The sequence below is a fragment of the Longimicrobium terrae genome (assembly GCF_014202995.1).
GTDB lineage: Bacteria > Gemmatimonadota > Gemmatimonadetes > Longimicrobiales > Longimicrobiaceae > Longimicrobium > Longimicrobium terrae.
Genome location: NZ_JACHIA010000002.1, coordinates 354,696 through 470,038, shown reverse-complemented (window position 1 = coordinate 470,038; position 115,343 = coordinate 354,696). Strand labels below are relative to the sequence as shown.

Sequence of the window (115,343 nt, the reverse complement as noted above, 5' to 3'; positions counted from 1 at the left end):
TGCGGGTCAGGCCCTCACAGCGGAACCGTCAGATTCACGGTTGCCCCGAAGCCCCGAGGCGCGGCGAGGGATGACCCGCATCCCCGCCGTACTTTCGTACTTTCGTACTTTCGTACTTTCGTACTCCCGCACTAACGCACTAACGCACTAACGCACTAACGCACTTCCCTACCCCTCGTACTCCGGGTGCGAATGCGGCTGCGCCATCGCCACCAGCACCTTGCGCTGCCCCGTGAACGATTCGCGGGCATGCGCAACGAGCATGTTGTCGCACAGCAGCACGTCGCCCTTTTCCCAGTCGAACAGGATGGTTTCGGCGTCGTAGGCGGCGCGCAGGTGATCCATCGTGTCTTCGTCGATGGCCGAGCCGTCGCCGTAGTAGGTGTTGTTGGGCAGATCCTCTTCCGCGAACACCGCCGTCATCATCTCCCTCACGTCTTCCGCCAGGGTGGTGATGTGAAAGAAGGTGGCGTGGTTGAACCAGACGGACTCGCCCGTGCGCGGATGGACGGACACCGCGGGGCGCACCTGGCGCGTGCGCAGGCCGCCGTCGTCCTTCCACTCCCAGGCAATGTCGTTGCGCTGGCAGTACGATTCCACGTCGGCGGGGTTGTCGCTCTGAAAGGTGGTCTGCCACGGCAGGCCGAAGCCGCTGCCGAAGTTGCGCACGTACACGTACTTCTCGCGCGCGAACCGGTCGCGCACCGCCGGGTCGATGCGGTTGAAGACGTTGCGCACGTCGGCGATGGGCGTCTGCCCGCCGGTTTCCGACGGCTGCATGCAGCAGAAGAACAGCTTGAGCGGAAAGCGCGTGCTGTACGAATGCTCGTTGTGCAGGTAGATGCGGTGCTCGGGCGGAAAGTCGGTGCTGGTGTAGACGCGGTCGCCCTCCTCGTGCCGCGGCGACGAGCGCTCCTTGTACTCCAGCAGATCGCCCGCGACGGCGGCGGCAAAGGCGTGGAATCCCTCCGTGGTCTCCACCGGAAAGCCGCGGAACAGGACGGCGCCGTGCGTCCGCAGCCGCTCCTCCACGTAGTCGCGGTGGGCGTGCGCCCACTCCAGCGCGTCAATCCCCGGCGCGGACGGGCGGATGACGAGCGGCAGCATCTGCCCCTCGTTCAGCAGTTCCTCGCGGACGGGGCCGTGCTCGCCCACCACACGGAGGGCGGGTACTTCGGAAACCTGGCTCATGGGTGCTCCTGGGTTGGATAAGGGGATGATCGATGGATGGATGCGGCGGGTCAGCGCGCGCCGGCCAGCGCCTCGCGCGGGGCGTCCCACGGCGCGGGAAAGAAGTCGTCCAGCACACCGCCGATGCCCTGCGCCGCCGCGGCCTCGTACACGCGCTGCGCCACGGCCAGGTCAAGCACGCCCAGGCCGAAGGGGCTGAAGATGGTCACATTCCCGGCGCGCGCGGGGGCGCGGCCGTCCAGCACGTCCGCCAGCGTGCAGCGCACGAAGCCGCGGTTGCCGGCCACCTGCTCGGCCAGGTGGATGGAGGTATTGGCGCGGGCCACGTGGTCCACGTCGTCCACCACGTTGTCCGCGGCCAGAATGATCTGCGGGCTCAGGTCGCGCAGGGAGATGTGCAGAATCGTCCGCGGGTCCGGGCTGGCGGGAAGCGAGTGCACGTGCGGCGTGGACGCGGTGGTGCCGAAGGCGGTGAGCGAGGTGGCGGACAGCACCTCGTCCGCGGACGACGCGATCCGCACGTCATCCATCCCCACCTCGCGCGCCACCACGGCGCGAAAGTTTTCCGCCCGCTCCGTGCTCAGGTCGAACACGACGAGCTGCTCGATCCCCGGGAGCGCGGCGCGAAGGTAGCGCACGATCTCCAGCGAAATGGGCCCGCACCCCACGATGCCCACGCGCGCGTGGTCCAGCCCGGCGTGCAGGTGCACGGCGCCCAGCGCGGCGCTCGCCGCAGTCCGCTTCGCGCTGATGAGCGACGCTTCCATGAAGGCCAGCGGGCGGCCCGTGTCGGCGTCGTTCAGCACCAGCGTGGCGCTGGCGCGCTCCATTCCCGCGTCCAGGTTGCGCGGAAAGGAGGCGATCCACTTCATCCCCGCCACGCGGCGGCCGCCGCCCAGAAAGGCGGGAAGGCAGATGATGCGCGCCCCGGGATCGTGCGGAAAGCGCAGAAACGTGGAGTGCGGAAGGTCGCTGTCGCCCGTGCCGTGGGTGCGGTAGGCGCTCTCCACGGCGTTCAGCACCTCGCCCTCGCGCCCCTCCAGGAGTTCGCGCACCTCTTCTCCCCGCAGGAGAAGAATTCCGTTCATGTCCACGCCGGGAGCCTTTCGTCGTCGGTTTGCCAGAGGTGGGCGACGTCGCCGAAGCGCTCCTGCACCCACGTGTCGGAAAAGACGGTGTCCAGGTAGCGCTCGCCGCGGTCGCAGAAGACCAGGACGCACACGGACCCGTCGGGAAGTTCGTCCTGCATGCGCTCGAAGGCGGTGTACACGCCGCCCGAGCTGCCCCCCACCAGCAGCGCCTCGCGCAGCGCCGCGCGCCGGCACCCCGCCACGCAGTCCAGGTTGGTGACGTGCACCTGCGCGTGCGCCAGCCCCGGCCGCAGCAGCCCGGGAACCATCCCCGACCCCAGCCCGGGAATGATGCGCTCCGCGTGCGGGCCGCCGAAGATCACGCTTCCCAGCGCGTCCACGGCCACCAGGCGGGTGTCGAGGCCGGTTTCGCGCAGGTAGTCGGCGCAGCCGCGCAGGGTGCCGCAGGTGCTGGTGGCGCAGAAGACGTAGTCCACCGCCCCCTCCAGCTCCGCGGCGATCTCGCGCATGGTGCCGTCGCGGTGGGCGGCGGCGTTGGCTTCGTGGTTGAACTGGTCCGGCCAGAAGCCGCTGGGGACGGACTCCAGGATTTCGCGCACGCGGCGGATGCGGGCGTGGAGAAACTCGCCCGTTTCCGGATCCGGGTGCTCCACCACTTCCACCGCGGCCCCGTAGGCGCGCAGCAGCTGGATGTTCTGCGTCGTCGTCCGCGGATCAACCACACACACGAAGCGCAGCCCCAGGTAGCTGCACGCCTGCGCCAGCCCGACCCCCATGTTGCCGGAGCTGGATTCCACCACCACGGTGCCGGGCCGCACCTGCCCCGCGGCGATCCCGGCGCGGATGATGTTGAGCGCGGGGCGGTCCTTGGCGCTGCCGCCAGGGTTGAGCCCCTCCAGCTTGGCGTACACGCGCAGGCGCCCCTGCCCCACGCCGCGCAGCGACACCAGCGGGGTGTGCCCCACGGCGCACAGCACGCCCTCGTCCAGCGAGGGGAAGCCGGCGGCCGCGGCGGAGACGGAGCGAAAGGCGACCTCGGCGGGGAGGTCAAAGAACGGCTTGGCGGAGGCCGCGGCGCCGGCCGGCGCGCGGCGGGAGTGAGAAGACATGGTCATCCCTCCCCGTTCTGCGGCCCGGCCACGCACCATTCCAGCACGGCCATGGCGCTGTACAGCTTGTTCTCCGCCTGGCGGAACGCGATGCTCTGCGGCCCGTCCAGCACCTCGCCCTCCACTTCTTCGCCGCGCACGGCGGGAAGGTCGTGCATGAACACCGTGGTCCCGTCCGCGCGCGACGCGTCGCGCATGATGCGCGGAGTTACGGCGAAGGGGGCGAAGCGCTCGCGCCAGTCCTCGTGGGCCTTGCTGCTTCCCGTGGTCTGCCAGCGCGTGGTGTAGACGACGTCCACCTCCCGCGGGAGATCGGCGGCGTCGTGCGACTCCTCGATGACGGCGCCGTGGACGGCGGCGTCGGCGCGGGCGCGCTCCATCAGCTCCGCGGGCATGCCGTATCCCGGCGGAGTCAGGAGCGTGAGCCGGGCGCCGGGGATCTTGGCCAGCGCCAGGGCGAGCGCGGTGGCGCTGTTGTTTCCCTCGCCCATGTACAGCACGTGCAGCCCCTCCAGCCGGCCGAAGTGCTCCTTCATGGTGGTGAGGTCGGCCAGCGCCTGGCTGGGGTGCTCCAGGTCGGCCATGGCGTTCACCACCGACATGGAATCCTGCCCGGCCAGCACGGTCATCTCGCGCTGGTCCTCGGCGGTGCGCACGACGAGGGCATCCAGAAAGCCGCTCAGCACGCGGCTGGTGTCCTCGATGCTTTCGCCGGTGTTGGTCTGCAGGTCCGTGGGGCCGTAGGAAATGATGTCGGCCCCCAGCTTCTGCGCGCCCACGGTGAACGAGGTGCGCGTGCGCGTGGAGGTCTTTCGGAACCAGATCCCCACCGTCTTTCCTTCCAGCGTGCGGGCCACGCCGCGCAGCTCGCGCATGCGGACGCCGCGGTCCACCAGGTAGTTCATCTCGTCCGGCGACAGGTCGCCCAGGGAGACCAGGTGCCTCTTCGACATCGATCCATCCTTGTGGTTCGGCCGCCGCGGCCGGGCGCTGCGCCGCCGCTGCGTAGTTTTTCCGCCCCGGAACAGGTGGCTCCCGTCCCGGAGTCCATCACATCTTTCGTCTGCATCCAGTTGCTCCGGGGACACACGGGTCCCGCCGGGCGCCCACCGTTCTTCCCGTCGCAGTTCATCCATCAGATCCGTGCGGCCCGTCGCCGATCCAGATTTCCGTCGATCAGCTCGGTCGATCCAGTTCTTTCGATCAACTCAGTCGATCCGCCGATCCGTCACCGTCGGTCCGGCGATCCAGCTGCTGTTGATCAGCCCATCCGCCGATTCGCCGATTCGCCGATTCAGATCTTCCGATCCGCGGTCACAGGCGATGGCAGGACTGCCGCATCTCGTCGATCAACCCCCGTCCGGCATCCGCTTCAAAGACCGCGCGGCAGGTGTGCGGGCGCGTGCACCGCCACCAATCCGTACATCCGTGATCGCGTCGTTTCCGGGAGATGAGTGGATGAGATGACGGCCATCCATCCCGATTCCCGTCACCGCTGATCCCCGTCACCGCCGCCGATCCGTGCTTGGCGGGATGATGACCAGCTGCGCTCGCCTGGCTCGCCGTCCGTTCACTCGATTCGCGGATTTCGATCGTGACCGGCCCGTGCGGCGCGCTTCTTCCGCCGGCTACACGCCTTCCGCGACGCCGTCGGCCACCACGCCATCCGCGGCCATGCAGCCCACGCGGGTCCCGCCCGGCCGGCGGAGCGGCGCGCGGAAGCTGTAGACGCGCAACGGCACGTTCAGGGTGTGCGCCAGGCGCGCGGCGCCGGCGTGCAGCACGTGGGCGCCCGCCTCGGCCAGCGCCAGCATCTGCCCGTGCGTGAGATCGGTGAAGCGCTCGGCGCCCGGGTCCACCCGCGGGTCCGCGGCGTACACGGCGTCCACGTCGGTCACCACGTGGCAGGGCGCGCACCCCAGCGCGGCCGCCACGGCCACGGCGGTGATGTCGCTTCCACCCCGCTCCAGCGTGACCAGTTCGCAGTCATCGCGCTCGCCCTGAAAGCCGGCGATCACCGGAACCACGCCCTCGGCCAGCAGCGCGCGCAGGCGCCGCGGATTCACCTCGCGGATGCGCCCCGCTCCGAACTCGCCCACCACGCGGACGCCCGCCTCGCCGCCGCGCAGCGCCGCCGCGCGCACGCCCATGGCACCCAGCGCGGCCGCCATCAGCCCGGCGGAAAGCTCCTCGCCCGTGGCGACCGCGCGGTCCACGTCGCGCGCGATGGCGGCTGGCGGCGCGCCGTCGCACACGTCCCGCACCCAGCGCAGAATGCGGTCGGTGCGGTGCCCCATGGCGCTGACGACCACCACCACATTGCGCCCTTCCCGCGCGTACGCCGCCACCCGCGCCGCGGCCCGCCGCATCCGCTGCGGCGTGGCCAGCGAGGTGCCGCCGAACTTGACCACCAGCGGCCGCTCCGGCCCGCGGTACAGGTGCACCGCCGCCACCACCCGCCCCGTGCTCACGCCGCCTCCCCGGCGGCCGCGCCGGCCGGCACGAGGGCGACGGCCTCTTCCAGCGCCGCCTCGATGCGCGCCAGCCCCGACTCCAGCTGCCCGTCGGAGATGGTGAGCGGGGGGATCAGCTTGAGCACCTCGTCGCGCGGCCCGGCCGTTTCCACGATCACGCCGCGCCGGAACGCCCCGGCCGACACGCGCGACGCCAGGTCCGGGTCCGCGAACGCGATCCCTCGGATCATCCCTCGCCCGCGCACCACGCCGCCCAGCGAGGGATCGGCGTCGGCCCACGACTGCAGGCGCGCGCGGATCTGCTCGCCCTTTTCGTGCACGGCGCGGCTCAGCCCGTCGTGCTCCCAGTATTCCAGCACGGCCGCGGCGGTGACGAACGCCAGGTTGTTGCCGCGGAAGGTGCCGTTGTGCTCGCCCGGGTTCCACACGTCCAGCTCCGGGCGGATCAGGACCAGCGCCATCGGCAGCCCGATTCCGCTGATGGACTTGGACAGCGTCACCAGGTCGGGGGTGATGCCGGCCTCCTCGAAGGAAAAGAAGCTCCCCGTGCGTCCGCACCCCGTCTGGATGTCGTCCACGATGAGCAGCACCCCGTGCGCGCGGCACAGCGACTCCAGCCGCCGCAGCCACTCCGCCCGCGCCACCTTGACCCCGCCCTCGGCCTGCACCGTTTCCACGATGACGGCCGCGGGGAGCTCCACCCCGCTTCCGGAGTTGCGCAGCATGGCCTCGAACACGTCCAGCGAGTCGATGCCGGGGCCCAGGTCGCCGTCGTACGGCAGGGCGACGGTGTCGTTCAGGGGCACGCCCGCGCCGCGCCGCTTGGAGGCGTTGCCGGTGACGGCCAGCGCGCCGAGCGACATGCCGTGGTACGCGTTGGCGAAGTACGCCACCGTGCGGCGCCCCGTGGCCTTGCGCGCCAGCTTGAGCGCGGCTTCCACGGCGTTGGTGCCGGTGGGCCCGGGAAACTGAATGCGGTACTCCAGCCCGCGCGGCCGCAGAATGACCCGGTCAAAGCGCTCCAGAAAATCGCGCTTGGCGCCCGTGGCCATGTCCAGCCCGTGCAGAATGCCGTCGCCCGCCAGGTACTCGGCGATGCGGTCCTTGAGGAACTGCGGGTTGTGCCCGTAGTTGAGCGTCCCCGCGCCGGCAAAGAAGTCGATGTACTCGTGGCCGTCCTCGTCCACGAGGGTGGCGCCGCGCGCCCGGGCGAACACCACCGGAAAGGCGCGGCAGTAGCTGCGCACCGCCGACTCCAGCGCGTCAAAGGTTTCCAGCCCGGGCCGTGGGGGCGGCGCCGCGGGGCGCACGCCGCGCAGAATGTCCGTCCGGCGGATCAGTCGAGTGTCTTGCATGCGGCCTTCGCGGGTGCGGCGTGGGCCGGCGCGGGCCGCGGGTGCGGCGCGCCGGAGCGGATGGGGGGATGGCGGGGGGCGGCGCTCACACGGCCTCCAGCGCGCCGAGCGGGCCCGCGTACTCGTTCGGGTCGCCGTCGTACGCCACGGCGCCGTTCTCCAGCCGCACCAGGCGGTCGGCGGTGGCGTAGTAGCGGTCGTCGTGGCTGATCACGAGCACCGTCTTGCCCTGCGCCCGCAGCTCGGGAAGGAGCTGCGTGTAGAACACGTCCTTGAAGGCGGGGTCCTGGTCCGCCGCCCACTCGTCAAACAGGTACAGCGGCCGGTCTTCCAGGTACGACGCCAGCAGCGCCAGCCGCTTGCGCTGCCCCGTGGACAGGTCGGTGGTGGACAGGCGGCCGTCGCGCACGCGCACCCGGTGCTGCAGGTGCAGCCGCTCCAGGTACGCCCCCGCGCGCCGGTCCAGCGCCTCGGGGCTCACGCCGCGCAGGTCGTCGAACAGAAAGAAGTCGGCGAAGATGGCGGAAAAGTGCTGGCGGTAGCGGTCGCGGGTGGCATCGGTCACCGGCACGCCGTCCATCACCACCTCCCCGCCCTCCGGGGCGTACAGCCCCAGGATCAGCTTGGCCAGCGTGGTTTTTCCGCTCCCGTTGCCCCCCACGATGAAGACCAGCTCCCCGGGCACGAAGCGCAGGTTCAGCGGGCCCAGCAGAAAGCGCTCGTCGTCCGCCTCGCGGCGGTAGCCGTGCGTCACGTCCACCAGCTCCAGAGACCGCCACGCGGCGCCCGGAACCGCGGGGGAGTGCGCGCCCGTGTCGCGCCCGGCCAGGTCGCGCGTCAGGCGCTCCACCTTTTCGATGGCCGCGGCGGACTGGGCCAGCGCGGGAAGTCCGTTGTTGAGCGCCTCCACCGGCGTGCGCAGCATGAGCACCGCCAGCACCGCGCTGGCCAGCACGCCCGGCTGCAGCGTGATGAACGCGGGGGTCACGAACAGAAACAGGCCGATGGCGAGAAAGAAGAGCATCTCGCTCCACGTGGCCAGCCACGCCAGCGCCACGTCGCTGTGCCGGATCTCGCGCCGGTGGCGGCGCGACACGTCGTCGAAGTCGGCCAGAAACTCGTCGCGGCGGGGGCCGTGCATCTTGAGCTCCTTGGTCCCCTCCGTCACCGCGCGCAGCCCCTGAAAGAGCTGGTCGTACAGTTCGCGCCCCAGCGCCGTCTTTTCCACCGCCTTGCCCACCGCGCGGCGGAAGCTGAACCAGCCCAGGACGGAGACGGCCAGCAGCACGGGCATGAGCGGAAGCGCCAGCCAGGCCAGGTACGCGGTGAAGCCCACCACCACGGCCAGGTGCATCACCAGCTGCGGCATCAGCACGACGGCGGTGGCGATCTGCCCCACATCGGTGGAAAGCGCCGCCATCAGCCGGGCGCGGCCCAGCTCCTCCAGGTGGCGCATGGGGGTGGCCAGAATGCGCCGGCACAGCTCCACCCGCAGCACGTAGAAGCTGTGCTCGGTCAGCCGGAGCAGCAGCAGCTGCGACCCCAGCCGCAGCGCCGGCCGCAGCACCACCAGCGCGGCGAACGCCCACATCAGCCGGCGCGAGGGTGCCGCGCCGGCGGTGATGAGCTGGTTGATGACCGCCACCAGCGCGGCCATGGCCAGGCCGCTCAGCAGCCCCGTAAAGATCACGCCGGCCAGGGTGAGCCGGGACATCCGCACCCCGCGCGACATGCCCAGCAGGTACCGCGCAACGTTCAGCAGCTGCAGCATGGACGGCCCTGGGTTGGGGTTGCCGCGCTCACGCCGCGGCGCCGGCGGGGCGGGCGTCGTCTTCCATGCGCTGGCGCAGGGAGAGCGGGCGCATGTCCGTCCACACCGTCTCGATCCAGGCCAGGCATTCGGCGCGGGTGCCGCGCGTGCCCGCGTCGCGCCAGCCGGCGGGGATTTCCCGGTCGGCCAGCCACACGCTGTACTGTTCCTCGTGGTTCACCACCGCCACGTGCTCGCGCGTGTCTTCCGTCTCGTCGCTCATGGTCAGGCCCTGGTGCGGGGTTTGTGGGGATGGGGGTCAGCGCGCGGCGGGCCGGACGGCCGCCGCGGCGCGCTCCACGGCGGCGGCCAGCGCGCGCACGTGGGGCTCGTTGAACATGCTGTGGTGCGTGCCGGGGACGCTCACCACGTCCACCGGGCCGGCGGCGAGGGGCCCCCAGCCGTAGTCGGGGCTTTCCGCGGCGCGGACGTACGCGGCCGTCAGTTCGGGAAAGGCGGATTCCACCTCCGCCTCTTCCGCGCGCAGCAGCGTGAGCGCCACGGGGGCGGGCGCCCAGGCGTACGCCTGGATTCCGCGCGTGCGCGCCTCGCGGATCTCCAGGTAGTCCTCCAGCCGGTCGGCGGGGACGTGCCACGGGTACAGCGACTGCGCGTCAACCTCCTGCCGCTCCGCCAGCAGCCGGAGCTGCGCGTGAATGTCCAGCCCGTGCAGCTCATCCGGCGCCACCACGGGCCGCCCGTCACGCAGCAGCCGCGAGCCGTGCAGCAGCAGGCTCAGCCGGAAGAGCGCGGGATCCACCTCGCCCAGCGCGGGTCCGGTGACGGGAAGGCGGCAGTCCAGCAGCAGCACCCGCTGCACCTCCACGCCCCGCGCGGCCAGCTGGCGCGCGGCCTCGAACGCGACCAGCCCGCCGAACGACCACCCCGCCAGCAGGCAGGGCTCCCCGCCGAAGCGCGCGGTGATGGCATCCGCGTAGCGCGCCGCCAGCTCGTGGATGGCGGTCAGCGGGGCGCGGCCCATCTCGAAGTCCAGCGCCTGCAGCGCGTAGACGGGCAGGCCGGGATCCTCGAAGTGCCGGGCGAGCTGGTGGTAGCACAGGACGGTCCCCTCCCCGGGGTGAAAGCAGATGAGCGGGGTGCGCCCCGCCTCACCCTCGCGGACGCGCACCAGGTAGTCCGGCGCGTCCCCTTCCCCGGTGTCCACCAGCGCCGCCATGGCCCGCACGTTTCCCGCGCCGATCAGCGCGGCCAGCGGCAGGCGGCGGCCCAGGTCCTGGTGAATGCGCGACATCAGCCGCACCGCCAGAAAGGAGTTGCCCCCCGCATCAAAGAAGTCGTCGGTCACGCCCACGCCGGTGCGCTCCAGCATGGCTTCCCACAGCGCCACCAGCGCGGTTTCCGTGGGGGTGGCGGGGGGAACGTGCTCGCGCGGCGCGGCGGCGGCCGAGGCCGGGTCGGGAAGCGCGCGCAGGTCCACCTTGCCGTTGGGCGTAAGCGGCAGGCGGGGGATGAAGACCAGGTCGGCGGGGATGAACGCCGCGGGAAGCCGTTCGCGCAGGTGGGCGCGGAGCGCGTCCGCGTCCGCCGGCGCGCCCTCCGCCGCCACGATGTACGCGGCCAGGCGCACGCCGCCGTCCGTGTCGCGCGCCACCACGCGGGCGGCGGCCACGTCCGGATGGTCCGCCAGGGCGGCCTCGATCTCGGCCGGCTCCGTGCGCCATCCGTTCACCTTGACCTGCCGGTCCAGGCGGCCCAGGAACTCCAGCCGTCCGTCCGCGCCCCAGCGGGCGCGGTCGCCGGTGCAGTACATCCGCGCGCCGGGCTGGCCGCTGAACGGATCGGGCACGAAGCGCCCGGCCGTCATGGCCGCGCGGCCCAGGTAGCCGCGCGCGACGGTTCCGCCGCCCACGTGCACCTCGCCGGGGACGCCGGCGGGCACCAGGCGGCCGTCCGCGTCCAGCAGAAAGACGCGCGCGCCGGGAAGCGGCCGGCCCAGCGGCGGGCGCCCGTCGCCGGGGACGATCTCCCCCGCCACGACGCCGACCGTGGTTTCCGTCGGGCCGTAGTGGTTGAAGACGCGCAGCTCCGGGGCAACGCGCCGCACGCGCTCCACCAGTTCCGCCTCCGCCGCCTCGCCGCCCAGCACCAGCCGCTGGCGGGGGAGCACCGGCACCGCCGATTCCATCAGCAGGCGCAGGTGCGAGGGGACGGCCTTGAGGCAGTCGATCTCGTGGCGTGAAGCGTACTCCGCCCACGCCTCGGGATCGGTGGCGCGGCGCTCGGAGACGAGGTGCAGCGTGCCGCCGCGGCAGAGCGCCGGGAACAGCATGGTGGCGCCCAGGTCGGCAGCCAGCGTGCTGACGACGGCGTAGCGCGCCCCATCCGGCAGATCCAGCGCAGCCTCCGCCGCGCGGACGTAGCGGGCCAGGTTGCGGTGTTCAATCACCGTCCCCTTGGGCTGCCCCGTCGTGCCGGAGGTGTAGATGACGTACGCCGCGCCCTCCGCCCGCGCCGCGGACTCATCTCCACCCGCGCTGATCACTTCGGTCGATCCGGCGGATTCGGTCGACTCGCTGGATTCGGACGATCCGGCGGATTCGATCGATTCAGCCGATCCGGTCGATTCAGCCGATCGGACGGATTCCATCGATCCAGCCAATCCGGTCGATTCCGCGCCGGCGAGCAGCACGGTGCATCCGGCCTCACCGGCGAGCGAGGCGTGCGCGTCGTCGGTGATCAGGACCGTCGCGCCGGAATCGCGCAGCATGTACACAAGCCGCTCGCGCGGATACGAGGCGTCCAGCGGGACGTAGGCTCCGCCCGCGTGCATCACGGCCAGCATGGCGGCCACCGCGTCCGGCGAGCGGCCCAGGAGGATGCCGGCACGCGCCTCCGTCCCGATCCCCGCCGCGCGCAGTCGTGCGGACAGGGCGCGGATGCGGATGGCGAGCGCGCCGTATGTCATCGCGCCATCTTCGCCGCGCAGCACCTCGCGCGCGGGATGCGCCTGCGCAACGGCGAGGATGCGCGCGAGAACGGTCTCATCCGGCACCGCGCCGTTGGCCGGGCCGGCGCCGAGGGTTTCCAGCACCCACGCCCGCTCGCGCGGCCCCATCACCTCGACCGAGGCGACGGATGCGTGCGGATCGGCGGCGACGGCGGCCAGCACCGTCGCGGCCTGCTCCGCCAGGCGCGCAGCGGCCTCATCCATAAAACGCGCGGGGTCGAACAGGAGACGCGCGTTCAGCCGTCCGTCCGACGGGGCGCAGAGGAGCGCGGCGTGGAACGGCTCCGCGCAGGCGAACGCCTCGCGCACCGTCCATCGAAGTCCACCGGCCTCCACCGGCGCCGCCGCCGTGCGCCAGCCGAAGCCGAGCGGCGCGGCCGGTTCAGCGCCGTCAGGGGCGTCGAACGCGTCCTGCCAGCGCTCCGCCTGCTGCCGCGCGTGGTCCACCGCACGCGCGAGATCGGCCACGCGCATCCCATCCCCCACCTCGGCGGCGAGGGGAAGAAAGCGCGCGAACGGGCCCAGCGCGCCGCGCAGTTCCTCGAATCCACGGCCGTCGAACTCGGCCGCGAACCGAGCCTCGGTCTGGCCCGTGAGCCGGTGCGCGAGGGTGGCCCACGCCGTCGTCGCCAGCACGGACGCGGGAACGCCCACGGACGCAGCCGCCGCGTCCAGCCGCGCCAGCAGTCCGTCATCCACCGGCACCGGAACCAGCCGCGGGGCGGCCGGCGCATCGGCGTGCGAGGCCATGGGGAGCGGGGATGCGGCGCGGGCCGCGGCCAGGCGCTGCTTCCACAAGCGCCGACCCTCCGCCGCTTCGTCGGACTCCAGAAAGTCGTTCTGCCACTCGGAGGCGTCGGCGAACTGCAGCGCCTCCTCATCCTCCACCACCCCCGCGTACGCGGCGGCCACGCGCGCGGCCAGACGCTCCAGCGAGGCGGCGTCCGCAAGCGCGGCGGAAAGGCGCACGCGCAGCAGGTGCTCGTCATCCGCCACGCGGTGCAGCGACGCGGAAACGGGCGGCGCATCGTCCGCCTCGGCCTGCGAGAGCGCGTCCGCCGTCCACGCGGACACCCGCCGCGCGACCTCGTCCGCGGCCACCCCGCGCCAGTCCTCATCCACCGCCCACGACGGCGCCTCGTCCCCGATCACCTGCAGCACGCCGGCGGCACCGGACACCAGGCGGGTGCGCAGGACCTCGGCGCCTTCGGCGACGGACGACAGCGCGGACCGCAGGCGATCCGCATCCAGCGGCCCGCGGATGGACAGGGCCAGGCACGCGCCCGCCCCCGCCCCGCCGCGCAGCCGCGCCGCCACCACCGCCCGCCGCTGCCCCGGCGACGGACGGAATCCCTCGATTACGGCCTGCACGGCGCGCCTCCCCGGAGAACGAAGCCGGTCACGGCTGCACCAGGTCGTCGGCGTGCACCGGCTGCGTCATGGCCGCGCGGATCTTGCGCTCGCCGCGGAACGGAGTGCGGGCGTGCGCCACGGCCATGTTGTCGATCATGACCACGTCGTCCTTTTCCCACGGAAAGGCGCTCTCCACCCGGTCGTACGCCGCGCGGATGGCGGCCAGCGCCTCGGGCTCGATGGGCTCGCCGTCGCCGTAAAAGGTGTTGCGCGGCACGCCGTCGTCCCCGAACGCCTCCACCAGCGCCTCGGCCACCTCCGCCTCCAGCGACGAGACGTGGAACAGGTGCGCCTGGTTGAACCAGAGCGTGCGCCCGGTGGCCGGGTGGCGCGCGATGGCCTGGCACACCTGGCGGGTGCGCAGCCGGCCGCCTTCCTTCCACTCCACCTCGATCCCCTCCGCCGCGCAGAACGACTCCACCTCCGCGCGGTTGGAGGTGCCGAACACCTCTTCCCAGGGCAGGTCCACCCCTTCGCCGTAGTTGCGCACGTACATCACCCGCTTGCGCTCGAACTTTTCCCGGATCTCCGCCGGGATCTCCGCGTAGACGCGGGCGCTGTCGGCGATGGGCGTCATGCCGCCCTCCGGCGAGGGCTGCTCGCCGAAAAAGAACAGGCGCAGCGGCCAGCTCCGGGAGTACGAGTGCTCGTTGTGCATGGGGATGAACTTGTCCGCCGGGTACTCGGTGGAGGTGTAGATCCCGTTGCCCACTTCCGTACGCGGCGTGGACCGGTACGTGTACTTTTCCGGGCTGCCGCCCGTGGAGGTCACGAATTCGCGAAAGCCATCCAGCCCGCCCACGTCCCAGCCGCGGAACAGGACGGCGCCGTGCTCCAGCAGCTTGCCTTCGATCCATTCCAGGTTAGCCGCCGCCCACGCGTTCAGCGACATCCCCCCGTTGCGCGGGGTGACGACGAGCGGAAGCGTCTCGCCGGGACGCACCTCGCCGGTGCGGACGGCCGCCTCGCCCCCGCCCAGGTTCACCGCCTTGCGCTCCACACGGCCCAGCTTGCGAAGCGTGGCGGGCCCGCCGTTCTCGGTCGACATCGTGGTGTGCTCCGTTCTCAGGTTTCAAGCGTGACGGCCTTGCGCCGCACGCCCTTCAGATGCAGCCGGAACGAGTCCGGATCGGGGGCGGCCGCCCCGCACAGCTCGGCCACCGGCGCGGCCGGGTTGGCGGCCGCCCCTTCCAGCAGGCGGCGCAGCTCATCCAGCAGCCCCGCGGCGGTGCCGCGGTCAAACAGGTCCGCGTTGTAGGCCAGGTTCAGCGCCGTGCGCCCGTTCACTTCCTCCGCGGAAAGGCGCACGTCGAACTTCACCGCGGGCTCCCCGGCATCCAGGCCGCTGGCCTGCAGCCCGGCCAGGGCCAGCGGCTCGCGCGGCACGGCGCTGTGGTTGAACCAGGCCTGGAATACGGGGTTGCGGCTGGTGTCGCGGGGAAGCGCCAGCGCCTCCACCACCTTCTCAAACGGCACCTCCTGGTGGGCGAACCCCTCCAGCGCCGCGGACCGCGCGCGCCGCAGCAGTTCGCGGAACGAGGGCGCGCCCGACAGGTCCAGCCGCAGCGCCAGCGAGTTCAGAAAGAGGCCGATGACATCGTTGAGCTCCGCGCGGTCGCGGTGGACCACCACCGGCACCCCCACCACCACGTCGTCCTGCCCCGCGCGGCGCCCCAGCACCCCGGCCCAGGCGGCCAGCACGAGCATGAAGGGCGTCACCCCCTCGCGGCGGGCCAGCGCGTGGAGGGCGTCCGTCAGCTCGGCGGAAAGGGCCACGCCCTCCGCCGCGCCGCGGTAGCTCTGCACCGCGGGGCGCGGCCGGTCCGTGGGCAGGGCCAGCGGCTGCACGCCGCGCAGCCGGTCCGCCCACCACGCCACCTCGTCCTCCAGCCCCGCCTCCAGCCGCGCCCGCTGCCAGGCCGCGAAGTCCGCGTACTGCACGGGAAGCGGCGCCAGCGGGCTTTCCTCTCCCGCGGCGTAGGCGCCGTACAGCGCCGCCAGTTCGCGCAGCAGCACCCCGGCGGACCAGCCGTCGTAGACGATGTGGTGCAGGGCGATCACCGCCCCGTGGTCGTCGTCCGCCGCGCGGAAGAGGGCAGCGCGCACCAGCGGCCCCGCCTCCAGGTCGAACGGCTTCCACACCTCCGCGGTGGCGGCCTCGCGCAGCGCCGTTTCCGCGTCCGCCGGCCCGCCCAGGTCAATGACGGGCACGGGCAGATGCAGTTCGTCCCGTACCACCACCCGCGGCTCGCCATCCACCATGGGATAGGTGGTGCGCAGCACCTCGTGGCGGCGGACGATCTCATTGAGCGCGCGGCGCCAGGCGTCCACGTTCAGCGAGCCGCGCAGGCGGAGCGTGTGAGGGATGGTGTGCGCGGGAGAGGCCGGATCCAGCAGGTGCGTAAACCACAGCCGCTGCTGGGCGAAGGAGACCGCGAGGACCCCGTCGCGCGGCAGGGGGACGATGGGCTCCGCGGGCGCGGCGGAGGCGTGCAGCGCCATCTCCACCAGCCCGGCCACCCCCGCCACCGTCTGCGCGGCCAGCAGCTCCTGCACGGGGATGGAGACGCCGAACGCCTTGCGCACGCGCGCCACCAGGAGGATGGCGCGGATGCTGTCGCCGCCCAGCGCAAAGAAGCCGTCGTAGACGCCCACCGAGGGCACCTTGAGCACCGCGGCCCACAGATCGGCCAGGACGGACTCGATCTCGCCGCGCGGCGGCACCGGCGCGTCGTCTTCCCCGGCGGATGCGGCCGCGCCGGGATCGGGAAGGGCGCGGCGGTCCACCTTGCCGTTGGCCGTCAGCGGCAGCGCCGGCAGGAGCACCAGGTGAGAGGGAATCATGTAGCCGGGCAGGTGCGCCTCCAGGTACGGGCGCAGCACCGCGTCAGACGCGTCCGCGCCCTCCGCGGCGGCCACCCACGCCATCAGCCGCGCGTCCTCCCCTTCCCCGCGGGCACCCGCGGCGGCCTGCGCCACGGCGGGGTGCGCGCGCAGCAGCGCCTCCACCTCCGCCGGCTCCACGCGGTAGCCGCGCACCTTCACCTGCCCGTCCGCGCGGCCCAGGAACTCCAGCGTTCCGTCCGCCAGCGCGCGAGCCCGGTCGCCCGTGCGGTACATGCGGGCGCCCGGCGTGTCCGCGAACGGATCGGGGACGAAGCGCTCCGCCGTGAGCGCCGGCTGCCCCGCGTAGCCGCGCGCCACCGTGGGCCCGCCGAACACCAGCTCCCCCGCCACTCCGTCCGCCACCGGGTGCAGGTGCGCGTCCAGCAGGTACGCGCCCGCCTGCCCCAGCGGGCGGCCCAGCGGCGGCTGCGCGGCGCGGCCGGGAGCGTCCGCCAGCAGTTCGCCGGCCAGCACGCCCACCGTGGTTTCCGTGGGCCCGTAGTGGTTGTGCACGCGCACGCCGGGGACGGCGGCGCGCACCCGCTCCACCAGCGGCCACGCGGCGCGGTCGCCGCCCAGCACCAGCGCGCGGCGCGGCAGCACGGCCTCCGCGCGCTCCCCGGCCAGCAGCGCCTGCAGGTGCGCGGGAACGATCTTCAGCACGTCCAGCGGGCGCCCGTCCAGCGCGGCGGCCAGCGTGTCCGGCTCCGTCGCCTCCGCCTCGGAAAGGACGCGCAGGGTGCCGCCGGCGCAGAGCGCGGGAAAGAGGACGGTGTTGCCCAGGTCCGCGGCGAAGGTGGAGGCCATCCCCCACCGCCCGCCCTGCGGCAGATCCAGCCGCCGCGCCGCGGCGGAGACGTAGTGCATCACCTGCCCGTGCTCTACCGCCACGCCCTTGGGGCGCCCCGTGGTGCCGGAGGTGTAGACGATGTAGGCCAGCCGGCGCGGATCGTCCGCATCCACCGGCGCCGTGGCGGCAAAGGAGTCCAGCGGCTCCGCGTCCAGCACGAAGACGGGGATTCCCGCCTCCGCCACCCGGTCCGCCCAGCGCGAGAGGGTGACCACCGCGCGGGCGCCGCAGTCGCGCAGCAGCCAGTGCAGCCGCTCCTGGGGGTGCGCTGGGTCCGCCGGGACGTACGCCGCGCCCGCCTTCCACGCCGCCAGCACCGCGGGCACCAGCGCCGGCACGCGGTCCATCACCACCGCCACGCGCGACTCCGGCCCCACGCCCAGCGCCTGAAGCCGGTGCGCCAGGCGGTTGGCGAGCGCGTCCACCTGGCCGTACGTCATCGAGCCCTCCGCGCCTTCCACGCAGGGCGCGTCCGGCGCGGCGGCGGCGCGCGCCTCAAACGCGCGGTGCACGGGGCGCGGCAGCGGCGCGAGCGCGGCGTCCGGCCCGGCGCTCCGCTCTGCCCATGCCGTGCGCGCGGCGCCGTCCACCAGTTCCAGCGCCTCGAATCGCCCGTCCGGGTCCGCGGCGATGGCGTGCAGCACGCGCAGGTACGCCTCGGTGATCTCCAGGACGCGCGCGTCGCCCAGCACGCGCCGGTCGCCCTCCACCGTAAGCACCACCCGCCGGTCGTTGCCGGGCGCGTGCTGAAAGGAGGTCATCAGGGAAAAGTTGGTTTCCTCCAGCACGGCGCTGGTTTCCAGCACCTTCATCTCCCCGCCGCCTACGTGCCCGCCCAGGACGTGAAAATTCAGGTAGACGAACGAGGCGTCGAACAGGCTGCGCCCGCCCGTTTCGGCCTGGATGGCGCTCAGCGGGTAGCGGCGGTGCGGCATCAGGGCCAGCTCCGCCTCGTGAACGCGGCGCACCAGCGCGCGCCAGGTGCCGCCGGCGAGGTCCGCGCGCAGCGGAACCGCGTTCAGAAACAGCCCCGAAACGCGGTCGCTGTCCGTGGTTTCCGGCCGGCCGTTGACGGAAAGGCCCGTCACCACGTCGGTCTGGCCGCGAAAGGCGGACAGGACGCGCAGGTGCGCGGCCAGCAGCACGCTCTTGAGCGGCACGGCCTCGCGGCGGGCCACCGCGCGCAGCCCGCGCAGCAGGCGGCCGCGCAGGCGCCGGTCTTCCTTGTGGACGCGCGGGCCCTCCGCCGTGACGTCGGCGCCGCCGGCCAGCGGGGCGGGATCGTAGCCCTCCATCTGTGCGCGCCAGAAGGCGCGGGCCTCGCCGGACTCCAGCGCGCGGCGCTCCAGCGCGATGAAGTCGCGAAAGGTGGTGCGCAGCTCGCCCAGGTCGGGCAGATCTTCCCCGCGCAGCAGCGCGAAGTAGCTGGCCAGCAGGTCGGCGATCACGGTGTGCAGGCTCCACCCGTCGCTCACCGCGTGGTTTTCCACCAGGGTGAACTCCACGGTGGCGTCCGTGCGGCGGTGCACGTGAAAGCGGATCTGCGGGGGGACGGGGAGGTCGAACGCGTTGTCCTGCTCCGCCGCAAAGAAGCGCTCCAGTTCCGCGCGCTGCTCCTCGCCGGACAGGTGCCGCAGGTCGTGCAGGTGGATGAGGGAAACGGGGAGCGCGTACACGATCTGCAGCGGCTCCGAAAAGCCGTGCAGATCAAAACCGGTGCGCAGGTTGGGATGGCGCCGCACCACGTGCAGCATCGCCCGCTCCATCGCCTCCGCGTCAAAGGGGATTCGGACGTGAAAGCTGGTGAGGCCGTGGTAGAGCGGCGCGTCGGCGTCGCGCTCCTGGTGGTACAGCATTCCCAGCTGCGTGCGGGAGAGCGGATACGCATCCACCACCCCCTCCGGCAGCCGCGCCCGGTCCTCCGCCGAGACGAGGGAGAACGGCTCGGTGCGCACCTCGGCCTCGCCGCCGCCGCGCTCGGCCTCCACCGCCAGGGCCAGCCGGGCGATGGTGGGATTGCGGAACACCTGCCGCAGCGTGACGGGCACGCCCCGCTCGCGCGCCAGTGCGGCGATGCGCAGCGACAGGATGCTGTCGCCGCCCAGGGCAAAGAAGTTGTCGTGGATCCCCACCTTGTCGATGCCCAGCACCCCGCCCCACACGGCGGCCAGCGTGTCTTCCGCCACCGTGCGCGGGGCGGCGTACGCCTCGTCCATGGCGCCGCGGCCGTCCGCGGGCTCGGGAAGGGCGCGGCGGTCCAGCTTGCCGCTGGGGTTCAGCGGCAGCGCGTCCATCGACACGAACGCGCCCGGCACCATGTGCTCCGGCAGCCGGTCGGCCAGAAAGGCCCGCAGCTCCGCCGCGCCCGGCGCCCGCTCCCCGCTGGGGACCACGTACGCGGCCAGCCGCATTCCCCCGCGGCCGTCGTCCCGCGCGGCGGCGGCGGCGGCGCGCACACCGGGGTGCGCGGCCAGAGCGGCCTCGATCTCCCCCAGCTCGATGCGGAATCCGCGCACCTTTACCTGGTGGTCGATGCGGCCCAGGTACTCCACCTCACCGTCCGCGCGGTGGCGGGCCAGGTCGCCCGTGCGGTACATGCGTGCCCCCGGCGCGCCGAACGGGTCCGGGACGAACGCCGCCGCGGTGAGCGACGGGCGGGCCAGGTAGCCGCGCCCCACCTGCACCCCGCCGATGCACAGCTCGCCCGGAAAGCCCGGGGGCACCGGCGCGCCGTGGCGGTCCACCACGTAGATGCGCGTGTTGGCCACCGGCCGGCCGATGGGCACCGACTCCGCGTCCGCCACCGGGTCGCACGCGTGCGCCGTCACGTCCACCGCGCACTCGGTGGGGCCGTACAGGTTGTGCAGCTCCACCCCGGGCAGCCGCTGAAAGAAGCGGGCGGCCAGCTCCGGCGGCAGCGCCTCGCCGCTGCACACCACGCGGCGCAGCACCGGCGCGCACGCCTCGATCCCGTCCGCCTCCAGAAAGGCGCGCAGCATGGAGGGGACGAAGTGCATGGTCGTCACCCCGCGGGCCACCACGCGGTCGCGCAGGTAGCCGGGGTCGCGATGCCCCTCCGGCCGCGCCAGCACCAGGCGCGCGCCCGTCATCAGCGGCCAGAACAGCTCCCAAACCGACACGTCAAAGGAGAACGGCGTCTTCTGCAGCACCGCGTCGCCCGCGCCCAGGCCGTAGGCGTCCTGCATCCACAGCAGCCGGTTGACGACGCCGCGGTGCGCGTTCATGGCGCCCTTGGGCCGGCCGGTGCTTCCGGAGGTATAGATGACGTACGCCAGGCTGTCCGGCCCCGCGCCGCCTTCCGGCGCGGATTCCGGGTAGTTGCGCACCTCGCGGTCGCTGTCCACGCAGACCACGCGCACGGCGAAGGGGACGGGGAGGGTGGAATGCAGCGCCTCGGTGGTCACCAGCGCGCGCACCCCGGCGTCGCGCAGCATGAAGCGGCGGCGCTCCACCGGATACGACGGGTCCACCGGGAGATAGGCACCGCCGGCCTTGAGGGCGGCCAGCGCGGCCACCACCATCTCCGGCGACCGCTCCAGGTGAATGGCCACCACGCTTTCGCGGCGCACGCCCAGGTCGCGCAGGCGGTGGGCGAGCTGGCTGGCGCGCGCCTCCAGCTGCGCGTACGTCAGCGACTCGTCCTCCCCCTCCACCGCGACGGCGTCCGGGGTGGCCGCGGCCTGCGCGGCGATGCGGGCGTGCAGCGTTTCGCCGGCGCCCGGGTACTCGCGGGCGGTGTCGTTCCACGTGTCCAGCACGCGGCGGGCGCCGTCGTCCAGCGGCAGCGCCGAGGCGCGGCGCGCGGGGTCTTCGGCGGCGCGGCGCACGACGGCGAGCAGGTGATTCACCAGCCGCTCCGCCGTGGCGGCATCGAACAGCTGCGTCTGGTAGAGGAGCGAGCCGGCCACGCCGTCGTTCGTTTCCATCAGCGACAGCACCAGGTCGAACTGCGCGGTCCCGGTGCTCACGCCACGGGTGCGCAGCGTTACGCCGCCGCCCAGCGGCAGCGCGCCCTGCGGCGAGGCGGAATCCCAGTTGAACAGGACCTGAAAGAAGGGATTGCGGCCCGGGTCGCGCCGCGGCTTGAGCGCGTCTACCAGGTGGGCGAAGGGGAGCGCGTTCTCTCGGGCGCCCATCAGCGTCTCGCCCGCGCGCCGCACCACTTCGCGGAAGGGCGGATCGCCGGACACGTCCACGCCCAGCACCAGCGCGTCCACGAAGAAGCCGATCAGCCCTTCCAGCTCCACCTTTGAGCGGTTGGCCGCCGGCGAGCCGACAAACACGTGCTCATGCCCGGTGACGGCGCGCAGCAGCACCGACCACGCGGCCAGCAGCGCGCCGGCCAGGGTGGCGCCCTCGCCGCGCGCCACGGCAGCCAGCCGCCGCGCCGTTTCGGCGGGGATGTGGAAGTCGTGGCGCGCGCCGGCGAAGGCGGGCTCTTCCGGGCGCGGGCGGTCCGTGGGGAGCGCGGTCACGTCCGGGGCGTCCGCCAGCCGCGCGCGCCAGTACGCCAGCGCCGTCTCGCCCTCGTCGGAGGCCACCCACTCGCGTTCCCAGTGCGCGTAGTCGCCGTACTGCACGGGCGGCTCTTCCAGCGGCGATTCGCCGCCGGCAAGGAAGGCGGCGTACAGCGCGGCCAGCTCGCGCACGAACACGCCCTCGCTCCACCCGTCGTAGACCAGGTGGTGGGCGGTCACCAGCAGCAGGTGGTCGTCGTCCGCCAGGCGGACCAGCGCCAAGCGCAGGAGCGGGCCGCGGCCCAGGTCGAACGGGCGCGAGGCCTCGTCCGCCGCGTACGCCTCGGCGGCGGCTTCGCGGCCGGCGGGGTCCAGCGCGGACAGGTCCTGCACGGAGAGCGCAACGGGGCGCGGCGGCGAAACGACCTGCACCGGCTCGCCGTCCAGCATGGCGAAGGTGGTGCGCAGCACTTCGTGCCGGGCCACGATCTCGTCCACGGCGCGCCGCAGCACGTACACGTCCAGCGGCCCGGACAGCCGGTAGCCCGCGGGGATGTGGTACGCGGGGCTCTGCAGCTGAAGCTGGGAAAGCAGCCACAGCCCCTGCTGCGCGTGCGATAGCGGAAAGGTGAATACGTCCTGATCCGCCATGTCCTGCGACGGCTCCTGCGACTGCGCTTGCGGCATTTGATCTACGGCTCCAGGAAGGGGCGTCGGCTCCTGAGACTTCCGTCGGGCGGCCCGGGCGCGTCCCGGGCGGGGGGGCCATCTCCGGCGGGAGCCGGGCGTCGGCGCGGGGCATCCGGATGGGGTGCGTCCGGAGGGCCCGCGACGGGTTCAGCACTGCATGTGGCGGCCGCGGGCACCGGCGCTGGCTCAGCGCGGAGGCACTCCATAGCCGGGCCGGACGGCGGGATTCACGTCCGGAGGTGCGTAAAATTGCGTCGTGGAATGAGATGCACACCCGGCCCGCGAAGCGCGCCGCGAACGTTGCTCGCGGCGTACGCGCTCCGGTGGGTGGCTCATCGCAGAAGGGTTGGCCGATTGCCCTAGATGATGCAGGCGCGGCTCTCCGGTGTCAACACTTTCCGTCAAAAATAATTCTAGTTTCCGAAATCCTCACCCTGACCCCTGCGACCTTGGATCAGGCGTTCACTAGAGTGGATGCAGATTGGCGGCTGTTCGCGGGTTTGCTACGCCGATTCTAAACCGCTCCAAATCAGCACTAACATTCAACATACGGACGCATGCGGCCCCGCGGCGTGCGCAGCCGCGCCGTCGCTCGGGATCGTGGGTACGGCCGCGCCCCGGCGCGCGGGGAAGCGGGGACCGGCACCCTCCCGATCCACACTTCCCCGCCCCGGATGGAGCCGCGGTGTTACACGTGATGGCCTTACATGATCTGCAAGCTGCCCGGGTCGCCCGCGCGCCGGGCACTGCGGTCCATGCGGCGCAGCACGGGGCCGGCGGAGGCGGCCGCGTCCGGCGCCAGGCCGTCCACGTGCCGCGCCAGCCCGGCGATGGTGGTATGCTCGAAGTAGGCGCGCAGCGGCACCCGCACGCCCAGAGATTCGCGCACCCGGGCGGCGGCCATGGCCACCAGCAGCGAGTGCGCGCCCAGGTCGAACAGGTCCGCCTCCACGCTCACCCGCGCGCGGCCCAGCACGGCGGACCAGATCTCCGCCAGCGCGGTTTCCGTGGGCGTGCGCGGCTCCACGTGCTCCGCGGAGGCCTCCACCCCGCCCCGCCGGTCCTGCGACAGCGCGCGCCGGTCCACCTTGCCCGCCGGGGTGAGCGGAAGCGCGTCCAGGGGGATGAACAGCGCGGGAACCATGTGCCCGGGAAGCCGGTCGCGCAGCTGCGCGCGCAGGACGGACGGGTCCGGCGCGGCGCCCGCGTCCGCCACCAGATACGCGGCGAGCTGCCGGTCGCCGTCCGCGTCGCGCACCACGACGGCGCAGTCGCGCACGCCGGCGCACGCGCGCAGCGCCGCCTCGATCTCCCCCAGCTCGATGCGGAAGCCGCGCACCTTCACCTGCCCGTCCATGCGCCCCAGGAACTCCAGGGTGCCGTCCGCCGTCCATCGCACGCGGTCGCCGGTGCGGTACATGACCGCGCCGGGGGCGGGGTTGAACGGGTCGGGGGCGAACGCATCGGCCGTGCGGCGCGGGTTGCGGTGGTAACCCGTCCCCACCGCCACTCCGCCGATGCACAGTTCGCCCGGCACGCCCACGGGAACCAGGGCACCCCACGCATCCACCACGTGGCAGTCCAGGTTGGGGAGCGGCGCGCCGATGGACACGGAGCGCGCGTCCTCCGGAAGCGGTGCGTCCAGAATGAGCTGCGTCACGTCATCCGACGCTTCCGTGGGGCCGTACGCGTTGGTCATCCGCAGATGCGGATACGCGCGCAGCCAGGCGTTCACCAGGTCCACCGGCACCTCTTCGCCCGTGGCCATGATCCACCGAAGCTCCGGCAGCGCCCGTTCCTCCTCCGGAAGCGCGGCCAGCCGCTCCAGCAGCGCGCGGAGCACGGCGGGAACCAGTTCCACCAGCGTCACCCGCTCGTCGCGGATCACCCGCAGCAGCGCGTCGGGGTCGGCCACGGTGTCGGGGTCCACGATCACCGTGCGGCCGCCGGTGGCCAGCGGCGCCAGGAACTGCCAGACGGAGATGTCGGAGCTGGCCGGCGCGCTCTGCAGAAAGACGAAGTCCGCCGGTAGCCGCAGCACCTCAAGCTGCCCGAAGATGTGGTTCACCGCGCCGTCGTGCCGCACGATGGCGCCCTTGGGAAGCCCCGTGGAGCCGGACGTGTACAGCATGTACGCCGGGTCCCCGGGATGCGTCCGCCGCCCGTCCGCCCTATCGGCCGAATCCACCGAATCCACCGAATCCACCGAATCCACCGAATCCACCGAATCCACCGAGACCGTCGAATCCACCGAATCGACCGAATCGACCGAATCGACCGAATCGACCGAGGCCACTGAGCTCGGGAGCGCGTCGAAGCGGATGGTGGCGCGCAGGGCGGGCGCGTCCGCGAGGGCGGCGGCGAACTCCGCGGCCACCTCCGTGCGCGTGAGCAGAACGGGGACGCCGCTGTCCGCCAGCATGTGGCGGATGCGGGCCTCCGGGTACGCCGGGTCCAGCGGCACGTACGCGGCGCCCGCGCGGTGCACGGCCAGGATTCCCGCCAGGAAGTCGATCCCCCGCCGGTCCAGAATTCCCACGAAGTCGCCGCGCCCCACGCCCGCCGCGCCGAGGAGGGCGGCCACCTGCTCCGTCCGCCGCGCCAGCTGCGCGTAGGTGACCCGCTCCATACCCGCCACCGCCACGACGGCGTGCGGGGTGGCGGCGGCCTGGTCCGCGAACAGGCGGTCCAGCGTGCGGTGCAGCGGATAGTCGCGCCGCGGGCCCTGGAACCCGGCCCGCAGCTGCTCCGTTTCCGCCTCGTCCAGCAGCGGCAGCGCGGAAAGGGGACGGTTGGGGTTGGCGGCCGCCCCGCGCAGCAGCTGCACCCAGTGGTGCAGCATGCGCTCCGCGGTGGACGCGTCGAACAGGTCGGTGGCGTAGGCCAGCTGCAGCGTCAGCCCCTCCGCCGTGTCGGCCGCGGTGGCCTCCAGGTCAAAGCGGGCCACCGGGCTCCCCGCCAGCAGCGCCCGCGCGGTGGAGGTGGAGCCGCGCCCGCCCTGCTCCATGTCGAACGAAACCTGGTAGAGCGGCGTGATGCTCAGGTCGCGGCGCGGCTGCAGCTCCTCCACCACCCGCTCGAACGGGAGCCGCTGATGCGCGAATGCGTCCAGCGCGGTTGCCCGCACCCGCTTCACCAGCTCCGCAAAGGCGGGGTCGCCCCCCAGCTGCGTGCGCAGGACGAGCGCGTTGACAAAGAAGCCCACCAGCCGCTCCACCTCCAGCCGGTCGCGGCCGGCCACGTGCGTGCCCACCACCACGTCGTCGCCCGCGCCGTAGCGCCACAGCAGCGCCTTGAACGAGGCCAGCAGCGTCATGAAGAGGGTGGCGGACGACTTCTTTCCCACCTTGCGCAGCGCCTCCGTCAGTTCCGCCGGCAGCTGCACGCGGCACACGGCGCCGCGGTAGGTGAGGGCGGCGGGGCGGGCGCGGTCCATCGGCAGGTCCATCACCTGCGGCGCGCCGGCCAGCTGCTCGCGCCAGAACGCCAGGTGCGACTGCAGCACATCCCCCTGCAGCCACCCGCGCTCCCACGCGGAGACGTCCGCGTACTGCACGGGAAGCGGCGCCAGCGGCGGATGCTCGCCGCGCTCGCGGGCGCCGTACAGCGCCGCGACCTCGCCGGCAATCACCCCCATGGACCATCCGTCCGAGACCACGTGGTGCATCACCAGCAGCAGGTGGTCGCCGTCGTCCAGCCGCACCAGCGAGGCGCGCAGCAGCGGCCCCCGGGCCAGGTCGAACGGGCGCATGGCCTCTGCCTGGGCGGCGGCGCGCGCGGCCTCCAGCGGCTGCCCGCGGAAGTCCATCACCGGCAGCGGCACCGGCGCGGGAAGGTGCACCCGCTGCTCGCCGGAGCCGTCCCCGGCGGGAAAGGTGGTGCGCAGCGACTCGTGCCGCGCCACCAGGTCCGCCAGCGCCCCCGCCAGCGTGGGGGCGTGCACGGGCGACGGCAGGGGGAGCAGGTCGAACAGGTTGTAGCCGGGGCTTTCCGGCTCCAGCTGGTGCAGCAGCCACAGCCGCTGCTGCGCAAAGGACAGGGGAATGCGCCCGCCGCGCGGCGCGGGCACCAGCGGCGGGACGGCATCAGCCGCGCCCTGGCCGCGGACGCGCTCGATGGCCGCGGCCAGCCCGGCTACCGTGGGCGCGTCGAACAGCGTCTTGAGGGGGATTTCCGCGCCCAGCACCGCGCGCACGCGGGCCAGCAGCTGCAGCACGGTGAGCGAGTGGCCGCCCAGGTCAAAGAACTTTTCATGCACGCCCATGGGGCCGCGCTTGAGCACCTCGCCCCAGATTTCCGCCAGCGCCGCCTCCACCGGCGAGCGCGGGGGCACGTGCCCGCCGCCCGCGTCGGCGGCGGCGCGCGGCGCGGGAAGCGCCTTGCGGTCCACCTTGCCGCTGGTGGTGCGCGGAAGCTCCGGCAGCAGCACGAACGCGGCGGGAACCATGTACTCCGGCAGGCGCCCGGCCAGGTGCTCGCGCAGCGCCGCGGGCGCGGGTGCGTCGCCCTCCGCCGGCACCACGTACGCCACCAGCGCCTCGCCGCCGGGACCGTCCGTGCGAACCGCGACCACGGCGGTCTGCACGCCGGGGTGCGCCGACAGCAGCGCCTCGATCTCCCCCGGTTCGATGCGCAGGCCGCGCAGCTTTACCTGCTGGTCGGTGCGGCCCAGGAACTCCACCGCGCCGTCGCCGCGTCGCCGCCCCACGTCCCCCGTGCGGTACAGGCGCCCGCCCGGCTCGCCGGAGAAGGGATCGGGGATGAACTTTTCCGCCGTGAGCCCGGCGCGGTTCAGGTAGCCGCGCGCCAGCCCGGGGCCGGAGGCGAACACCTCGCCCGGCACGCCGGCGGGAACGGGCTCCATCCGCCCGTCCAGCAGGTACAGCCGCGTGCCGTTCACCGGCCGGCCGATGGGAAGGAGCGCGCCCGGCTCGTCGCCGCGGTGCTCCCACCCGCTCACGTCGATGGATGCCTCGGTGGGGCCGTACAGGTTGATGACGCGCGCGCCGAACACCTCCGCCGCGCGGCGCGCCACCTCCACCGGAAAGGCCTCGCCGCCGCAGAACAGCAGGCGCAGCGTGGCGCACCGCTCCACCTCCGCCTGGGAAAGCAGCACCTGCAGCATGGAGGGGACGAGCTGCAGCACGGTGACGCCGCGCTCGCGCAGCGCGCGCGCCAGCCACGCCGCGTCCTGGTGCCCGGCCGAGGGCGCCACCACCACCCGCGCCCCGCTCCACAGCGGAAGGAACAGCTCCCAGATGGAGGCGTCGAAGGTGAACGGGGTCTTGAGCAGGACGACGTCCGACGCGTCCAGCGGAAAGTGGTCGTGCGCCCACATCACCCGGTTGCGGATGGAGCGGTGCGCGATCATCACCCCCTTGGGGCGGCCGGTGCTGCCGGAGGTGTAGATGACGTACGCCAGACGCGTCCCGCCCGTCTCCCCTTCCGGCGCGGCGCCCGCGTCCGCGAGGTCCGCCGCCAGCACCCCGGCGTCCAGTTCCAGCACGGGGCCGGCAAAGGGCGGAAGGGCGGCCCGCGCGGCGGGATGGGCCAGCAGCACGCGCGGGCGCGCATCCTCCAGCATGAAGGCCAGGCGGTCCGCCGGATGGGTGGGATCCAGCGGCAGGTACGCGCCCCCGGCCTTGAGCACCGCGAGCAGGGCGACCACCATCTCCGCGGAGCGCTCGCCGCAGATGGCCACCACCGTCTCAGCGCCCACGCCGTGCGCGCGAAGGCGGCGGGCCAGGCGGTTGGCGCAGGCGTCCAGCTCGCCGTACGTCAGCGTGCCGCCCTCCCACTCCAGCGCCACGGCGCCGGGGGTGGCGCGCGCCCGCACCTCGAACGGGGCGTGCAGCCCCTCTTCCCCGGGCGCGCTGCCGCCGGGGGCGTTCCACCGCCGCAGCACCTCTTCGCGCTCGTCCGCGTCCATCAGCGGCACGGCGGACAGGGGGCGCCGCTCATCCTCCAGCATTCCCGCGAGCAGGGCGCGGTAGTGGCGGGCCAGGCGCTCCACGGTGGCGGGCTCAAACAGCTCCGCCGCGTACTCGAACACGCCGCGCACGCCCCCGTCCTCTTCCGCCAGGGTGACGCTGAGGTCGAACATGGCCGCGCCCGCGCCCACCGGGAGCGACGTGACGTTCAGCCCGGCCAGCGCGGGGGGCGCGGCCGGGGCGCCCTGCCAGGTGAACATCACCTGAAACAGAGGCCGATGGTCGCGCTCGCCGCCGGGGACCACGGCGCCCACCACGCGCTCGAACGGCACTTCCTGCCGGGCAAAGGCGTCCAGCACCGCGGTGCGCGCGCGGGCCAGCCACTCGCCGACGGCGGGGTCGCCGGACAGGTCGGCGCGCATGGCCAGCGCGTTGGCGAAGTAGCCGGCGATCCCCTCCATCTCCGGGCGGTCGCGGCCGGAAACGGCGGTGCCCACCACCAGGTCGTCGGTGCGGGCGTAGCGGCCCAGCAGCGCCTGGAACCCGGCCAGCATGAACATGAACGGGGTGATCCCCGCCGCGCGCGCCGCGTGGCGCACGCCTTCCCAGAGCGCCGGATCCAGCACGAAGCGGTGCGCGCCGCCGCGGGCTTCTTCCACCGCGCCCCGCACCCGGTCCGTGGGCAGCTCCAGCCGCGCGGGGGCGCCGGCCAGATGCTCCTTCCACCACGCCAGCTTTTCCTCCAGCACCGCTTCCACCGCGGGCATGCGCTGCCACCGCGCCACGTCGCCGAACTGCAGCGCCGGCTCCGGCAGCGGCGAGGCATCCCCCGCCGCGAACGCCGCGTACAGCGCTTCCAGCTCGCGGTACAGCAGGCCGATGGTGGTGCCGTCACTTACGATGTGGTGGATGCAGAGCGCCAGCAGGTGATCATCCTCCCCCAGCCGCGCCAGCCCGGCGCGGAATAGCGGCCCGCGCGCCAGATCGAACGGGACCTGGACCACGCCGCGCATCCACTCCGCCGCGGTCTCGTCATCCCCGCCGGACAGCTCCGCCACGGGGAGGATGATGGGCTCCGCCGGGAGCACGCGCTGCACCAGCTCGCCCCCGCTTTCCGCGAAGACGGTGCGCAGCGCCTGGTGGCGGCGCACCAACTCGCCGAGCGCGGCGGCGAGGGCGTCCACCGCCAGCGGGCCGGTGAGGCGCAGGGCGCGCGGGATGTTGTATCCGCTGGTTCCGGGGCGCATGCGCTCGTACGTCCACACGCCGCGCTGGCCGTACGTCGCCGGCGCGGCCCCGTCCCCGTCCGCGGGGAGGACGGGGGGAAGCGCGGACGCGGGATCATCCGCGGCGGAGGACTGGATCCACGCGGCCAGTTCCGCCACGCTTCCCGCCTCGAACACGCGCCGCAGCGGCACATCCACCCCCGCCACCTCGCGCATGCGTCCCGCGATGCGCGCGGCCAGCAGCGAGTGCCCGCCCAGCCCCAGAAACTCGTCGTGCACGCCCACGGCGGGAACGCCCAGGACCTCGGCCCAGAGGGCGCACAGGGCGCGCTCCAGCTCCGTGCGCGGCGCGCCGTCCGCCGAGGGAGCCGCGTCGCGGGCGTCGTCCGCCGCGTGCGCGTCCAGTTCGCCGTCCGCCAGCGCGCGGCGCAGTTCGCCCACGCGGATCTTGCCCACCGCCGTGCGCGGCAGCTCGTCCGGGCGCAGAAAGAGGACGTGGGCCACGGGCGCGGCAAAGCGCGAGGCCACGGCGGCGCGCACCCGGCGGCGCAGCGCGGCCCGCTCCGCCGCCTCGGTGACGGAGGCGTGCAGGAAGACGGCGACCGCTTCCTGGTCACGCCCGGGGACGCGCACGACGCAGACGGCGGTGTGCCCGCGCGCCACGCCGTCCACCCCTTCCACTTCCGCCTCCACCTCGCGGCCGTGCAGGTTGAGGCCGTTGATGATGAGCAGGTCGTCGCGGCGCCCGGTGAGCGTCAGCCGCCCGTCGCGCAGAAAGCCGGCGTCGCCGGTGTCCAGCCAGCCGTCGGCGGTAAAGACGCGGGCGTCCAGCTCCGGTGCGCCGGCGTAGCCGGGCATGACCGTTTCTCCCGTCACCTGCACGCGCCCGTCGGCCCCTTCCGGCAGCACGCGCCCGTCCGCATCCACCACGCGAATGCTGATGGCGGGGTACGGCGCGCCGACGGAAAGGAATCCGTCCGTGTGCGCGGCGTCTTCCGGCCGGAAGCCGGCCATGCTGGCGATGGAGCCCGCCTCGGACATGCCGTACGCGGAGCAGAGCACGCCGGCGCCCAGCCCGTGCGGCGCCATGCGCTCCAGAAAGGTGCGCGCCGCCCGCGCCGCCACCGGCTCGGCGGAAAGCGTCACCCGCTCCACCCGGCGGAAGTCCCACCCGGGCTCAGCGGCCCGCGCCAGCACCTCGTTCAGCCGTCCCAGCAGGTAGCCGGTGACGCCGGTGTGCGTGGCGCCGTGCCGGTGCAGCGCGTCCAGAAAGCGCTCCGGCGCCCGCAGCACGCCGCCGGTGTCCAGGTGCACCTGGTCCGCCCCGGCCACCAGAAAGGCGAGGGTGGACATGATTCCCGCGTTGTGGTCCAGCGGATACCAGTTGAGCAGCGTGGCGCGGCGCGAGGCCAGCGCGGCCGAGGTGGCGGCCACCTGGCAGGCGCGGAACAGGTTGTGGTGCGTACGCTGCACCAGCTTGGGCCGCCCCGTGGTCCCCGAACTCAGCAGCACCAGCCCCACGTCCTCCGCTCCCGCGGGGTGCCACGCCCCGTCCGGCGCGTGGGTGGCCGCCTCGTCCGCCGACATGGCGCGGGCGTCCGCGCCCAGCAGCGTCCGGGCGGCGTCGGCGTCCGCGGCCAGCACGCGCGGCTGGTGCAGCGCCTGCCACGCCTCGCGCAGGCGGGCGGCGCCGGGGCCCGCGTCGTCCGGAACGGCGATGGGGACGGCGGCGAATCCGCCCGCCAGGCACGCCCACACCGCGGGGATCACGTCGCGTGCGTCGTCCATCAGCAGCAGCACGGGATCTCCGGGGGCGGCGCCCCAGGCGCGCAGCCCGGCCAGCGTGCGCTGGGCGCGGTCGCGTAGCGCGTCGTAGCCGGTGGCGTGCGCCGCGCCGTCGTCATCCACGCGCACCAGCGTGCCGGTGCGGGGGGCGGCGCCCACGGGGGCGAGCAGGTCCAGAAGCGTGCGCGGTCCGCCCTCCGGCAACGGGAGAACGGGCCCGGTGGCCACGGAGAGTGCTTCGGACGGGGTCCGCATAGCGATGGTATTCAACGTCGTCCCTGTCGGTGTTGGGCTTGGTCGATGGGGGGCCGGATCGGGCCCTGTACGGGTCCAGCGGAGGTGCGGGGCGGGCCGTCGGTCCACGGACGGCTCGCCGGAATCTCATTCGGGGTGCGGCGATGGAGGGCGCGCGGAAGGGCGCCCGCTCACCCTTCGGGGGCGGGCGCGAGGGCGCGGCGCAGCGCGTGCGCCACCCCGCGGACGAGCGGATCGCGAATGATGCTGAAGTGGTCTCCGGCAACGACTTCCACCTGCAGGCGGCCCGCGGTGCACGCGCGCCACCGCTCCGTCTCGGCCTCCACTTCCGCGGCGCGGGCCTCGGCCACGAGGACGAGAACGTCCGCGGTGACGGGGTCCGGGCGGTACGCGGACGCGGCGGCCACGTTGGCGCGGAACACGCGCCACAGCCCGGCGAAGCGGTCCAGCTCCAGGTCCGGTGGGATGGCGTCCGCGCGCAGCGCCGCCCGCCACGCCGCGTGCAGCCGGTCCGTGGGCGCATCCGATGCGTCCGCCGGCACGTCATCCACGCCGAGGTGCCGGACAAAGCCGTCCAGCAGCGATGGATCATCCTCATCCACCGCTGTCGTTATTCTCGCGGGCGCGCGCGCGTCCACCAGGGCGACGAGATCCACCGTCTCCCCCGCGTCCGCCAGCAGGCGCGCCATCTCCAGCGCGACCAGGCCGCCCATGGACCACCCGCCCAGCCGGTACGGTCCGGCGGGGTGCGCCGCGCGGATCTCCGCCACGTATGCCGCCGCCATCTCCCGCACCGTGGCCAGCGGCTCGCCGCCGTCCACGCCGCGCGACTGCAGTGCGTAAAAGGGCTGGTCCGCGTCCAGGTGCCGCGCCAGCGCTGCGTACGCCGCGACGTTGCCGCCCGCCGCGTGCACAAAGAAGAGCGGCGGCGCCGTCCCCGCCGTCCGCAGCGGAACGAGCGATCCGCCCGCCTGCGTCCCCTCGCCGCGGAGGGCGCGTGCCATCCGCTCCACGGTGGGGGCGGCCAGGAGCGCCGCCATGGGCAGGCGGCGGCCCGTCATCCGCTCCGCAACCGCCAGCAGGCGCAGCGCGGCGAGCGAGTGCCCGCCCAGGGCAAAGAAGTCGTCGCGCACGCCCACCGGGCCGGTGCCCAGCACTTCTTGCCACAGCTGCGCCAGTTGCAGCTCCAGCGTGTCGCGCGGCGCCACGTGCTCACCGCCGTCCGCGTCCACCGCATCGGGCGCGGGGAGGGCGCGGCGGTCCAGCTTGCCGTTGGGGGTGAGCGGAAAGCTGTCCATCCACGTAAAGGTGGAGGGCACCATGTACTCCGGCAGCCGCTCCCGCAGCGCCGCGCGCAGGTCGCCCGCGGGGGGCGTGTCCGGTCCGGAACCCACCAGCCAGGCCGCCAGCCGCCGCGCGCTCCCCTCGCCGTGCGCCGCGACCACCGCCTCGCGTACGGTGGGGTGCGCCTCCAGCGCCGCCTGCACCTGCCCGGGCTCGATGCGGTGGCCGCGCACCTTGATCTGCCGGTCCATCCGCCCCAGAAACTCCAGCGCGCCGTCCGGAAGCCAGCGCGCACGGTCGCCGGTGCGGTACATCCGCGCGCCGGGAACGGGGCTGAACGGGTCGGGGACGAAGCGGTCCGCCGTGAGCGCGGCGCGGCCCAGGTATCCGCGCGCCACCATCTGCCCGCCCAGGCACAGTTCGCCGGGCACCCCGGGCGCGGCCGGTGCGCCGGACGCGTCCAGCACCCGCGCCGTCCGTCCCGGCAGCGGCGCGCCGACGGGCACCACGCTCCCCGCGAAGCCGCCGGGCCACTCGTCCGTCACCCGGAACGTCGTCGCGGTGATCACCGTTTCGGTGGGACCGTACGCGTTGCGCAGCACGGCGTCCGACCGGACGGCCGCGTGCCACGCATCCACCGAGGCGGCGGGCATGGCGTCCGCGCCCACCATCATCAGGCGCAGCGCGGGGAGCGCCGCGCCGTCCGCGGAGGCGACGACTTCCATCCAGTACGCGGGGGCCAGGTTGGCGATGGTGATCCCCAGTTCCCGCACGCGGGCGGGCCACTCCGCGGGGCTCCACGGATCGCCGTCCAGCAGCACCGTCGCGGCGCCCGCGGCCAGGGGCAGAAAGAGCTGCTCCACCGCCACGTCGAAGCCGAGCGGCGCAAAGTGGAGGATGCGGTCCGCCGCGCCGATCTCCAGTTCCGCCGCAAAGGCCGCCACGTGCGCCGCCGCCGCGCCGTGCTCCACCACGACTCCCTTGGGCGTCCCGGTAGATCCGGAGGTGTAGATGACATACGCCGCCGCCCGCGGATCCGCCGCGTCCACGCCATCCGCCGAATCACCACGGAGCGCATCGGTCGATGCGATTACGTTGATCGAGTCGACCGCATCAACCACATCGATCGAACCGGGCTGATCTTCTCCATCGATCGAATCGACCGAATCGACCGAATCGACCGAATCGACCAGATCCACTGGATCGACCGAATCCTCGCTGAGCGCATCGGCCACGTTCACCGTGGAGATGCCAGGCGCGGCAACCGCCTCGCCCGCGCCGTCCGTGAGGAGCAGGCGCACGCCCGCGTCGGCCAGGATGAACGACGTGTGCGCGGCGGGGTGCGCGGGGTCCAGCGGCACCACGGCGCCGCCGGCGCGCAGCACGCCCAGCCAAGCGATGGCCCACTCCGGCGAGCGCGCGCAGCGGATGGCCACGCGCGTTTCCAGCCCCACGCCTCGCCGGCGCAGCGCCGCGGCCAGCCGCGCCGAATCGCGGTCCAGCTCCGCAAAGGTGAGCGTGCGTCCTCCCTGCTCCACCGCCACCGCGTGCGGCGCCATCGCGGCCCGGGCGGCCACCAGCCCGTGCAGCGTCCCAGCCTCCGCCACGCGGGGCGACGGCGCGGTGCTCCATCCCTCCACCGTCGCGCGCTCCCCGTCCGACAGCAGATCGCGCGCATCCGCGCGGCCGTCCGGGTTCTCCGCGATCGCGCGCAGGGCGGCCAGGTAGCGGTCGTGGACGGCGTCCGCTTCCGCGTCGGTGTAGCGGGCGGCGTCGTACTCCATCGACATCAGCAGGCCCGCGTCCGCCGCCTCGAACGAGACGCCGAAGGGGAAATTGGTCCCCCCCACGCCGCTGAGGCGGGCGCCCGCGCTGGACTCGCGCTCCATGCGCGGAACGCCGTCCGCCTGCTGCGCGTTGTGAAAGTGGATGAAGTTGAAGAGCGATTCCACCGGCGGCCGGCCGCCGTTCATCCGCTGAAGCGCGGCCAGCGGAAAGCGGCGGAACGGGAGGACGGCGTGCTCCCACGCCAGCGCGCGGCGCGCGAGATCCATCCAGCTCCCGCCCTGAATGCGCACGCGGCAGGGGACGGTGTTCAGGAACAGCCCCAGCGCCCGCTCCGCGCCCTCGCCCTCGGGACGCCCGTTCACCACCACGCCGGTGGTGACGTCGTCCGTGCCCGCGGAGGCGGCCAGCACGCGCAGATGCGCGGCCAGCAGCAGGCTCTTGAGCGGCAGTCCGTCGCGCCGGGCCAAGGCGGTGAGCGCGGCCGATACCTCCGACGGGACGGCGCCGCGGCGCAGGCGGGGCCCCTCACCGCGCGCGGTGCTCAGCGCGGCGGGAAGGGTGGGTTCCGCGTCTTCCAGTTCGCGCGCCCAGAAGGCGTTCGCCTCCACGGATTCGGACACGTCGCGCTCCAGCGCCGCGAACGCGGGAAGGACGGATGCCGGCGCGGGCGAATCCACCGGCGCCCCGGCGTACAGGGCGAGCAGTTCGGACAGCAGCCCGGCCACGCTCCACCCGTCCAGAATGGCGTGATGCTCCGCGAATCCCAGGCGGAACCCGTCCGCCCCCAGCGTGTGGACGTGAAAGCGGATCAGCGGCGCCGTCCGTCCATCGAACGCGCGCGCCCGTTCCGCCGCGAACCAGGCGCGCAGCACGGCACCGCGCGCTTCCTCCGCCACGCCGTCCAGCGCGGTGACCACCAGCGGCGGCTCCACGTGCGCATGGACCAGCTGCAGCGGCTCGGAATAGCCGGCGAGGTCGAACGCCGTCCGCAGCACGGGGTGCCGGGCCCACAGCACCGCCAGCGCCGCGCGCATCCGCCCTTCATCGAACGGGGCATGGACGCGGTACGCCTGCACGTTGTGATAAACGGCGTGGTCCGGCCGCTCCGCCGCGTGGTACAGCATCCCAAGCTGCAGGCGCGTCATGGGATACGCGTCCGCCACCCCGTCCGGCACCCGCGCGCGGTCCTCCGGGCGGATCAGCGAGAAGGGCGCGGGGCCCTCGTCCGCCTCACCCTCCTCCCCGGACACGACCGGCCCGATGGCCGCCGCCAGCTCCGCGATCGTCTGGTGGCGGAAGAGGTCCGCCAGCGAAAAGGCGACGCCGCGCCCCCGGGCCGCGGCCAGCAGCTGGATGGCGCGCATGGAATCGCCCCCCAGCGCGAAGTAGTTGTCCGCCGCACCCACGCGCTCCAGCCCCAGCGTCTGCGCCCACGCATCCGCCAGCGCCTGCTGCACCGGCCCGGCCGGCGGCACGTATTCCGCCGCGGCGAGCTCCGCGGCGTCCGGCGCGGGAAGGGCGCGGCGGTCCACCTTGCCGTGTGGCGTAAGGGGTATGGCGTCCAGCGCCACGAACGCCGCGGGCACCATGTAGTCCGGCAGCCGCGCCGACAGCGCGGCCCGCAGCGCCTCGGGCGACACGTCCGCATCCGCCGCGGCGGGAACCACGTACGCCACCAGCCGGCGGACGCCGGGCTCGTCCTCGCGCGCCAGCACCACGGCCTCGCGCACGGACGCCTGCGCCGCCAGCGCGGACTCGATCTCCCCCGGTTCGATGCGGAAGCCGCGGATCTTTACCTGCATGTCGGCGCGGCCCAGGTACTCCACGTCGCCATCCGCGCGGCCGCGGGCGCGGTCGCCGGAGCGGTACATGCGCGCCCCCGGCACCCCCGCGAACGGGTCGGGGACAAAGCGCTCGGCGGTGAGCGCCGGCCGCCCCAGGTAGCCGCGCGCCGACCCCGCCCCGCCCACATAGATCTCGCCCGGCACACCCGCGGGCACCGGCTCCATTCCGCCATCCAGCAGATAGACGCCCAGGTCCGGAATGGGCTCGCCGATCACGCTGCCGGCGCCCTCCGCGTCCGCACGGCGCAGCACGCGAAAGGTGACGTGCACCGTGGTTTCGGTGATGCCGTACATGTTCACCAGCGCCGGCTTTTGGTCGCCGTGCCGGTCGTACCAGGGCAGCAGCGACGCGGGCTCCAGCGCCTCGCCGCCGAACACCACCCACCGCAGCGACAGCGCCTCGTCCGCCTCCCCGTCCGCGTGCACCAGCTGGCGGAAGGCGGAAGGCGTCTGGTTGAGCACCGTCACCCGCTCGCGGGCAAGCAGCGCGCGGAACGCCGCCGGATCGCGGCTGACGGCAAAGGGAACGACTACCAGGCGGCCGCCGTACAGCAGCGCCCCCCAGATCTCCCACACGGAAAAGTCGAACGCGTACGAGTGGAACAGCGTCCACGCGTCGTCCGCGCCAAAGCCGAACCATGCGTCCGTGGCGTCGAACAGGCGCAGCACGTTGGCGTGGGTCACCACGACGCCCTTGGGACGGCCGGTGCTGCCGGAGGTGTAGATGACGTACGCCGCGTTCAGGGGATGGACGTCCGCGGCGGCCTCTTCCTCGTCCGCGCCGTCGTCCGCCAGCAGGTCGTTCAGCAGGAGGATGGGGGCGGATGATTCCGCCACGGCGCCGCGCGTCGCCTCCGCCGCGATCACCACCGACACGCCGGAATCCGCCACCAGCCACGCGATGCGGTCCGCGGGATAGGCGGGGTCGATGGGGACGTACGCGCCCCCGGCCCCCAGCACGCCCAGGATGGCGGCGGCGATGGCGGGCGTGCGCTCCAGGCACAGCCCCACGCGCACCTCCGGGCCCACGCCCAGCGCGCGCAGCCGGCGCGACACGCGGCGGCTGCGCGCGTCCAGCTCCCCGTACGTCCACATCTCCCCCGCGCCGGTGACGGCGACGGCGTCCGGCGTCATGCGGGCCCGGGCCTGAAAGCGGCCATGCAGGCTCCCCGCCGCCGCGAACTCCCGGCGCAGGCGCCACGATCCCACCCGCGCCGCCCGCTCCGGCGCGTCCATCAGCGCCAGCGCGGAAAGCGGACGGTTCGCCCCGTCCGCCACCTGCTCCAGCACGCGCCGCAGCTGCGCCGCCAGCCGCGCCGCCGTGGCGTGGTCAAACAGGTCCGCCGCGTAGGCAAGCGACCCGCGCACCCCGTCCGGCCCTTCTTGCAGGCTCAGCGACAGGTCGTACTTGGCCGTCCCCGCGCCCGCGTCCACCGCGCTCACCTCCAGCCCAGGGATCGGCGCGGAGTCCGCACCGGCGGTCTGCAGCGCCAGCGTGACCTGAAAGAGCGGCGCGTGGCGCAGGGTGCGGCCCGGGCGCAGCTCCGCCACCAGCCGGTCGAACGGAACGGACTGGTGCTCGAACGCGCCCAGGCTGGCCTCGCGGACGCGACGCACCAGCTCGCCGAACGTCGGGTCGCCGCCCAGCCAGGTGCGCAGCGGGAGCGTGTTCACGAAGTAGCCGATCAGCCCCTCCACCTCCGCCCGGGTGCGCCCCGCCAGCGGCGTTCCCACCACCACGTCGTCCGTGTCCGCGTGGCGGCCCAGCACCAGCTGCCAGGCCGCCATCAGCACCATGAACAGCGTGGCGCCCTCCTCCCGCGCCGTCCGCCGCAGCCGCTCCGCCAGTTCCGCCGGCAGCTCCACCGGCACCGCGCCGCCGCGGTACGAGGGCGCGGCGGGGCGCGGCCGGTCCGTGGGCAGCGCCAGCAGCTCCGGCGCGCCGCGCAGCGCCTCCTTCCAGTGCGCCACCTGCCCGGCGAGCGTTTCCCCGCGCAGGTGCGCGCGCTCCCACGCGGCGTGGTCGGCGTACTGCACCGGCGGCTCCGCCAGCGGCGACGGGCGCCCTTCGCGGAACGCGGCGTACAGCGCGGCCACTTCGCGGCGCAGCAGGTCCACGCTCCATCCGTCCGCCACCACGTGGTGCGTGCACATCAGCAGCAGGTGCTCGTCCTCACCGAGACGCAGCAGGGTGGCGCGGAACAGCGGCCCGGCGGCCAGGTCGAACGGCCGCGCCGCCTCCGCCGCGGCAAGAAGATCCGCTTCCACGCGCCGGGCCTCGTCATCCGCCCCCGCTACCTCATCCACCGCCAGCGCGAAGCCGTGGAACGGAGCGATGACCTGCACCGGCGCGCCGTCCACCTCGGCGAAGGTGGTGCGCAGCGCCTCGTGCCGCCGCAGCACCTCGCCCAGCGCGCGCTCCAGGGCCGGCACGTCCAGCGCACCGGCAAGGCGCAGAAAGACGGGGACGTTGTACGCCGCGCCCTGCTCCGCCAGGCGATGGAGGAACCACAGCCCCTCCTGCGCAAAGGAGAGCGGCGGCGGCACGGCTCGATCGACGGGGACGACGGGCGGGGGCGCGGGCTGGCCGGCGCGGCGCAGTTCCTCTACCCGCTCCGCCAGCCCGGCCAGGGTGGGCGCCTCGAACAGGGCGCGCACCGGCAGCTCCACCCCGAACGCGTCGCGCACGCGGGCGGCCACCCGCGTGGCCAGCAGCGAGTGCCCGCCCAGGTCAAAGAAGCTTTCGCGCACGCCCACGCGATCCAGCCGCAGCACCGCGGCCCAGATCCCCGCCAGCACCTCTTCCACCGGGGTGCGCGGCGCGGCGTACGCCTCCGCCGCGGGCCCGAACACCGGCGCGGGAAGCGCGCGGCGGTTCAGCTTTCCATTGGCCGTCACCGGGAGTTCCGGCAGCGCCACGAAGGCGGAGGGCACCATGTGCTCCGGAAGGCTCTGCCGCAGGTGCGCCCGCAGCGCCTCCGCCTCCGCGTCGCCCACGACGTACGCCACCAGCCGCAGCTCGCCGCCGTCCTCGCGCGCCACGACGGCGCAGGCACGCACGTCCGGGTGGCGGCGCAGCACGGCGTCAATCTCCCCCAGCTCCACGCGAAAGCCGCGCAGCTTGATCTGGTCGTCCAGCCGGCCCAGGTACTCCAGCGCGCCGTCCGCCCGCCAGCGGGCCTTGTCGCCCGTGCGGTACAGCCGCGCGCCGGGGATGGGGGAAAGCGGATCGGGGACGAACTTTTCCGCCGTGAGCGCGGCGCGGTTGGCGTAGCCGCGCGCCACCTGCACCCCGCCGATGTACAGCTCGCCGGGCACGCCGACGGGGAGCGGGTTCATCCCCCCGTCCAGCACGTACAGCTGCGTGTTCCACACCGGCCGGCCGATGGGCACGCCGTCCGCACCCGGCGCGCAGGGCCAGAAGCTCACGTCCACCGCGGCCTCGGTGGGGCCGTACAGGTTGTGCAGTTCCACCGTGCGCGGCAGGCGCTCCAGGAACCGCTCCGCCAGCGCGGGGGGAAGCGCCTCGCCGCTGCACAGCACCCGGCGCAGGCAGGCGGGCGCCGCGCCGTCATCCAGCGCCTCCACGAAGGTCTGCAGCATGGAGGGAACGAAGTGCAGCGTCGTCACCCCTTCCGCCGCGATCACCTCGCGCAGATACGCCGGGTCGCGGTGCCCGTCCGGCCGCGCCACGGCCAGGCACGCGCCCTCGCGCAGCGGCCAGAAGAACTCCCACACGGACACGTCAAAGGAGAACGGCGTCTTCTGCAGAACCACATCGTCCGCACTCAACCCGTACTCCGCCTGCATCCACGCCAGCCGGTTCACCACCCCGCCGTGCGCGTTCATCACTCCCTTGGGCCGCCCCGTGGAGCCGGACGTGTAGATGACGTACGCCAGGTTCGCGGGGGTCAGCGCCACGCGCGGCCGGCCGGATGGAGCGGCGTCGATCTCCGCCCGCGCCCCATCCACCTCCAGCACCTCCACACCGTCCGCCGGAATGAGGCCGCGCAGAGAGGACTGCGAGAGGAGAAGGGCGACGCCGGAATCCGCCAGCATGAACGCCAGGCGCTCCGCGGGATAGGCGGGATCCAGCGGCACGTACGCGCCCCCCGCCTTGAGGATGGCGAGCAGGGAGACGACCATCTCCACCCCGCGCTCCATGCAGACGCCCACCCGCACCTCCGGCCCCACGCCGCGCGCGGCCAGCACGCCGGCCAGGCGGTTGGCCTGCTCGTCCACCTCGCGGTAGGTGGGCGTCGCACCCTCGAAGCGCAGCGCGGGCGCGTCCGGCGTGAGTTCCGCCCACTGCTCAAAGGGGTGATGGATGAGCTCCCGCGCGTCCATCTCCCGCGCCTCGCCAACCCACGCGCGCGACGACTCCGCGGCCTCGGCGTCGTCCATCAGCGCCAGCCGGAAGAGGGGGAGACCGGCGTCATCCGCCACCTGGCGCAGCACGCGGTCCAGGTGCCCCGCCATGCGCCGGATGGTGTCGCGCCCGAACAGGTCGGTGCTGTAGATGAAGCCGCCGCGCAGCCCGCCGTCCGCCGGCTCCAGGGAGAGGGACAGGTCGAACTTGGCGGTGCCGCTGTGCGTTTCCACCACGGTGGCGCGCACGCCGGGAAGGCGCAGGTCCGCCGTGGACGCGTCCTGCAGCACCAGGTTCACCTGCACCAGCGGCGCGTGGCCCAGCGTGCGTCCGGGGCGCAGCTCCGCCACCAGCCGCTCGAACGGCACCTCCTGGTGGTCGAACGCGCCCAGGGTCACGCCCCGCACCCGCCGCAGCAGCTCCGCAAAGGCGGGATCGCCGGACAGGTCCGTGCGCAGCGGAAGCGTGTTGACGAAGAAGCCGGCGACCTCCTCCACCTCCCTGCGCGTCCGCCCCGCCACGGGGCTCCCCACCACGACGTCGTCCGTCCCCGCGTACCGCGCCAGCAGCGTTTGAAAGGCGGCCAGCAGCACCATGTACAGCGTGGCGCCCTCCCGCCCGGCCAGCGCCCGCAGCCGCTCCAGCAGCGCGGGATCCACAGTGGTGCGCTCGTACGCGCCGCCGTGGGAGCGCACGGCGGGGCGCGGGTGGTCCGTGGGCAGCTCCAGCAGCTCGGGCGCGCCCGCCAGCCGGCCGCGCCACCACGCCAGCGACGGTTCCAAAGCCGGACCATCCAGCACCGCGCGGTGCCAGACGGCGAAATCCGCGTACTGCACCGGCGGAACGGCCAGCGCGGGGTCTTCCCCCGCGGCGTAGGCGGTGTAGAGCGTGGCCAGTTCGCCAAAGAGCACGCCCAGGCTCCACCCGTCCGTGACCGCGTGGTGCATGCAGATCAGCAGCAGGTGATCGTCCGCCGCCAGCCGCAGCAGCGCCGCGCGAAAGAGCGGGCCCGCGGCCAGATCGAACGGCCGCGCCGCGTCCTCCGCTGTCCGCCGGACGGCGATCTGTTCGCGCTCCTCCTGCGGCAGCTCCGACAGCTCCTCCAGCGCCAGCGCGAACCCGCCGAACGGGAGAATGACCTGCGCCGGCTCGCCGTCCTCGTCCCGGAACACGGTGCGCAGCGCCTCGTGCCGGGCCACCAGCCCGCCGAGCGCTCGCTCCAGCGCCGCCACGTCCAGCGGCCCCGACAGGCGCCGGGCGACGGGGACGTTGTACAGCGCGCTCGGCCCTTCCAGCCGGTCCAGAAACCAGAGCCGCTCCTGCGCAAAGGACAGCGGGAGCGCCGCGTCGCGCGCCACCGGCACCAGCGGGGGAAGCACGGGCGCCGACGCGCGGCGGGCTTCCTCCACCCGCGCGGCCAGGGCGGACACCGTGGGCGCATCAAAGAGCGCGCGGACGGGCAGCTCCACCCCCAGCAGCTCCCGCACGCGCGACAGCACGCGCATTCCCAGCAGCGAGTGGCCGCCCAGTTCAAAGAAGCGGTCCTCCACCCCCACGCGGTCCACCCGCAGCACCCCCGCCCATATCGCGGCCAGCACCTCTTCCACCGGGGTGCGCGGCGCCACCGTCCGCGCGGCCACCGCGGCGAACGCGGGCGCGGGAAGGGCGCGGCGGTCCACCTTGCCGTTGGCGTTCAGCGGCAGCCGCTCCACCCGCACGAAGGCGGCGGGAACCATGTACTCCGGCAGCTGGGACCGCAGCGCCGCGCGCAGGGCGCCGAAGTCCGCCCCGCCCACCACGTACACCGCCAGCCGCCGGTCCCCCGGCGCGGCCTCGCGCACGGCCACCACGCACTCCGCCACGCCGGGCAGCGCGCGCAGGGCAGACTCCACCTCGCCCGTCTCAATGCGCAGCCCGCGGATCTTTACCTGCCCGTCGCGCCGCCCCAGGAACTCCACGGCGCCGTCCTCACGCCAGCGCGCGCGGTCGCCGGTGCGGTACATGCGCGCGCCGGGCACGCCGGAAAACGGGTCGGGAAGAAAGCGTTCGGCGGTGGCGCCGGGGCGGGCCACGTAGCCGCGCGCCACGCCCAGCCCGCCCGCGTACAGCTCGCCCGCCACGCCCACGGGCACGGGGCGCATTGCGTCGTCCAGCAGGTAGACGCGGGTTCCGTGGATGGGGGTGCCGATGGGAATGGGCCCGCCGGTCCACGCGGCGGGAACCGTGTGGCAGCAGGTGAACGTGGTGTTCTCCGTGGGCCCGTATCCGTTGATGAGACGCAGCCCGGGAAAGCGCGCCCGGATCCGCGCCGCCTGCGCCTGGGGGACGACGTCGCCTCCGGTCAGCAGCTGCCGCACGCCGGCGAACGCCTCCAGCTGTTCATCCACCATCGCCTGAAACAGCCCGGCCGTAAGCCAGAGCGTGGTCACAGAGTGATGGACGATGGTGCGCGCCAGCTCTTCCAGCGACGGCGTTCCCGCCGGGGCCAGCACCAGCCGGGCGCCGGTCAGCAGCGCGCCCCACACCTCCAGGGTGGAGGCGTCGAACGAGGCGGGCGCGGCGTGCAGCACCGTTTCCGCGGGGGAGAGGGCCACGTAGTCGGCGCCGCGCACCAGCCGCACCACGGCCTCGTGCTCCACCGCCACGCCCTTGGGGGTGCCCGTGCTCCCGGAGGTGTACATCACGTACGCCATCGCCCGAGGCGCGGCGGCCTCGGCCAGGGGCGCGGCCCCTTCCCCCGCGGCCTGCGCCCACCCGGCGTCCGCCGCCAGCACCGGCGGCCCGTCCTGCGGCAGCCGGCCCGCGGCCGCCGCGTCGCACAGCACCAGCGACACGCCCGCGTCGCGCAGCACGAATGCCAGGCGCTCCGCCGGGTTGTGCGCGTCCAGCGGCACGTACGCCGCCCCCGCCCGCAGGATGGCGGCAAGGGCGACGACCATCTCCGGCGAGCGTTCCATGCACACGCCCACCCGCGACTCCAGCCCCACGCCCCGCGCGCGGAGCAGGCGGGCCAGCTGCGTGGCGCGCCGGTCCACTTCGCCAAAGGTGAGCGTCCGTTCCCCATCCACCACGGCCACGGCGTCCGGCGTGCGCTCCGCCTGGGCGTGCAGCAGCGCATGAATCGTCGTGTCTCCCGCCGGAGCGATGGGCGGATTCATCCCGTGGACCAGACGACGCCGCTCCGCGGGAGACAGGATGCCGACGCGTTCCAGCGGCTGCGATGCGTCTTCGGCAAAGGCCAGCAGGATGCGCGACAGGTGTTCCTCCATGCGCAGCACCGCCGCGCGGGGGAAGCGGGCGGGATCGTGCACCACCTCCACCGAGATGCGGTCGCCCCCGTGCGCCACCACCGCCAGCGGGTACCCGGTCCACTGCAGCAGGTCAAACCCGCGGCGCCACCATCCCCCGCCCTGCCGGTGCAGCCCTTCCTGCGCCGTTTCCGTCTCAAAGCCGAACACGGATTGAAAGAGCGCCGCGCCCCCCGTGGCCCCGCGCCACTCCTGGATGCGCGCCAGGTGCGTGCGCTCGTGCGGCCGCATGCGCACCCAGCGGGCGCGCACCTCGTCCAGGTAGTCGCGCACGGCGCGCGCGGGCTCCAGCCGCACGCGTACCGGGACGGTGTTGGTCAGCAGCCCGACGACCTCCTCCGACCCCGCGAACCCGCCCCGGCGGCACATGCGCGTGGCCCCGAACGCCACGTCGTCATCCCCAGTGTAGCGCGACACCAGCAGCGCCCAGGCGCCCTGCAGCACCGTGTTGAGCGTCACTTCCTCGCGCTGGGCCAGCAGGCGAAGGCCGCGCGCCAGCCCGTCCGGCAGCTCAAAGCGGTGCGTCTCGCGCTCCGTTCCCGCCGCGGGCCCGCCCTCCGGCACCAGCTCGTTGGGCGCGCCGAACCCCGCCAGCTCCTCCGTCCAGAAGGCGCGGGCGTCCGCCGGCTCCGCCGCGCCGGCCCAGCGCACGTACTCGCCGAACGACGGACGCGCGGCGGGCGCAAACTCCCGCCCGTCGCGCGCCGCCTCATAGTCGTCAAACACCTCGCGCAGCAGGATTCGCCGCGAGCGCCCATCGATGAGCGCGTGGTGCGACGTCCACACCAGCGTGTACGCCTCGTCCTCCGTGCGGAACAGGGCAAAGCGGGAAAGCGGCGCCTGGTCCGGCGCGAATCCGGCCGCGCGGTCCTCGCGCAGAAAGGCGTCCAGCGAGGCGGCCTGCGCGTCGTCGTCCAGGGCGCGCCAGTCGTGCGCGGTCCACGGCACCTCCGCCGCGGCGTGCACCACCTGCAGCGGCTCCGGATCGGCGTCGGGGTGAAACGAGCTGCGCAGCACCGCGTGGCGCGCCGAAAGCCGCTCCCACGCGGCGCGGAACGCCGCCTCGTCCAGCGGCTCGCGCAGGGTGCACAGGTACTGCTGCACGTAGGTGCCCGGCTCCCGCCGCCCGCTCATCAGCATGGCCTGCTGCATGGGGGTCAGCGGCCAGGCGTCTTCCGCGCCGCCGCCGCGCCCGCCCACCACCTGCATGCCGGCCGGAAGGCGGACGGCCCCGCTCCAGGAAAGGTTGCTCATCGGTCCGGATCGTCCCTGTCGTCTGGCGGAAGGTGCGCCTTCCGGTCGCAACACAACTTCGGTGATCGCCGGTTCCTGCGTGGCTGCCAGGAGTCCGCGGTACGGATCAATCCCCCCGCGAGCCCGGGATTTCCGGGGATCGCGGCGGTCCGGCGTGCTTCGGTGCGGCGGTGTACGGTCGTCCCCGGCGGGGATGGCCGCACAACCGTCAAATACTTGCGGAATAAGAGAGTAGGACAGGCGCCATCAATCCCGCGCCGTCCGGAAACGATCCGGAGGGTGGTGGATGGACAGGTCCGCGGCGGGCCTTCTGCCGGTCCGGCGCGCGCACCCCGGGAGGGATGCGCGGCGGAATGCTCCGCGTGCCGGGGGCGTTGCGGGCCGGGACCTGAACCGAATAGTTTGTGTCCTGAATCGAGAGCCATGATAACGGGCGCCCAATCCGGCGTCAATCCTTTCGGGGCGTTACAAAGATGGGTACACGGCCGCGGCCCTCCTCGTCCCGCAGGGCGGGCGCGGGGGCACCGGGGGAGAGCGAAGCGTACGCCGGGCTGCTGGCGCGGGCGCGCGAGGCGGGACTGCTGGCCTCCACCGGGTTTCTGCTGGCCTGGGACCAGGAAGTGGCCATGCCCCCCGCCGGCGCCGCGCTGCGCTCCGAGCAGGCGGCCCTCCTGTCCGCCCTGGTACACGAACGCCGCACCGCGCCCGACCTGGGCGACGCGCTGGCCGCGTGCGAGGCGGACGCGGAGTTGATGGCGGAGGGTGCGGCGGCCGCAAACGTGCGTTCGCTGCGGCGCGAATACGACCGTGCGGTGCTCCTTCCCGCCCCCCTGGTGCGCGAAACGGCGCGGGCAGGCGCGCTGGCCGTGCACCACTGGCGGGCCGCGCGGGAAGTGGATGACATGACTTCGTTTACGCCATGGCTCCAACGGAACGTCAACCTGGCGCGAGAGGCGGCCGCCGCCCTCGGTGCGCCCCCCGGCGGAGAGCCGTACGACGCGCTTCTGGAGAACCACGAGCCGGGGATGCGCGCGGCGGAGGTGGACCGCCTGTTCGGTGCGCTGCGGGCGGGGCTGGTGCCGCTGGTGGGCGCGCTGCGCGAGGCGGCGGCACCCGGCACGGAGTGGATGGGCATCCGCTGGCCCGTGGAGGCGCAGGCGGCGTTCAATCGCGCGGTGGCGGGTCGGATGGGGTTCGATCTGGACGCGGGGCGGCTGGACGTATCCACCCACCCCCTGTGCGTGGGCGTGGGCCCGGGCGACACCAGGCTGACCGCGCGGTACGACCCCGCGCGGCTGCTGGGGGCGCTGCACGGCACCATGCACGAGGCCGGGCACGGGCTGTACGAACAGGGGCTGCCCAAGGCCGAACGCCTGGGACAGCCCCTGGCCCGCCCGGCCAGCACGGGGTTTCACGAAAGCCAGGCGCGGCTGTGGGAAAACTTCGTGGGCCGGGGCCGCCCGTTCTGCGCGTGGATGCTGGGCGAACTCCAGCGCCGCGTTGGATCACCCGAAGTGGCGGCGCTGGATGTGGATGCCGTGTACCGCGGGCTGAACGTGGTGCGCCCCGGACCCATCCGCGTGGAAAGCGACGAGGCCACGTACAACCTGCACGTGATGCTGCGCTTTGACCTGGAGCGCGCGCTTCTCCGCGGCGACCTGTCCGCGGCCGACCTGGCCGGCGCGTGGAACGAGCGGATGCGCGCGGACCTGGGCGTGACGGTGAGTACGGCGCGGGAGGGCGCGCTGCAGGACATTCACTGGGCCATGGGCTCCTTCGGCTACTTTCCCACGTACACGCTGGGCAACCTGTACGCGGCGCAGCTGTGGGAGTCGCTGGGCCGCGCGCTTCCCGGGATGGATGCGGACCTTGCGCGCGGCGAGTTCGGCGGGGTGCTGAACTGGCTGCGCGCCCACGTGCACGCCCACGGCCGGCGCTACTCTCCGCCGGAACTGTGCGCCCGCGCCACCGGCGGCCCGCTGAGCCACGAGCCGCTGCTGCGCTACCTGGATACCAAGCTCCGCGCCGTCTATCGCCTGGACACCTGACGCGTGGTTCGATGACGGGCTTGCCCCGGCCCTCGGCTGTCCGCATGCCGGTCAGCACGTGCCCTCATTCCCTCATCCCCACCGCTGGCCGCAAACCCGAAAAGACGCGAGCGGATGAAGATGAACCGCCGCGCATCAGCAGCAATCCACCCGCCCTGACGAGGTCCTTTCCCCCACGGATGCCGCCCGTCCGGCCTGAGTTCTCCCCTCTCCGTGCGGCAGTTTGCACGGGGAGGGGCCGGGGGAGGGGCCTCCCAGCCCGCCGCCGAGCAAAGCTTTCCGTTGCGACCGGTTTATCACGACGACCCGCGTTGCACGTCATCCCTGCGGAAAAACAGAACCGCCGCCGGACAACGGTCCGGCGGCGGCTCCCCTGTGATCTTCGACGATATTCCCGCGTCCCCACTGCGCATCCCGCCGCGTCGCGATCGTCATCCCGCGCGCGATCGCGATCAGGATCCGCCGGCCGCCCCGGCCATCCGCGCCGCGCCGCCGGGAACGAGGAACTCGTCCACGATCCCGTGGATGGCGGACAGGTGGCCCGGCGTGCGCGGCGTGTCCGAAACGGAGGTGAACACGGCCACCATCTTCAGGTCCGGCACCACGAACACATACTGCCCGCCGTATCCCCAGGCAAAAAACACCTGCCGCCCGCCGGATTCCCTGCTCCACCATCCCAGTCCGTAGCCGTGCCCGTTGAACGGGGACGAGGTCCGCGGCCGCACGCTCTCCCGCACCCACGCCTCGGGCACAAGGCGCAGGCCCGCGTACACACCACCATCCAGGTACAGCTGCCCGAAGCGCAGCATCTGCCTCGGCGTCAGGTACATGTCGTTGCCGCCGAAGTAGATGCCCTGCGGATCGCGCTGCCACGGGCGCAGGGTGAACCCCATGGGCTGCGCCAGCTTCTCATTGGCGTACGCCAGCGTGCTTTGCCCCGTGGCGCGGGTGAGGATGGCGGAAAGCAGGTGCGTGCTTCCCGTGCTGTACAGCATGCGGCCGCCCGGCTCGTCCACCATTGGCTGGTCGAGGGCGGCGCGCACCCAGTCGCGGCTGCTCACCCAGGCGCCGTAATCGCCAAAGCTGGTGGATTCCAGCCCGGACTGCATGGACAGCAGGTTGCCCACGGTGATCCGCCGCTTGCGCGGGTCCACGCCTTCGCGCTCGAAGTAGGAGGGAAAGAACTCGGCGATGGGCTGGTCGACGCCGCGGATGTACCCCTCCGCGATGGCGATGCCCACCAGCGCCGACAGCACGCTCTTGGACGCCGACTTCACGTTGGTCACCCGGTCCGCCGCCGCGCCGCCCTTGTAGCGCTCCAGCACGATCTCGCCATTCTGCGAGACGATCATGCCGCGCAGGTTGGGCAGCCCCGCCGCGCGCTCCCCCGCCCGCTGCAGGAGCACGGTATCCGCCAGCCGTGCACGCGGCGCGGCGGTCTGGACTACCGCTGGCGGAGCGGGTGCGTCCGCCTCGGCACCGCGGTCGCGCGGGGCTTGGCAGGCAGCCAGCAGCGGAAGGAGCAGAACCATCAGGCGCGGCGTCATGCGGCGTACGTCTCCAGGCGTTCGGATCGCGGGGTTCGGGGCGATGATACCCATCCACCACCGTAAAGTGTCCAGACACTGACACTTATCCATCCCGGACCCGCGAATTACGCCCGCCGGAACTCCGTCCGCGGGCGAAGCGGAGAAGGCGCGGCATCTCCGGAAGCCGCCACCTCGCGCTGACGCGTACTCCGCCCGTGCGAGGGCGAAGTACGCGTCAGCCGGGGCCGAGGGCGGCGCCGTTGCCGCGGATGACGTCGGCGTAGAAGCGGGCGCTGCGCTTGGGGGTGCGGCGCTGCGTCTGATGATCTACGTGCACCAGGCCGAAGCGCTTGGCGTAGCCCGCGCTCCACTCGAAGTTGTCCAGCAGCGACCACGCGTAGTATCCGCGCACGTCCACGCCGCGGCGGATGGCTTCGCGCACGGCGCGCAGGTGGTCGCGGTAGTAGGCCACGCGCAGCGGGTCCTCCACCACATCCTCTTCCGCCACCGGCGGGTCGTAGAACGCGGCGCCGTTCTCGGTGATGTACAGCGGCACGTCGCCGTAGCGGTCGCGCACCCACACCAGCACGTCGGTGAGCGCGGGCGGATACACCTCCCACCCCATCTCCGTGTGCGTGTGCCGCTCCTGGCGCACGCGCCCCTCGCGCACGGGCAGATCGCCGGGCTCGTCGCGCGTGACGGCGCGCGTGTAGTAGTTGATCCCCAGCCAGTCGATGGGTTCGCGCAGCGACTCCGCCTCCGCCTCCTCGTCCGCGTGCGCGGGCCACGCCTCGCCCAGCAGGTCGCGCAGTTCGTCGGGGTAGCGGCCCAGAAAGACGGGGTCCAGGTACTGGCGGTTCATGTATGCCTCGGCGCGCGCCTGGGCGGCCACGTCTTCCGGCCGCCCGGAGGCGGCGTACTTGGGCTCCAGGTTCACGACCAGCCCGATTCTTCCCCGCCCTTCCGCGCGGTAGGCGCGCACCGCGGAAGCGTGGGCCCGCAGCAGGTTGTGCGAAACGCGCGGCGCCTCCCAGGTGCTGCGGTGGCCGGGCGCGTGCTCGCCCGCCATGTACCCGGCGTGCATCACCACCCACGGCTCGTTCAGCGTGCTCCACATGGGCACGCGGTCATCCAGCGCGCGGAACACGGTGGTGGCGTATTCCGTGAACCAGTGCGCCACGTCCGGATTCAGCCATCCGCCGCGATCATCCAGCGCGGCGGGGAGATCCCAGTGGTAGAGCGTGGCGTTGGGGGTGATGCCGCGCGCGAGCAGTCCATCCACCAGACGCTGGTAGAAGTCCAGGCCGGGCTGGTTGATGCGCCCGGTGCCGTCGGGAAAGATGCGGCTCCACGAGATGCTGAAGCGGTACGACTGCAGCCCGAGGCCCGCCATCAGATCCAGGTCCTGCTCCCAGCGGCGGTAGTGGTCGCACGCGATGTCGCCGGTGTCGCCGTTGTGCGTCATCCGCGGCGTGTGGCTGAACCGGTGCCAGTTGCTGACGCCGGCGCCGTCGGCCAGCGGCGAGCCTTCCACCTGGTACGCGGACGTCGCGGCGCCCCACAGAAAGCCTTCTGGAAAAACGAGTTCGCTCATTCGGCGGATTCGGTTGTTTCGGTCGATGGACGGCGTGGGGAGAATTGACACCGGGGCGCCTCCTCAGGATGACATGTTATTGTCCCGTGGCTACTTACAGCCCCCGCCCCAAGGCGTCATCCTGAGGGAGCGTGGGCCGCCCTCTCCGTCACGCCGAGGTCATGCGCGACCGAAGGATCTACCATCCGCCGAGCCAACGTCGCCACACGCACGCCCGTTCTCGCGGGAGAGCAGATCCTTCGTCGGCGCCAAGCTGTGGGGTGGATGCAGGTTACCATCGGCGCCTCCTCAGGATGACGCCTTCCGGCGGGGCTCGCTGGGGAGAGACGCGCGGCGGGTCGTTTCCCGACATGCTCGCAGGATGACATGTTGTTGCGGGGATGCCAGTTACCATCCACCAATGTCATCCTGAATCACATCGGGCGCGGCGAATTTGTGAACGCACGTTCAGATTCTCTGCTCACCCGCGAGTCCACCGGTGACCATCCCGCCGGGCATCGACGACTCGGGCGCGAGGGATCGTTCGGTTTCCGGGTCAAAGAAGTGCAGCCGGCCCAGGTCGAACGCGAGTTCTAGCGGCTCGCCCGGCGCGGCGAGCGGCTGGGGCACCACGCGCGACGTCACGCGGTGGTCGCCGGCGCGCGCGTGCACGAAGATCTCATTCCCCAGCGGCTCGACGCCCTCCACCGTGAACGACGCCGACGCGAACTGTGCGTCCGCGGGCCGGCCCCGCGCCGCATACAGGCTTTCCGGGCGGATGCCCATCGTCACCGCGCGGCCGGTGAACGGGTGCAGGCGGCTCGCCCATTCGCCATCCAGCGGAACGCGGAGCGCGCCGCCCGTCGCCACGAATGCGGGCTCCGCGCCGCGCTCGATCGTCCCATCAAAGAAGTTCATCGCCGGACTGCCGATGAACCCCGCCACAAAGCGGTTGGCGGGATGATCGTACAGGTGCAGCGGCGCGCCGATCTGCTGAATGCGCCCCTCGTGCAGCACCACGATGCGGTCGCCCAGCGTCATGGCCTCCACCTGGTCGTGCGTGACGTAGACCATGGTGGCGCCCAGCCGGCGGTGCAGCGCGCTGATCTCCGCGCGCATCTGCACGCGCAGCTTGGCGTCCAGGTTGGACAGCGGTTCATCGAACAGAAACACCGCGGGGTCGCGCACGATGGCGCGGCCCAGGGCCACGCGCTGCCGCTGGCCGCCACTCAGGTGGCGCGGCTTGCGGTCCAGAATGGCATCCAGCCCCAGCACCCCGGCCGCCGTGCGCACGCGCTCCTCGATCTCCGGCCTGGGCCGCTTCTGCAGCGTGAGCGCGAAGCCCAGGTTCTGCCGCACGCTCATGTGCGGATACAGCGCGTAGTTCTGAAACACCATGGCGATGTCGCGGTCGCGCGGCGGCACGTCGTTCACGCGCCGGTCGCCGATGTGCAGATCGCCGTCGGTGATGCTTTCCAGCCCGGCGATCATCCGCAGCAGCGTGCTTTTTCCGCTCCCCGACGGGCCCACCAGCACCATCAGTTCGCCGCCCTGCACGGTAAAGGTGGCGCCCTCCACGGCCACGAACTGCGTGCCCTCGCGGTACACCTTGCGTACGCCGTTCAGCTGAATGCTCGCCATGGGATGGTTCGGTGTTTCGTGATGATCGAGGGCACCGCGATGCGCGATGCGTGTCCCGATGAGCTCGCGCCGTCGTTCTGCAGTCTCCCCTCTCCGCACTTCCGTTTCGGCCGGGAGGGGAGCGGGGAGGGGCCTCACAGCCGGCGGGCGGGCGAGACTTCGCCGCCATCAGACCCCGCGGGCTCCCGGACCGCTTACTCCGGCACGTACGCCGGCGCAAACTCCCGCCCGAGCGCCACTTGCACGCGGTGCTCGCCGCCCTCGCGGGCCAGGGGGATGCGCAACGCGCCGTCCACCGGCTCGAGAGGGCGGCCTTTCACCGTGCCGCGGATCCCGGCGCCCTCCTCGCGGGTGACGGCGATCTCGTACGTGGCCGCGCCGCCGGGAACGCGGTAGCGCACGGTGAAGCCCAGCCAGTCGCGCGGAACGCACGGCCGCACCACCAGCGTATCGCCGCCGCTGAGCGTGATTCCCAGCACCGACTCCAGCGCGATGCGGAACATCCACCCCGCCGAGCCCGTGTACCACGTCCACCCGCCGCGCCCCACGTGCGGCGCCACCCCGTACACGTCAGCGGCGATCACGTACGGCTCGGCCTGATAGACGGCCACCTCCGCCTCCGTGCGGCCGTGCGACACGGGGCTGATCATCCCCAGCAGCCGCGCGGCGCGCTCGGTGCGGCCCGCCTGCGCCAGCGCGCGCACGGCCCACAGCGCCGCGTGCGTGTACTGGCCGCCGTTTTCGCGCACGCCCGGCAGGTAGCCCTTGATGTAGCCGGGGTCGTGCGGCGTGCGGTCGAACGCGGGCGTCAGCAGGCGGATGATCCCCTCCTCTTCCGACACCAGGTGCTGCTCCATGGCGTCCAGCGCCTGCTCCGCGCGGTCCGCGGGCGCCACGCCGGACAGCACCGCCCACGCCTGCGCAATGGCGTCGATGCGGCACTCGTCGTTGGCCGCGCTCCCCAGCGGCGCGCCGTTGTCGTAATAGGCGCGGCGATACCATCCGCCGTCCCATCCGCCGTCGTTCAGCGCCACGCCCAGCTCCGCCCGGTGCGCCCGGTACCGCGCCGCGCGGTCCGCGTCGCCCCGCGCCTCGCACACGGGCGCGAAGTCGTCCAGAATGCCGGCGAGGAAGAAGCCCATCCACACGCTCTCTCCCCGCCCCTCGCGGCCCACGCGGTTCATTCCGTCGTTCCAGTCGCCGGTGCCCATCAGCGGCAGTCCGTGCACGCCGCGCGCGAGGGAGCGGTCGATGCTGCGGCAGCAGTGCTCGTACACGCTCGCGCGCTGGCCGGAATCGTCCGGGAACAGAAACACCTCGTCCTCACCCGGCTCCAGTTGCCGCGCGGTGACGAAGGGCGCGCTCTCGTCCAGCACGCCCGCGTCGCCGGTGGACGAGACGTAGAACGCGGTGATGTACGGCAGCCAGAGCAGGTCATCCGCGAAGCGCGTGCGGATTCCCTTGCTGAGCGGCGGGTGCCACCAGTGCAGCACGTCGCCCTCCACGAACTGGTGCGACGCATGGAGGATGATCTGCCGCCGCGTAAGCTCCGGGCGCAGGTAGACGAGCGCGGATGAATCCTGCAGCTGGTCGCGGAATCCGAACGCCCCGCCGGACTGGTAGAACGCGGTGCGGCCCCACACGCGGCACGCCAGGTTCTGGTACGCCAGCCAGCCGTTCACCATCAGGTCCAGCTCCGGCGAGGGCGTCTGCACCTGCACGCCGCCCACCAGGTCGCTCCAGAACCGCGTCACTTCCTCCAGCGCCGTGCCCACCGCGCCCGGCGTGCGGAAGCGGGAGATGATGGCGCGCGCCGCCGCCTCATCCCGCGCTTCGCCCAGCAGAAAGGCGACTTCCAGCGTGGCGCCCGGCGGGATCACGAGGGAAAGCTGAAGCGCGGCGCAGGGGTCCAGCCCCGCGCCCGCCGCGCTGTTCAGCGGCCCCGCGGTCCGCGGCGCGAGCGGCGCCTCGGGCGAGCCGTACGGGCCCAGGAATGCCGCGCGGTCCGCCGTCCACGACACGTCTCCCCGCGACGAAACCACCGCCGCGAACGCGACGCGCGCGGAGAACTCGCCCCGGTCCGGGTTGACGGCCAGGATCGCCCGCGCGGAATCGTCCCAGCGGGTGTGGATGGAGCCGCGCGTTTCCTGCGGCAGCCCGCCCAGCACCAGCTGCGCGTAGCTGAACGCGGAGATGCGCATCTCCGTGTCCGCCGTGCTGGTCAGGCGCAGGCGCACGATCTTTACCGGATCACGCCGCGGGACGAACAGGGTGGTTTCCTGCTCCAGTTCGCCGGCGGAGGTGCGGAACCGCGTGTAGCCGAAGCCGTGGCGCGTCTCGTACGCGCCGCCGCCGGGAACGGGGCCGGGCGTGGGGGACCAGAAGCGGCCGCTGGCGTCGTCGCGCAGGTAGAGCGCCTCGCCGTGCGGATCGCTCACGGGATCGTTGCTCCACGGCGTCAGCCGGTTTTCGCGGCTGTTGTCGGTCCAAGTGCTGGCCGCGCCGCTCTCGGAAACGAGAAAACCCGCCTCCTCGTTGGCGATCACGTTGGTCCACGGCAGCGGCGGCCGCACCGGCCCGTGCTCGCCCGCGCCGTGGCGGATCACGTACTCGCGCCCGTCCGCCGAGAAGCCGCCGAACCCGTTGAAGAAGCGCAGTTCCTCGGGTTCCGCGCCGCCGTCCGGCTTCGGCGCGGGGATTCGGGGGATGACGGGAAGCGGGGTTTCGCGCTCGGGGATGGGCGGAAGCGAATCCACCGTGCGCAGCCACGACTCCGGGACGCCGAGCGCGGCCGCGTCCGCCGATCCCGCGTCTCCGGAACGGTCGATGGCCTTGCTCGCGGTGGCGGCATCCGGATAGCGGTCCGCGATCGCCTCCACGTCCCGCCGCGTGCGGCCGGCGCCCAGCACCGCGACCAGCGTGACGGAGCCGCCGGGCTGCACGGTGACCACGCGGCGCAGGCTGAACACGGGATCGAGCACGTTGCCCACGCTTCCGGACAGCCGCGATTCCACATCCATCGCGGCCGGCGCGGCGAGCGTGCGGCCCCGGCCGATGAAGCGGGCGCGATCCGTTTCCATCTCCGGCGCACCGAATCCGTCATCCAGCAGACGGTGAACGACCCACAGCGGCTCGTCGTGCGGGCTGCGCAGGCGGCGCCACGCGACGAGTGCCTGGCGGTCCTCCATCCACCCCGTCTGCACGAACAGCTTGCTGAACGCGGGGTGGCCCGCGTCGCCGGCGGGCGTGTTGAGGACGAGTTCGGCGTACGTGGTCACCTCGATGCGGCGCGGCGCATCGCCCAGGTTGGCCAGGGTGATGCGGCGCAGTTCGGCGTCGCCCTCCACGGCGGGGCACACGTGGAGAGTCGTCTGCACGCCGCCGTCGCGGCGCACGATCTCGCCGCGCGCGGGGGATGCGTGGTACTCGTCGGCGGCGCGACCGGCGGGCTGGTACCCGGCGGACCAGACTTCTCCCGAGTCCACGTCACGCAAGTAGACAAAGTAGCCATCCGCGTCGCGCGTGCGGTCGGCGGTCCAGCGGGTGAGTGCGTAGCCCGCGAAGCCGCTGGCGCCGCCGCCGGCCGGTGTCAGCAGCACGGCGTAGTCTCCGCGCGCGAGCACCGCGGCGGGGTGGGAATCGGTGGATGTCACGCTCAAGTCTGTCATGCTGCGATCTGCGGATTATTCGGATCAGGGCCGGGATGATGGCCCGTGTCAATCGACTGCGGTGTCGCTCGCTCGCTCTGCCGCGCTGACGGATGACGTCGCCGCGAGGATGGCACGTCACGTCCCGCGCGCCCGTTCTTACGGGACAGTAGATCCTTCGTCGGCGCCAGAGTTCGTCATGGCCGAACCATCGTCCGGCGCCTCCTCAGGATGACATTGTGAGGGTGCCGTAACCTGTGTCAGCACAAAGTCATGTCATCCTGAGGGAGCGTGCGCCGCTCCATTCCGTGCACCGGCCTTTGCGCGACCGAAGGATCTACTCTCCGCCGAGCCAACGTCGCGACGCGCACGACCGTTGACCAGCCGAGTGTTCACCGCGGGCGCGCACCGCCGTCCGGAACCGCGCGGCGCGTGAGGCGGTGCGCCCACAGCCACCGCGGGAACGCGTCGCTGGCCAGCAGATCCACGGGGACGGCGTGCTCGCCGGAATCATACTCCCAGAACGTGGCGCGCGCGCCGGGGACGGCCGTGATGGCGGAATACCCGGCCAGGTCCAGCGCGGCGGGCGTCACGTCGTCGCTGTTGCCGTGAATGACCCACAGCGGCGTGCGGGCCAGCGTGGCCGCGTATCGCGGCGGAGTCGGCACGCCCGCGATGGGGATGGCCGCCGCGAACAGCTCCGGCCGCTGCACCAGCGCCAGGTACACCGTGGACGCACCCATCGAAAAACCCATGGCGTACACGCGCGACGAATCCACCGGCAGATCCGCGCGCAGGAGGTCGATCAGCTCCAGCGTGGCAAAGAGCGGACGGCCGGGCTCGCTGGCGCGGTCCGGGGCCGTGGCTGTCGGGAAGTAGTTGGCGCTGCGCTCCGGCATCTGCGGCGCCAGCACGTACGCCGGCCATTCGCGGCGGATTTCCGGCCGCGCCCACGACTTGGGAAAGCGGTCCAACTGCCGCTGGTTGTCGCTTCCGATCTCCCCCGACCCGTGAAGGATTACGACCAGCGGATAGCGCACGCCCGGCCGCGGGTTCTCCGGCGGCAGCAGCCGATAGGCGATCTGCGTTCCGTCGCTGCCGCGAAAGGTGTGCGTCTCCCACGTGTCGCCGCTCATCTGCTCAATGACGCGCACCGCGCTGTCCGCCCGGGCCCGCGCCTGCGCCGGGAGCGCCGGAACCAGCCGGTACCCCGTCCCGGGCGACGGCGAAGACGCCGGCACACACCCCGCCGCGAGCGACAACAGCGCGGTCAGCAATGCGCCAACGCCGCGCGTCACGCCCACCCGCCGCACCCGCGCGCGATCCTCATCAGTTCGCACTTTCGTACTCTCGTACCTTCGCACTTCCCCTCAATGCTCCATCACTACGTCCGCCTGCACCGCGCGAACGACGATCTCCCGGGCACCGGCGGTGACGCGAACCGTGCGTCCGTTCACCGTCGCGCGGCGGATGGGGAGGTCCAGCGGCGTGCGCAGGATGATGCCGCCCGGCGCCCGCACATCCCCGCCGATGTGCGCGCGGACGGTTGATCCCCTCGCGCGCATCCGCAGATCCAGCGTGCCGAAGTACGTGCGCAGCCCGCGCATCTCCAGCCCGTCGCCCTCGCGCACCCACGCCTCCGGCACACCCGCGCCCACCACCAGCGCGCTGTCCTGCTCGTAGGCGAACAGGTCCAGTGTGGAGCGGATGAAGTCCGATCCCACCCACGTGTGCGGCATGTCGCCGATGAACCGCGGCGACTTCTCATCCCGGAATACCACCTCCGCCCAGTGATTCCACGCGGCGGGCCGGCGATGGCCGAAAAAGAGTCCGATGGCCTCGTGGGCGCGCGACTTCCACCCCAGGCGCACGAAGGTGCCCACCGTGCGCCACTCGTACGGCGTGTAGCCGTCCCACTCGGCGCCGTCCAGCCGCGCGCGGATGTTGTCGCGGTAGTAGCGCTCGAAGGTGGCCTCCAGCGCCGGCCGCGGCAGCCAGCCGATGCCGCCCATCGGGTTCACGCCGACGGTGGTGGAGGTCGCGTCGAAGTCGCCGAGTTCGACGGAGCCGGGAATGTACGCGATCCCGTGCATCGCCATCGTCCGGTCGATGGAGGCGCGCAGGTCGCGGCGGAACTCGTCGCGGATGGTGGTGAAGCGCGCCCGTTCCGCCCCGCGGCCCAGCACATCCGCCACATAGACGGCGTCATCCAGCCCCTTGAGCACGAAGAAGTCGTCCCAGTACGAGTGCATCGGCTTGGCCGAATATCCCTCGTGGCTGATGGACTGCGGCACCAGGCCAAAGTATGCGCGCTTGTCCGCCGCCTGGTACTCCGGCGTCATCCGCTCGTGGCGCAGCGTGTCGATATACGCCACCGCGCGCTCCACATGCGGCCACATCCCCTCCACGAACGCGCGGTCGCCCGTCTGCCGGTGGAACTCCGCGATCAGGTAGATGAGCTGGCCGTGGCTGTCGTGCTCCGGAACCGGATCGGCGCCGCGCAGGCTTACGCAGCAGGGCACGTAGCCGCTGGCGCGCTGGTGCGGCGCGTACCACTCCGCGAACGCGCGCACCTCGTCCGCGTGGCCCAGGCGCAGGAGCGCCGCGCCGGTCAGCGAGCCGTCGCGGATCCACGAGCGGTCGTAGCTGCGCGAGCCGGGCTGAATGGACGGCCCGTCGCGGTTGATGAGGATGTACGCCAGCTGCGAGCGCAGCGTGTTGGCGATCTCCTGGCCGTGCATGGCCGCGGGAAGCCGCAGCGTAAAGCGGTTGAGCTCGCGCGTCCACGTTTCCGCCGAGGCTCGCAAAAGCCGCTCGGCCTCATCGTCCGGGCCCTCGTTGCGGGCGTGCAGTGGCGGCTGCGACGCGGCGTGCAGCGGAATCGCGGCGATGACGTCCCGCGTCTCGCCCGGCGGAATGCGGAGCGGATACGCCAGCGCGCCGGACGCGAATCCGCGCGGGTCCGCGGCGGACGGCGAGGGCGGCAGCCGGCCCGCGCGCAGGTAATCCACCACGTCGCCGCCATCGAACGGCGCCGCGCCGAACCCGCCCGCCGGGGTGATGGTGCGCACCACGGGGGCGCCGTCCACGGTCAGGTCGCGCCCGCGCATCGCCATCTGTCGCACGCGCGCAACGCCGCCCTGCACGTTCAGAAACTGCCACGACGGGTTCACCTGAAATGGCCGCAGCGCCAGGTAAAGCGTGGCATCCATCGCGCGATCGCTCCGGTTCTCCACCCGATAGCGGACGTACACGCTGCTTCCCTCCGCCGGGCCCACGGCGACGGCGGTAACGGCAAGGCCGAGCGGCCGCGCATCCCAATCCACCGTGGGGATGGGCAGATAGCCGTCCCGCAGCGACTGCGACGCGCGCACGTCCGCCCAGGTGAGCAGGCGGCCATCCGCATACAGGAACGGTTCGATGGACGGCCCGCCGATCCCCGTCTCCACCATCCCGTCGGTGTTGATGGTGGATTCGCGCGTGTCGCCAGGAACGCCGATGACCGTCCAGTAGCTCTGTTCGCCCGTCAGGTAGCGCGGATACACGCCGCGCGGCGCGTCCTTGGCGAGGTTGGCAAAGAACGCGTTCGGCGTCTGCGACCACTCCGCGGGCTTGATCTCGATTTCGCGGATGGCGTACTCGGGGACCGCCATTTCGCCTTCCATCCGCAGCCGCAGCCAGCGCGTTTCCGTCTCCGGCAGGTACAGCGGATCGCGCCCGCCGTTGCCGAAATCGACGGTATAGACCGTCTCCCACCGCGCGCCGTCATCCGAGGTCTGCACGTGGTAGCGCGAGGCGTGTGCGGCGGAATCCCAGTCGATTACCAGCCCGCCCAGCTCGCGTTCGCGCCGGAAGTCGATGGTGATCTCCGACTCGTTCTCCCCGTCGCCGCACCAGATGGTGGTGGAATCGCCGTCCACCGCCAGCCGCGCGACCTCGGGAGACGCGGTGGCGGTGACGAGCGGCGTCTGCGTGTACGGCGCCGCGGGCTCGCGCTGGCGGAAAGTGAGGTCGTCGATCCACACGGTCCCCCGCCCGCCCGCCGCGGCCGTGACGACGATTTCGATCTGCGCGACGCTGTCCATCTCGCCGCCGCCGCGCGGGCCCCAGGCGAATTCCACCTGGCGCTTCTGCGTGCGGATGCGCCGCCACTCGCGCGGAAACTCGAAGCGGCGGCGGTTCATCCACCAGACGTTTTCGCCGGACGGATCGATCAGCTTGAACTCCAGGTCGTTCACCGGCGCGTCGGCGCGCATGCGGAACCCGAACTCCCAGTTGGCCGGCAGATCGATGGGAATCGTTTTGCGCGCGATGGCGTATCCCGTACCGCCGTGGAAGTCGAAGTCCAGCCGCATTCCCCGCCCCGCCGCACCGCTGTCCGCCGAGATGCGCAGTTCCACGCCATCCGACGGGTGCGCCGTCCATCCGCTCAGCGTCTCAAAGTCATCCAGCACGCGCGTCCCGCCATCCACCAAAACCGCCGCGGCCACGGTGGATGCGACCGTCGTTTCCGGCGCGGACGCCGGCGCGGCCGACGCGCAGCCCGTCATCGACAGAAACGCGATCGACGCAGCCCAGACCCGTCCCGATCGCACGACATCGCCGAAGTCACGCCCGATCATGGATTTCCACGCGATTTCGAGCCCGCCGCCGCCGTCCGGCGCAGCCCGGTCTCCGCGCCGCGCACCGAGGCCAGCCGCCGCAACCAACCCTCCCCCATTCTTTTTTGGGGGAGGGTGGGCCGGTGGTGCCGGCCCGGGTGGGGGCCGCCCGCAATCCCCGCCGAATCGCATATCCTCATCCCTTTACGCTCCCCGCCATCACGCCCTGGATGTAGTAGCGCTGCAGAAACAGAAACACGAGCATCACCGGGAGAATGGTGAGCACCGAGCCCGCCATCATCAGTTCCGTGTCCTGCACGTGCTCGCCGCTCAGGTTGGCCAGCGCCACGGGAAGCGTCCACTTCGCGTCGTCGCTGAGCACGATCAGCGGCCACATGAAGTCGTTCCACGTGCTCAGAAACGTCCAGATCGCCATCGTCGCCAGGATCGGCACGATCGTCGGCAGCACGATGTGGGTGTAGATGCGCAGCTCGCCCGCGCCGTCCATCCGCGCCGCGTCCAGCAGGTCGTCGGGAATGGACTGCGCATACTGGCGGATGAGAAAGATCCCGAAGATGCTGGCCATTCCCGGCACGATCACGCCCCAGTAGCTGTTGATGAGGCCCAGCTGCTTCATCAGCAGAAAGAGCGGAAGCATGCTCACCTGCACCGGAATCACCATGGCCGCCGCCAGCACACGGAACAGCGGCTCCCGCCCGCGAAAGCGCAGCTTGGCGAACGCGTATCCCGCCATGGAGTTGATGACGATGCTGAGCGCCGTGACCGTGAACGCGATCAGCGCGCTGTTCACCAGCGAGCGGCCCAGCTCCAGCCGCGTAAACAGCGCCACGTAGTGCTCAAACGTCACCTGCCGCGGAAGCAGGCGCGGCGGATAGGTGCTCGCCTGCCCCGCCGGCATCAGCGATGCGCTCACCATCCACAGCATGGGGATGATCATCAGCACGGCGCCCAGGATGAGCTGCGCGTAGATGGCGAAGCGTGCGGCGCGAGGGCTCATGCGTCGCTCCACCGCTTCTGCAGCGCCAGCTGAACCAGCGTCGCGATCAGGATGACGATGAACAGCACGAACGCCACCGCCGCCGCGTGCCCGATGCGCCACCAGCGGAAGCCCTCCTCGTACATCAGCAGCACCACGGACGTGGTCGAGCGCAGCGGCCCGCCCATGGTCATCACGTACGGCTCCACGAACAGCTGAAAGAAGCCGATCATGGTGATGACCGTCACGAACACCAGCGTCGGCGCGAGGCCGGGCAGCGTCACGTGCCGGAACCGCTGCCACGCGCTCGCGCCGTCAATGCGGGCCGCCTCGTACAGCTCCTCGGGAATCGCCTGCAGCCCGGCGATGAAGATCAGCATGTTGTATCCAAACGACTTCCACACCGTCATGAGGATGATGGCGGGCATGGCCCAGCGCGGGTCGCCCAGCCAGTCCACCGGGCCCATGCCGAACGCGCCCAGGCCGTAGTTCAGCAGCCCGTAGCGCGTGTGGAACATGTACCGCCACACGATCGCGACCGCGACGAGCGTGGTGACGAACGGGGCAAAGTAGACGGTGCGGAACAGTCCCTTGAAGCGCACCATCTTCTGGTTCAGCAGCAGCGCCGCCCCCAGCGACACGCCGATGGACAGCGGCCCGCCCACCAGCGCGAAGTAGAAGGTATTGCGCAGCGCCTGCCAGAAGAGCGGCGTGCCCAGCAGCTGCGTGTAGTTGCGCAGCCCCACCCAGCGCGTGTTGGCGGGATCACCTACGGCGTAGATGTCGAAGTCCGTAAAGCTGAGCCCCAGCGCCGCCATCACCGGCAGAAAGAAGAAGATGAAGATCAGCACCAGCGCCGGCGCCAGAAACCAGTACGCCGCCGGATTGCGCTCCGCGGGCGCGCGCAGTCCGCCGCGCCGCCGCCCGGATCCCGCCACCGCCGCGATCCCTGCCTCCGCGCGGATGCTGATCTCCCCCGTCCCCGTCGTCGTGTCCGTCATCGCCCCGCTCCGGCGGGCGCGGGCCCCCACCCGGGCGAGCACCACTCGCCCACCCTCCCCCAAAAAACCCTGGGGGAGGGTTGATGAGGCCGCGGGTTCGCCGCACGCGTTCCATCCCCCGCATCCTCAATCGGAAACCACGACAGGCCGTCGGAAACGCGAGCGAATTCTCCCCTTTCTCCCGCTCCGCGGGGGAGAGGGGCCGGGGGAGAGGGGGCGGCCGCGGACGCAGCCGGATGCGCGTCGAAACGCTTCGCTCCGCTCATTGCCCGCCCTCCCGCCGGTCCAGCATCCACCGGCGCTTTTCCAGCAGACGGTCCACATCCGCGTCCAGCGCGGCGAGCGCCTGCTCCACCGTGGCTTGGCCGCGCACCGCGCGCTCGCCCTGCTCAAACACCTTGTTCACGATGGCTTCGGCCTCGGGCACCTTGGGCAGCGGAACCACGCGGTCCAACTGGTCCCGGAACGCGGCGGCGCGCTCGTTCCCCGCCAGCGCGGGCGAGCGCCAGGACGAGCGGCGCGCGGGCAGGTCGCCGGTGAGCTCGTAGAAGCGCACCTGCGTGGCGGGTTCGGAGAGGTACTGGATGAAGCGCCACGCCGCGTCCTTGTTGCGCGAGTTGCGGAACAGCACCAGCGACGCGCCGCCGGCCAGCGACACGCCGGGGCCGTCCGGCCCGGGCAGCGGCGCCGTCGCCCACGGCACGCCGGTGACGCGCGTGGTGAACTCGCCGATCTCCCACGGCCCGGTGATCATCATGGCGATGTTGCCGCGCTCGAACTCCTGGTAGCGGTTGCTGATCTCCGACGCGCTCACCCGCGGCGCCAATCCCTCGCGGAACAGCTGCACGTAGAAGTCGAAGCCGCGGCGGAACGCGGGATTGCTGAAGTCGCCCCAGCGCCCGCCGTCACGCAGCAGCGTGCCGCCGGTCTGCATCCCCAGAATCACCGGCTGCGGCCACTCGTTGGTGGGGAGCAGGATGGGAAACTGGCTGGGCCCCATGCGCGCCTTGAGCTTGCGCATGGCGTCCATCCACTCCGCCCAGTTCTTGGGCGGCTGGGGATAGCCGGCGGCCGCCAGCAGGTCCGGACGATAGAAGAGGACGCGCGTATCCACGTACCACGGCAGCCCGTACGTCCGTCCGTCGATGACGTTGGTGTCCCAGATCCCCGCGAAGTAGTCCGCGCGCGGCGTGGACGCGGAGGCCGACGCGCGGGCGTCCAGCGGCTCCAGCGCGCCCAGCGCCTGAAATTCCGGCACCCAGCTGTTGCCCAGCTGCGACACGTCCGGCGTGGCGCCACCGACGAACGCGGTCAGCAGCTTCTCGTGCGCGGCGGACCAGGGAATCTGCTGCACCTGCACGCGGATTCCGGGGTTGCGGCGCTCGAACTCCGGGACCAGATGCTCCACCACCTCGCCCTCGCGCCCCATCGCCCAGAAACGGATGGTGGCGACGTCCGCCTCGCCCCCGCCGCCACATGCGGCGGCGAGCAGCGGAACCGCGATCGCGGCAACGACTTGGCGGACACGGTTGATGAACGTCACGCGGCCCCGCAGCGTTCCGGAACCGCGATCGCGCCGCCATCCACCGTCACCAGTTCGAACTCCGCGGACTGCACCTGCTCCGAGCTGCCGCCGACCTGGACGACGAACGCGCCGGGCTCCGCGATGCGCCGCGGCGCCGCGTCCCAGAACGCCAGGTCATCCACCGTGAGCCGGAAGGTGACGGCGCGCGTTTCCCCCGGATTCAGCCGGATGCGCCGGAAGCCGCGCAGCTCCTTCACCGGCCGCGTGACGGCGGCCACCGGGTCGCGAACGTACAGCTGCACCACCTCGTCGCCCGCGCGCCCACCGGCGTTGGTGACCTCCACCGTGACGGAAAGCGTGTCGCCCGCGCCCATCCGTGCCGCGCTCAGCCGGGGCGCGCCGTACGTGAAGCGCGTGTAGCTGAGCCCGTGTCCGAACGGATACAGCGGCGTCGACGGCGAGCGCTCGTAACCCGTGGTGTACTCGTTGCGCGGGTCCGCGGGGCGGCCGGTCTGCCGGTAGTTGTAGTAGATGGGCACCTGCCCGGTGGCGCGTGGAAAGGTCATCGGCAGCTTGCCGCCGGGGTTCACCTCGCCGAACAGCACGTCGCCCACCGCGTTCCCCATCTCCACCCCGCCGAACCACGCCTCCACGATGGCGGGAACGGTGTCGTGCATCCACTCGAGCGCGAGCGGCCGGCCGTTCATCAGCACGACGGCGACCGGCTTGCGCCCCGCGGCGGCGCGGACGGCCTCCACCAGTTCCCGCTGCGCGCCGGGCAGGTCCAGCGACACGCGGCTGCTGGCCTCGCCCGTCATGTCCTCCGTCTCGCCCACGACGAGGACCACCGCGTCCGCCGCCCGTGCCGCGCGCACCGCCGCCGCGAACCCGCCGCCCGACGTGGAGCGCACGCTGTCCACCCCGGCCGTGTAGTCGACCGTGATGCCGGAACCGGCCGCGCGCCGGATGCCGTCCAGCACCGGCACCACGTCCTCGTCGCGCCCGGCGCCGTTCCAGCTTCCCAGCGGCGAGTGCCGGTCCGCCGCCAGCGGCCCGATCACGGCCAGACGGCGGATGCGCGCGCGGTCCAGCGGCAGCACCCCGCCCGCATTGCGCAGCAGGACCACGGAGCGCGCCGCGGCTTCGTACGCGGCGCGCCGGTGCTCCGCGGGAAGCCGCCCGGCGGGCAGTTCGCGGGATGTATCGCCGCGGGCGTACGGATTGGCGAACAGGCCCAGGCGGTACTTGAGGCGCAACACGCGGCGCACCGCCTCGTCCACCTCCGCCATGGGGACGCGGCCGGCCGCGATCTCCGCCGGAAGCTCCTTGAGGTAGACTTCGCTGACCATGTCCATGTCCACCCCGGCGCGCAGCCCCAGCCGCGCCGCGTCCGCGCGTCCCGCCGCCACGCCGTGCGGAATCAGCTCCTGCAGCCCGCCCCAGTCGCTTACGACCATCCCGTTGAAGCCCCACTCGCCGCGCAGCACGTCCGTCTGCAGCGCGCGGCTGGCGTGCGCGGGCACACCGCCGATCTCGTTGAAGCTGGCCATGAACGTGGCCGCGCCCGCGCACACGGCGGCGCGAAAGGGCGGCAGGTACGTCTCGCGCAGCGTACGCTCGGGGATGTCGGCGATGTTGTAGTCGCGGCCGCCCTCCGCCGCGCCGTACGCGGCGAAGTGCTTGGCCGTGGCGGCAATGGAAAGCGGCGCGCGGAGGTCCGTGCCCTGAAAGCCGCGGACGCGCGCAGCCGCCATCACCGAGCCCAGGTGCGGGTCCTCGCCCGCGCCTTCCACCACGCGGCCCCAGCGGGCGTCGCGCGCCACGTCCATCATGGGGGCAAAGGTCCACGCGATGCCGTACGCCGACGCCTCCGCCGCGGCGATGCGCGCCGACTCGCGCGCCACGTCCGGGTCCCAGCTGGCGGCTTCCGCGAGGGGGACGGGAAACAGCGTGCGGAATCCGTGGATGACGTCGTGCGAAAACAGGATGGGGATGCCCAGCCGCGACTCTTCCACCGCGATGCGCTGCAGGCGGCGGGTGACGTCCGCGCCCCACACGCTCAGAAAGGAGCCGACCTCGCCGCGGCGGATGGCATCCTCCGTCGCCGTCTCCACCCGCGGCCCGGTCTGCCCCCACTGCCCGGCGTACTGCGTCAGCTGCCCAAGCTTTTCCGGCAGCGTCATCCGCGCGAGCACGGAATCCACGAACGCCTGCTCCGACGCGTCCCTCATCCCGCTTGCCGCCACGTGCGGGACGGACTTCGCGAAATCCGCCGCGCGATCCGTGATGGCGGACGGAAGCGACGGCGGCGGCAAAGGACGGGGCGCGCACGCCGACAGCAGCGCCGCGCATCCGCCCATCCACCCGGCACGCCGGAGGACCATTCCCGTCATCGGGCGATCACCCACAGCGCCCCTCCAGCCATCCGCCTGTGAACCCCGCGCGGCACAGCCCACGGACCACGTGCTCGTTCCTCCGCATCAGCCGCCACACCAGTTCGCTGCGCTGGTTCTCAATCATCAGCACGATGGGCCCCTGGTCGATGCCCAGATAATCGCCATCGAACCACCCCACGCCGGGCACGATGCGCCCGTGCTGCAGGCGCATGGGCTGCTTGAGCGTGGGATTGAAGGAATCCAGAAAGCCGTACCGCTGGAACAGGTGATCGCCGTACGTGCGCCTCATGTTCATCAGCGCGGGGATGGCCGCCTCTGGCGCAAACGGGATGGAGCCGCCCGCCGCCGTGGGCGCAAGCGTGCCGTCATCCTCCACGAAGTCGCCGGTGGCGCCGCGCGCGCGGTAGCTCCAGAAGGTGCGCTCGCGTCCGTTGATGACCACCGTCGTGTCGCGCGGCCCGTCTGACGCGGTCAGGCCCCACAGGTTGGCGCCGTAGCCGTCCCATCCGCCGGGGTTGGCGATGGCGTACGCGCGCTGGCCCAGCGTGGCGCGGCGGGAATTTTCGAAGTAGTCCAGCCCCCTGCCCCGCATGTACGCGTCGCGGATGCCGCGGAAGTCGATCCACGTATGGGAGTACTGGTGGCCGAAGAGGGGAGGAAAGTTGACCTGCGGCACGCCCTGAAAGTCCGCCCACACGTAGGTGGAGGTAAAGGCGTTCCACGCGGCCGGATCCACCGGGTGGGTGGGCGAGCCCAGGGCGAGGACGTACAGGAACATCGCCTCGCTGTAGCCGCGGTAGTCGTGGGGGATGAAGCCGGATTCCGGGTGCCACCCCATGCTGATGAGCGGCGGGCGCGGCGTGGCGGCCCACGCCCAGTCCACGCGGCGGTACAGCGAGTCCGCCAGCGCGCGGATCTGCGCCTCGCGCGGATCGGCGCCGTCAAAGTATTCGGCGGCGGCCAGCACGCCCATCATCAGCAGGCCGGTGTCGATGGTGGAAAGCTCCACCCGCTCGAACCGGTACCCCGTGTTCATGTCCAGAAAGTGATAATAGAAGCCGTTATGGCCGATGGTGCCGCTGGGCTGCGGGCCCTGCGGCGCGGTCCAGAAGAAGCGCATCGTGGTCAGCGTGCGCTCGGCCGCGTCCGCGCGCGACACCCATCCGCGCTCCACGCCTACCGGGTACGCGGTGAGCCCGAATCCGACGGACGCAACGCTGCTGAACGACGGCGTGGGCCAGCGGTCCGGCACCAGGCCGTTGCGCGGGTTGCTGGTTTCCCAGAACCAGCGAAAGGTGCGCTCCTGCAGCGTGTCCAGGAACGCTTCCTGGTTCGCCGGCAACGGCGCGCGCAGCGGTGACGTCGGGCCGGCGGCGGACGCGCACCCGGCCGCGGCGGCGAGGGTGGCGGATGCAACGAGGATCTTGATCAACCGCATCAGCCGCACACTCCCGGGCATCGGGTGGAGAACTGGATTTTCCTGCTTGGGATCGACGGAACGATTGATGGACTGCGTTGGATGATGCACTGCTTTCGGGCGATGAACTGCTTCGGTCGATGAACTGCTTTCCGTGATTAGCTGCTTCGGATGATCGGTTGCTTCAGGCTATCGGATGCTTCGATGAGATTTGCTTGTCGCCAGCTTGGGAGGCCCCTCCCCCGGCCCCTCCCCGTGCAAACTGCCGCACGGAGAGGGGAGAACGGCAACGACTTCGCGCTTCGGACAGTGCCGCTCACTCGGAGGGGCCCCCTCTCCCCGGCCCTCTCCCCCGCTCCGCGGGAGAAAGGGAGACCTCAACGCGGGCACGGGCCGTGTTGGGGTCCGCGCGCCTTGGCCCGGCGGTTGAAACCGCGCCTCGGAAAACACGAAGTCCGCCTTCGCGGACTGCACCCTCAGCCGGCCAGCGGGCCTCGTGCGGTTGAAGCCCCGAACCGGACGCGCCAGCGGCCGGTGTCGGGGGTTCCCGCTGTTTGAGCGGCGGATTCATCCGCTCAACGGCATCCGCTCAACGGCGTCCGCTCAACGGCATTCGCTCACACGACGAACTCCGCCTCGCGTACCGAACCCGCGCCACTTCTGCCCACCCCGCTCGACGCGCCTGACCCTTCGTACCGCACCGCCCGCCGTCACGGGGACGGCGGGCGGCGCGGCGTCGATCCATCCTACCGGTGCCGGTACTCCAGGCCGATCTGCAGGCGCTGCGGATCGCTGATGGTGCAGCTGGAGCGGCCGAACGCCGGGTCCGTGCGGTTGAAGGTGTTGTAGCAGCCCAGGTTGTCGAAGTTGAAGACGTTGAACACCTCGGCGCTCACGCCCACCGCGCTGCCGCGCACGTTCAGGAAGTCCTTGCGCAGCCGCAGGTCCACCATGCGGTACGCAAACGCGTCCGGGATGATGAACGAGTGCTTCTCCGGCTCGAACCCGCCGCCATCGAAGCAGGTGCTGGCGTTGTTGCAGTCAAAGCGGCCGCCGATGTCCAGGCGCGTTCCCGTGCCCAGATTGATCAGTCCGCTGAACTGCACCCCCCACAGCCACGGCATGTCGACGATGAAGTTGCTCACGATGCGCAGCGGCTCGTCGTTGCGCTTCTGCCGCGGAAAGTCCGTCTCGTTGGCAAAGCTGAACAGATCGTTGAAGCCCTGCGTCTCGCGCTCGGCGATCGTCACCGCCACGCCCGCGCCCCACCCGCGGCCCGATTCCACGCTGCCGCGGTACGGCCGGTCCACCTTGATCTGCAGCGCGTCGTACCACGTCTTGCCCGCGTCGTCCGCCATCAGGATGGTGCCCCACCCCGGAATGCCGCGGTTCTGAAAGCAGTCCGGCACGCCGAACGAGCGCTCCGGGCAGACGAAGTCCTGGTTGGCCCAGTAGAAGGTGAGCACGTTCTGGCTGCGCACGCCCGTGTACGCCGCCGACGCCTCCACCGAGCCGAACGCGCGGCGCAGTCCCAGGTTGAAGTGCTGTGCCTTGGGCGGACGCAGGTCATTGGGCAGCAGCTTGACCTCGGGCGTGTTGAAGCGCTGGTCCGCGATCAGCTCGCGCAGGGCGTTGCGGTCCGTCAGGTAGCGCTCGTTCCACTCCACCTGGTTGGCCGCCACGGGCCCGCCCGGCGGCGCAAAGAAGATTGTGTAGCTGGGGTGCTGCAGCGCGAACGATTCCTCGATCGCGTTGTCGAACAGGTTGCGGTCGTAAAAGATGCCCCATCCGCCGAACACCGACGTGATCCCCTTGCTGTCCAGCGCGTAGCTGAAGCCCGCGCGCGGCTGGAACGCGCCGTAGAACGGGCTGCGGTCGCTGCCGTCCGTGAAGTAGCGGTCCGGGTTCAGCGGGCGGAACAGGCGGTCCTGGTAGCGGGTGAGCGAATCCACGATCCCCGCCGGCGTGACGTAGTCGTAGTTCATCATGTGCGACTCCACGTCCCACCGCATCCCCAGGTTCAGCACCAGCCGGCTGGTGGGGCTCCAGTCATCCTGCAGGTACAGCCCCACCTGCGTGTTCTTGGCGCTGAAGTTGGGGTCGCCCGTCTGGAACTCCACCCGTTGCGGAATGGCGAACCCGTTGAACCACGGCTCGTACACGAAGCGCGGGTTCTCGGAGTTGCGCTTGATGATGTCGTAGTCCAGGAAGTCGACGTTCACTCCGCCCTTGACCACGTGGTCGCCGCCCATGCGCAGCCCCGTCCACGTGAGGTCGTTGCGCAGCGAGTACCGCGTCTGGGTGAAGTCCTGGTCGCTCACGTTGCTGCCCAGCTGCGCGCAGCACCCGAACCCGAAGAAGCGGTTGGGCATCCCCGGATCGTTGGGCACCGGGTTGTAGCGGTACCGCTGCACGCTGAGCATGGCCTCGTTCAGAAACGCGCCCGGCGACCAGGTGCTCTTGATGATCCCCGTGTTGACGCCGTTGTTGAAGCGCGTGGCCGACTGGTACGAATCCAGGTTGCCGAAGCCACGGATATCTTCTTCCGCGCGGTGCGAGTAGCTGACTTCCCAGAACGAGTTCTCCGCCTGCTCCCAGCTCAGCTTGCCGAAGCCCAGCCAGCTTTCAAACGGCTGCGCGAACTCGCCGTTGAGCGCGGCGAAGTTGATGGTGTCCAGCGCGGGGTAGCCGGCGGGCGGAACGATGTTGACGCGCGACGCGCGCGTCTGGTCGTTGCGCTCGATGCTGCCAAAGAAGTGCAGCCGGTCGCGGATGATGGGCCCGCCGATGTCGGCGCCCCACTGCACCCGCTCGAACTCCGGCCGGTCGTAGCGCGCCGCCGTGTCGGCCACCGAGCGCTGAAAGCGGTCCAGCGCGATCAGTTCGCGGTTCTGCAGGTTGAAGAACGCGCTGCTCTCCCACTGGTTGGTGCCCGAGCGCGTCGTGGCGGTGATGATGGCGCTGGACGCCTTCTGGTACTCGGCCTTGAAGTTCTGCGTGATGATGCGGAACTCGCCGATGGCGTTGCGGGGGAACGGGCTGCCACGGCTGGCGTCCTGCCCGGCCACGCCGCCCTGGATCATGTCGTTCTTGTAGCTGGCCCCGTCGATGAAGACGTTCACCTGGTCGGCGCCCTGCGCGCCCGCCGTGAACGTCTTGCGCTGCCCGTCCAGCGTCTCGTTCTGCAGCTGAACGCCGGGCGCAAGCTGGGCCAGGCTCAGAAAGTTGCGGTCGCTGGTGGGCAGGCTTTCCACCTGCTGCCGGCTCACGTTGGCCGCCACCTCGCTGGTGCGGCTTTCCGTCGCCCGCGTTCCCGTGGCGGTAATGGCCGCCAGCTGCACGGCCTGGGGCGCGAGGACGAAGCTGGCCGTCAGCGTCTGCCCCACGCCCACGCGCACGGTGCGCACCTGCGGGCCCGCGCCCACCCGGCTGGCCGTAACCTCGTACGTGCCGGGGCGCAGGCCGGCGAGGGCGAACGCGCCGCTCGCCGAAGTCACCACCTGCCGGCTCTGGTTGGTTTCCACCTGCCGCGCCACCACGGTCGCCCCGGCCAGGTCTTCGCCGTCGGGGCCGCGCACGTAGCCCTGAATCTGTCCGGTGGTGGTCTGCGCCTGTACGTCGCCGGTCCACACTCCGCCGATACAGAGCAGCAGGGCGAGGACCGCGCGAACGATGTGTCGTGGATTCATGGCGTTCTCCTGAGTGGTGGTGGGGAGGGGTCGGTCAGCGGAAGTCCTGCGGAAACGGCGGGTCGTCGCCCCCGCCGCCGCAGGAGCGGCGCACCACCAGTTCGGTGGGAAGCAGCTCCTGCGCGGGGGGCGCGTCGCCGGCGATGGCGTGGCACAGCAGCTCCACGGCGCGCGCGCCCAGCCGGTTCACGTCCACGCGCACGGAGGAAAGCGACGGGCTCAGGTAGCGGCCGATGGGGACGTCGTCGAAGCCGGCCACGGCCACATCGTCGGGAACGCGGCGGCCCCGGGCGCGCAGCGCGCTGATGGCGCCCACGGCCATGGAGTCGTTGGCGCAGAAGATGGCCGTGGGGGGATCGGCGGCGCGCGCCAGCTCCCCTGCGGCGCGGTAGCCGCCCGCCTCGGTGAAGTCGCCGGGCGCCTCGGAGCCCTGCACCGCCCCGCCCGCCTCGGCCACGGCCGCGCGAAAGCCGCGCAGCCGCTCCAGCGCGTCGAAGTTGCCCTCGGCGCCGTTGATCATCCCCACGCGGCGGTGGCCCATCGCCATCAGGTGGCGCGTCATGGCCAGCGCGCCGCCGTAGTTGTCCACGTTGATGGCGGAAAACGCCGTCCCGCTCACGTCGCAGTTCAGCAGCACCACGGGGACGTCGGGCGGAAGGCATCCTTCCAGCCGCGCCCCGCTCACCCCGGGCGACATCACGATCATTCCATCCACGCGGCCGCGCATGGCGCCCACGGCGAACTCGATCTCGCGCCGCCCGTCGTGCGAGCCGCTGAGCAGGAGGTGGTAGCCGCGCTCCTGCGCGCGCGGGTCCATGCCGCGGATGACCTCGCTGAAGAACTCGCCGAACAGGTCCGGCAGCACCACGCCGAACACGTCGGTGCGGCGGGTGATGAGGGAGCGCGCGGTGCCGTGGGGCACGTAGCGAAGCTCGCTGGACGCCGCCTCCACGCGGCGGCGCACATCGGGGCTCACCGGGCCGGTGCCGTTGAGGGCGCGCGACACCGTGGTGACCGATACGCCGGCCCGTTCGGCCACGTCGCGGATGGTGATGCTCACCGGGGGTCCCGCGGGGAGGATTTCGTCAAGAGATAGAACAAACGGGGTGGTAACGTTTTCATGGAAACGTTACCACATGTTGCGCGACGGAGGTGAGCTTGTCAAGAGAATGATCCGCAGAAACGTTTGACGCCGGAATGTCGCGGTTGCGGGGAGGATCGGCGGAGGAGGCGCGCGGATGTCCTCGATTGCTGCGGAAGATTTTGTTCGTCGGCGGGCCGGGTGGCCCCTCCCCCGGCCCCTCCCCGTGCAAACTGCCGCACGGAGAGGGGAGAACTACAACGACACGCATTCCGGAAGGTGCGGCTCACGCGGACGGGCCCCCTCTCCCCGGCCCTCTCCCCCGCTCCGCGGGAGAAAGGGAGACCTCAGTGCGGGCGCGGGCTGCGGTTCGGTCCGCGCGTTTTGGCCCGGCGGTTGAAACCGCGCCTCGGAAAACACGAAGTCCGCCTTCGCGGACTGCACCCTCGGCCGCCCAGTGGCCCTCGTGCAGTTGAAGCCCCGAACCGGACGCGCCAGCGGCCGGTGTCGGGGGTTCCCGCTGTTTGAGTGGCGGATTTATTCGCTCAACACAGCGGACGCGACAGCGGCCATGAGTCGGGGGTTCCCGCTTTTGGAGCGGCGGATTTATTCGCTCAACACGCGGACCAGGCCTGGTGTGCAGAACGATGCCGCCGCACCCCTTTCCTGCCGTACCTTGATAATCCAAATCTGCTACATTATCATGCCGCAGGTACTCTGGACTCTTGGATCGCTGTTCAGCCTCCACTTCTTCTCTCCGCGACATTCATGGCCCAGCTTCCCCGTTCCGCCAAGACGGGCGCCGCACCCGGCGCCGAACTCACCGCCGCCGCGCCGCAGCCCGGCTGCGCCGATCCCATCAAGGGGATCAAGGATCTGTTCCTGAACTTTCAGGCCCGGCAGATCGCCACCGGCGAGGTGCCCGCCACCCGCCCCGTCTTTCGCCGCACGCACGGCGTGGCGCACGGCACGTTCGTCATTCAGCCGGACCTTCCGCCGGAGCTGCGCGTGGGCGTGTTCGGGCAGAAGAGCGAGTACGCCGCGTGGGTGCGCTTTTCCAGCGACATCCAGCCCGGCACCGCCGACTACAAGGGCGGCCCGGCCGGAATCGGCATCAAGCTGTTCGGGGTCGAAGGAACCAAGGTGATGGAGCCCGACCAGGACGCCACCACCCAGGACTTCATCCTCCAGAACTTTCCCATTTTCTTCGTGGATGACGCAGAGCAGATGTGCGACTTCAGCACCGGGGGCAATCCGAATCCGAAGACCGATCAGATTCTGGATGAGATGAATCACCCGGTGGATTCCGTGCTGGAAACGCCGTACTGGGGCGTCCTGCCGACCCGGTTTGGCGCGGACCAGTACTGCAAGTACAAGATGGAGCCCGAGGTCGTCCCCCCCGGCACCGGCCAAGCGCCCGACTACGACGATCCGTTCTACCTGCAGGCGGACCTGCACGCGCGGATGGCCAACGGCGAGGCGCGCCTGCGCTTCTTCGTGCAGCTGCGCACGGAGCCGGAACAGATGCCGCTGAATCAGGCGACGGTGGAGTGGAGCGAGACCGCATCGCCCCCCATCCACGTGGCCACGCTCATCCTTCCCCGCCAGGAGCTGGACACGCGCGGGCAGCCCGCGTACGGCGACAACCTGGCGATCAACACCTGGCACACGCTCCCCGAGCACGAGCCGGTCGGCAGCCTGGCCGAGGCGCGCAAGGGCACCTACCGCGGCTCCGCGCGCGTGCGCCGCGACGTGAACGGCGTGCCGCTGGGGGAGCCGGTGGAGCCGCGCCCGGCCGAGATGAACCCCGGCCAGCCGTATCCGCCCGCCGCGGACCAGATCGTGGTGCGCGCCGCCATCCATCCCGCCATCGGCGTGGCGCGCATGGGGAACAGCGACGAGTTCTTCGTGGGGCCGGAGGTCGTTCATCCCGAGCCGCGCGAGCCCGGCTTCTACCGCGATGCCAGCGGCGCGCTCAAGCGGCAGGCGGCGCTGTTCCGCGTCTACGGCTACAACGCCCACGGCCAGGTGGTGCGCGAGCTGACGCTGGAGGACGCCGACATCCGCTGGACCGTGCACGTGGCCAACCGCAAGGCCGGCTGGTACCAGTGGATCCAGGCGATGGACATTCCCGAGAGCGCCGCGGTCAAGGCGCCGCGCCGCAATCCCGCGGTCCAGGGCGCGGACCGCGCCGGGCTGGACATCAACGGCGGCGCGCGCACCATCGGGGGCATCAACACCTCCGGCCCGGACTACCGGTTCGATGGGGCGTTCCAGGGCACGCCCGTGTACCTGGGCGAGCTGCAGACGGACGAGAACGGGCTGCTCCTGTTCCTGGGCGGAAAGGGCGTCAGCGCCTCGCCCACGGGGCAGCCCATCTACGACACCACGGACCCCAACGCCTTCATCAACGCCAACGGGTGGTACGATGACGCCTCCGACGGCCCGGTGAGCGCCACCGTCAGCCTCCAGGGGCGCAACATTCCCGTGGAGGAGGCGTGGGTGGTGACGGCGCCGCCCAACTACGCGCCGGAGGTGGTGGCCATCCGCACGCTGTACGACCTGCTGGTGAACCTGTACGTGCAGAACAGCTGGATGGAATCGCCCGCGCGGCCGTCGTTCACCAACGACGTGTATCCCATCCTGCAGCGCTTCAACAACCTGCAGTGGGTGAACCAGGGATTCGCCACCCAGTTCGGCAGCGGCGGGCCCACGGACTTCACCAACCCGGTGCACGTGGCGCGGCTGGCGCGCGATCCGCAGGCCGGCGGCTACGACACCTGGGCGGAGCTGCGGCGGCAGGTGTTCAACGCATTCCGTCCCCCCGTGCCCACGGACGACAATCCCACGCCCTGGCCCTGGGAGTACGGCGACGCCGACGGACCGCCCAGCCCGCCCGACGCGCCGGGGCAGTACCTGTCGCTGAGCCCCACGCAGTACCACTGGCTTCAGCAGTGGGCGGACGGCCAGTTCACGGCCGACTGGCCGGAAAGCGGCAAGCCGGTGCGCGACATCGGCACGCTTCCCGTCGCGGAGCAGCCGGCCATGCTGGACCGCGCGGCGCTGCACTTCTGCCTGGCCGACGCCTTTCATCCCGGGTGCGAGGTGACGTGGCCCATCCGCCACATCTCCATGTTCACCGCGCCGTTCCGCATCCGCCGCCGTCCGGACGGCTTTCCGGAGCACGACTACGGCCCCACGCTCACGCAGGCCGTCGCGCTGTCGATGACCGGCCCGCTGTGGGCGCAGGGCCCGGGCGACCTCACCCGGTGGATGGGGCTGCCCTGGCAGGCCGACACGGCGTGGTGCCGGTCCGGATACGACACGGCGTACGATCCGTACCTGCCCACCTTCTGGCCCGCGCGCGTCCCCAACCAGGTGCTGAGCGAGGCGGACTACCAGGTAGTGATGGATGAAAGCCTGCCGCGCGACGAGCGCGAAGCGGCGTTCAACCGGCGCGCGGACTGGAACCGCATCATCGGCAACGACGGCGCGCAGGCGATGACGAACATGGTGAACCACTTCGCCGACATGGGCGTGGTGGAGGTGCGCCCGGGCGTGCAGGGCGACGCTCTGTTTCCGCCGGTGATGATGGTGGAGAACGCGATCCTCCCCCCCACCTTGCTGCGGGGGACGGCCGCGGTGCAGGCGCCCGTGCCGCCGCCGTCGGGAACGGAGCGGTTCCAGGGCCGCGCCGCCTTCCTTCGCGGCCTGGTGCGGCGCGAGGAAGCCGTGATGCGCGCCGCGGAGCTGGACGCCGCGAACGAGACCGCGCAGACATGACGGACGGCCGCTTCCATGCCGTGGTGGCCGGGGGCGGCCCGGCGGGAGCGGCGGCGGCCCTGGCGCTGGCGCGCGGGGGCCGCCGCGTTCTGCTGGCGGAAGACCGGCCCCGCGCCGCCTTCCGCATCGGCGAGGCGCTGGCGCCCGCGGCGCTTCCGCTGCTGCGGGACCTGGGCGTGCTGGACCGGGTTCTGGCGGCCGGGCACCTGCCGCGGCACGGCAACCTGTCGTCGTGGGGATCGGCCGCGCTGCACGCCAACGACTTCATCTTCGATCCCAACGGCCACGGCCTCAGCCTGGACCGCGCCCGCTTCGATGCCTCCCTGCGCGACGGGGCGGAGGCGGCGGGGGTGCGGGTGCAATCCGGCGCGCGGGTGGCGTCGGCGGCGCGGGACGGCTCGGGGTGGCGGGTTGTGCTGCGCTCCGCGGACGGAGCGGTGGAGGAGGCCGCCTGCGACTGGCTGGTGGACGCCACCGGCCGCTCCGCCGCCATCGCGCGGCAGCACGGCGCCGCGCGGATGCATTCCGACGGGCTGGTGGCCTTTTACGCCCGCTTCACCCCGGACCGCCCGGGCGACCGCGATGCGCGGACGATGATCGAGTCCACGCCGGACGGGTGGTGGTACACGGCGCTGGTGCCGGGCGGCGAGCGCGTGGTGGCCTGGCTGACGGACGCGGACCTGGCGGAGCGCACGGCCATGCTCGCGCCGGAGGGGTTCGTGGACCGGTTGCTGGATTCCACCCACGTGGCGGCCGCGCTGCACGCGTTCGACTACACGATGACGACGCGGCCGCGCGGCGCGGATGCGGGGAGCGCGCGGCTGGACCGCTTTACGGGGGAGGGATGGATCGCCGTGGGCGACGCGGCGCTCTCGTTCGATCCGCTGTCATCGCAGGGGATGCTGACGGCGCTGTACACGGGGATGCGCGCGGGGCAGGCGTTGCACGCGCACCTGGACGGAGATGCGTCCGCGCTCGGCGCTTACGCCGCCCGGCTGGAGGAAATCAGCCGTGCGTACGATGAAAACCGGTGCGTCTTCTACGGCTACGAAGCGCGCTGGGCGGATCACCCTTTCTGGACCCGCCGCGCGCCCGCCGCCGCGTTCGCATACTGACGGCAGGGATCATCTCCGTCCAACGGGACCCCGCGTACAGGCCCCGAACCATGCCCTCCCGGCGCGGTTCGGGGCTTCTGGCACATCAGAACGCGCCATCCACGCCGCGGTCCGCCCCCGCGCTGAAGTCTCCCTTTCTCCCGCGGAGCGGGGGAGAGGGCCGGGGAGAGGGGGCCTCTCCGACGAGCGGCACCATCCAGATCGGGTTCAGTTGCAGTTCTCCCTTGCGGGCTCCCGGGTCGCTCATATATTCACCCCCAAGGGTGAATGAGAGACATCGGAGATGATGCGTGACGGAACAGACGGGGCTCGATCACACGCTGCTCGCCCTGGCAGACCCTACGCGCCGGGCCATTCTGACCCGCCTAGCGCGCGGTCCCGCACGGGTGACGGATCTCGCCGCGCCGTTCGACATCTCGCTGAACTCCGTTTCCAAGCACATCCGCATTCTGGAGCGCGCGCGCCTGGTGCACCGCCGCCGGAGCGGGCGGGAGCACATCCTGACGCTGGACGCCGCGCCGCTGGACGAAGCGGCGGAGTGGATCGACCGGCAGCGCTCCTTCTGGACCGGGCGGCTGGACGCGCTGGAAGCCGCCCTGCGCGCGGAAGACCGCGCCCACGCTGAACGAGGGGAATCACACGGATGAGCCGGACCCACGAAGCCTCGGACACCAGCCCCGCGCCGGGCGAGGTGCGCATCGAGCGCTGGCTGCCCGGCCCGCTGGAACGCATCTGGGCGTACCTCACGGAATCGGACAAGCGCGGAGCGTGGCTGGCGCCGGGCCGGATGGAGCTGCGCCCGGGCGGCACGGTGGAGCACCGCTTTCGCCACGCCGACCTTTCCGCGGAAAAGGACCCGCCGGCGAAGTACGGCGACTACCGCGAGGGCCACGTGATGTACGGCACCATCACGCGCTGCGAGCCGCCGACCGCGCTGGGCTACACCTGGGGCGAGGGGGCGGAAAGCTCGGAGGTGCTGTTCGAGCTGTTCCCCGCGGACGGCGGCGAGGTGAAGCTGGTGGTCACGCAGCGGCGGCTCCGCAGCGTGGCGGGCATGGCCAACGTGGCCGCGGGATGGCACACGCACCTGGGCATTCTGCTGGACCGGCTGAAAGGCCGCGAGCCGCGCGGGTTCTGGTCCACGCACGGCCGCATGGAAGCCGAGTACGCCGGCCTGCTCGCCGCGGCCGAGCCCGCGAGGGCCTTCACCGAATCCGCATCCCCCGAATCCGCCGAATCTGAGGACGATCAATAATCATCCGCCGACAACGACGCCGTTCCCGGGCAGCGGCCGCATCCGCCGAGGCCCGTCGTCCATCCATCATCGACCACCCACAGCACGGAACCCATGGCTCCCGACATCAACCAGACCATCGCCGCCACCACGCGGACGCTTTCCACGCGCGAAGTGAACGGCGCCCCCGCCCGCGTTCTGCTGGCCGTGCGCGCCTTTGACGCACCCGTGCAGGAGGTGTGGGACGCGCTCACCAATCCGGACCGGATTCCGCGCTGGTTCCTTCCCCTCAGCGGCGACCTGCGCGTGGGCGGGCGGTTCCAGTTTCAGGGCAATGCCGGCGGGGAAATTCTGGAGTGCGAGCGCCCGGGGCGGCTGGCCGTAACCTGGGAGATGCACGGGCAGCCGAGCTGGCTGACGATCCGCCTGCAGAGCGGCGCGTCCGGCGGAACGCGGATGGAGTTCGAGCACGTGGCGCAGGTGCCCGCGGAGTTCTGGGACCAGTTCGGCCCGGGCGCCGTGGGCGTGGGCTGGGACCAGGCGCTGTTCGGGCTGGCGGAGCACCTGACCGGCGCGCCGCGGGTGACGCCGGAGCAGGCCATGGAGTGGGTGATGTCGGACGAGGGGCGCGGCTTCGTGCGGCAGAGCAGCGAGGCGTGGCGCGATGCCTCCGTAGCCGCGGGCACCGATCCCGCCGCCGCCGATGCCGCCGCCGCGCGTACCACCGCGTTCTACACCGGCGAGGCCCCGCCCGCCTGATCCGCGCGGTGCGGGTGGATGATGATCAGCGTTGATGCCATCCATCGATCCGCGCACGTGATGACGGCGAAGCGGGTGCACTCGGAGGAGAGTGCACCCGCTTCTGTCATCATCGGACGCCGTCCATCCTGTGGATGAGAGGCGGGATCGATGGACCCGGCTCGGAGCACGCTTGGCGGCTCAGCGCGCCCGCGGCCGTGGGCGGCTCAGGGCGCGACCGGCTCCGCGTCGGGCTGGTAGGCGTTGGCCTGCATCAGATACAGCTGCGCGTACAGGCCGCCGTGCCGCAGCAGTTCGTCGTGGCCGCCCAGCTCGCTCACGCCGCCGCCGCTGATCACCAGGATCAGGTCGGCGGAGCGGACGGTGGAGAAGCGGTGCGAAACCAGCAGCGTGATGGCGCCGCGCTCCGTGCCGCTGCGCGCCTCGCGGGCGTAGCGCGCAAACAGCGCATGCTCCGCCAGCGCGTCCAGCGAGGCCGTCGGCTCATCGAAAAAGACGACCAGCGGGTCCATCCGCATGAGCGCGCGGCCCAGCGCCAGCTTCTGCCACTGCCCGGTGGAAAGGTCCACTCCGCCGTCCCACCGCGCGCCCAACTGCGTATCCACCCCGCCGGGCAGCGTGTCGAGCACGTGCCCGCCGCCGGCCCGCTCCAGCGCCGCGCGCACGCTGGGCCGGTCATCCACCCGCGCCAGGTCGCCGGCGCCCACCGTGTGCTGCGCGGCGAACTCGAAGCGGGCAAAGTCCTGGAACGCGGCGGAAAGCCGCCGCCTCCACGCGCCTACCTCCAGAGTCGCCAGATCCACCCCGTCCACCAGGATGCGCCCCTCGGTGGGCTCGTACATCCGCGACAGCAGCTTGACGATGGTCGTCTTCCCCGCCCCGTTCTCCCCCACCAGCGCCACCACCGACCCCGCGGGAATGCGCAGCGACACATCGCGCAGCGCCCAGCGGTCCGTGCCCGGATAGCGGAACGAGACGCGGTCAAAGACGATGCCGTCCACCAGCCGCTCCGGCGCGGCCACCGTCCCCGCGCGCGCGGCGCTCATCTCCCGCGCGTAGTCCTGAAGCCACAGCATCCGCCCGGCGGCGCGCAGCATCTCTCCCAGAAATCCCGCCAGGCGAATTGGCTCCACCACGCCGGAGCGCACCTGCTGCGCCAGGTACACGGCCATCACCACCTGCCCCGCCGTGGCCTGCCCCTGCCGCGCCCGCCACAGCATGAACGCCACGGCGCCCGCGAACCCCGCCAGAAAGAGCAGGTCCCCCGCCGCGTCCAGCAGGGCGCCCCGCCGCGCTACCCGCAGCACGGGGCGCTGCGCCTCTGCCGCGGCGTGGCGAAAGCGGTCCAGCACCTCGTTCTCCAGCCCGAACACCCGCAGCTCCATCCCCGCCCCGCGGTCCACCGTGAGCGCCTGAAGATGGCGGGCGCGGCGGTGCAGCGGCGCCGAGAGCCCTTCCGCCTCGCGCAGCCACCGCTGCTGCACGGCGGCGATGGGGAGCGCCGTGAGCGCAAAGGGCACGAGCAGCAGAAGCCAGGGGCTCACGAACGCCAGCGCGGCCAGCGTGCTGACCCCAGTGACCACCGTGTTGCCGGTGTAGATGAGCGTGTTCAGCGAGCTTCCCAGCACGCCCTGCTGCTGGCGCAGCATTTCCAGCCGGTCCTGGTACTCCGGCCGCTCGTGGTGCTCCAGCCCCGGGAGCCCCGAACTGAGCGAGGCGATCTCGCGGTCCAGCGCAAAGCCGACTTCTTCCGTGAGCCGGTTGCGGATCCAGCTTCCCGTCCACCGGCCCAGGAACCAGAGCACGCGGGTGGCCGTGATCCCCGCCGCGCCGGTCGCCAGCAGGCGGGCGTCGTGGCGCAGGGCGCCGTCCACCATGAAGCCCAGAAACCAGGCGAACAGGGGAAAGCGAAGGAAGCTGATCGGCTCCAGCAGCAGCCCGGCCGATCGCCACGGGTCCGTGCGCCACGCCGTGCGCACCAGCAGGAGTACGGCGCGCCATTGCTCACGCATCCACCACCTCCTCCACTCCGGCCTGCGCCAGGGGAACGGCCACGGCGAAGCGCTCCGCCTGCAGCGAGTACATTTCGGCGTAGCGGCCGCCGGCGCGCATGAGTTCGGCGTGCGATCCGTCCTCCACCACGCGGCCGCCTTCGATGACTACGATCCGGTCCGCGCGCCGCACGCTGGACAGGCGGTGCGACACCAGAATGGTCGTCACCCCGCGCGTCACCTGCAGAAAGCGCTCGAACAGCTCCGCCTCGGCGCGCACGTCCAGCGCGGCGGTGGGCTCGTCCAGAATCAGCAGGCCGGCGCCGCCGCGGACGGCCGCCAGCGCCCGGGCCAGCGCCACCCGCTGCCACTGCCCGCCGGAAAGATCCACCCCGCCCTCGTACTCGCGCGACAGAACGGTGTCCCACCCGTGCGGCATTCCCGCCAGCAGCGCCGCCCCGCCCGCGTCCGCCAGCGCGCGCTCCAGCGCGGCCCCGTCGTTCATGAGCGGCAGGTGGCCGAACGCCACGTTCTCGCGCAGGGGGAGCGGATAACGGACGAAGTCCTGAAAGATGACGCCGATGCGCCCCCGCGACTGCACTGGCGATGCCCCGCCATCCAGCGTCACGCGCCCGTGCTGCGGCTCGTACAATCCGCAGAGCAGCTTGACCAGGGTGCTCTTGCCCGCCCCGTTCTCGCCGACGATGGCAATGGACTGGCCGGGGGGGATGTCGAGCGTCAGCCCGTCCAGCGTGGGGAGCTCCCGCCCGCGGTAGGTGAAGCGGACGCCGTCCAGCCGCACCCCCACCGGCCCGCTCCGCGTTCCACTCGCCGTTGGTGGATGGGGATTCAGCGCCGCCCCCGCTTCCGGCGATGACGACGCGTTGAGCGCCGTTCCCGTCGTCTCCGATGATGCGAGGAGCGGCGGCGAGGTCGCCTTCCCCGATGATGCGCCCAGCGTCGTCGTCGTGGCGGCGGGGATGCGGGCGGCCAGACCGGTCACGCGCTCGGCGACGGCCATGGACTGCGCCAGAATCCACTGCCAGTCGCCGATCATCCCCAGGTCGCTGGTGGCGATCACCGCCTGCACGAACACGATCATCGCCGCGCCGCTCACGTCGCCCCGCGCCGCCGCCGTCCCCAGCGCGGCCAGCACGGCCCCGTGCGAAAGAGCCAGCCCCAGCGTGGCCGCGGCGGTGATGCCGCGGTTGGCCTTGCGGCTGCGCCACAGCACGCCCAGCGCCTCCAGCCACGCATCGCCGTAGCGGCCCACCAGCCAGCCGTCCAGCCCGAATACGCGCACCTCCTTGGCGGCGGGCGCCTCCAGCGCCAGCGAGCGCAGGTACTCCGCCCGGCGCAGCCGCACCGCGCCGTCACTCATGTTGACGCTGACGCCGTTTTCCGTCGCCTGAAGGTACACGCGGTTGGTGAGCTGCCACGCGGCCGCGAGAAGGAGCGGCGCCCACCAGTTGAAGCCGAACAGCACCACGAAGGCACCCGCGCCGCGCAGGCGCATGGTGGCCACGTTGGAAAGCGCCGCCATGGTCTGCCGCAGCACGCCCCGCCGCTCCGCGTCCTGAATGGCGCCCAGTTCATCCATGACCGCCGGGTCTTCCAGCGCGGCCAGCCCCGGCGTGCCCAGGGTGACGCGGGCCACGCGGTGGTGCACCTCCGCGGCGAAGGCGGCATCCAGAAAGCGCGACAGCTGAGCCAGCGCGATCCCCGCCAGCGCCAGCGCCGCCAGGCACCCCACCAGCCAACCGAGCGCCAGCAGCGCCGGGCGCGCCTCCGCCGCGCCCGCGCCGGGGCGCACCGCGGCGGGAATAGCCGCCACCAGCCGCCCCGTCATCAGGATCGCCGCCGTGGGGAGCAGGCCGGACACCAGGATCAGCGCGCCGAACGCGCTCACCTTCCACCGGCCCGCCGCCGCCGCCAGCCGCAGAACCGCCCGCCAGCGGGACAGCCGGGTGATCCGCGCGTCAGCCATGCGGACCTCCGCGCATCGCCGCCCATCCCCGCGCAGCCTGTCGGGCAGCCGCCCCGTCCGTCGGGCGGAAGTTCATCCGCCGTCCGTCTCCCCCGCCATGTGTGATGATCATGCGTCCCCGGCGGGTGCGGCGTGCGAACGGGCGGCGGCCAGCGACTCGCGCATGTGCCGCGCGAGGGTGCGCACGTGCGGCTCCGCGCCCAGGGTGACGTGCGTGCCGGGGACGGCGTGCACCCGCACCGCATCCGCCAGCGGCGTCCATCCCAGCGTGCGCCGCTCCTCCTCCGCACGCTCCGCGAAGAAGCGCTCCTGCCGCTCGCTCCCCGCGCTGGCGCGGAACAGGGTGACGGTGCCGGAAAACCGCTCCGGCGTGTAGGTGGACCCGCTGGCGATGCGGCCGCGGACGTTGCGCACCGCCTCGGCCAGCGACTCGTCATCGAACTCCGCGGGAACGGCGCCCTGCGTGCGGAGGGCGGCGGCCGCGCGGCGGATCATCTCCTCCACCTCCACTCCTTCCAGGTCGTCCGGGGTCAGCGCCAGCGCGCCGCCGTTCTGTTCGGCCGCCTCGTGCGCCATCCCGGCCACCACCTCCGCATCGCGCGCCCACGACCATTCGCGCATCAGCAGTGGCGACATGGTGTCCATCAATCCCACAAAAGCGACGCGCTCGCCCATCCCTTCCAGCCGCACGGCGATCTCGTACGCCACCACGCCGCCGAACGACCATCCCACCAGCGCGTACGGCCCGTGCGGCTGCACCGCGCGGATCGCCTGCACGTGCTCCGCGGCGATCTGCGCCACGGGTCGCGACAGGTCGCCCAGGTCGCGCACGCCCCAGGCCGGCTGCTCCGGGCCCAGGTGGCGCACCAGGTTCACGTATCCCATGACGTTGCGGTCCGCCGAGTGGATGAAGAAGAGCGGCGGCAGCGACCCGCCCGGCTGCAGCGGGACGATGGATTCAGGCAGCGCGGACACGGAATCCCGCTGCCGCAGCACCGCATCCGCCATGTGGCGCACCGTGGCCCCGGCGAACAGGGTGGAGACGGGAAGGTCGCACCCCAGCTGGCGGTTGGCGCGGGTGAACAGGCGCAGCGCCAGGAACGAGTCGCCGCCCAGCTCAAAGAAGCTGCGGGTGACGCCCACGTCCTCGATCCCCAGCAGCTCCGCCCACATCGCCGCCAGCTCCGCCTCCACCTCGTTGCGCGGCGCCTCGTCCTCCGCCCGCGCGGCGGACCAGACGGGCGCGGGGAGCGTCCTGGGATCCAGCTTGCCCGTGCGCGTCTGCGGCAGCGCATCCAGCCGCACGAAGGCGCCGGGTACCATGTACTCCGGCAGCGTGCGGCGCAGCTGATCCCCCAGCGCCGCGGCCTCCGCGTCCCCCACGACGTACGCCACCAGCCGGCGGTCGCCGGGACGATCCTCGCGCGCCACCACCAGGCACTCGCGCACCCCGTCACACCGGCGCAGGGCCGCCTCGATCTCCCCCGGCTCCACGCGGTAGCCGCGGATCTTGAGCTGATGATCGGTGCGTCCCAGGATCAGCAGATCACCCTCCGGCAGCCAGCGCGCGCGGTCGCCCGTGCGGTACATGCGGTCGCCGGGGCCCGCGAAGGGATCAGGGACGAACTTTTCCGCGGACAGCGCCGGGCGCCCCAGGTAGCCGCGCGCCACCCCCGCCCCGCCGATGTACAGCTCGCCGGGCAGGCCGGCGGGCACCTGCTCGCCGTGCGCGTCCAGGACGTGAAAGGTGAGGTTGTCGATGGCGCGCCCGACCGGAACGGGGCCGGACCGGTGCCGCCCGGGGGGGAGCGTGTAGGCCGAGCACCCCACCACCGTTTCCGTGGGGCCGTACTCGTTCATCACCCGCACGCCGGGGGCATGGTCCTGCCAGATGACGGTGGGCCCGGCGGAAAGGAAGTCCGCGCCCACCACCAGGGTGTGCGCGCACGCCGCCAGCTCCTCCGGCCGCAGCATGCCGTCCAGCAGCCCCAGGTGAATGGGGGTGATCTTGATGAGGCCGAACTCCGGCCCGCTCCTCAGCAGCTGCGCCAGCGCCTCCACCGGCGACTCTTCCGGCAGCAGCCGCACGGGGCGGCCGGCGAAGAGGGGAAGGAGGTTGGTGATGGTGAGGTCCACCGCCATGGAGGTGAACACCGGGGCACCAGCGCCGCGGTCTGCCCCGTAGTGGCGGATTCCCCAGTGGATGTAGTTGACCACGCCGCGGTGGTGCATGGCGACGCCCTTGGGCCGCCCCGTGCTCCCCGAGGTGTAGATGACGTACGCCAGGTTTTCCGCCGTCACCCCGCTGTCCACCGCCGCGCGGTCCGCCGTCAAGCCGTCCACTGTCTCCGCCGCGATGCGCTCCCACTCCGCGTCCAGGCGGATGACGGGGAGCCCGACCGGGGCCAGCACCTCCGCCAGCGCGTCCTGCGCCAGCACCAGCGCGGCGCCGGAATCGTGCAGCACGTACGCGATGCGCTCCGCGGGATGGCCGGGATCCACCGGCACCCAGGCGCCGCCGGCCTTCATCACCCCCAGGATGCCCGCCAGCAGTTCCGGCGAGCGGCGCAGGCAGATGCCCACGCGCACCTCCGGCCCCACCCCGCGCGCGGCCAGGCGGCGCGCCAGCAGCTCCGCGCGCGCGTCCAGCTCGCCGAAGGTCATCGAACCCTCATCCCACTGCACCGCCACGGCGTCGGGAGTGCGGCGCGTCTGCTCCTGAAAGAGCTGGTGGATGCACCGCTCCGCGGGATACGGCGCGGCGGTGCGGTTCCACTCCGCCATGCGGGCGCGCTCCTCCGGCCCGGTGAGGCGCAGGCGGGAGAGAACGACTTCCGCGTCCTCCGCCACCTGCTCCAGCACCCGCTCCAGGTGCCCCACCATCCGCCGCGCCGTGGTGGGCTCGAAGAGCTCCGTGCTGTACAGCAGCGCCCCGCGCAGCCCGTCCGCCCCCGCGGTGAGCGCCACGGAAAGGTCGCACTTGAGCCCCACGACGTCCGCGCCCAGCGTCTGCGCCTGCAGCCCCGGCAGGCCGGCCTCGCCCGCGCCGGTGTTGTGCAGCTCGAACAGGACCTGAAAGACGGGCGTGTGGCTCAGGCTGCGCTCCGGCCGCAGCTCCGCCACCAGCTTCTCGAACGGCAGGTCCTGGTGCTCGTACGCGCCCAGGGTGACGTCGCGCACGCGCCGCAGCAGCTCGCGGAACGAGGGGTCGCCGGACAGGTCGGTGCGCAGCGCCAGCGTGTTCATGAACAGGCCGATCAGCGGCTCCAGCTCGGCGCGGGTGCGCCCCGCCGTCGTCGTCCCCACGACCACGTCGTCCGTCCCCGCGTAGCGCGCCAGCAGCGCCTGAAACGCGCCCAGGAGCACCATGTACAGCGTGGCGCCCTCGCGGCGGGCCAGCGCCTGAAGCCGGTCCAGCAGTTCCGCGGGATAGTGCACCAGCTCGAACCCGCCGCGAAACGCCATCACCGCCGGGCGGGGATGGTCCGCCGGAAGCTCCAGCAGCGCGGGGGCGCCGGCCAGCCGCTCCTTCCACCAGCCCAGCTCGCGATCCAGCGCCTCGCCGCGCAGGTGGGTGCGCTGCCAGGCGGCGTAGTCGGCGTACTGCACCGGCGGCTCCGGCAGGGGGGACGGGTCCCCCCGGCGAAACGCCTCGTACAGCGCGCCCAGTTCGGTGTCCAGCACGGCCATGCTCCACCCGTCCGCCACCGCGTGATGGACGGACAGGAGCAGCGCGTGATCATCCTCCGCCAGCCGCAGCAGCGAGGCGCGAAAGAGCGGTCCGGCGGCCAGGTCAAAGGGCCGCGCCACGGATTCCGCCGCGCGCCGCTCCACCACCGCCTCGCGCTCCGCCGGCGTGGCGCGCGACAGGTCCTCCACCGGGAGGGTGAAGCCGTTGAAGGGGGTGATGACCTGCACCGGCCCCTCGTCCCCCTCGCGGAACACCGTGCGCAGAACCTCGTGGCGCCGCATCACCTCGCCCAGCGCCCGCTCCAGCGCGGGGATGTCCAGCGCGCCGGCCAGCCGCATCCCCTGCGGAATGACGTACGCCGCGCCCTCCGGCATGCGGTCCAGGAACCAGAGCCGCTCCTGCGCAAACGACAGCGGCAGCGGGCGCGAGCGGTCCGCCGGGGCGATGGCCGGGGGCGCGGGGACGCCGGCGCGGCGCAGCGCCTCGATGCGCGCGGCCAGCCCGGCCACGGTGGGCGCCTCGAACAGCGCGCGCAGCCGCGCCTCCACCCCGAACACCTCGCGCACGCGACTCACCACGCGGGTGGCCAGCAGCGAGTGCCCGCCCAGCTCGAAAAAGTCGTCGTGCGCGCCCACCCGCTCCACGCCCAGGACGGTGCCCCAGATCCCGGCCAGCGCCTCCTCCACCGGGGTGCGCGGCGCGGTCCACCCGGCGTCGGCGGGGGCCTGCTCCGGCGCGGGGAGGGCGGCGCGGTCCACCTTGCCCGTGCCGCTCATCGGCAAGCGGTCCAGAAAGACGAAGGCGGAGGGCACCATGTACTCCGGCAGCCGCTCGCGCAGCGCGTCGCGCACGGCGCGGGGGGAGGGCGCCTCCCCTTCCACCGCGGCGTAGCCCACCAGGCGGCGGTCGCCCGGCGCGTCCTCGCGCGCCACGACGATGGCGTCGCGCACGCCGGGAAACTCGCGCAGGGCGGCTTCCACCTCGCCCGTCTCGATGCGGTAGCCGCGGATCTTGACCTGAAAGTCGGTGCGGCCCAGGAACTCCAGCTCGCCGTCCACCCGGTGGCGCACGCGGTCGCCGGAGCGGTACAGCCGTCCCCCCGGTTCGGGGCCGAAGGGGTCGGGGATGAACTTTTCCGCCGTGAGCGCGGGGCGGCCCAGGTAGCCACGCGCCACCTGCACCCCGCCGATGCACAGTTCGCCGGGCACGCCCGGCGGGAGCGGATGGCCGAACGGGTCCAGCACGTACAGCCGCACGTTGTCCGTGGGGCGGCCCAGCGGCGGGATGCGCGTGCCGTCCGTGCACCGCGCCACGGTGACGCGGATGCTGGCTTCCGTGGGGCCGTATCCGTTGTAGAAGCGCCGCCCCGGCGCCCAGTGCGCCACCAGCTCCGCCGTGCACGCCTCGCCGCCCGTCATCACCGCTTCCAGCGCGGGGAGCGGGGCGGACGGGAGCGCCGCCAGCGCGGACGGGGTGAACTTGGCGTGCGTCACCCGCTGCCCCTCCAGCAGCGCCACCAGCTCCGGGCCGGGCACCAGCGCCTCGCGCGGCGCCGTCACCACCGCGGCGCCGGAGCACAGCGCGGTGTACAGGTCCGTCCCCGACGCATCAAAGTGCAGCGGCGCAAAGGAGAGGACGCGGGCCGCGGGGTGCACCTCGTACTCGTGGATGTAGTTGAGGATGGTGTTGCACACGCTGCGGTGCTCCACCCCCACGCCCTTGGGCCGGCCGGTGCTGCCGGAGGTGTAGATGACGTACGCCAGGCCGCGCGGATGCACGGCGGCGGCGGGCGCGTCGTCCCGCTCGCCGTCCAGCGCGCCCGGGCCGGCGTGGACGGACGGCGGGGCGTCCGCGGGGAGCGGGGCGGAGCCGTCTGTCAGCACCAGCGCGGCGCCGGAATCCGCCAGCACGTAGCGCAGCCGGTCCGCCGGGCTGGCGGCGTCCAGCGGCACGTACGCCGCGCCGGCCTTCATCACCCCCAGCAGGGCGGCCACCGCTTCGGGGCCGTTGTCCATCAGCACCGCCACGCGCGTCTCCACCCCCGTGCCCCGGCGCAGCAGGGCGTGCGCGACGCGGTTGGCGGCGCGGTCCAGCTCCGCGTAGGTCACCGTGCGCTCGCCGAACAGGACGGCGGCGGCGTCCGGCGTGCGCGCGGCCTGCGCCTCGAACAACCGGTGCAGGCAGGTCTCCGCGCGGGGGGCGTCGGTGCGGTTCCAGTCGCGCAGCACGCGGCGGCGGTCGTCCCCGCCCACCAGCGCCATCTCCGACACGCGCGTCCCGGGGCCGGCCGCCACCTGCTCCAGCAGCCGCTCAAAGCCCGCCAGCCACCCGGCGATGGTGGCGGCGTCGAACAGCTCCGCCGCGAAGTCGCAGCGCAGAACCAGTTGGTCTCCCGTCTCCGTCAGCGCAAAGCGGATGTCCACCTTGGCGCCCCCCGCGAAGTTCGGCTCGAACGAGGCGGGGACGTCGCCCAGCAGGGTGGTTTCGGGCTCGCGGTCCAGGTTCAGCATGGCCGAGAACACGGGCGGGCGGCTGGGATCGCGGGTGCGCAGCAGCTTTTCTACCAGGCGCGGAAAGGAAAAGCCCTGGTGCTCCAGCGCGCCCAGCAGCGCCCGGCGCACCGCCCGCGCGTTGTCCGCAAAAGACGCGTTCGCATCCACCCGGGCGCGGACGGGAAGGACGTTGATGCCGTACCCCACCAGCTCCGCCGCCCCGGCGCGCCCCGCCTGCCCCGCCGCGGGGGTGCCCACGACGATGTCGTCCTGCCCGGACAGGCGCGACAGCCACACGAAGTAGGCGGAAAGCAGCGTGTTGAACAGAGTCAGGCCGTGCGGGCGCCCGGCGTCCGCCAGCCGGTGCATCAGGCGGCCGCCCATCACCCGCTCCACCCGCTCGCCGGCGTAGCCCCGCACCGGGGGACGCGGGCGGTCCGTGGGCAGGTCCAGCACGGGGACGCCGTCGGCAAAGCGCGCCAGCCAGTACGCCTCCGCCTCCTCGTCGGACGACACGGCCTCCACCTGGGCGCGGACGGCGGCGCCGTGGTCCGCGGGGGCGGGCAGCTCCGCGCGCCGGCCCTCGCGCGCGGCGGCGTACATCGCGGACAGGTCGCTCCACACCACGCCGAACGACCAGCCGTCCACCGCCGCGTGGTGCGCGGTGATCACCAGCAGGTGCTCGTCCGCCTCCACCGCGGCGAGGGCGAAGCGCACCAGCGGGCCCTCCGCCAAGCGGAACGGCTCCCGCGCCAGCCCGCGCAACCAGGCGCGCACGCGTTCGTCGCGCTCGTCCGCGGGGACGGCGCGGAAGTCGGCCCACGGCACCTGAAGCGGGCGCGGGGGATGAATGAGCTGCGCCTCGCCGTCCGCGCTGAAGGTCATCCGCAGCGTGTCGTGCCGCGCGGAAACGGCGTCCAGCGCGGCGCGCAGAGCGTCCACGTTCAGCGGGCCACGGAGGCGCACTGCGGTGGATTCCACGTAGGCCAGCGCCGCGTCGTCCCCCATCTGCGACTCGAACCACAGCTGCCGCTGCCCCTCCGTCAGCGGAAGGACGCGCACCTCGTCCGCCGCGTTTCCATCCACCGGCAACCCTCGGACGGCGAGGCCGGGTGCGGAGGGGCCGCCGGATTCGGGACCGTCATCATCCTCCCCGCCGTCCGGTCCGGGGGGGATGAAGCCGCCGCGGCGCATGTCGCGGAGGGTCGTGCAGATGGCGCGGTACACCGCCTCGAGGTCCTCGTCCGTGTGCGCGGGGGAAAGGAAGTGCGTCCCCGTCTCGGGCAGGACGTAGATCCCCTCCGCGATCAGGTGGTGGTTGAACAGGTCGGGAAAGACGACTTCCGGGCCGAAGAAGAAGCGGAAGCACGAGCTGAAGTGCGCGGCGGTAATCGGATACCGGCCGGCCTCCAGAAAGGCGTTGATGCGCTCCACCAGCGCGGTGGTGCGCGCGTTCAGCTCGTCGTACATGGGCTGGCCGCGGCGCTCCACCTCGGTCAGAATGGCGCGGGCGACGGCCATGGACACCGGGTGCTTGAAGTAGGCGCCGGCAAAGAGGGTGCGCTGGCCGGTGGGATAGGAATCGTCGCCGTAGTTCCACATCCCGCCATCGAACACACTCATCACCTCCTCCGTCCCGCCCACCACGCCCATCGGCAGGCCGCCAGCGACCACCTTGCCGTACGTGACCAGGTCCGCCTTGACGCCAAAGAAGGACTGCGCGCCGCCCGTTCCCATGCGGAAGCCGGTGATCAGCTCATCGAACAGCAGCAGCACGCCCGCGTCCTGCGTCATCCGGCGAAGCTGGCGCAGGAACGCAAAGGGCTGCAGGTCCGGGCGCCGGCTCTGCACCGGCTCCACCATCACCAGGGCGATCTGGTCCAGCTGTTCGGCCAGCAGCTCCAGCGAGGCGGGATCGTCAAAGTCCAGCATCAGCACATCGCCCAGCGGCAGCGGGGGGACGCCCGGCGCGCTGGGGCGCACCTCGCGGCGGCCGCCTGCGGTGAACAGGCGGCCCAGCACCAGGTCGCTCCAGCCGTGGTAGCTGCCGGCGAACATGGCCACCTTCGTCCGCCCGGTATACGTCCGCGCGGCGCGCACGGCGCCCAGCACCGCCTCCGTTCCCGAGTTGCAGAACACGGCGCGGTCCACGCCGCCCAGCCGGCACACCAGCTCCGCGGCGTATCCGGCGTCCTCGGACTGCGGGCCCAGCGCGTAGCCGCGCTCCGCCTGCTCGTGGACGGCGCGGGTGACGAAGTCCGGCGCGTGCCCAAACAGGTTGCAGCCGAACCCCATGGCGATGTCCACGTACTCGTTGCCGTCCAGGTCGCGCAGGCGCGATCCGCGGCCTCCGGTGCCCACGATGGGGTACAGGATCTCCTTGAGCGCGCGGCGGAATCGCGCCGTGACCCGGCTGTCCGCCAGCGCGCGGTGAAAGCGCGCCTGGTGCGCCTTGCTGGCCCCTGTTCGCGCCACGTACCGGTCGATGAAGCCGTCCAGGTACTCCCGCTGCACGGGGTTGAGCCCCGCGGGATCGGTGTTCAGCGGCTGGTACGCCACGAACGTTTCCGGCCGTATCCGCGCCCGCCCCGGCTCCACTGCCCCGCCGCGCAACTCGGCGACGACAGTCGATCCACCGCCATTCGCCGATCCGCCGATCACGGCCGATGCGCCGCCGTTGGTCAGGCCGTGGACACCGGCAGATGCACCGCCATTCACAAACCCAACGGTTTCGGTCGATGAAACGCCGTTAACAAACCCAGCGTCCGGGGTCGATGAACCGCCGTTGATCGACCCATGGAGGCTGGTCGATGACCGGTTCGGCGATCCAGCGACCAAGGTCGATGGACTGCCGTAGCTCGATGCAGTCTCGGCCGATGCACTTCCGTTGGCCGATCCGCCGGCGACAACAGGCGATGCCGGTCCGCCGAGCGGGGACGCGGCATGCGCAGATCCGTTCGCGGCGGCACCGTCCGCCGGAGCCCGGGGCGCGGGTTCAATCGTGGGGATGACGCCGCCGAGAAAGGCGGCGATGTGCCGTGACATCAGCTCGCTCTGCTGCCGCGCGAGTTCCATCTGCTGGGCGATGACGCGCTCGTTCTGCTCGCGCATCATCTCCATCTGCCGCTCCACCAGCCGCTCCAGCGCGCCCGCGTTCTCCGCCCAGCCCCGCTGCGAGCCGGGCGCCGGGTAGAAGGCCGGCGGCGCGGCGATGGTCCGCGGCGGCTCCGCGGGTACGGGTGCCGCCGCTTCCGGGACGACGCCTTCCGCGGCGAGAGCCTGCGCGACTGCTTCCGCGATGACGGGCTCCGGCACCGCGGGCCGGTCCACGTGGACCACTACGTCCGGCGCCAGCGCGCGGTCGATGTGCTCCGCCAGCGCATCCAGAGTAACGATCTCTTCCAGCAGCTCCACGAGCGACACCCGCACGCCGACGCGCTTTTCAATCGCCTGAATCCCCTGCAGCAGGAGCAGCGAATCGAACCCGGCGCGAAAAAAGTCCACGCCGGTCTCCACCTGGTCCGCCCCGATGCCGGTAAGCTCGGCCGAAATCTCCCGCAGGCGCTGCAGAATGTCCCGCCGGCGCGGGGAGGCCTGGGCCGCCCGTCCATTGTCCATCATGTCCGGTTCCTTGCCGTGGTGAGCATCCGGGGCGGGCGTGCCGCCCTGTTCCAGTTCCGCCTGATCGGGGAGAGGCGCGGCCGGGCGCGGCGCGTCCACGAAGTACCGCCTGCGCTCGAACGGGTAGCCGGGAAGCGGAACCCGCCGCCGCGACTCGCCCGCGCTGAACGCCGGCCAGTCCACCCGCACCCCCGCGCACCACAGCCCGCCCAGCGTGTCCAGCAGAAAGCGCAGGTCGTCCACGCGGTTGTGCGGATGGCGCAGCGAGCTGAACGCCGTGTGCGCGCCCGCGTCGCCGGTGGGGTGCTGCATGGCCCAGGCGCCCAGCGTCTGCCCCGGGCCCACCTCCAGCATCACCCATCCCGGCTCTGCGCGCAGCGTGGCCACGCCGTCGGCAAAGCGCACCGTCTGGCACAGGTGGCGCGCCCAGTAGCCCGGCGAGCGCGCCTCTGCCTCCGTCATCCACGTCCCCGTCACGTTGCTGACGATGGGGATCCGCGGCGCCGCCAGCTCGAACCCCTCCACCAGCCGTTCCAGTTCCGCCGCGACCGCCGTCATGGCGCGCGAGTGAAAGGCGTGGCGCGTGGTGAGGCGGCGGCTCACGGTGCCCCGCTCCGCCAGCACCGCCTCCAGCGCCTGAATCGCCTCCACCGGCCCGGCCGCCACGCAGCTTTCCGGCGTGTTCACCGCCGCCACGTCCACCCCGGCGGGGAGCAGGGCGCGCAGCTCCGCCTCCCCCAGCGGAACGGCGAGCATGGCGCCTTCCGGCAGGGCGTCGATCAGCCGGGCGCGCAGTGCCACCAGCCGCAGCGCGTCTTCCACCCGCAGCACGCCCGCCACGCAGGCGGCCACGTACTCGCCCAGCGAGTGGCCCAGCAGCGCGCGGGGCTCCACGCCCCAGCTCATCCACAGCCGCGCCAGCGCGTACTCCGTCACGAAGACGGCGGGCTGCGCCAGGCGGGTGTCGTCCAGCGCCGAGGGGGCCGGGGCGGCGTCGCGGCCCAGCATCGCCCGGAGGTTCCATCCGCCGGACGCCGGCCCGTCATCCCCCGCGGGGCCGTACATCACCGCGCGCAGATCGCTCCCCAGCACGGGAAGGAGCAGTTCGCAGCACTCGTCCACGGCGTCGCGGAACGCGGGCTCCGCGTCGTACAGGCCGCGCGCCATGTCCACGTGGTGCATCCCCAGCCCGGGGAACAGAAAGGCGGCGGGCCGCTCCGCCTGCACGCGCGCCGCGCCCCCGGCCGCGGCCTCGCGCAGCGCCGCCGCGCCCTCCGCCGCGTCCGCGCACACCACGGCCAGGCGGTGCTCCATCTCGCGCCGCCCCGTCTGCAGCGTGAAGGCGGCGTCCGCCAGCCCGGGCGACTCCGCCTCCAGGTGCGCGGCCAGGTTGCGCGCCGCCGCCGCCGCGGCCTCCGGCGTCCGCGCGGAAAGCACCAGCAGCTGCAGGGCGCGCGACGGGCCGGACGGCGCGGGGACGGGTGCTTCTTCCAGGATGACGTGCGCGTTGGTGCCGCCGATGCCGAACGAGCTGACCCCCGCGCGGCGCGGGGTGCCGTTGCGCTCCCACGGCCGCAGCTCCGTGTTGACGAACACGCGCCCGCCGGACGCCGCGATCTCGGGGTGCGGCACCGTGCAGTGCAGCGACGGCGGAATCTGCTGGTGCTTGAGCGACATCACCGTCTTGATGAAGCCGGTGATCCCCGCCGCCGCGTCCAGGTGGCCCACGTTGGTCTTGACCGAGCCGATGGCCCAGCGGTGCCCCTCCACCCCGGCCAGCACCTGCCCCACCGCCTTGAGCTCGATGGCGTCGCCCAGCGGGGTGCCGCTGCCGTGCGCCTCCAGGTAATGGATGGTGGACGGGTCCACCTGCGCGGCGGCCAGCGCCTCGGAAAGCACGCGCGCCTGCCCGGTGACGCTGGGCGCCGTGTAGCCCACCTTCTGCGCGCCGTCGTTGTTGACGGCGCTGCCGCGGATGACGGCGTGGATGGTGTCGCCGTCCGCCAGCGCGTCCTCCAGCCGGCGCAGCGCCACCATCCCCGCCCCGCTCCCGCCCACGGTGCCGCGCGCCTCCGCGTCGAACGCGCGGCAGTGCCCGTCCGGCGATGCGATCCCCTCGGGGACGTACAGGTAGCCGGTGCGCAGCGGCACCCCGATGCCGGCGCCCCCGGCCAGCGCCATGTCGCACTCGCCGGCCAGCAGGCTCTGGCAGGCCAGGTGCACGGCCACCATGGAGGTGGAGCAGGCGGTCTGCACGGCCAGGCTGGGCCCGCGCAGGTTCAGCCGGTACGAGATGCCGGCGGCCAGGTGGTCCTTTTCGTTCCCCAGCAGCAGGCGCGTGGTGCCCACGGAGCGCATCAGCTCCGGGCTGGCGGCCAAGTTGGCCAGGTAGCCGCTGGTGCTGCACCCCGCGAACACGCCCACCGGCCGGTCCACGCGGGCGGGGTCGTAGCCCGCGTGCTCCAGCGCCGCCCAGGCGCACTCCAGCAGCACGCGGTGCTGCGGATCCAGGATCTCGGCGTCGCGCGGGGTGAGGTGAAAGAGCCCCGCGTCAAACTCGTCCGCGCCGGCCAGCTCGCCGCGCGCGGGGACAAAGTCCGGGTGGTCCAGGAGCTCCGGGTCCGTCCCCGCCGCGGCCAGCTCGGCGCGGGAAAAGAAGCGGATGGACTCCACGCCGTCGCGGAGGTTGCGCCAGAAGGCGTGAATGTCGGGGGCGCCGGGAAACCGCCCCGCCATCCCCACCACCGCCACCTCCAGCCCGGTCGCTTCGCCGGGGTCGATGCCGTGCTCTGCCATGACCATGCGTGGTGAAGTGTGATGCATCTTCTACGGCCGCCGGGCGCGTCCCGCCGCCCGGCGCGCTTCCAGCCGGCTCACCCCCGCCTGCCGCGCCCCGCCCCGCTCCCCGCCCTCTTCCACCGCTCCTGCATCCGCCCCGTGCGCCAGCCGGCCGGCCAGCGCCCGCGCCGTGGGGAACTGAAACAATTCCACCACCGGCACCTGCACCCCGAACTCCGCCGCCACCCGGGCCTGCAGCTTCACCAGCAGAAGCGAGTGGCCGCCCAGGTCAAAGAAGTTGTCCTCCATCCCCACCGCCGCCACGCCCAGCACCTCGCGCCACACCGCGGCCATCCGCGCCTCCATCCCCCCGGCGGGGACCACGGCGCCCTCCGCCGGGGCCGCCGCGGCGGGCGCGGGAAGAGCGCGGCGGTCCAGCTTGCCGCCGGGCGTCATCGGCAGCGCGTCCAGCGCGACGATGGCCGCCGGCACCATGTAGTCGGGAAGGGTGCGCCGCAGGTGGGCCCGCAGCGCCGCCGGGTCCGCGCCGCCCACCACGTACGCCGCCAGCCGCCGGTCACCCGGCGCGTCCTCGCGCACCACCACGGCGCAGTCGCGCACGGCGGGGTGGCGGCGCAGCGCGGCCTCCACCTCCCCCGGCTCGATGCGGAAGCCGCGGATCTTGGCCTGCGCGTCCAGCCTGCCCAGCGACTCCAGCGCGCCGTCCGCCCGCCAGCGCACGCGGTCGCCCGTGCGGTACATGCGCGCACCCGCGTCGCGCGAAAACGGATCGGGGACGAAGCGCTCCGCCGTCATCGCCGGGCGGCCCAGGTAGCCGCGCGCCACCTGCGCCCCGCCCACGTACAGCTCGCCGGGGACGCCCGCGGGGAGCGGGCGCAGCGAGGGGGAGAGCACGTAGCACCGGGTGTTGTGCAGCGGCCGGCCGATGGAGGGCGCGCGGGCCCCTTCCGGCGTCACCTGCCCGGAGGTGGCGACGACGGTGGTTTCGGTGGGCCCGTAGTTGTTGCTGAGGGCGAACGGGAGATGGGCGGCCGGGCGGGTGGCCAGCCGGTCGCCGCCGGCCAGCAGCCAGCGCAGCGCCGTCTCCGCCGGCCAGGGAAGCGCCAGCAGCGGCTCCGCCAGCGGGGTGGGGACAAAGGCGATCGTCACCCGGCGGCGCACCAGCCAGTCGCGCAGGGCGGCGGGGTCCGCGCGCACGGCGTCGGGAACCACCTCCACGCAGGCGCCGCGCGTCAGGTAGGGCCACACCTCCCACGCGGACGCGTCGAAGCCGGGGCTGGCCAGCTGCGTCGCCCGGTCCTCCGCCGTGACGGCAAAGGCGGCCTCGTGCCAGGCGCACAGGTTGGCCAGCCCGGCGTGCTCCACGCCCACGGCCTTGGGAGTGCCGGTGCTTCCGGAGGTGTAGATGACGTACGCCAGGCTGCGCGGCCCCGTGCTTTCGGCGGGCTCCGCCGCTTCGGTGGATGCGGAACCGTCGTCCTCCATCCATCCATCGACGTCGGCCACCTCCACGCCGGGGCGCGCGGGGAGCGCGGCGGCCAGCGCGCGCCGGGTGAGCAGGACGCGCGCGCCGGAATCGGCGACCATGGCGTCCAGCCGCTCCGCCGGATACGCGGGGTCCAGCGCCACGTACGCGCCGCCGGCCCGGAGCACGCCCAGCAGCGCCGCCACCAGCTCCGGCCCGCGCTCCAGGCACACGCCCACGGGAACGTCCGGCCCCACGACGCGGGCGCGCAGGCGGCGCGCGACGGAGCCGGCGCGGCGCTCCAGTTCCGCGTACGTCAGCGTGCGGTCGCCGTGCACGACGGCGGGGGCGTCCGGGGTGCGGGCGGCCCACTCGGCGAACCGCTCGTGCACGGGGCGGGTGTCGGCGTGGCGGAACGCGGTGCGGTTCCACTCCTCCAGCACCACGCGGCGCTCCCCGGCGCCCAGCAGCTCCAGCTCCGACAGGCGCACCGCGGGATTGGCGGCTACCTGCTCCAGCACGCGTCCCAGGTGCTCCATCATCCGCTCCACCGTGGCGCGGTCCCACAGGTCCGTGCGCCAGGTGAGCGCGCCCGCCAGCCCGTCGTCCACCGCGCCCAGGCCCAGGGTGAGGTCGAACTTGGCGGCGCCCCCCTCCGTCCCCATCTCCTCCACCGCCACGCCGGACAGCCCGGGGCTCGCGGACGACCCCGCATCCAGCGTGAACATCACCTGAAACAGGGGCGAATGGCTCAGGCTGCGTTCCGGCTGCAGCTCGGCCACCAGCTTTTCGAACGGCACTTCCTGGTGATCAAAGGCGCCCAGCGTGGTTTCGCGCACGCGGCGCAGCACCTCGCGGAACGACGGGTCGCCGGACAGGTCCGTGCGCAGCGCCAGCGTGTTGACGAAAAAGCCGATCAGCTCCTCCACCTCGCCGCGCGCGCGGCCGGAGACCGGCGTGCCCACCACCACGTCGTCCCCGCCGCCGTAGCGGGACAGCAGGGCCTGGAACGCGCCCAGCAGCACCATGAACAGGGTGGCGCCCTCCGCGTGCCCCAGGTCGCGCAGGGGCTTGAGGACATTTGCGGGGACGGTGACGGGGAGGGTGGCGCCGCCAAAGGTCTGCACCGCGGGGCGCGGCCGGTCCGTCGGCAACTCCAGCAGCGCGGGCGCGCCGGACAGCCTGCCGCGCCACCAGCCCAGGCTGCGCTCCAGATATTCGCCCGCGAGCTGCTGGCGCTGCCAGACGGCGTAGTCCGCGTACTGCACGGCCGGTTCGTCCAGCGGCGACTCGCGCCCGTCCGCGTAGGCGGCGTAGAGCGCGGCGAGTTCGCGGTGCAGCACGCCCAGACTCCACCCGTCGCTGACGGCGTGGTGCATTCCCATCCACAGCACCTGCTCCTGCTCCCCGAGCACCAGCAGCGCGGCGCGGAAGAGCGGCCCGGCGGACAGGTCGAACGGGCGCGCGGCCTCCGCATCCACCCGGCGCCGCACCTCGTCCCCGCGCTCCGTCTCGTCGAGGTGCGACAGGTCTTCCATCGCGAGGCGGAAGCCGGTGACGGGGAGAATGACCTGCACCGGCGCCCCGTCCTCCTCGCGGAAGACGGTGCGCAGCGCCTCGTGCCGGCGCACGACTTCGCCCAGGGCACGCTCCAGCGCGGGCGCGTTCAGCGGGCCGGACAGGCGCAGCGCGGAGTGCATGTTGTAGGTGGTGCTCCCCGGCTGCATCTGGTCCAGAAACCAGAGCCGCTCCTGCGCAAAGGAGAGCGGCGGACGGCGCATTACGGGAACCACCGGCGGCAGCGCGGGAGCGCCCTCGCGCCGCGCCTTCTCCACCACGCCCGCGAGCCCGGCGATGGTCGGCTTCTCGAACAGCGCGCGCAGGGGAAGGTCTGCCCCCAGCACCGCGCGGACGCGGGAAATGACGCGGGTGGCCAGCAGCGAGTGGCCGCCCATCTCAAAGAAGTTGTCGCGGATGCCCACCCGCTCCACGCCCAGCAGCGCGCTCCAGATCCCCGCCAGCACCTCTTCCACCGGCGTGCGGGGCGCCGCGTACCGGTCCTCCTGCACCATCTCCGGCGCGGGGAGCGCGCGGACGTCCAGCTTGCCGGAGGGGGTCAGCGGGAGCGAGGCAACCGCGACGAAGGCGGCGGGCACCATGTACTCCGGCAGCCCGCGGCGCAGGTCCGCGCGCAGGGTGTCGGCGTCCGCGTCGCCCACCACGTACGCCACCAGCCGCTTTTCCCCCGGCTGGTCTTCGCGGACGATGACCCGCGCCTCGCGCACGTCCGGATGCGCGGCGAGCACGCTTTCCACCTCGCCCGGCTCAATGCGGAAGCCGCGGATCTTTACCTGGTCGTCCAGCCGGCCCACGAACTCCAGCGTGCCTTCCGCGCGCCAGCGCATGCGGTCGCCGGTGCGGTACATCCGCGCGCCCGGCTGTGACGCGAACGGATCGGGGACGAAGCGCTCCGCGGTAAGCGCGGGGCGGTCCAGGTAGCCACGTACCACGCCGTCTCCGCCCACGTACGCTTCTCCCGGAACGGCTACCGGCAACGGCTCCAGCGCGCCGTCGAGCACGTACATCCGGGCGTTGCCGATCGGCCCGCCGATGGGCACCGTCGTTGCGCCGGCAGGTACGTCCCGGACCTCCTGGCACGTGCACCAGGCGGTGATTTCCGTCGGCCCGTACACATGCAGCAGCCGCCCGGGCCTGCCCGTGCCCAGCAGGTAACGGATGCTGTCGGCATCCACCTGCTGCCCGCCGTGAAGCAGTTCGCGAAGCCCCCCGAAGATCCCCGGCTGCTCGCGCGACAGGTGGTTGAGGAGCGCCGTCGTGAGATACAGGGTGGTAACGCGCTGTTCCTCCAGCAAACGACGGAAGCGGGCTCCTGAGAGCAGCACGTCCCTGGAAACGCCCACCAGCGTGGCACCGTTCAGCAGCGCGCCCCAGACCTCGAAGGTCATGGCGTCAAAGCTGGGGTTGGACGCATGGGCGACGCGGTCGCCCGGCAGCAGGGGCGCGTGGTCGGAATTCACGACCAGTTGAATGACCTCGCGATGACCCACCATGACGCCTTTGGGCCGGCCCGTGCTGCCGCTGGTGTAGTTGATGTACGCCAGGTTCTCCGGGGACACGCCGCTCCGGGGAGCGCTGGCCGGATACAGCGCGAGAATGACGTCCGCCTCGTCCAGCGGAACGGTGCGAAGGTCTGAGCCCGGGAGAGCCCGGACCGGAGTGCCGCGGGCCAGCAGCACGCGAATGCCGCTGTCGGCGAGCATCAGTTCCAGGCGCTCCGCCGGGTACTCGGGGTCGATGGGAACGTAGCACCCTCCCGCCTTGAGGATGGCCAGCACCGAGACGATCAGGTGTATGCTGCGGTCCAGAAGCACGCCGACCCGCCGCTCCGGCCCCACCCCGAGCCCCGCCAGGTGGTGCGCCAGCCGGTTGGCCCGCGCGTCCAGTTCCGCGTAGGTCACCGTTTCGCCGTCCCATGCCAGCGCGACCGCATCGGGCTGCGCGGCGGCGCGCGCCGCGAAGAGCTCATGAATGCAGACGCCACGCGGATACGGCCGCTCCGTCCGGTTCCACTCTTCCACCACCAGGGCGCGCTCCGCCCCGGCCTGCAGCCGCAGCCGCGACAGGTGAAGGTCCGGATCATCCACCCCCTGCCGCAACACACGCGCAAAGTGCGTGAGCATGCGGTCCGCCGTCTGCCGCTCAAACAGATCTGTGCTGTACGTGAGCCAGGCATGCAGCCCGCGTCGGGACTCGGAAATCCCCAGCGTCAGATCGAACTGGGCGGTATCCGTCTGCACCTCCAACGAGTCAGCGTCCAGACGATGAGCGCTCCCTTCGGCGTCCGGAACGGCCTCGGTGGTGAACATCACGTGAAAGAGGGGCGAATGCGCCAGGCTGCGCTCGGGCTGGAGTTCGGCCACCAGCCGCTCGAACGGAACTTCCTGGTGCTCAAAGGCGCCAAGGGTTGTTTCGCGCACCCGACGCACCACCTCGCGGAATGACGGATCGCCGTCCAGACGGGTGCGCAGGACCACGGTGTTGACGAAAAAGCCGATCACCTCCTCCACTTCGCGGCGGCCGCGCCCCGACATGGGACTGCCTACGACGATGTCGTCGCCCGCGCCGTACCGGGCGACCAGCATCTGGAACGCGGCCAGCAGCACCATGAAGAGGCTCGCGTCCTCTTCCCGTGCCAGCGAGTTCACCCGGTCACGGAGATCGGCGGGAAGGTCGAGCGCCACGCGGTCCCCGCGAAAGCTCTGCACGGCGGGGCGCGGGCGGTCCGCGGGCAGGTCAAGCAGCGCGGGCGCGCCCGCCAGGCGTTCCCGCCAGTACGCCAGGTGCCGCTCCAGCGTGTCCCCCCGAAGCCGCTCACGCTGCCATGCCGCATAGTCGGCGTACTGCACCTGCGGCGGTGCCAGCGGTGACGCGGCGCCCTCCAAAAACGCTGCATACAGGGTCGACACTTCGCGCAACAGCACGCCAATGCTCCACCCGTCCGCCACCGCGTGGTGCAGGTTCAGCAGGAGCACGTCGCCGTCCCCGAGGCGCAGCAGCCGCGGGCGGAACAGCGGACCCGCCGAAAGGTCGTAGGGCCGCACAGCCTCCTGCCCGGCCCGGCGGATCATCTCTGCCTCACGCGCCGCCGGCATATGGCCGGAAAGATCCTCCACCGGGAGGATGAAGCCGGCGAAAGGCGCGGCGTGCTGCAGGACCGTTCCGTCCACCTCGTGAAAGGTCGTGCGCAGCGCTTCGTGCCGGCGTACGACTTCACCCAGGGCGCGCTCCAGAACGGGGGCGTTCACGGAGGCGAGGCGGTACGCACCCGTGATGTTGTAGGCGGCGGACGCGGGATCCAGTTGATGCAGCAGCCACATGCGCTCCTGGCCGAAGGAGAGCGGCGCGGGCCCCGCCGCAGCACGAGGGCGGATCACGTCTGCGCCTCCGCCGCCCAGCCGGCCGGCAAGGCGCAGCAGCAGGTCAAGTTTTTTTCGTCCGGAACCGTCTCGCTCTGCGGGCGAGGCGGTGGCGTCGCTCCGGGTCGGCGCGTTCGTGCTGTCCATCAACGGCCTCAAAGGCTGGAAGTCTCGATTGGGATGCCGCTACCCGCCGCGGCGTCAGACCGCGCCGCGCGCTTCATCGTCAGAAGGGACGCGTGCGCCGCCACCCGCCTGTTCCGCGGCGGACCGGATGCCCACCGGCCCGCGCCATCGCCCGGTCGCCGGCACAATCTCCGGGCACAGGCGCGTGGGAACGTTCAGCGACCCGGCCAGCCGCCGCGCCCACAGCCAGACGTCGTGGTGCGGCTTCCGGTCGCGGGTGCGAAAGGTCCGCCCCGCGGACGGCTGGGCAGTCCGCGGCAGAATGCCCGTCTGCTCGTACTCGTCCAGTTGCCGCACCAGAAAGTGGATGGCGAGCTTTTCGGCGCGGCAGTACAGCGTTTCAGCGTTGTCACCGGGGTGCATCGGCGGGCGTACGTGCGCCAGCACGTCACCTGTGTCGATGCCGCTGTTCACAAAGTGGATCGTGGTGCCGATCCGGTCGAAGTCACCGGCGTACAACGCGAAGAAGAAGCAGTGGTTGCCCCGGTACCAGGGCAGGTACCCTCCATGGATGTTCAACACCACGGGCCCCAGCCGCTGCAGGACGGGCCAGAGCAGGATGGACGTTCCCATCACCACGGTGACGTCGGGCCGGCACGCCTCGATGACCTCGGGCACGGACGGGTCGTTAATCCAGGGGACCACGTGAGCCGGCCGGTTCTCTCCCGGGGACGGCGGAAACTGGGCGGCACGATAGGCATCCAGCCCCAGATACCTGCGCCTCGCGCCGTGGTAGACCGCCCACCCGTACTCCCGCCAGGCTTTTCGGCGGGCCAGACGGTCCAGCCGCGCGGAACCGGGTTCCACCACCACCGCGGGTACCTCGAATCGTCCGCGCAGCGCGGCGACCAGGTAGTGGTGGTGCGGTTGATCTGAGCAGAGCACCGCGACTCGCATCATGTTTCCTCCGGATCAACGCCATGGTGCGGCTCCAGCCCCCGCCGGAGCCGCCGGTCATCAAAGTCAGGCGGTCAATTCGTCCGTCATCTCGCGAAGCTGAAGCATGAGCGCCTCCACCCGCGCGGCACCCTCCGCCCAGCGCGGATCGGAAGCCAGCAGCCGCGCCAGGGCGGCGATGGTGGGCGCGTCGAACAGGGTGCGCAGCGGCAGTTCGAACCCGAACAGCTCGTGAATGCGCGACACCGCGCGAATCACCAGCAGCGAGTGGCCGCCCAGCACGAAGAAGTCGTCGTTCACCCCCACGCGCTCCAGCCCCAGCACCTCCGCCCAGATCTCCGCCAGCGCCTCCTCCACCGGCGTGCGCGGCGCCACGTACCGGTCTTCCGCGGCCAGCTCCGGCACGGGGAGCGACCTGACGTCCAGCTTGCCGTTGGGTGTCAGCGGCAGGTGGGGGAGGATGACAAAGGCGGCGGGCACCATGTACTCCGGCAGCCCGCGGCGCAGGTGGACGCGCAGATCGTCCGCGTCCACTTTGCCCACTATGTACGCCACCAGCCGCTTTTCCCCCGGCTGGTCCTCGCGGACGATGACGCGCGCCTCGCCCACCTCCGGATGGGCACAGAGCACGCTTTCCACCTCGCCCGGCTCAATGCGGAAGCCGCGGATCTTTACCTGCTCGTCCAGCCGCCCCACGAACTCAAGCGTGCCGCCCTCCGTCCAGCGCACGCGGTCGCCGGTGCGGTACATCCGCGTGCCCGGTTGTGACGCAAAGGGATCGGGGACGAAGCGCTCCGCCGTGAGCGCGGGGCGGTCCAGGTAGCCACGCACCACGCCGTCGCCGCCCACGAACGCCTCGCCCGGCACCCCGGCGGGCGCGGGATGACCATCCGCATCCAGCACGTAGATCCGCTGGTTCCCCGTGGGCCGGCCGACGCTGACGGTGAGCGCGTCCTCATCCACGTGGCGCACGTCCTCATATGAGCACCACGCGGTCGTTTCCGTCGGCCCGTACATGTGCAGCAGGCGCCGCGGCCGGCCCAGCTTCACCACGCGGCGCACGCTCTCCGCGTCCGCCGCCTGCCCGCCGAACAGCACCTGGCGCAGCGGGGCAAAGATGTCCGGCAGCTCGCGCGACAGCTGGTTCAGCAGCGCCGTCGTCTGGTAGAGCGTGGTGATCCGCTGCTCGCGCAGTAACGCGTACAGCGCGGGCGGGGAAAGGAGGATTTCGCGGTCGATGCCCACCAGCGTGGCGCCGTTCAGCAGCGCGCCCCACGCCTCGAATGTCAGCGCGTCAAAGCTGGCGCTGGAGGCCTGCGCCACGCGGTCGCCGGGCGCGAGCTGCACGTAATCCGTCTCGCGGACGAGCTGCACCACGTGCCGGTGCGCCACCATCACGCCCTTGGGCTTTCCGGTGCTCCCGCTGGTGTAGACGATGTACGCCAGGCTCTCATCCGACGCGCCGCCGCGGGGCGCGTCCGCCCGCTCCGCCGCGAGCGCATCGTCAATCGTGTCGAGGTGGATGACGTCCAGCCCATCCACCACCGGCACATCCGCCACTCCGCGCCGCGTGAGGAGGACGCGCACGCCCGCGTCGGCCAGCATCAGCCCCAGACGCTCCGCGGGATACGCCGGGTCCAGCGGGACGTAGCACCCGCCCGCCTTGAGGATGGCGAGCAGGGAGACGATGAGCTCCGCGCCGCGCTCCAGCAGCACGCCCACGCGCGACTCCGGCCCCACGCCGCGGCGGACCAGGTGGTGCGCCAGCCGGTTGGCCCGCGCATCCAGTTCCGCGTAGGTGAGATGGAGATCGTTCCACGCCAGCGCGGGCGCGTCCGGCCGCTCGCGGACCATCGACTCGAACAGCTCGTGGATGCAGACGTTGCGCGGATACGGCCGCTCGGTCCGGTTCCACGCGTGCACCATCGTCTCCCGCTCCGCCTCATCCGCCAGCGCCACGCTGCCCAGGCGGCGGTCCGGGTCGTCCGCCAGCTGGTCCAGCACGCGGGCCAGCTGCTCCAGCAGCCGGTCGATGGTCCCCGCGTCGAAGCGGCTTTCATCGTAGCCCACACTCAGCAGCAGCTCCGGGCCGGGCGCGGCGGCCAGGGTGAGCGGGTAGCTGGTCCACTCCACCGCGCGCGAGTCGGTGATGCGCAGCTCCGCCTCGCCCTCCTCGCCGCCGGGGTAGTTCTCGAACACGTACAGGCTCTCGAAGAGCGGCGTGCCGCGTGGCACCTCGCTCCACCCCTGCACCCGGGCCAGCGGCGCATGCTCGTGCTCGCGCGCGCCGGCCTGGGCGCGCTGCAGCCCGATCAGCCACGCGCCGGCACGCGCATCCCCATCCACCCGCACCCGTACGGGAAGGGTGTTGATGAACAGCCCCACCATCTGCTCCACCCCCTCCAGCTCCGCCGGACGGCCGGAAACGATGGATCCGAACACCACGTCGCGAACCCCGCCCAGCCGTGACAGGAGTAGCGCCCACGCGCCCTGGAGCATGGTGTTGAGCGTGACGCGCCCCGCGCGGGCGGCCTCTTCCACCCGCCGCGTGCGCACGGGGGCCAGCAGCAGCTGCCGCCGCGCGTGGCGAAGGCCGGAATCCGGGCCGGCCGGGCGGTCCACCCCCAGCGGCGTGGGCGCGCCAAAGCCCGCCAGCACCTCCGTCCAGTAGCGTTCCGCAGCCGCGTGGTCGCGCCCGCGCAGCCACGCGATGTAGTCGCGGTACGGGCGCGCGCGCCTGCGCTGCACCGCCCCGCCCGCCCGCCACCCCGCGTACAGCTGCAGCACTTCATCCAGCACCAGCGCGGACGACCAGCCGTCCATCAGCAGGTGGTGCTGGCTTAGCACCATCCAGTGCGCATCATCCTCCACGCGGAACAGGGCGCAGCGCAGCAACGGCGCGCGGTGCAGGTCAAAGCCGCGCGCGCGGTCATCCGCCAGGTGACGGTCCAGCGCCGCCTCCCGCTCGGTGGGGGACAGGGAGCGCCAGTCCCCGGTCGTCCACGGCAGCTCCGCGGCGGCGTGCACCCGCTGCAGCGGCCGCTCCAGCCCCTGCCACACAAAGGAGGTGCGCAGCACGGCGTGCCGGCCCGCCACCTCGGCCCAGGCGCGGCGGAGGAGATCCGCGTCCAGACGGCCTTGCAGCAGATGGGCGAGCTGCACCTGGTACGCTTGCGCCCCGCCCTCGTACAGCGCGTGAAAGAGCAGCCCATCCTGAAGCGGGGAAAGCGGATACAGGTCCTCCACCCCCGCCGCGCCCGCGACGGCCGTCTCCAGCTCCGCCTGCGTCAGCGCCGCCAGCGGAAAGTCCGACGGCGTGCACCCGCCCGCGCCCGCCGCCCGGCAGTGCCCGATCAGGCCGCGCAGCGCGCGGAGGTACCCGTCCGCGACCCGCGCGATGGTGTCCGGGGAATGCGTCGCTCCGTCGTACGTCCACGCCAGCCGCAGACAGCCGCCGTCGATGGCGCCGTTGACCTCGATGGCGAACGGGCGGCGGTTGGCCTCCGCCTGGTCGCGGCCGCGGGGGCCGTCCTCAAAGCGGAAGCGCTCGGCCAGCGCCAGCCCGTGATCGAACTGGCCCAGGTAGTTGAAGGCGATGCCGGGCTCCGGCTGGGCGCGCAGCTCCGCCCGCATCGCCGGGTCCGGTGCAAAGGCGCGCAGCACGCTGTAGCCGATTCCCCGTCGCGGAACGGCGCGCAGCTGCTCCTTGACGGACATCAGCCGGGCGCCGGGTCCGTCCGCGCCCGCCAGGTCCAGGACGAGGGGGTAGATGCTGGTGAACCACCCCACCGTGCGGGTGAGGTCGATCCCGGCGCCGATCTCCTCTTCCCGCCCGTGCCCTTCCAGCGCGATGCGCAGCCGCGGGCTTCCGGTCCACGCCTGGACGGCGTCCGCCAGCGCGCAGAGGAGCACGTCGTTGATCTGCGTGCGATAGGCGGCGGGCACCTCGCGCAGCAGCGCGGCCGTCTCCTCCTCTTCCAGGTGAATGACCAGCGTGTGCACGCCCGGCTCGCCCGCGCCGTCCCCCGGGACCGGCGCCACGCCGTCCGCGCCCTGCGCCCGCCAGAACTCCGCCTCCGCGGCCAGTTCACCGCCCTGCGCGTACGCCCGCAGCGCGTGCGACCAGTCGCGGAACGAGGTGCCGCGCGGCGGCAGATCCACCGCTTCGCCGGCCTCCAGCCGGGCGCAGGCGCGCTCCAGATCCTCGCGCAGGATGCGCCACGAAACTCCGTCCACCACCAGGTGATGGAGGATGAGGAGCAGGACGCGGCCTTCTTCCCCGCGGTCGATGAGGACGGCGCGCCCCAGCGGTCCGTGCTCCAGGTCGAGCGCGGCCTGACGGGTCTGCGCGGCCTCGTCCTGCGCGCGGTCGCGGTCCGCGGCGGGGAGCGCGGACAAATCCACCCGTTCCAGCGAAATCCCCGCGTGCGCGGCGTGCGCCTGTTCCCATCCCTCCGCCGTCCGGCGGAAGCGGAGCCGCAGCGCGTCGTGGTGCTCCAGCACCGCGTCCAGCGCGGCGCGCAGGGTGTCCGCGCGCAGCGCGTCATCCACCCGCAGCAGCATGGACTGGTTGTGGTGCCCGGGCGCGGGCTGCTCCTGCTCCAGAAACCACTGCTGCACCGGCGTCAGCGGCACGCGGCCATCGGGACGGAGATGAGCCGCGACGACCGTCGTCTCCGCGCGCACCGCCACGGAGGCCAGTTCGGCGATGGTCTGGTACTCGAACATCTGCCGCGGGGTGATCTCCACCCCGGCGCGGCGGGCGCGGGCCACGACCTGAATGGACAGGATGCTGTCGCCGCCCAGCTCAAAGAAGTTCTGCCGCACGCCCACGCGCTCCCGCCGCAGCACCTCTCCCCACACCTCCGCCAGCGTGTGTTCGATGGCGGTGGCGGGCGCCACGTACTCCGCCGCGGACGCGTACTCCGGCGCGGGAAGGGCGCGGCGGTCCAGCTTGCCGTTGGGCGTCAGCGGCAGTTGGGCGAGGATGACGAAGGCGGAGGGGATCAGGGCCTCGGGGAGCGTGCGCCGCAGCTCTGCCCGCAGCCCGGCGGGGTCGGCGGGGCCCACGACGTAGGCCACCAGCCGCACCTCTCCCGGCGCGTCCCGGCGGGCGATCACGGCGCAGTCGCGTACGGAGGAGATGCGGCGCAGCGCCGCGTCCAGCTCGCCCGGCTCCACGCGCATTCCGCGGATCTTTACCTGCGCGTCCAGCCGGCCCAGGTACTCCAGCACGCCGTCTGCCCGCCAGCGCGCGCGGTCGCCGGAGCGGTACATGCGCGCACCGCCATCGGCCGAAAACGGATCGGGGACAAAGCGCTCCGCCGTCATCCCCGGGCGCCCCAGGTAGCCGCGCGCCACCTGCACCCCGCCGATGCACAGCTCGCCCGGCACGCCGGCGGGGAGCGGGCGCAGACCATCGTCCAGCACGTACGACGTCGTGCCCGGCGCCGGCGCGCCGAGCGGCACGGTGCCCGCGCGCGCGTCCTCCGCGCCGCACCGGTGCGTGGCGCTGTCGATGCAGCACTCCGTGGGGCCGTACAGGTTCACCAGCCGCGCGGCGGGAAGCACCTCCGCCAGTCGGGCACACAGCTCGCCGGGGAGCGCCTCGCCGCCGCAGAACACCAGGCGCAGCGACGTGCAGGCCGCCAGTTCCGGCTCATCCAGCAGCACGCGGAACAGGGAGGGCACCAGCTGCAGCAGGGTGACGCCGCGCGCGCGGACCTCGCGAACCAGCGCCCGCGGGTCGCGCTCCACGCCGGGGCGCCCCATCACCAGCCGCCCGCCCGCCAGCAGCGGCGCAAAGAACTCCCACACGGAGGCGTCAAAGGCGGCGGGCGTCTTCTGCAGCACCACGTCCCCCGCGCCCACGCCGAAGTCGCGGTTGAACCACGCCATGTGGCTGGCCAGCGCCCGGTGCGGCACGGCCACGCCCTTGGGCGCGCCGGTGCTTCCGGAGGTGTAGATGACGTACGCCAGGTTGTCCGGCCCGGCGCGCACCCCCAGGTCCGCCGCGCTCTCCTCGTCCGCCGTCTCCGCCGCGTCCACCGCCGCCACGCCAGCGGGGATGGATGCGCCGCGGCCCGCGATCACCAGCGCCGCGCCGGCCCCGGCGAGCAGCGCCTGCATGCGCTCCGCGGGCGCCTCCGGATCCACCGGCACGTACGCCGCGCCCGCCTTGAAGATGGCGAGGATGCCGGTCACCAGCTCCGGCCCGCGCTCCACGCAGATCCCCACCCGCGACTCCGGCCCCGCACCCAGCCGTACCAGCCGCCGCGCCAGGCGGTTGGCTCGCGCGTTCAGCTCCGCGAAGGTGAGCGGCCCATCCGCCGATTCCACCGCGACGGCATCCGGCGTGCGCGCGGCCCGTGCCTCAAACGCGTGGTGCACGCACTCCGCCGCCGGGGGCGCCGCCACTGCCGCGCCGCTCCACTCGCGTAGCACGCGGCCGCGCTCCTCGTCCGCCAGCAGCTCCACCGCGGAAAGGCGCATCCCGGGGTTCGCGGCCACCTGCTCCAGCACGCGGCGCAGGTGCTCCGCCATCCGTTCGACGGTGCCGGGGCGGAACAGGTCGGTGCTGTAGCCCAGCACGCCGCGCAGCCCGTCGTCCCCCGCGGCCAGGTACAGGCTGAGATCGAACTTGGTGGTGGCGCCTTCCATCTCCAGTTCCCGGACGGTGATGCCAGGAAGCGCGGCGTCGTCCGGCGTGGCGGCGTCCAGGGAAAAGGTCACCTGCACCAGCGGCGAGTGGCTCAGGCTGCGCTCCGGCTGCAGCTCCGCCACCAGCTTCTCAAACGGCAGCTCCTGGTGCTCGTACGCGCCGAGCATCGTTTCGCGCACCCCGCGCAGCGCCTGGGCGAACGTGGGGTCGCCGGACAGGTCCGTCCGCAGCGCGAGCGTGTTGACGAACAGGCCGATCACCTCTTCCACCTCGCGCCGCGTGCGCCCGGCGATGGGGCTGCCGACCACGACATCCTCCGTCCCCGCATACCGGGCAAGCAGAAGCTGAAACGCCGCCAGCACCACCATGTACAGCGTGGCGCCCTCGCGCCGACCCAGCGCCTCCAGCGCGTCCATCAGCTCGCGCGGAAGCGCCACGGGAACGTGCGCGCCCCGGTGCGTGCGCACGGCCGGGCGCGGGTGGTCCGTCGGCAGCTCCAGCAGCGCCGGGGCGCCGGCCAGCCGCTCGCGCCAGTACGCCAACTGCGCCTCCAGCAGCTCGCCGCGCAGCTGCTCGCGCTGCCACACTGCGTAGTCCGCGTACTGCACCGGCGACGGGGCAAGAGCGGGTTCATCGCCCTGCGCGAAGGCGGCGTAGAGGGCGGATAATTCGCGCAGCAGCACGCCGGTGCTCCACCCGTCGCTCACCGCGTGGTGCATGGCGAGCAGCAGGACGTGCTCGCCCTCGCTCATCCTCACGAGCGAGGCGCGGAACAGCGGGCCGCGGGAGAGGTGGAACGGGCGCGCCGCGTCTTCCGCGGCCAAGCGGCGCACGGCGGCCTCGCGCTCCGCCGGCTCCAGCGCGGAAACGTCTTCGGTCGCGAGCGAAAAGGAGGTGAACGGGGTGATGACCTGCGCGGCGACGCCCTCCACCTCGGCGAAGACCGTGCGCAGCGCCTCGTGCCGGCGAACCACCTCGCCCAGCGCGCGCTCCAGCGCGGCGGCGTTCAGCGGGCCGGTGAGGCGGAGCGCGGCGGGGATGTTGTACAGCGGGCTGTCCGGCTCCAGACGATCCAGAAACCAGAGCCGCTCCTGCGCGAACGAGAGCGGAAGCGGGCCCGTGCGCGCCACGGGAATCACCGGCGGGACGGCGGGACGGGCCGCGCGGCGCATCCCCTCGATCACCTCCGCGACGCCGGCCACGGTGGGCGCCTCGAACATCACCCGCAGCGGCAGCTCCACGCCGAACACCTCGCGAACGCGGGAGACGACGCGCGTGGCCAGGAGCGAGTGCCCGCCCAGCGCAAAGAAGCCGTCGCGCGCGCCCACCCGCTCGCGGCGCAGCACCTGGCCCCAGATCCCCGCCAGCACCTGCTGCACCGGCGTGGAGGGCTCGGCGTACTCCGCTTCCGCCGGGGCGTCGGCGGGCGCGGGGAGCGCGCGGCGGTCCAGCTTGCCGTTGGGCGTCAGGGGAAGCGCGTCCAGCGCGACGAACGCGGCGGGAACCATGTGCTCCGGCAGCGTGCGCCGCAGTTCCGCGCGCAGTTCGGCGGGGTCGGCGCCGCCGACGACGTAGGCGGTGATGCGGGGATCGCCCGGTGCGTCCTCGCGCACCACGACGGCGCAGTCGCGCACGGCGGGGTGGCGGCGCAGCACGGACTCAATCTCGCCCAACTCGATGCGGAAGCCGCGGATCTTTACCTGCGCGTCCAGCCGGCCCAGGTACTCCAGCGCGCCGTCCGCCCGCCATCGTGCGCGGTCGCCCGTGCGGTACATGCGCGCACCCGCATCGACGGAAAACGGGTCGGGGACGAAGCGCTCGGCGGTCAGGGCGGGGCGGTTCAGGTAGCCGCGCGCCACCTGCACCCCGGCGATGAACAGCTCGCCGGGCACGCCCACCGGCGCGGGACGGCCCGCCGCGTCCAGCACGTACAGCCGCGTGTTCCACACCGGCCGCCCGATGGGCACCACCGAATCGCCCGGCGCGCAGGCCCAGAAGCTCACGTCTACGGCGGCTTCGGTGGGGCCGTACAGGTTGTGCAGACGCGCGCCGGACGGGAACCGCTCGTAGAAGCGCGCCACGGACTCCGCGGAAAGCGCCTCGCCGCTGCACACCACGCGCGACAGGCTGGGGCAGTCCTCCGCGCCGGCCGCCTCCAGAAACGGCGGCAGCATGGAGGGAACGAAGTGCAGCGTGGTCACCCCGCGCCGCCGGATCTCGTCGCGCAGGTACGCGGGATCGCGGTGCCCGCCGGGGCGGGCGATGACCAGCGTCGCGCCCCTTTGCAGCGGCCAGAAGAACTCCCACACGGAGACGTCAAAGGAGAACGGCGTCTTCTGCAGCACCACGTCGTGCGCGGCCAGGCCGTACTCCGCCTGCATCCAGCAGAGGCGGTTGATGACGGCGCCGTGCTGGTTCACCACGCCCTTGGGCCGCCCCGTGCTCCCGGAGGTGTAGATGACATACGCCGCGTTCGACGGCCCCACCCCGCTCCGCGGATTCTCCTGATCGTCACTCCCGTCGATGGCGCCAGCTCGATCATCCTCATCGATGGAGCGGCTTTGATCGATCCGATCGGTGCCGTCGATCCCACGAATCCGATCATCCCCGTCGATGCGATGACGTTGATCGATCAGATTGTTTTCATCGATCAGATCAACCTCTTTCGTCCGATCAAACCCGCCTGTCTGGCCGATGGCGTCGGTCCGACGAAGGCCATCAATCCGATGAATCTCACCGGGCTGATCGACCCCACTGATCGCGCCGGCCGCATCATCCAGGCAGAGCACACGGACGCCCGGCGCGGCGGGGATGGTGCCGAGGAGCGCGGACTGGGTCAGCAGCAGGCCGATGCCCGCATCCTCCACCATGCCCGCCAGCCGCTCCGCGGGATAGCCGGGATCCAGCGGGACGTACGCGCCTCCCGCCTTGAGGACGGCCAGAATGCCGGCCACCATCTCCAGGCTGCGCTCCAGGCACAGCCCCACGCGCGCCTCCGGACCCACGCCCATCGACACCAGCCGACGGGCCAGGCGGTTGGCGCGCGCGTTCAGCTGCGCGTAGGTAAGTGAATCGTCCTCGAAGATCACCGCCACGGCGTCCGGCGTGCGCGCGGCCTGCGCCTCGATCAGCGTGTGGATGCAGGCGTCCGCCGGGAACGCCGCGGCGGTGCGGTTCCACTCGTCCACCACCAGGCGCCGCTCCTCCGCGCCCGTCATCTCGACGGTGGAGAGCGGCGCGTCCGGCTGGGCCGCCACGCGCTCAAGCAGCCGCGCCAGGTGATCCGCCATCCGCAGCGCCGTGTCGCGGCGGAACAGGTCAGTGCTGTACTCCAGCGCCCCGCCGATCCCCGCCGGCCCCGCCGAAAAGCTGAGCGTGAGATCGAACTTGCTGGTTCCCGTCTGCACCGGGATCACCGCGGCGTCCAGCCCCGGGAAGACGACGTCACCCGCGTCCGCGTCGCCCTGCGTGAGCATCACCTGAAAGAGCGGCGCGTGGCTCAGCGACCGCTCCGGCCGCAGTTCCTCCACCAGCCGCTCGAAGGGAATCTCTTCGTGGGCGTACGCGCCGAGCGTGGCCGCCCGCACGCGCCGCAGCAGTTCGCGAAACGTGGGATCGCCGGAGAGGTCCGTGCGCACCGGCACCGCGTTGACGAAAAAGCCGATCAGCGACTCCGTCTCGCGTCCCGTCCGCCCGGCCACCGGCGTGCCCACGACCACGTCCTCCACGCCGGCGTATCGGGCGAGAAGGAGTTGAAAGGCGGCGAGCATCACCATGTGCAGCGTGGCGCCCTCGCCAGCCGCTAGCGCCACCAGCCGCTCCGCCGCCGCGGAATCGACGGCCAGCGGGACGGAGGCTCCGCCCGCGGTGCGGACCGCGGGGCGCGGATGGTCCGCTGGCAGTTCCAGCAGCGCTGGGGCGCCGCCCAGCGCCTCGCGCCAGTACGCCAGCCCCTCTTCCAGCGCCTCGCCGCGCATGCGGTCGCGCTGCCGCACCGCGTGATCCGCGTACTGCGCCGTGGGCTCCGCCAGCGGCGGCGGCTGCCCGTCCGCAAAGGCGCCGTACAGGGCGGTCAGCTCGCGCAGCAGCAGGCCCAGGCTCCATCCGTCCGTCACCGCGTGGTGCATGCACAGCAGCAGCACGTGCTCATCCCCGCGCAGCCGCAGCAGCGCCGCGCGGAACAGCGGCCCGGCGCCCAGGTCGAACGGCTGGCGCGCGCCCTCCGAGATCCACGCATCCGCCCGCGCCGCCCGCTCATCTGCTTCCAGTGCGGAAACGTCGTCCACCGCGAGCGTGAAACCGGCGAACGGGGCGATCACCTGCACCGGCGCGCCGTCCTGCTCGCGCAGGGTGGTGCGCAGCGACTCGTGGCGGCGCACCACCTCGCCCAGCGCGCGCTCCAGCGCCGGCGCGTTCAGCGCGCCGCGCAGGCGAAGGGCGAGCGGCACATTGTAGGCGGCGCCCGCACCCTGCATGCGGTCCAGCACCCACAGCCGCTCCTGCGCAAAGGAGGCGGGCGCGGTGCGCGTGCGGTTCATCCGCGCGGCCATCGCCTTGCGGAGCAGCTCCTGCTTTTCCTGGAGCGTACGTGCCGGTGCGGAGGAGGAGGACGGCGTCATTCGAAGTCCGGATCGTCGAGCGTTTCGGCCAGAAGGCGGTCCACCTCTTCCTCCGACAGGCCGCCGATGGAGGCCATCAGCGCGTGCGGGCTGGCGGCCGCATCCCCGCCCCACGCCGCCGGCGCGGGCGCCGCCGCAGCAGCGGAAGCCACCGCCGCGCGCGCGGAAACCACGCGGGCCAGGGCGTCCACCGTGGGATTCTCAAACAGGGTGACGACGGTGATTTCCCCGTCCAGCACCTCGCGGATGCGCGCCACCACGCGCATGGCCAGCAGCGAGTGCCCGCCGATGCGGAAGAAGTTGTCGCGCACCCCCACCCGCTCGCGGCCCAGCACCTCCGCACAGATCCCCGCCAGCACCTCTTCCACCGGCGACGCGGGCGCGACGAAGGGCTCATCGGCCGGGGCGTGCTCCGGCGCGGGGAGGGCGCCGCGGTCCACCTTGCCGCTGGGGGTGAGCGGCAGCCGGTCCAGCGACACGATGGACGACGGGACCATGTACGCCGGCAGTGCGCGCCGCAGGCCGTCGCGCACCTCGTCAGGCCGCGCGGTTCCCGCCACGTACGCGGCCAGCCGCGGCTCGCCGCGCTCGTCCGGGCGCACC

At 72.5% G+C, this 115,343-nt stretch carries 39 protein-coding genes (1 of these 39 only partly in view); 6 read left to right on the top strand and 33 right to left on the bottom strand.

Going from position 1 to position 115,343, the window contains the following annotated elements; all coding sequences use genetic code 11:
* Positions 1-168: 168 nt before the first annotated feature.
* The 13 genes from HNQ61_RS05320 to HNQ61_RS05260 all read right to left on the bottom strand — a co-directional run bounded on the left by HNQ61_RS05320 (position 169) and on the right by HNQ61_RS05260 (position 45,358).
* Positions 169-1,191, bottom strand: a complete 1,023-nt coding sequence (locus HNQ61_RS05320; protein WP_170037597.1) for a TauD/TfdA family dioxygenase — start codon at positions 1,189-1,191, stop codon at positions 169-171.
* A 50-nt stretch (positions 1,192-1,241) separates the two neighbouring features.
* A complete protein-coding gene (gene sbnB / locus HNQ61_RS05315; protein ID WP_205761907.1) occupies positions 1,242-2,279 on the bottom strand; it encodes a 2,3-diaminopropionate biosynthesis protein SbnB in 1,038 nt (345 codons plus the stop codon).
* Entirely contained in the window at positions 2,276-3,391 is a 1,116-nt protein-coding gene (gene sbnA, locus HNQ61_RS05310; protein WP_170037600.1) for a 2,3-diaminopropionate biosynthesis protein SbnA, read from the bottom strand. The genes sbnB and sbnA overlap by 4 nt, the downstream gene beginning before the upstream one ends.
* Before the next feature lie 2 nt (positions 3,392-3,393).
* A complete protein-coding gene (locus tag HNQ61_RS05305) occupies positions 3,394-4,344 on the bottom strand; it encodes an ornithine carbamoyltransferase (protein WP_170037603.1) in 951 nt (316 codons plus the stop codon).
* Between the two features lie 675 nt (positions 4,345-5,019).
* Complete coding sequence (locus tag HNQ61_RS05300; RefSeq protein ID WP_170037606.1) at positions 5,020-5,862, bottom strand: amino acid kinase family protein; 843 nt, start codon at positions 5,860-5,862, stop codon at positions 5,020-5,022.
* On the bottom strand, positions 5,859-7,220 hold the full coding sequence (gene ectB, locus HNQ61_RS05295) for a diaminobutyrate--2-oxoglutarate transaminase (protein ID WP_170037609.1): 1,362 nt from the start codon (positions 7,218-7,220) through the stop codon (positions 5,859-5,861). The genes HNQ61_RS05300 and ectB overlap by 4 nt, the downstream gene beginning before the upstream one ends.
* 85 nt (positions 7,221-7,305) lie before the next feature.
* Entirely contained in the window at positions 7,306-8,991 is a 1,686-nt protein-coding gene (locus HNQ61_RS05290) for a cyclic peptide export ABC transporter (RefSeq protein ID WP_170037612.1), read from the bottom strand.
* Positions 8,992-9,019: 28 nt separating this feature from the next.
* The gene (locus HNQ61_RS05285; protein ID WP_170037615.1) at positions 9,020-9,253 is read right to left on the bottom strand and encodes an MbtH family protein; all 234 of its coding nucleotides are present in this window, start codon (positions 9,251-9,253) and stop codon (positions 9,020-9,022) included.
* 36 nt (positions 9,254-9,289) lie between these two features.
* Positions 9,290-13,369 carry a non-ribosomal peptide synthetase gene (locus HNQ61_RS05280; RefSeq protein WP_170037618.1) on the bottom strand — a complete coding sequence of 1,360 codons (4,080 nt, stop codon included), beginning with the start codon at positions 13,367-13,369 and terminating at the stop codon, positions 9,290-9,292.
* Between the two features lie 28 nt (positions 13,370-13,397).
* Positions 13,398-14,459, bottom strand: coding sequence for a TauD/TfdA family dioxygenase (locus HNQ61_RS05275; protein WP_170037621.1), 1,062 nt, complete (start codon positions 14,457-14,459; stop codon positions 13,398-13,400).
* Positions 14,460-14,476: 17 nt separating this feature from the next.
* Positions 14,477-22,312 (bottom strand): amino acid adenylation domain-containing protein, encoded by a 7,836-nt coding sequence (locus tag HNQ61_RS05270; RefSeq protein ID WP_170037624.1) that lies wholly within the window; start codon positions 22,310-22,312, stop codon positions 14,477-14,479.
* Positions 22,313-23,018: 706 nt separating this feature from the next.
* Positions 23,019-31,526: a non-ribosomal peptide synthetase gene (locus HNQ61_RS05265; RefSeq protein ID WP_170037627.1), complete on the bottom strand. Its 8,508-nt coding sequence runs from the start codon at positions 31,524-31,526 to the stop codon at positions 23,019-23,021.
* 155 nt (positions 31,527-31,681) lie between these two features.
* Entirely contained in the window at positions 31,682-45,358 is a 13,677-nt protein-coding gene (locus HNQ61_RS05260) for a non-ribosomal peptide synthetase (protein ID WP_170037630.1), read from the bottom strand.
* 473 nt (positions 45,359-45,831) lie between these two features.
* Here HNQ61_RS05260 and HNQ61_RS05255 point away from each other — a divergent pair, with 473 nt between their 5' ends.
* Positions 45,832-47,406, top strand: a complete 1,575-nt coding sequence (locus tag HNQ61_RS05255; RefSeq protein ID WP_170037633.1) for a carboxypeptidase M32 — start codon at positions 45,832-45,834, stop codon at positions 47,404-47,406.
* Between the two features lie 452 nt (positions 47,407-47,858).
* Here HNQ61_RS05255 and HNQ61_RS05250 read toward each other — a convergent pair whose 3' ends face one another.
* From HNQ61_RS05250 to HNQ61_RS05190, 13 genes are all read right to left on the bottom strand, one after another.
* On the bottom strand, positions 47,859-48,953 hold the full coding sequence (locus HNQ61_RS05250) for a serine hydrolase domain-containing protein (protein ID WP_205761909.1): 1,095 nt from the start codon (positions 48,951-48,953) through the stop codon (positions 47,859-47,861).
* Positions 48,954-49,170: 217 nt separating this feature from the next.
* On the bottom strand, positions 49,171-50,529 hold the full coding sequence (locus HNQ61_RS05245) for a GH1 family beta-glucosidase (RefSeq protein ID WP_170037636.1): 1,359 nt from the start codon (positions 50,527-50,529) through the stop codon (positions 49,171-49,173).
* 447 nt (positions 50,530-50,976) lie between these two features.
* A complete protein-coding gene (locus HNQ61_RS05240; RefSeq protein ID WP_170037639.1) occupies positions 50,977-52,149 on the bottom strand; it encodes an ABC transporter ATP-binding protein in 1,173 nt (390 codons plus the stop codon).
* 194 nt (positions 52,150-52,343) lie between these two features.
* Complete coding sequence (locus HNQ61_RS05235) at positions 52,344-55,817, bottom strand: GH36-type glycosyl hydrolase domain-containing protein (RefSeq protein ID WP_170037642.1); 3,474 nt, start codon at positions 55,815-55,817, stop codon at positions 52,344-52,346.
* A 371-nt stretch (positions 55,818-56,188) separates the two neighbouring features.
* Positions 56,189-57,136, bottom strand: coding sequence for an alpha/beta hydrolase-fold protein (locus HNQ61_RS05230; RefSeq protein ID WP_170037646.1), 948 nt, complete (start codon positions 57,134-57,136; stop codon positions 56,189-56,191).
* A gap of 30 nt (positions 57,137-57,166) precedes the next feature.
* Positions 57,167-60,346 carry a discoidin domain-containing protein gene (locus HNQ61_RS05225; RefSeq protein WP_183685527.1) on the bottom strand — a complete coding sequence of 1,060 codons (3,180 nt, stop codon included), beginning with the start codon at positions 60,344-60,346 and terminating at the stop codon, positions 57,167-57,169.
* A 247-nt stretch (positions 60,347-60,593) separates the two neighbouring features.
* Positions 60,594-61,415, bottom strand: coding sequence for a carbohydrate ABC transporter permease (locus HNQ61_RS05220; protein ID WP_170037651.1), 822 nt, complete (start codon positions 61,413-61,415; stop codon positions 60,594-60,596).
* Positions 61,412-62,395 carry a carbohydrate ABC transporter permease gene (locus tag HNQ61_RS05215; RefSeq protein WP_170037654.1) on the bottom strand — a complete coding sequence of 328 codons (984 nt, stop codon included), beginning with the start codon at positions 62,393-62,395 and terminating at the stop codon, positions 61,412-61,414. The genes HNQ61_RS05220 and HNQ61_RS05215 overlap by 4 nt, the downstream gene beginning before the upstream one ends.
* 262 nt (positions 62,396-62,657) lie before the next feature.
* Positions 62,658-63,938, bottom strand: coding sequence for an extracellular solute-binding protein (locus tag HNQ61_RS05210; RefSeq protein ID WP_170037657.1), 1,281 nt, complete (start codon positions 63,936-63,938; stop codon positions 62,658-62,660).
* The gene (locus HNQ61_RS05205) at positions 63,935-66,313 is read right to left on the bottom strand and encodes a glycoside hydrolase family 3 N-terminal domain-containing protein (protein WP_205761911.1); all 2,379 of its coding nucleotides are present in this window, start codon (positions 66,311-66,313) and stop codon (positions 63,935-63,937) included. Before HNQ61_RS05205 ends, HNQ61_RS05210 begins: the two co-directional genes overlap by 4 nt.
* Positions 66,314-66,320: 7 nt before the next feature.
* Positions 66,321-67,754 (bottom strand): glucoamylase family protein, encoded by a 1,434-nt coding sequence (locus HNQ61_RS05200; protein WP_170037663.1) that lies wholly within the window; start codon positions 67,752-67,754, stop codon positions 66,321-66,323.
* A 725-nt stretch (positions 67,755-68,479) separates the two neighbouring features.
* Positions 68,480-71,422: a TonB-dependent receptor gene (locus tag HNQ61_RS05195; protein WP_170037666.1), complete on the bottom strand. Its 2,943-nt coding sequence runs from the start codon at positions 71,420-71,422 to the stop codon at positions 68,480-68,482.
* A 34-nt stretch (positions 71,423-71,456) separates the two neighbouring features.
* Positions 71,457-72,482, bottom strand: coding sequence for a substrate-binding domain-containing protein (locus tag HNQ61_RS05190; protein WP_170037669.1), 1,026 nt, complete (start codon positions 72,480-72,482; stop codon positions 71,457-71,459).
* Between the two features lie 789 nt (positions 72,483-73,271).
* Between HNQ61_RS05190 and HNQ61_RS05185 the strand changes: the two genes are divergently transcribed.
* The 5 genes from HNQ61_RS05185 to HNQ61_RS05165 all read left to right on the top strand — a co-directional run bounded on the left by HNQ61_RS05185 (position 73,272) and on the right by HNQ61_RS05165 (position 79,394).
* Positions 73,272-76,286: a LodA/GoxA family CTQ-dependent oxidase gene (locus HNQ61_RS05185; RefSeq protein WP_170037672.1), complete on the top strand. Its 3,015-nt coding sequence runs from the start codon at positions 73,272-73,274 to the stop codon at positions 76,284-76,286.
* Entirely contained in the window at positions 76,283-77,401 is a 1,119-nt protein-coding gene (locus tag HNQ61_RS05180) for an NAD(P)/FAD-dependent oxidoreductase (protein WP_170037676.1), read from the top strand. Before HNQ61_RS05185 ends, HNQ61_RS05180 begins: the two co-directional genes overlap by 4 nt.
* Before the next feature lie 290 nt (positions 77,402-77,691).
* Positions 77,692-78,048 carry a metalloregulator ArsR/SmtB family transcription factor gene (locus HNQ61_RS05175; protein ID WP_170037679.1) on the top strand — a complete coding sequence of 119 codons (357 nt, stop codon included), beginning with the start codon at positions 77,692-77,694 and terminating at the stop codon, positions 78,046-78,048.
* Positions 78,045-78,656, top strand: a complete 612-nt coding sequence (locus tag HNQ61_RS05170) for an SRPBCC family protein (RefSeq protein ID WP_170037682.1) — start codon at positions 78,045-78,047, stop codon at positions 78,654-78,656. Before HNQ61_RS05175 ends, HNQ61_RS05170 begins: the two co-directional genes overlap by 4 nt.
* 93 nt (positions 78,657-78,749) lie before the next feature.
* The gene (locus tag HNQ61_RS05165; RefSeq protein ID WP_170037685.1) at positions 78,750-79,394 is read left to right on the top strand and encodes an SRPBCC family protein; all 645 of its coding nucleotides are present in this window, start codon (positions 78,750-78,752) and stop codon (positions 79,392-79,394) included.
* A 206-nt stretch (positions 79,395-79,600) separates the two neighbouring features.
* Here the strand turns inward: HNQ61_RS05165 and HNQ61_RS05160 are convergent, their stop codons facing one another.
* The 7 genes from HNQ61_RS05160 to HNQ61_RS05130 form a co-directional block, all read right to left on the bottom strand.
* Positions 79,601-81,406 (bottom strand): ABC transporter ATP-binding protein, encoded by a 1,806-nt coding sequence (locus HNQ61_RS05160; RefSeq protein ID WP_170037688.1) that lies wholly within the window; start codon positions 81,404-81,406, stop codon positions 79,601-79,603.
* Entirely contained in the window at positions 81,399-83,372 is a 1,974-nt protein-coding gene (locus HNQ61_RS05155) for an ATP-binding cassette domain-containing protein (RefSeq protein WP_170037691.1), read from the bottom strand. The genes HNQ61_RS05160 and HNQ61_RS05155 overlap by 8 nt, the downstream gene beginning before the upstream one ends.
* A gap of 108 nt (positions 83,373-83,480) precedes the next feature.
* Positions 83,481-95,972: a non-ribosomal peptide synthetase/type I polyketide synthase gene (locus HNQ61_RS05150; RefSeq protein WP_170037694.1), complete on the bottom strand. Its 12,492-nt coding sequence runs from the start codon at positions 95,970-95,972 to the stop codon at positions 83,481-83,483.
* Positions 95,973-96,002: 30 nt separating this feature from the next.
* Positions 96,003-102,524, bottom strand: coding sequence for a non-ribosomal peptide synthetase (locus HNQ61_RS05145; protein ID WP_170037696.1), 6,522 nt, complete (start codon positions 102,522-102,524; stop codon positions 96,003-96,005).
* A 54-nt stretch (positions 102,525-102,578) separates the two neighbouring features.
* On the bottom strand, positions 102,579-103,463 hold the full coding sequence (locus HNQ61_RS05140; RefSeq protein WP_170037698.1) for a formyl transferase: 885 nt from the start codon (positions 103,461-103,463) through the stop codon (positions 102,579-102,581).
* 63 nt (positions 103,464-103,526) lie between these two features.
* Entirely contained in the window at positions 103,527-114,740 is an 11,214-nt protein-coding gene (locus HNQ61_RS05135) for a non-ribosomal peptide synthetase (protein WP_170037700.1), read from the bottom strand.
* Positions 114,737-115,343: the end of a non-ribosomal peptide synthetase gene (locus HNQ61_RS05130; protein ID WP_170037702.1), read on the bottom strand. The gene runs 8,417 nt beyond the window's last position; 607 of the gene's 9,024 nt are visible here — the last part of the coding sequence; the start codon falls outside the window, past its right edge — the gene reads right to left on this strand; it ends in the stop codon at positions 114,737-114,739. Before HNQ61_RS05130 ends, HNQ61_RS05135 begins: the two co-directional genes overlap by 4 nt.

Excerpts from the sequence above, each read along its gene's own strand:
- HNQ61_RS05320 (WP_170037597.1), bottom strand. The coding sequence starts at position 1,191 with ATGAGCCAGGTTTCCGAAGTACCCGCCCTCCGTGTGGTGGGCGAGCAC.
- sbnB (WP_205761907.1), bottom strand. The coding sequence starts at position 2,279 with ATGAACGGAATTCTTCTCCTGCGGGGAGAAGAGGTGCGCGAACTCCTG.
- sbnA (WP_170037600.1), bottom strand. The coding sequence starts at position 3,391 with ATGTCTTCTCACTCCCGCCGCGCGCCGGCCGGCGCCGCGGCCTCCGCC.
- HNQ61_RS05305 (WP_170037603.1), bottom strand. The coding sequence starts at position 4,344 with ATGTCGAAGAGGCACCTGGTCTCCCTGGGCGACCTGTCGCCGGACGAG.
- ectB (WP_170037609.1), bottom strand. The coding sequence starts at position 7,220 with ATGCAAGACACTCGACTGATCCGCCGGACGGACATTCTGCGCGGCGTG.
- HNQ61_RS05290 (WP_170037612.1), bottom strand. The coding sequence starts at position 8,991 with ATGCTGCAGCTGCTGAACGTTGCGCGGTACCTGCTGGGCATGTCGCGC.
- HNQ61_RS05285 (WP_170037615.1), bottom strand. The coding sequence starts at position 9,253 with ATGAGCGACGAGACGGAAGACACGCGCGAGCACGTGGCGGTGGTGAAC.
- HNQ61_RS05275 (WP_170037621.1), bottom strand. The coding sequence starts at position 14,459 with ATGTCGACCGAGAACGGCGGGCCCGCCACGCTTCGCAAGCTGGGCCGT.
- HNQ61_RS05270 (WP_170037624.1), bottom strand. The coding sequence starts at position 22,312 with ATGCCGCAAGCGCAGTCGCAGGAGCCGTCGCAGGACATGGCGGATCAG.
- HNQ61_RS05260 (WP_170037630.1), bottom strand. The coding sequence starts at position 45,358 with ATGAGCAACCTTTCCTGGAGCGGGGCCGTCCGCCTTCCGGCCGGCATG.
- HNQ61_RS05255 (WP_170037633.1), top strand. The coding sequence starts at position 45,832 with ATGGGTACACGGCCGCGGCCCTCCTCGTCCCGCAGGGCGGGCGCGGGG.
- HNQ61_RS05250 (WP_205761909.1), bottom strand. The coding sequence starts at position 48,953 with ATGACGCCGCGCCTGATGGTTCTGCTCCTTCCGCTGCTGGCTGCCTGC.
- HNQ61_RS05245 (WP_170037636.1), bottom strand. The coding sequence starts at position 50,529 with ATGAGCGAACTCGTTTTTCCAGAAGGCTTTCTGTGGGGCGCCGCGACG.
- HNQ61_RS05240 (WP_170037639.1), bottom strand. The coding sequence starts at position 52,149 with ATGGCGAGCATTCAGCTGAACGGCGTACGCAAGGTGTACCGCGAGGGC.
- HNQ61_RS05235 (WP_170037642.1), bottom strand. The coding sequence starts at position 55,817 with ATGACAGACTTGAGCGTGACATCCACCGATTCCCACCCCGCCGCGGTG.
- HNQ61_RS05225 (WP_183685527.1), bottom strand. The coding sequence starts at position 60,346 with ATGACGGGCTGCGCGTCGGCCGCGCCGGCGTCCGCGCCGGAAACGACG.
- HNQ61_RS05220 (WP_170037651.1), bottom strand. The coding sequence starts at position 61,415 with ATGAGCCCTCGCGCCGCACGCTTCGCCATCTACGCGCAGCTCATCCTG.
- HNQ61_RS05215 (WP_170037654.1), bottom strand. The coding sequence starts at position 62,395 with ATGACGGACACGACGACGGGGACGGGGGAGATCAGCATCCGCGCGGAG.
- HNQ61_RS05205 (WP_205761911.1), bottom strand. The coding sequence starts at position 66,313 with ATGACGGGAATGGTCCTCCGGCGTGCCGGGTGGATGGGCGGATGCGCG.
- HNQ61_RS05200 (WP_170037663.1), bottom strand. The coding sequence starts at position 67,754 with ATGCGGTTGATCAAGATCCTCGTTGCATCCGCCACCCTCGCCGCCGCG.
- HNQ61_RS05195 (WP_170037666.1), bottom strand. The coding sequence starts at position 71,422 with ATGAATCCACGACACATCGTTCGCGCGGTCCTCGCCCTGCTGCTCTGT.
- HNQ61_RS05185 (WP_170037672.1), top strand. The coding sequence starts at position 73,272 with ATGGCCCAGCTTCCCCGTTCCGCCAAGACGGGCGCCGCACCCGGCGCC.
- HNQ61_RS05180 (WP_170037676.1), top strand. The coding sequence starts at position 76,283 with ATGACGGACGGCCGCTTCCATGCCGTGGTGGCCGGGGGCGGCCCGGCG.
- HNQ61_RS05170 (WP_170037682.1), top strand. The coding sequence starts at position 78,045 with ATGAGCCGGACCCACGAAGCCTCGGACACCAGCCCCGCGCCGGGCGAG.
- HNQ61_RS05165 (WP_170037685.1), top strand. The coding sequence starts at position 78,750 with ATGGCTCCCGACATCAACCAGACCATCGCCGCCACCACGCGGACGCTT.
- HNQ61_RS05160 (WP_170037688.1), bottom strand. The coding sequence starts at position 81,406 with ATGCGTGAGCAATGGCGCGCCGTACTCCTGCTGGTGCGCACGGCGTGG.
- HNQ61_RS05155 (WP_170037691.1), bottom strand. The coding sequence starts at position 83,372 with ATGGCTGACGCGCGGATCACCCGGCTGTCCCGCTGGCGGGCGGTTCTG.
- HNQ61_RS05150 (WP_170037694.1), bottom strand. The coding sequence starts at position 95,972 with ATGGCAGAGCACGGCATCGACCCCGGCGAAGCGACCGGGCTGGAGGTG.
- HNQ61_RS05145 (WP_170037696.1), bottom strand. The coding sequence starts at position 102,524 with ATGGACAGCACGAACGCGCCGACCCGGAGCGACGCCACCGCCTCGCCC.
- HNQ61_RS05140 (WP_170037698.1), bottom strand. The coding sequence starts at position 103,463 with ATGATGCGAGTCGCGGTGCTCTGCTCAGATCAACCGCACCACCACTAC.
- HNQ61_RS05135 (WP_170037700.1), bottom strand. The coding sequence starts at position 114,740 with ATGACGCCGTCCTCCTCCTCCGCACCGGCACGTACGCTCCAGGAAAAG.